Annotated in this window: 105 protein-coding genes and 4 pseudogenes (2 of these 109 running past the window's edge); 52 read left to right on the forward strand and 57 right to left on the reverse strand. The window is 62.9% G+C overall.

The features are described 5' to 3' along the window. The 3 genes in view from ACHMW7_RS00770 to ACHMW7_RS00780 are tightly spaced (at most 5 nt apart) and all read right to left on the reverse strand, a layout consistent with a single transcriptional unit that may run on beyond the window. A protein-coding gene (locus ACHMW7_RS00770) for a RidA family protein (RefSeq protein WP_395446540.1) crosses the window boundary here: on the reverse strand, window positions 1-17 show its 5' end (the start). It extends 385 nt beyond the left edge of the window; the window shows 17 of its 402 coding nt (coding positions 1-17); its start codon is at window positions 15-17; its stop codon lies off the left edge, out of view. Continuing rightward, window positions 14-928 carry a dihydrodipicolinate synthase family protein gene (locus tag ACHMW7_RS00775; RefSeq protein WP_395446541.1) on the reverse strand — a complete coding sequence of 305 codons (915 nt, stop codon included), beginning with the start codon at window positions 926-928 and terminating at the stop codon, window positions 14-16. Before ACHMW7_RS00775 ends, ACHMW7_RS00770 begins: the two co-directional genes overlap by 4 nt. Window positions 929-933: 5 nt before the next feature. Then, window positions 934-1,890, reverse strand: a complete 957-nt coding sequence (locus tag ACHMW7_RS00780) for an alpha/beta hydrolase (RefSeq protein ID WP_395446542.1) — start codon at window positions 1,888-1,890, stop codon at window positions 934-936. Between the two features lie 200 nt (window positions 1,891-2,090). On the opposite strand from ACHMW7_RS00780, the gene ACHMW7_RS00785 reads away from it, so the two are divergent. The 5 genes from ACHMW7_RS00785 (at window position 2,091) to ACHMW7_RS00805 (ending at window position 6,475) form a co-directional block, all read left to right on the forward strand. Further along, the gene (locus ACHMW7_RS00785; RefSeq protein ID WP_395446543.1) at window positions 2,091-2,495 is read left to right on the forward strand and encodes a VOC family protein; all 405 of its coding nucleotides are present in this window, start codon (window positions 2,091-2,093) and stop codon (window positions 2,493-2,495) included. 97 nt (window positions 2,496-2,592) lie between these two features. Further along, a complete protein-coding gene (locus ACHMW7_RS00790; protein ID WP_395446544.1) occupies window positions 2,593-3,528 on the forward strand; it encodes a 2-hydroxyacid dehydrogenase in 936 nt (311 codons plus the stop codon). Window positions 3,529-3,609: 81 nt separating this feature from the next. Beyond that, window positions 3,610-4,260, forward strand: coding sequence for a GntR family transcriptional regulator (locus ACHMW7_RS00795; RefSeq protein ID WP_395446545.1), 651 nt, complete (start codon window positions 3,610-3,612; stop codon window positions 4,258-4,260). Window positions 4,261-4,611: 351 nt separating this feature from the next. Then, entirely contained in the window at window positions 4,612-5,565 is a 954-nt protein-coding gene (locus ACHMW7_RS00800; protein ID WP_395446546.1) for a sugar ABC transporter substrate-binding protein, read from the forward strand. Between the two features lie 106 nt (window positions 5,566-5,671). Next, entirely contained in the window at window positions 5,672-6,475 is an 804-nt protein-coding gene (locus ACHMW7_RS00805; protein WP_395446547.1) for a sulfite exporter TauE/SafE family protein, read from the forward strand. Window positions 6,476-6,478: 3 nt separating this feature from the next. Here ACHMW7_RS00805 and ACHMW7_RS00810 read toward each other — a convergent pair whose 3' ends face one another. After that, window positions 6,479-7,357: an MBL fold metallo-hydrolase gene (locus ACHMW7_RS00810; protein ID WP_395446548.1), complete on the reverse strand. Its 879-nt coding sequence runs from the start codon at window positions 7,355-7,357 to the stop codon at window positions 6,479-6,481. A 3-nt stretch (window positions 7,358-7,360) separates the two neighbouring features. After that, a complete protein-coding gene (locus tag ACHMW7_RS00815) occupies window positions 7,361-8,842 on the reverse strand; it encodes an aminotransferase class V-fold PLP-dependent enzyme (protein WP_395446549.1) in 1,482 nt (493 codons plus the stop codon). Between the two features lie 108 nt (window positions 8,843-8,950). Between ACHMW7_RS00815 and ACHMW7_RS00820 the strand changes: the two genes are divergently transcribed. Continuing rightward, window positions 8,951-9,421 (forward strand): Lrp/AsnC family transcriptional regulator, encoded by a 471-nt coding sequence (locus ACHMW7_RS00820; RefSeq protein WP_395446550.1) that lies wholly within the window; start codon window positions 8,951-8,953, stop codon window positions 9,419-9,421. A 71-nt stretch (window positions 9,422-9,492) separates the two neighbouring features. On the opposite strand, the gene ACHMW7_RS00825 is transcribed toward ACHMW7_RS00820, so the two are convergent. Further along, on the reverse strand, window positions 9,493-10,167 hold the full coding sequence (locus ACHMW7_RS00825) for a GntR family transcriptional regulator (protein WP_395446551.1): 675 nt from the start codon (window positions 10,165-10,167) through the stop codon (window positions 9,493-9,495). A 251-nt stretch (window positions 10,168-10,418) separates the two neighbouring features. On the opposite strand from ACHMW7_RS00825, the gene ACHMW7_RS00830 reads away from it, so the two are divergent. After that, window positions 10,419-11,450 (forward strand): proline racemase family protein, encoded by a 1,032-nt coding sequence (locus ACHMW7_RS00830; protein ID WP_395446552.1) that lies wholly within the window; start codon window positions 10,419-10,421, stop codon window positions 11,448-11,450. Between the two features lie 3 nt (window positions 11,451-11,453). Here the strand turns inward: ACHMW7_RS00830 and ACHMW7_RS00835 are convergent, their stop codons facing one another. Continuing rightward, a complete protein-coding gene (locus tag ACHMW7_RS00835; protein ID WP_395446553.1) occupies window positions 11,454-12,074 on the reverse strand; it encodes a helix-turn-helix domain-containing protein in 621 nt (206 codons plus the stop codon). A gap of 226 nt (window positions 12,075-12,300) precedes the next feature. On the opposite strand from ACHMW7_RS00835, the gene ACHMW7_RS00840 reads away from it, so the two are divergent. From ACHMW7_RS00840 to ACHMW7_RS00865, 6 genes are all read left to right on the forward strand, one after another. Beyond that, complete coding sequence (locus tag ACHMW7_RS00840) at window positions 12,301-13,875, forward strand: ABC transporter substrate-binding protein (RefSeq protein ID WP_395446554.1); 1,575 nt, start codon at window positions 12,301-12,303, stop codon at window positions 13,873-13,875. Window positions 13,876-13,940: 65 nt separating this feature from the next. Next, complete coding sequence (locus ACHMW7_RS00845) at window positions 13,941-14,882, forward strand: ABC transporter permease (RefSeq protein ID WP_395446555.1); 942 nt, start codon at window positions 13,941-13,943, stop codon at window positions 14,880-14,882. Next, window positions 14,879-15,748, forward strand: a complete 870-nt coding sequence (locus ACHMW7_RS00850; RefSeq protein ID WP_395446556.1) for an ABC transporter permease — start codon at window positions 14,879-14,881, stop codon at window positions 15,746-15,748. The genes ACHMW7_RS00845 and ACHMW7_RS00850 overlap by 4 nt, the downstream gene beginning before the upstream one ends. A 1-nt stretch (window position 15,749) precedes the next feature. Continuing rightward, on the forward strand, window positions 15,750-16,763 hold the full coding sequence (locus ACHMW7_RS00855; protein ID WP_395446557.1) for an ABC transporter ATP-binding protein: 1,014 nt from the start codon (window positions 15,750-15,752) through the stop codon (window positions 16,761-16,763). Further along, the gene (locus ACHMW7_RS00860) at window positions 16,760-17,773 is read left to right on the forward strand and encodes an ABC transporter ATP-binding protein (RefSeq protein WP_395446558.1); all 1,014 of its coding nucleotides are present in this window, start codon (window positions 16,760-16,762) and stop codon (window positions 17,771-17,773) included. The genes ACHMW7_RS00855 and ACHMW7_RS00860 overlap by 4 nt, the downstream gene beginning before the upstream one ends. Window positions 17,774-17,807: 34 nt before the next feature. Next, the gene (locus ACHMW7_RS00865; protein ID WP_395446559.1) at window positions 17,808-19,613 is read left to right on the forward strand and encodes an aminopeptidase P family protein; all 1,806 of its coding nucleotides are present in this window, start codon (window positions 17,808-17,810) and stop codon (window positions 19,611-19,613) included. Between the two features lie 101 nt (window positions 19,614-19,714). On the opposite strand, the gene ACHMW7_RS00870 is transcribed toward ACHMW7_RS00865, so the two are convergent. Continuing rightward, a complete protein-coding gene (locus tag ACHMW7_RS00870; RefSeq protein WP_395446560.1) occupies window positions 19,715-20,596 on the reverse strand; it encodes a LysR family transcriptional regulator in 882 nt (293 codons plus the stop codon). Between the two features lie 91 nt (window positions 20,597-20,687). Here ACHMW7_RS00870 and ACHMW7_RS00875 point away from each other — a divergent pair, with 91 nt between their 5' ends. Next, the gene (locus ACHMW7_RS00875) at window positions 20,688-21,101 is read left to right on the forward strand and encodes a VOC family protein (RefSeq protein ID WP_395446561.1); all 414 of its coding nucleotides are present in this window, start codon (window positions 20,688-20,690) and stop codon (window positions 21,099-21,101) included. A gap of 27 nt (window positions 21,102-21,128) precedes the next feature. On the opposite strand, the gene ACHMW7_RS00880 is transcribed toward ACHMW7_RS00875, so the two are convergent. The 6 genes from ACHMW7_RS00880 to ACHMW7_RS00905 all read right to left on the reverse strand — a co-directional run bounded on the left by ACHMW7_RS00880 (window position 21,129) and on the right by ACHMW7_RS00905 (window position 26,933). Then, window positions 21,129-22,232, reverse strand: coding sequence for an ornithine cyclodeaminase (locus ACHMW7_RS00880; protein ID WP_395446562.1), 1,104 nt, complete (start codon window positions 22,230-22,232; stop codon window positions 21,129-21,131). After that, window positions 22,229-23,260: a branched-chain amino acid ABC transporter permease gene (locus ACHMW7_RS00885; RefSeq protein ID WP_395446563.1), complete on the reverse strand. Its 1,032-nt coding sequence runs from the start codon at window positions 23,258-23,260 to the stop codon at window positions 22,229-22,231. Before ACHMW7_RS00885 ends, ACHMW7_RS00880 begins: the two co-directional genes overlap by 4 nt. Beyond that, on the reverse strand, window positions 23,257-24,141 hold the full coding sequence (locus ACHMW7_RS00890) for a branched-chain amino acid ABC transporter permease (protein ID WP_395446564.1): 885 nt from the start codon (window positions 24,139-24,141) through the stop codon (window positions 23,257-23,259). The genes ACHMW7_RS00885 and ACHMW7_RS00890 overlap by 4 nt, the downstream gene beginning before the upstream one ends. After that, on the reverse strand, window positions 24,138-24,866 hold the full coding sequence (locus ACHMW7_RS00895; protein WP_395446565.1) for an ABC transporter ATP-binding protein: 729 nt from the start codon (window positions 24,864-24,866) through the stop codon (window positions 24,138-24,140). The genes ACHMW7_RS00890 and ACHMW7_RS00895 overlap by 4 nt, the downstream gene beginning before the upstream one ends. Next, window positions 24,863-25,621 carry an ABC transporter ATP-binding protein gene (locus ACHMW7_RS00900; protein ID WP_395446566.1) on the reverse strand — a complete coding sequence of 253 codons (759 nt, stop codon included), beginning with the start codon at window positions 25,619-25,621 and terminating at the stop codon, window positions 24,863-24,865. The genes ACHMW7_RS00895 and ACHMW7_RS00900 overlap by 4 nt, the downstream gene beginning before the upstream one ends. A gap of 70 nt (window positions 25,622-25,691) precedes the next feature. Continuing rightward, the gene (locus tag ACHMW7_RS00905; protein ID WP_395446567.1) at window positions 25,692-26,933 is read right to left on the reverse strand and encodes an ABC transporter substrate-binding protein; all 1,242 of its coding nucleotides are present in this window, start codon (window positions 26,931-26,933) and stop codon (window positions 25,692-25,694) included. Window positions 26,934-27,184: 251 nt separating this feature from the next. Here ACHMW7_RS00905 and ACHMW7_RS00910 point away from each other — a divergent pair, with 251 nt between their 5' ends. From ACHMW7_RS00910 to ACHMW7_RS00945, 8 genes are read left to right on the forward strand one after another with little or no spacing between them, the layout of a single operon-like run. Next, window positions 27,185-28,507 (forward strand): M20 family metallopeptidase, encoded by a 1,323-nt coding sequence (locus tag ACHMW7_RS00910; RefSeq protein WP_395446568.1) that lies wholly within the window; start codon window positions 27,185-27,187, stop codon window positions 28,505-28,507. A 27-nt stretch (window positions 28,508-28,534) separates the two neighbouring features. Next, window positions 28,535-29,467, forward strand: coding sequence for a MurR/RpiR family transcriptional regulator (locus ACHMW7_RS00915; RefSeq protein WP_395446569.1), 933 nt, complete (start codon window positions 28,535-28,537; stop codon window positions 29,465-29,467). After that, window positions 29,464-30,111: a cysteine hydrolase family protein gene (locus tag ACHMW7_RS00920; RefSeq protein ID WP_395446570.1), complete on the forward strand. Its 648-nt coding sequence runs from the start codon at window positions 29,464-29,466 to the stop codon at window positions 30,109-30,111. Before ACHMW7_RS00915 ends, ACHMW7_RS00920 begins: the two co-directional genes overlap by 4 nt. Further along, a complete protein-coding gene (locus ACHMW7_RS00925) occupies window positions 30,108-31,430 on the forward strand; it encodes a glutamine synthetase family protein (protein ID WP_395446571.1) in 1,323 nt (440 codons plus the stop codon). The genes ACHMW7_RS00920 and ACHMW7_RS00925 overlap by 4 nt, the downstream gene beginning before the upstream one ends. Further along, window positions 31,430-32,212 (forward strand): N-formylglutamate amidohydrolase, encoded by a 783-nt coding sequence (locus ACHMW7_RS00930; RefSeq protein ID WP_395446572.1) that lies wholly within the window; start codon window positions 31,430-31,432, stop codon window positions 32,210-32,212. The genes ACHMW7_RS00925 and ACHMW7_RS00930 overlap by 1 nt, the downstream gene beginning before the upstream one ends. Beyond that, window positions 32,209-33,531, forward strand: a complete 1,323-nt coding sequence (locus ACHMW7_RS00935) for an aspartate aminotransferase family protein (RefSeq protein ID WP_395446573.1) — start codon at window positions 32,209-32,211, stop codon at window positions 33,529-33,531. The genes ACHMW7_RS00930 and ACHMW7_RS00935 overlap by 4 nt, the downstream gene beginning before the upstream one ends. A gap of 12 nt (window positions 33,532-33,543) precedes the next feature. Continuing rightward, on the forward strand, window positions 33,544-34,095 hold the full coding sequence (locus tag ACHMW7_RS00940; protein WP_395446574.1) for a pyridoxamine 5'-phosphate oxidase family protein: 552 nt from the start codon (window positions 33,544-33,546) through the stop codon (window positions 34,093-34,095). Window positions 34,096-34,101: 6 nt separating this feature from the next. After that, entirely contained in the window at window positions 34,102-35,055 is a 954-nt protein-coding gene (locus ACHMW7_RS00945; protein ID WP_395446575.1) for an FAD-binding oxidoreductase, read from the forward strand. Here the strand turns inward: ACHMW7_RS00945 and ACHMW7_RS00950 are convergent, their stop codons facing one another. The 8 genes from ACHMW7_RS00950 to ACHMW7_RS00985 all read right to left on the reverse strand — a co-directional run bounded on the left by ACHMW7_RS00950 (window position 35,056) and on the right by ACHMW7_RS00985 (window position 42,392). Continuing rightward, on the reverse strand, window positions 35,056-35,688 hold the full coding sequence (locus ACHMW7_RS00950) for a DUF6910 family protein (protein WP_395446576.1): 633 nt from the start codon (window positions 35,686-35,688) through the stop codon (window positions 35,056-35,058). Beyond that, entirely contained in the window at window positions 35,618-35,974 is a 357-nt protein-coding gene (locus tag ACHMW7_RS00955; RefSeq protein ID WP_395446577.1) for a DUF6929 family protein, read from the reverse strand. Before ACHMW7_RS00955 ends, ACHMW7_RS00950 begins: the two co-directional genes overlap by 71 nt. Window positions 35,975-36,050: 76 nt before the next feature. Continuing rightward, window positions 36,051-36,911, reverse strand: coding sequence for a sugar phosphate isomerase/epimerase family protein (locus tag ACHMW7_RS00960; RefSeq protein WP_395446578.1), 861 nt, complete (start codon window positions 36,909-36,911; stop codon window positions 36,051-36,053). 129 nt (window positions 36,912-37,040) lie between these two features. Continuing rightward, window positions 37,041-38,075, reverse strand: a complete 1,035-nt coding sequence (locus ACHMW7_RS00965; protein ID WP_395446579.1) for an extracellular solute-binding protein — start codon at window positions 38,073-38,075, stop codon at window positions 37,041-37,043. Between the two features lie 28 nt (window positions 38,076-38,103). After that, a complete protein-coding gene (locus tag ACHMW7_RS00970; protein ID WP_395446580.1) occupies window positions 38,104-38,901 on the reverse strand; it encodes an ABC transporter permease in 798 nt (265 codons plus the stop codon). Then, window positions 38,898-39,776 carry an ABC transporter permease gene (locus ACHMW7_RS00975; protein WP_395446581.1) on the reverse strand — a complete coding sequence of 293 codons (879 nt, stop codon included), beginning with the start codon at window positions 39,774-39,776 and terminating at the stop codon, window positions 38,898-38,900. The genes ACHMW7_RS00970 and ACHMW7_RS00975 overlap by 4 nt, the downstream gene beginning before the upstream one ends. Continuing rightward, the gene (locus ACHMW7_RS00980) at window positions 39,773-41,020 is read right to left on the reverse strand and encodes an ABC transporter ATP-binding protein (protein ID WP_395446582.1); all 1,248 of its coding nucleotides are present in this window, start codon (window positions 41,018-41,020) and stop codon (window positions 39,773-39,775) included. The genes ACHMW7_RS00975 and ACHMW7_RS00980 overlap by 4 nt, the downstream gene beginning before the upstream one ends. 16 nt (window positions 41,021-41,036) lie before the next feature. Then, the gene (locus ACHMW7_RS00985) at window positions 41,037-42,392 is read right to left on the reverse strand and encodes an aspartate aminotransferase family protein (RefSeq protein ID WP_395446583.1); all 1,356 of its coding nucleotides are present in this window, start codon (window positions 42,390-42,392) and stop codon (window positions 41,037-41,039) included. A 115-nt stretch (window positions 42,393-42,507) separates the two neighbouring features. Here ACHMW7_RS00985 and ACHMW7_RS00990 point away from each other — a divergent pair, with 115 nt between their 5' ends. Further along, complete coding sequence (locus ACHMW7_RS00990) at window positions 42,508-43,974, forward strand: PLP-dependent aminotransferase family protein (protein WP_395446584.1); 1,467 nt, start codon at window positions 42,508-42,510, stop codon at window positions 43,972-43,974. A 3-nt stretch (window positions 43,975-43,977) separates the two neighbouring features. Here the strand turns inward: ACHMW7_RS00990 and ACHMW7_RS00995 are convergent, their stop codons facing one another. The 4 genes from ACHMW7_RS00995 to hpaR form a co-directional block, all read right to left on the reverse strand. Then, window positions 43,978-46,110 carry a N,N-dimethylformamidase beta subunit family domain-containing protein gene (locus ACHMW7_RS00995; protein WP_395446585.1) on the reverse strand — a complete coding sequence of 711 codons (2,133 nt, stop codon included), beginning with the start codon at window positions 46,108-46,110 and terminating at the stop codon, window positions 43,978-43,980. A gap of 76 nt (window positions 46,111-46,186) precedes the next feature. Further along, window positions 46,187-47,482, reverse strand: coding sequence for a histidinol dehydrogenase (gene hisD / locus ACHMW7_RS01000; protein WP_395446586.1), 1,296 nt, complete (start codon window positions 47,480-47,482; stop codon window positions 46,187-46,189). Between the two features lie 125 nt (window positions 47,483-47,607). After that, window positions 47,608-49,410: a thiamine pyrophosphate-binding protein gene (locus tag ACHMW7_RS01005; RefSeq protein ID WP_395446587.1), complete on the reverse strand. Its 1,803-nt coding sequence runs from the start codon at window positions 49,408-49,410 to the stop codon at window positions 47,608-47,610. Window positions 49,411-49,757: 347 nt separating this feature from the next. Continuing rightward, window positions 49,758-50,156, reverse strand: a complete 399-nt coding sequence (gene hpaR / locus ACHMW7_RS01010; protein WP_395446709.1) for a homoprotocatechuate degradation operon regulator HpaR — start codon at window positions 50,154-50,156, stop codon at window positions 49,758-49,760. 224 nt (window positions 50,157-50,380) lie between these two features. Here hpaR and ACHMW7_RS01015 point away from each other — a divergent pair, with 224 nt between their 5' ends. Genes ACHMW7_RS01015 through hpaI form a run of 6 tightly spaced genes read left to right on the forward strand, consistent with a single transcriptional unit; the run spans window position 50,381 to window position 55,795 of the window. Beyond that, entirely contained in the window at window positions 50,381-50,767 is a 387-nt protein-coding gene (locus tag ACHMW7_RS01015; protein WP_395446588.1) for a 5-carboxymethyl-2-hydroxymuconate Delta-isomerase, read from the forward strand. Between the two features lie 11 nt (window positions 50,768-50,778). Next, on the forward strand, window positions 50,779-52,296 hold the full coding sequence (gene hpaE / locus ACHMW7_RS01020; RefSeq protein ID WP_395446589.1) for a 5-carboxymethyl-2-hydroxymuconate semialdehyde dehydrogenase: 1,518 nt from the start codon (window positions 50,779-50,781) through the stop codon (window positions 52,294-52,296). Between the two features lie 15 nt (window positions 52,297-52,311). Next, window positions 52,312-53,292, forward strand: a complete 981-nt coding sequence (hpaD, locus tag ACHMW7_RS01025; protein ID WP_395446590.1) for a 3,4-dihydroxyphenylacetate 2,3-dioxygenase — start codon at window positions 52,312-52,314, stop codon at window positions 53,290-53,292. Window positions 53,293-53,302: 10 nt separating this feature from the next. Beyond that, window positions 53,303-54,175: a fumarylacetoacetate hydrolase family protein gene (locus ACHMW7_RS01030; protein ID WP_395446591.1), complete on the forward strand. Its 873-nt coding sequence runs from the start codon at window positions 53,303-53,305 to the stop codon at window positions 54,173-54,175. After that, on the forward strand, window positions 54,172-54,978 hold the full coding sequence (gene hpaH, locus ACHMW7_RS01035) for a 2-oxo-hept-4-ene-1,7-dioate hydratase (RefSeq protein WP_395446592.1): 807 nt from the start codon (window positions 54,172-54,174) through the stop codon (window positions 54,976-54,978). Before ACHMW7_RS01030 ends, hpaH begins: the two co-directional genes overlap by 4 nt. A gap of 10 nt (window positions 54,979-54,988) precedes the next feature. After that, window positions 54,989-55,795: a 4-hydroxy-2-oxoheptanedioate aldolase gene (gene hpaI / locus ACHMW7_RS01040; RefSeq protein WP_395446593.1), complete on the forward strand. Its 807-nt coding sequence runs from the start codon at window positions 54,989-54,991 to the stop codon at window positions 55,793-55,795. Window positions 55,796-55,915: 120 nt separating this feature from the next. Here the strand turns inward: hpaI and ACHMW7_RS01045 are convergent, their stop codons facing one another. The 6 genes from ACHMW7_RS01045 to ACHMW7_RS01070 form a co-directional block, all read right to left on the reverse strand. Then, entirely contained in the window at window positions 55,916-57,319 is a 1,404-nt protein-coding gene (locus ACHMW7_RS01045) for an aldehyde dehydrogenase family protein (protein ID WP_395446594.1), read from the reverse strand. 60 nt (window positions 57,320-57,379) lie between these two features. After that, window positions 57,380-58,972 (reverse strand): ABC transporter ATP-binding protein, encoded by a 1,593-nt coding sequence (locus ACHMW7_RS01050; protein ID WP_395446595.1) that lies wholly within the window; start codon window positions 58,970-58,972, stop codon window positions 57,380-57,382. Beyond that, on the reverse strand, window positions 58,969-59,778 hold the full coding sequence (locus tag ACHMW7_RS01055) for an ABC transporter permease (protein WP_395446596.1): 810 nt from the start codon (window positions 59,776-59,778) through the stop codon (window positions 58,969-58,971). Before ACHMW7_RS01055 ends, ACHMW7_RS01050 begins: the two co-directional genes overlap by 4 nt. A gap of 3 nt (window positions 59,779-59,781) precedes the next feature. Further along, entirely contained in the window at window positions 59,782-60,714 is a 933-nt protein-coding gene (locus ACHMW7_RS01060) for an ABC transporter permease (RefSeq protein ID WP_395446597.1), read from the reverse strand. A 67-nt stretch (window positions 60,715-60,781) separates the two neighbouring features. Beyond that, the gene (locus tag ACHMW7_RS01065; protein WP_395446598.1) at window positions 60,782-62,308 is read right to left on the reverse strand and encodes an ABC transporter substrate-binding protein; all 1,527 of its coding nucleotides are present in this window, start codon (window positions 62,306-62,308) and stop codon (window positions 60,782-60,784) included. Between the two features lie 129 nt (window positions 62,309-62,437). Continuing rightward, window positions 62,438-63,214, reverse strand: coding sequence for a FadR/GntR family transcriptional regulator (locus ACHMW7_RS01070; protein WP_395446599.1), 777 nt, complete (start codon window positions 63,212-63,214; stop codon window positions 62,438-62,440). 163 nt (window positions 63,215-63,377) lie between these two features. On the opposite strand from ACHMW7_RS01070, the gene ACHMW7_RS01075 reads away from it, so the two are divergent. The 11 genes and pseudogenes from ACHMW7_RS01075 (at window position 63,378) to ACHMW7_RS01125 (ending at window position 73,790) form a co-directional block, all read left to right on the forward strand. Next, entirely contained in the window at window positions 63,378-64,817 is a 1,440-nt protein-coding gene (locus ACHMW7_RS01075; protein ID WP_395446600.1) for an NAD-dependent succinate-semialdehyde dehydrogenase, read from the forward strand. A gap of 81 nt (window positions 64,818-64,898) precedes the next feature. Continuing rightward, window positions 64,899-66,083: an amidohydrolase family protein gene (locus ACHMW7_RS01080; RefSeq protein WP_395446601.1), complete on the forward strand. Its 1,185-nt coding sequence runs from the start codon at window positions 64,899-64,901 to the stop codon at window positions 66,081-66,083. 11 nt (window positions 66,084-66,094) lie between these two features. Next, complete coding sequence (locus ACHMW7_RS01085) at window positions 66,095-66,394, forward strand: hypothetical protein (protein ID WP_395446602.1); 300 nt, start codon at window positions 66,095-66,097, stop codon at window positions 66,392-66,394. Then, window positions 66,391-66,801: a Rieske (2Fe-2S) protein gene (locus ACHMW7_RS01090; RefSeq protein WP_395446603.1), complete on the forward strand. Its 411-nt coding sequence runs from the start codon at window positions 66,391-66,393 to the stop codon at window positions 66,799-66,801. The genes ACHMW7_RS01085 and ACHMW7_RS01090 overlap by 4 nt, the downstream gene beginning before the upstream one ends. Next, window positions 66,798-68,460, forward strand: a pseudogene (locus ACHMW7_RS01095) (FAD-dependent oxidoreductase). Before ACHMW7_RS01090 ends, ACHMW7_RS01095 begins: the two are co-directional and overlap by 4 nt. A gap of 41 nt (window positions 68,461-68,501) precedes the next feature. Beyond that, on the forward strand, window positions 68,502-69,527 hold the full coding sequence (locus tag ACHMW7_RS01100) for an amidohydrolase family protein (protein WP_395446604.1): 1,026 nt from the start codon (window positions 68,502-68,504) through the stop codon (window positions 69,525-69,527). 50 nt (window positions 69,528-69,577) lie between these two features. Further along, window positions 69,578-70,594, forward strand: coding sequence for a hypothetical protein (locus ACHMW7_RS01105; RefSeq protein ID WP_395446605.1), 1,017 nt, complete (start codon window positions 69,578-69,580; stop codon window positions 70,592-70,594). Next, window positions 70,591-71,253, forward strand: a complete 663-nt coding sequence (locus tag ACHMW7_RS01110) for an RraA family protein (RefSeq protein ID WP_395446606.1) — start codon at window positions 70,591-70,593, stop codon at window positions 71,251-71,253. The genes ACHMW7_RS01105 and ACHMW7_RS01110 overlap by 4 nt, the downstream gene beginning before the upstream one ends. Next, the gene (locus ACHMW7_RS01115) at window positions 71,250-71,906 is read left to right on the forward strand and encodes an RraA family protein (RefSeq protein ID WP_395446607.1); all 657 of its coding nucleotides are present in this window, start codon (window positions 71,250-71,252) and stop codon (window positions 71,904-71,906) included. The genes ACHMW7_RS01110 and ACHMW7_RS01115 overlap by 4 nt, the downstream gene beginning before the upstream one ends. Beyond that, window positions 71,903-72,571 carry a 4-carboxy-4-hydroxy-2-oxoadipate aldolase/oxaloacetate decarboxylase gene (locus tag ACHMW7_RS01120; RefSeq protein WP_395446608.1) on the forward strand — a complete coding sequence of 223 codons (669 nt, stop codon included), beginning with the start codon at window positions 71,903-71,905 and terminating at the stop codon, window positions 72,569-72,571. Before ACHMW7_RS01115 ends, ACHMW7_RS01120 begins: the two co-directional genes overlap by 4 nt. 46 nt (window positions 72,572-72,617) lie before the next feature. Beyond that, complete coding sequence (locus ACHMW7_RS01125; protein ID WP_395446609.1) at window positions 72,618-73,790, forward strand: 4-hydroxybenzoate 3-monooxygenase; 1,173 nt, start codon at window positions 72,618-72,620, stop codon at window positions 73,788-73,790. A gap of 128 nt (window positions 73,791-73,918) precedes the next feature. Here ACHMW7_RS01125 and ACHMW7_RS01130 read toward each other — a convergent pair whose 3' ends face one another. Further along, window positions 73,919-75,103 (reverse strand): aromatic amino acid transaminase, encoded by a 1,185-nt coding sequence (locus ACHMW7_RS01130; protein ID WP_395446610.1) that lies wholly within the window; start codon window positions 75,101-75,103, stop codon window positions 73,919-73,921. Window positions 75,104-75,419: 316 nt separating this feature from the next. Between ACHMW7_RS01130 and ACHMW7_RS01135 the strand changes: the two genes are divergently transcribed. The 4 genes from ACHMW7_RS01135 (at window position 75,420) to ACHMW7_RS01150 (ending at window position 79,313) form a co-directional block, all read left to right on the forward strand. Next, on the forward strand, window positions 75,420-75,761 hold the full coding sequence (locus ACHMW7_RS01135) for a thiamine pyrophosphate-binding protein (protein ID WP_395446611.1): 342 nt from the start codon (window positions 75,420-75,422) through the stop codon (window positions 75,759-75,761). A gap of 17 nt (window positions 75,762-75,778) precedes the next feature. Then, window positions 75,779-77,098: a thiamine pyrophosphate-dependent enzyme gene (locus tag ACHMW7_RS01140; RefSeq protein ID WP_395446612.1), complete on the forward strand. Its 1,320-nt coding sequence runs from the start codon at window positions 75,779-75,781 to the stop codon at window positions 77,096-77,098. A 61-nt stretch (window positions 77,099-77,159) separates the two neighbouring features. Beyond that, window positions 77,160-78,125, forward strand: a complete 966-nt coding sequence (locus ACHMW7_RS01145) for a PDR/VanB family oxidoreductase (protein WP_395446613.1) — start codon at window positions 77,160-77,162, stop codon at window positions 78,123-78,125. A 12-nt stretch (window positions 78,126-78,137) separates the two neighbouring features. Then, a complete protein-coding gene (locus ACHMW7_RS01150) occupies window positions 78,138-79,313 on the forward strand; it encodes a Rieske 2Fe-2S domain-containing protein (RefSeq protein WP_395446614.1) in 1,176 nt (391 codons plus the stop codon). A 48-nt stretch (window positions 79,314-79,361) separates the two neighbouring features. On the opposite strand, the gene ACHMW7_RS01155 is transcribed toward ACHMW7_RS01150, so the two are convergent. The 5 genes and pseudogenes from ACHMW7_RS01155 to mdeB all read right to left on the reverse strand — a co-directional run bounded on the left by ACHMW7_RS01155 (window position 79,362) and on the right by mdeB (window position 85,979). Then, a complete protein-coding gene (locus tag ACHMW7_RS01155; protein ID WP_395446615.1) occupies window positions 79,362-80,126 on the reverse strand; it encodes an IclR family transcriptional regulator in 765 nt (254 codons plus the stop codon). A 107-nt stretch (window positions 80,127-80,233) separates the two neighbouring features. Next, on the reverse strand, window positions 80,234-81,691 hold the full coding sequence (gene lpdA, locus ACHMW7_RS01160; protein ID WP_395446710.1) for a dihydrolipoyl dehydrogenase: 1,458 nt from the start codon (window positions 81,689-81,691) through the stop codon (window positions 80,234-80,236). A 45-nt stretch (window positions 81,692-81,736) separates the two neighbouring features. Continuing rightward, window positions 81,737-81,949, reverse strand: a pseudogene (locus ACHMW7_RS01165) (biotin/lipoyl-containing protein); the annotation flags it as partial. Between the two features lie 7 nt (window positions 81,950-81,956). Further along, window positions 81,957-83,252: a 2-oxo acid dehydrogenase subunit E2 gene (locus ACHMW7_RS01170; protein ID WP_395446616.1), complete on the reverse strand. Its 1,296-nt coding sequence runs from the start codon at window positions 83,250-83,252 to the stop codon at window positions 81,957-81,959. A 33-nt stretch (window positions 83,253-83,285) separates the two neighbouring features. After that, on the reverse strand, window positions 83,286-85,979 hold the full coding sequence (mdeB, locus tag ACHMW7_RS01175; protein ID WP_395446617.1) for an alpha-ketoglutarate dehydrogenase: 2,694 nt from the start codon (window positions 85,977-85,979) through the stop codon (window positions 83,286-83,288). Window positions 85,980-86,115: 136 nt separating this feature from the next. Between mdeB and ACHMW7_RS01180 the strand changes: the two genes are divergently transcribed. Continuing rightward, window positions 86,116-86,613, forward strand: coding sequence for an Lrp/AsnC family transcriptional regulator (locus tag ACHMW7_RS01180; protein ID WP_395446711.1), 498 nt, complete (start codon window positions 86,116-86,118; stop codon window positions 86,611-86,613). A gap of 38 nt (window positions 86,614-86,651) precedes the next feature. Here the strand turns inward: ACHMW7_RS01180 and ACHMW7_RS01185 are convergent. From ACHMW7_RS01185 to ACHMW7_RS01205, 5 genes and pseudogenes are all read right to left on the reverse strand, one after another. Then, window positions 86,652-87,952, reverse strand: a pseudogene (locus ACHMW7_RS01185) (TRAP transporter large permease subunit). 2 nt (window positions 87,953-87,954) lie between these two features. Next, entirely contained in the window at window positions 87,955-88,221 is a 267-nt protein-coding gene (locus ACHMW7_RS01190) for a hypothetical protein (protein ID WP_395446618.1), read from the reverse strand. Window positions 88,222-88,485: 264 nt separating this feature from the next. Continuing rightward, window positions 88,486-89,514 (reverse strand): TRAP transporter substrate-binding protein DctP, encoded by a 1,029-nt coding sequence (gene dctP / locus ACHMW7_RS01195; RefSeq protein ID WP_395446619.1) that lies wholly within the window; start codon window positions 89,512-89,514, stop codon window positions 88,486-88,488. Between the two features lie 512 nt (window positions 89,515-90,026). Continuing rightward, window positions 90,027-91,094 carry a porin gene (locus ACHMW7_RS01200; protein WP_395446620.1) on the reverse strand — a complete coding sequence of 356 codons (1,068 nt, stop codon included), beginning with the start codon at window positions 91,092-91,094 and terminating at the stop codon, window positions 90,027-90,029. Window positions 91,095-91,409: 315 nt separating this feature from the next. Next, complete coding sequence (locus ACHMW7_RS01205) at window positions 91,410-92,108, reverse strand: hypothetical protein (RefSeq protein ID WP_395446621.1); 699 nt, start codon at window positions 92,106-92,108, stop codon at window positions 91,410-91,412. A gap of 99 nt (window positions 92,109-92,207) precedes the next feature. On the opposite strand from ACHMW7_RS01205, the gene ACHMW7_RS01210 reads away from it, so the two are divergent. Continuing rightward, the gene (locus ACHMW7_RS01210) at window positions 92,208-92,432 is read left to right on the forward strand and encodes a hypothetical protein (protein ID WP_395446622.1); all 225 of its coding nucleotides are present in this window, start codon (window positions 92,208-92,210) and stop codon (window positions 92,430-92,432) included. A gap of 152 nt (window positions 92,433-92,584) precedes the next feature. Here the strand turns inward: ACHMW7_RS01210 and ACHMW7_RS01215 are convergent, their stop codons facing one another. The 14 genes from ACHMW7_RS01215 to wrbA form a co-directional block, all read right to left on the reverse strand. After that, complete coding sequence (locus tag ACHMW7_RS01215; RefSeq protein WP_395446623.1) at window positions 92,585-94,198, reverse strand: bifunctional 3-(3-hydroxy-phenyl)propionate/3-hydroxycinnamic acid hydroxylase; 1,614 nt, start codon at window positions 94,196-94,198, stop codon at window positions 92,585-92,587. Window positions 94,199-94,313: 115 nt separating this feature from the next. Continuing rightward, a complete protein-coding gene (locus ACHMW7_RS01220) occupies window positions 94,314-95,099 on the reverse strand; it encodes an IclR family transcriptional regulator (protein ID WP_395446624.1) in 786 nt (261 codons plus the stop codon). A 2-nt stretch (window positions 95,100-95,101) separates the two neighbouring features. Beyond that, complete coding sequence (locus ACHMW7_RS01225; RefSeq protein ID WP_395446625.1) at window positions 95,102-95,962, reverse strand: fumarylacetoacetate hydrolase family protein; 861 nt, start codon at window positions 95,960-95,962, stop codon at window positions 95,102-95,104. A gap of 10 nt (window positions 95,963-95,972) precedes the next feature. Further along, window positions 95,973-96,815, reverse strand: a complete 843-nt coding sequence (locus ACHMW7_RS01230) for a VOC family protein (protein ID WP_395446626.1) — start codon at window positions 96,813-96,815, stop codon at window positions 95,973-95,975. A gap of 138 nt (window positions 96,816-96,953) precedes the next feature. Beyond that, window positions 96,954-98,177: an MFS transporter gene (locus tag ACHMW7_RS01235; protein WP_395446627.1), complete on the reverse strand. Its 1,224-nt coding sequence runs from the start codon at window positions 98,175-98,177 to the stop codon at window positions 96,954-96,956. A gap of 126 nt (window positions 98,178-98,303) precedes the next feature. Then, window positions 98,304-99,023, reverse strand: a complete 720-nt coding sequence (locus tag ACHMW7_RS01240) for a dienelactone hydrolase family protein (RefSeq protein ID WP_395446628.1) — start codon at window positions 99,021-99,023, stop codon at window positions 98,304-98,306. A gap of 73 nt (window positions 99,024-99,096) precedes the next feature. Beyond that, the gene (locus ACHMW7_RS01245; protein WP_395446629.1) at window positions 99,097-100,050 is read right to left on the reverse strand and encodes a hypothetical protein; all 954 of its coding nucleotides are present in this window, start codon (window positions 100,048-100,050) and stop codon (window positions 99,097-99,099) included. Between the two features lie 179 nt (window positions 100,051-100,229). Further along, window positions 100,230-100,595: a VOC family protein gene (locus ACHMW7_RS01250; protein ID WP_395446630.1), complete on the reverse strand. Its 366-nt coding sequence runs from the start codon at window positions 100,593-100,595 to the stop codon at window positions 100,230-100,232. A gap of 52 nt (window positions 100,596-100,647) precedes the next feature. After that, window positions 100,648-101,193: a ribonuclease E activity regulator RraA gene (gene rraA, locus ACHMW7_RS01255; protein WP_395446631.1), complete on the reverse strand. Its 546-nt coding sequence runs from the start codon at window positions 101,191-101,193 to the stop codon at window positions 100,648-100,650. Window positions 101,194-101,203: 10 nt separating this feature from the next. Beyond that, on the reverse strand, window positions 101,204-102,169 hold the full coding sequence (locus ACHMW7_RS01260) for a hydroxymethylglutaryl-CoA lyase (RefSeq protein WP_395446632.1): 966 nt from the start codon (window positions 102,167-102,169) through the stop codon (window positions 101,204-101,206). Then, window positions 102,166-103,425, reverse strand: coding sequence for a CaiB/BaiF CoA transferase family protein (locus ACHMW7_RS01265; RefSeq protein ID WP_395446633.1), 1,260 nt, complete (start codon window positions 103,423-103,425; stop codon window positions 102,166-102,168). Before ACHMW7_RS01265 ends, ACHMW7_RS01260 begins: the two co-directional genes overlap by 4 nt. A gap of 58 nt (window positions 103,426-103,483) precedes the next feature. After that, complete coding sequence (locus ACHMW7_RS01270) at window positions 103,484-104,491, reverse strand: TAXI family TRAP transporter solute-binding subunit (protein ID WP_395446634.1); 1,008 nt, start codon at window positions 104,489-104,491, stop codon at window positions 103,484-103,486. 47 nt (window positions 104,492-104,538) lie between these two features. Further along, window positions 104,539-105,123 (reverse strand): VOC family protein, encoded by a 585-nt coding sequence (locus ACHMW7_RS01275; RefSeq protein WP_395446635.1) that lies wholly within the window; start codon window positions 105,121-105,123, stop codon window positions 104,539-104,541. A gap of 14 nt (window positions 105,124-105,137) precedes the next feature. Beyond that, on the reverse strand, window positions 105,138-105,827 hold the full coding sequence (gene wrbA / locus ACHMW7_RS01280) for an NAD(P)H:quinone oxidoreductase (RefSeq protein ID WP_395446636.1): 690 nt from the start codon (window positions 105,825-105,827) through the stop codon (window positions 105,138-105,140). A 350-nt stretch (window positions 105,828-106,177) separates the two neighbouring features. On the opposite strand from wrbA, the gene ACHMW7_RS01285 reads away from it, so the two are divergent. From ACHMW7_RS01285 to ACHMW7_RS01310, 6 genes and pseudogenes are all read left to right on the forward strand, one after another. After that, window positions 106,178-106,852, forward strand: a complete 675-nt coding sequence (locus ACHMW7_RS01285; RefSeq protein ID WP_395446637.1) for a Crp/Fnr family transcriptional regulator — start codon at window positions 106,178-106,180, stop codon at window positions 106,850-106,852. A gap of 304 nt (window positions 106,853-107,156) precedes the next feature. Further along, a pseudogene (locus ACHMW7_RS01290) lies at window positions 107,157-109,044 on the forward strand (AMP-binding protein). After that, complete coding sequence (locus tag ACHMW7_RS01295) at window positions 109,041-109,820, forward strand: ABC transporter ATP-binding protein (protein ID WP_395446638.1); 780 nt, start codon at window positions 109,041-109,043, stop codon at window positions 109,818-109,820. The pseudogene ACHMW7_RS01290 and the gene ACHMW7_RS01295 overlap by 4 nt, the downstream one beginning before the upstream one ends. A 114-nt stretch (window positions 109,821-109,934) precedes the next feature. Then, a complete protein-coding gene (locus ACHMW7_RS01300; protein WP_395446639.1) occupies window positions 109,935-110,909 on the forward strand; it encodes a branched-chain amino acid ABC transporter permease in 975 nt (324 codons plus the stop codon). 4 nt (window positions 110,910-110,913) lie between these two features. Beyond that, window positions 110,914-111,990 carry a branched-chain amino acid ABC transporter permease gene (locus tag ACHMW7_RS01305; RefSeq protein ID WP_395446640.1) on the forward strand — a complete coding sequence of 359 codons (1,077 nt, stop codon included), beginning with the start codon at window positions 110,914-110,916 and terminating at the stop codon, window positions 111,988-111,990. Between the two features lie 47 nt (window positions 111,991-112,037). Beyond that, a protein-coding gene (locus ACHMW7_RS01310) for an ABC transporter substrate-binding protein (protein ID WP_395446641.1) crosses the window boundary here: on the forward strand, window positions 112,038-113,355 show its 5' portion. The gene runs 11 nt beyond the window's last position; 1,318 of the gene's 1,329 nt are visible here — the first part of the coding sequence; it begins with the start codon at window positions 112,038-112,040; the stop codon falls past the right edge of the window.

Genomic DNA, 113,355 nt, shown 5'->3' on the forward strand with positions numbered 1-113,355 from the left:
TCAGTGGCCGCGCTCACGCCGCCTTCTCCAGCGCCCAGGGCTCGAAACCGAGTTCGTCGACCGCCGCGAGGAATTTCTGCTCGGCCTGGCCGTCGAGTTCGACCAGCGGGGCGCGCACCGTACGCCATTCGGCGGCACCAAGTTCGCGGGCGATCAGCGATTTCATCGCCTGGATCATCGGGAACTGCTGGAACAAGCTTCGCACCTTGGTGGCGTCGGCAAAAGCCTCCTCCGTTCCCAGTTTCGACGTGTTCTTGACTGCCCCGACCATGCCCTTTGCATTGACGTTGGCCGTCGCCGAAATGCAGCCCACCGAGCCCTTGACGATCGTTTCGCCGAGCAGGATCTCCGAGGCCGGGAAAACCTTGAAGCCGTCGCCGACCTCGAGATAACGGGCAAGGTTCTCGCGGTCGCCTGAGCTGTCCTTGATGCCCACGACATTTGGATAGCGGCGGCGCAGGCCGTCGATCAGCTCGACGGTGATCGGCACGCCGGTGAACTGCGGGATATGATAGAGCACGACCGACAGTCTGTCGGAACCGACGGTCTCGATGAGGCGGCCATAATGGCGAATGAGCCCTTCGGTCGTTGCCGGCTTGAAGAAGAAGGGCGGCAGCACCAGCACCGCCGGCGCCCCGGCATCGACGGCGGCCCGCGTCAACTCGGCTGTTTCTTCCAGCGAGTTCGCGCCCGTACCAGGCATCAGCGCCGCGCCGGGGATGCCTGACGCAACGACCTCGTCGAGCAGGCGGCGCTTTTCCACCAGCGACAGCGAGGCTGCTTCACTGTTGGTGCCAAAGATCGCAAGGCCTGCGCCCTGCTCGACGACCCAGCGGCAATGGCCAAGAAAGCGCGCAGTGTCGACCTTAAGGTCGGCGCTAAACGGCGTCAGCACGGGTGCGTAGACGGAGAGAAGCTCCTGATGCATGGATCTCACTTTCGCTTTTGACTGGACAATCCGCAGGGAAAGAGACCGCATTCGTCGATGGCGAAGCGCATGATCTCGTGCCCCAGTTCCTCTTCGTGCGTATCGAAATGCGCGACGATGGATGTGTGGTTGTGGCGGCTCAACTGGACGAAGCGCGGCGCCTTGCCGGTGCGCAGCGTGTGGCGCTGGACGAATTCGGCGCCGTAGGCGTCGATGTAGCGGTTCTCGAATTCGGCAATGGCGACGAGCACCGGAAGCCTGGTCGAACCCGCATGGGCGACCGGCGACAGCACCTCATAAGCAGCCTCGTCGTCGCCGAAATACTGCCTGACATTGTTGGCGTTCGGATTGTCCGGAAGGCTGTCGGCGCGAAGCCGGGCGCTGATCAGCACGGCGCCCTTGACGTCCCTGGATGGCAGCCGCGCGACATTGGGATCATAGAGATAGCTGGCGACATGGCAGCCGCCGGCCGAATGGCCGACAAGCAGGATCGAACGCGGATCGCCACCAAAACGCTCGATCGAAGCCGTGATCCAGTCAAGCGCCGCAGCGACATCGCGCGCGCCCTCCGGATAACGCGCACCTGGCGCCAGCCGATACTCGACATTGACGCCGACAAGACCCTGCCGGCTGAACCAGCGCAGCACGTTGTCGTAGATCAGCCCATCCGCGCTCTTGGAACCGCGGGTGAAGGCACCGCCATGCACAAAGACAACCACCGGCCTGCCCCGGCCCGAAGCGCAGCGGCTGCTGCTTTCGAAGACATCGAGGCGATGGGCCGGGTCGGCGCCATAGGCGATATCGCGATGGATGACGATGCCGTCATTCGCGGCCTTTTGCTTGTGGTGCGGGCGGTAGACGTCGAGCACGACAGCGCGGCTCGCACCGAGATCGTCGTTCCAGACCTTGCCGACGGCATCCAGCCGCGCCCGATCAGTGGCGGAAAGTCCCGCAAAACGCATTCGCTGCTGCCTCAATCTGTTCTGGGAGCACGAGTTGGAGCTATCGCCCGAGCCGTCCTCAATGGGTGCTGGATAACATCCGGAATCACACTTGACAACAGATTTGCATACACAGATTACTATTTGCATACACAGACTGCTTCATGTTTGTGTTGCGGAGCGTTTTGCGTTCCGCCATCACCGAAACAAAGGAAACCCCAATGGCAAAGTTGCGCCATCTCGCGATTGCCGTCTCCGATCCGGAAGCGGCGGCACAGTTCTTTGAAAAGGCTTTCGGAATGACCCGCGCCGGCCAGGCAATGCGCGGCGTCTACATGACCGACGGCATCATGAACGTTGCCCTGTTGAACTTCGGCGACGAGCCGGTTCCGGGCTTCGAGACCGAGAAGGACTACAACGGCCTCATCCATTTCGGCATGTGGGTCGATTCGGTCGAGGAGACCGACGCACTGGTTCAGGCTGCCGGCGGCTCGTACATGACCGGGCGCAAGGAGGCCAACCCGAACGTATTCTACGAGGTCAAATACAAGACGCCTGAAGGCATCGTCTTCGACGTCACCGAAAATGGCTGGAAGGGCGCGGTCAAGAACGTCAACCCTGCCTGATCGACCATGCGGCGGGTACACGAGCACCCGGCGCCGGACCTGAACTGCGCCGCCAATCTTGGGAGGCGGCGAACATGAAACGACTGGAGCATGTGAGATGGCGCAACCAAAGATCGCGGTCACGATACCAGTTTCCGACAATTGCCTGTCGCGCTTATCCAGCTCATACGACGTGATCACGCTGCCCGGCGGACTGGGCAGCGGATCACCCGCAATTTCCTTCGAAGACGTCTGGGCCGTCGTCACCAATGGCAGCACCGGAATGTCCGATGCCGAGATGGCGCTGATGCCTGGACTGAAGCTCGCCTGCGCTTATGGCGCAGGCCACGAGAACATCGACATCGAAGCCGCAAAACGACGCGGCGTGCGCGTCACCCACGCCCCCAACACCAATATGGAGACGGTCGCCGACCATGCCATGGCGCTGATGCTGGCGGTGGCCCGCGACATCTGCGTGCGCGACCGTGCCCTGCGCCACGGTGCCTGGGATGGGATACGTGGCGCGCGGCCGACGCTTTCTGGCGCGAGGCTCGGCATCATCGGCCTCGGCAACATCGGCAAGGCTATTGCCAAGCGTGCCGAGGCGTTCGGCATGAGCATCGCCTACACCACCCGCAACAAGGTGGCCGAGGTGTCGTGGCAGCACCATGCCGACGCGGTCGCGCTTGCCGAGGCTAGCGATTTCCTCATCGTCGCTTGTCCGGGTGGTCCGGCCACCCGCCACCTCGTTGGCAAGGCCGTGCTCGACGCGCTTGGTCCGGAGGGCTTTGTCATCAACGTTTCGCGTGGCATGGTCGTCGATACCGAAGCACTGGTGATTGCACTCACGCAAAACATCATCGCCGGTGCTGGCCTCGACGTCTTTGAGGGCGAGCCGAACTTGCCCGAGGCCCTGCGCGATCTCGACAATGTCGTGCTGACCCCACATATGGCAGGACGTTCGCCGGCATCCGAAGAAGCGCAGATCGATGTGCTGCTGCACAACCTTCAGGCCTGCCGCGAAGGCCGACCGTTGACGGCTCAACTTGCATAAATCCAAGGCTGTCACTAAATCGGTTTGGGTTTGCCGTGGGGGCAGCTCGCTATTTGTCGTGAAGACTGGAAAGCTGCGCGCATGACGACGATCGCCTCTCAGATCTATCACGCCCTGGCGGAAGAGATCGCCAAGGGCGTCATGGCTCCCGGGCAGAAGCTCGAGGAAAAGGTCATCGCTGAAAAGTTCGGCGTGTCGCGCACTCCGGTCCGCGAAGCCCTGCGCGAGCTTGGCGCCCGTGGCCTGATCGAGATGAACCCACGCCGCGGCGGCGTCGTCGCCCGCATCGACGTCGAGCAGATGGCCGACATGCTGGAGGCGGAGTGCGAGATCGAGGCGTCCTGCGCCCGGCTGGCGGCCCAGCGCATGACGGCCATGGAGCGCGAGCAGCTCTACGAACTGCATCGGCAATACACCGAATGCGTCGGCAACCAGGATCTCGACGGCTGTCGCGAAATCAACCGCAAGTTCCATGACGGCATCTGCCGTGGCGCCCACAACGTCACCATAGCCGCCATGGCGGTCGAGCTGCGTGTGCGCCTCGCACCTTTCCGCCAGCATCAGGCCGGCCCCGCCGATGTCCGGTTGCAGCAGTCGCTCGATGAACACCAGAAGATCGTCGACGCCATCCGCGCCAATGACGCAGCCGGCGCCTATGCCGCTCTGTCCGAACACAATGCCCGCCTCAGCGCTGGCGTGATGCGGCGCTTCGTGGCTGCCGCCGGCCAATAGGCCGCATTCGATATTCCAGCCTGTTCGAGCTCTCTCACCTGGCCGGTTTTTCACCGGCCGGGCCGCCTGTGCTTGGCCAAAGCCAGCCCCGGCCTACCCGCTGTCTCTCCTCCGATGTGACAGACGGGCGAGCTACCTCGGCACGCACATCCCAAGGCTTCTTATCTTGGATATCAGTGCGAGGCGCCCTGCCTTTGATTTGCTAAAATGTGCACATTCCATCATTTGCATTCTTGCTATAATCTGTGCATACAATATTGTTGTATTGCATACTAATACCGATACTGAAATCGCCGGCGCGTAGAGGCGTGCCCCAGCGAAATTCACGACCCGAATTCTGGAGGAGAAATCATGGGCAAGAATGCACGGTATATGACATGGGCTCTGGCAATGGCGGCGACGAGCGCGCTGTCCGCCCCCGCATGGGCGAACGCAGAAAAGACGATCGGCGTCACAGTTCCCTATTTTGCCTCACCGTTCTGGAAGGCCGGGCTCTATGGCGTCGAGACCGCCAGCAAGGAACGCGGCTACACCATCATCAAGGGCGACGCCAAGGACAAGGCCGAGCTGCAGATCGAGCAGATCCGCGGCTTCATCGACAAGAAGGTCGCCGCCATCATCATCGGCGCGGCGGACGCCGCTGCAGTCGGCCCGGCGGTCGAAGAAGCCATCGACAAGGGCATTCCGGTGATAGCGCTTTCGGTGCCGCCGAAATCCGACCGCCTGACCTCCTTCGTCGGCGCTGACAATATCGGCATGGGCCGCCTTCAGGGCATCTGCCTCGGCCGCGCCATCGGCGGCAAGGGTGAGGTCGGCCTGTTTGCCGGTCCTGACGAGATCTGGGCCAAGCTTCGCGTCACCGGCTTCAAGAACACCATGGAAGCCGATTTCCCTGATATCAAGATCGTCGCCGAAAAGGCTGGCGGAACCAAGGATGCCGGCGTGGCAGCAACCGAATGGGCCAAGGCCTATCCTGGCATGCACGGCATCTTCACCGCTGCCGACACTATGGCCGTCGAGTCGATCAAGACGCTGGACGCCGCCGGTGCTGCCGGAAAATTCAAGGTCTCGACGTCCAATCTCAACGACGATGCCCGCGCTGCCTTGCAGAACGGCACGCTGACCTGTGCTTCGCTGCAGCCGGCCGTATCGATGGGACGCGACTCGGTGCGCGAAGCCGTCGCTGCCATCGAAGGCGGCAAGGTGCTCGGCCGCATCGAGGCTCCGGCACTGCTGGTGACCAAGGACAAGGTCGCCACCTACGACTTCTCCAAGATCATCGCGCCGGCCGACTACCAGCCGTAATCGCCAGCGAGCACCGGCTTCTGCAAGCGCTCTGTCCACCTGCCAAGGGGAACCCGGCTCCATCAGGGTTCCCCTCATCTTTCACGTCAAGAAAAGTGCGCTTCCGATGCTGATGCTTGCCATTGCCCTTCTCGTCTCCGGCGCTGTCGCCGGCATTCTCGCTGGCCTGTTCGGCATCGGCGGCGGCGCCATCCTGGTGCCGGTGCTGGTGCAGGCACTTGCGGTCATGGACGTCGACGAGAGCATTCGCATGCATCTTGCGGTCGCGACCTCGCTCGGCATCGTCGTGCCGACCTCGATCCGATCCTTCATGGCACACCGCAAGCATGGCGCGGTCGACATGTCGCTGCTGAAAAGCTGGGCCTTCGTCCTGCCGGTCGGCGCGGTGCTCGCCTCGGCGGTCGCGGCTGTCATTTCGGGCGCCAGCCTCAAATGGATATTCACCGTCATTGCCACCATCGTCGGCATCAAGATGCTGCTCAACCGCCCGGGCTGGATCGTCGCCTCCGACCTGCCGGGCCAGCCGACACGTTCGCTCTACGGCCTGCTGATCGGCTTCTTCTCGACCCTGATGGGCATCGGCGGCGGCATCATGAACAACACCTTCATGATGCTGCACAACCAGCCGATCAAGCGCGCGGTGGCGACCTCATCGGGCGTCGGCGTATTGATCTCGATCCCTGCTGTGATCGGCCTGGTGATTGCCGGCTGGCAGCGGCCCGAGCTGCCGCCACTGTCTTTCGGCTACGTCAATCTGATGGCCGTGGCGCTGATCATGCCGGTCTCGATCCTGACCGCGCCTGTTGGCGCCCGGATCGCCCACGCCGCACCCAAGCGCGCGCTCGAGATCTCGTTCGGCGTCTTTTTGCTGCTGGTCGCCGCGCAGTTTGCCTGGTCGCTGCTCGACTGAGCCTCAGCCCCAGGCGGCACCGTTGAGCGCATTGAGCGGGAACTTGAGGTAACGCTGGCCGTTGGCTTCCGGCTCGGGAAGCCGGCCGCCATTGATGTTGATCTGCAGCGCATGCAGGATCAGCTTGGGCATCGGCAGAGTGGCATCGCGCTCATTGCGGAAGGCGACGAATTCCTCTTCGCGCGTATAACGCGTCAGGTGGACGTTCTGGCTTTTCTGGGACGCCACGGTGCTCTCCCACAGTGGGGTGCGACCGCCCGGCTGGTAGTCATGGCCAACGAAGATGCGCGTGTCCTCAGGCAGCGCCATGATGTCCTGGATCGTCGACCACAGCGCATTGGCACTGCCGCCGGGAAAATCGGTGCGCGCGGTGCCGCTGTCCGGCATGAAGACAGTGTCGTGCACGAAAGCGGCATCACCGACGACATAGGTGACGGAAGCCAGCGTATGGCCGGGCGAGAACATCACCCCTACCCTGAGGTCGCCAATCTCGAACGTCTCGCCCTTGTCGAACAGGCGGTCCCATTGCGAGCCATCGGTGCGCAGGTCCGGCCAGTTGTAGATGCCGGCCCACAGTTTCTGCACGTCGACGATGCGCGCCCCAATCGCCGTCGCCGCGCCGGTCTTTGCCTTCAGATAGGATGCCGCCGAGAAGTGGTCGGCATGCGGATGCGTGTCGAGGATCCACCGCACCTCGAGGTCCTGTTTGCGAACGAAGTCGAGCAGCTTGTCGGCGTTGACGGTCGCCGTCGCACCCGACTTCTCGTCAAAGTCGAGAACCGGATCGATGATCGCGCATTGCCTGCTTCGCGGGTCGGAAACGACATATTGCACCGACCAGGTGCGCGGATCGAAAAAGGCGGCGACATCGGGTCTTGTCATCTCTCAAGCCTCCGCCATTTCGACATTGCGCGGGTAGAAGATCGCGCGACTGGCATCGAAATCATAGCGCGAGCGGTACTGTGCGGCATCCTGAGCCAGTTGCAGGACCGCATCGAGGATGAACCTCACCTTTTCTTCCGGCAACAGCACGCTGAAATTGAGCCTGATGAAGCCGGGCTTGCTGATCTCGTCGCCGGCAAGGATCACCGCGCGCATGCGCTGCGACTCCGCCTCACCGATCGACAACAGGCGATGGACATAAGGGCCGGCGCAGGCGCAGCCGCCGCGCGCCTGGATGCCGAAGCGGTCGCTGAGCATGCGCGTCACCAGCTGCTGGTGAATGTAGTCGCCGTTGCCGTCCTTCACGCGGAACGAAAAGATCGGCAGTCTTTGCGGCGACAGCGCGCCCAGCAGCTCGATGTTCTCGGCACCGTTCCACGCAGCCATGGCTCGACGGGTCAATTCGTCATTGCGGGCCTGCATGAACTCCGCGCCGAGCGCATCCTTGACCAGGAAGGCAAGGGCCGCACGGATGTCGCCAACCACATTGGGGGTTCCCGCCTCCTCGCGGGCCTCAAGGCTTGTGCTGTAGTCATGGCCGGTCGGCGACACGAACTTGACCGTGCCGCCGCCAGGCCATGACGGCTTGTCGGTGACCACGGCGTCGCGGCGGACGATCAGCACACCCGACGCGCCCGGCCCGCCGAGGAACTTGTGCGGCGAGATGACCACGGCATCGATCTCGGCCCCTGATACCGGCGACATGGCGATCGGCATGTAGGGTCCCGCGCCGGCATAGTCCCAGACAATCTTGGCGCCCGCCGCCTTCACCTGCCTGGTGATGGAAGCGACATCGGTGATGATGCCGGTGACGTTGGAGGCAGCCGAAAACGCGCAGACAGTGAGGTCGGCCTCCCATTGCAGCACTTCGTCCAGTGCGGCGAGATCAGGTCCACCGGCAGCGCATTCGGCGATCTCGATGACCTCTGCCCCGCTTTCGCGCCAGGGCAGGATGTTGGAATGGTGCTCGTAGGGCCCGATGATGACACGGACCTGCTTGCCAACGGCAACGGCATCAGTGACGCCCAGAAGCTTGACCAGCCGGTTGATGCCGGCCGTCGCGCCCGATCCGGCAAAGATCACCGCATGCCTGTCGCTGGCGCCGCAGCACCCGGCGATCGCCGCGCGCGCCTCGCGGCGCAGTCGGGTCATCATGCCACCGCAATAGGAAGCCTCGGTGTGGCTGTTGGCGTAGTAGGGCAAGACCTCTTCCAGGACGAAGCGTTCGATCTGCATCAACGCGCGGCCTGATGCGACATAGTCGGCATAGACCATCGGCTTGAGGCCGAACGGCCCGTCGATGTTTGCGTCCTTGCCGACAAGGCCGCTGCGCAGTTCCGCGACGACGTCGCGGACGGCAAGGCACTCCTTGAACTTGTCCAGCAAGCCGGTGCCGCCAGGCTTTTCGCAGCGCTCGGTCTTCATTGAATCTCTCCCGCAACCAACTGGAGGCGATTCTAATCGGATGCGGCAGGTGAAACCTCATCGTTTTCGCACGACTTTGCCGCCAACTTGGGTCATATGATCTGAATCATGGAAAAAATAGACGAAATCGACCACAAGATTCTAGCGTGCCTGCAAAAGGATGGTGCAATCTCGCAGCGCGATCTGGCCGAGCGTGTCGGGCTGTCGCAAAATGCCTGCTGGCGCCGCCTGCAGCGGCTCAACGCGTCAGGCCTGATCCGCGGCACCCATGCCGACATCGATCTCGCAGCGCTCGGCTACGACCTGACGGTGTTCGTCATGATCCGTACCCGGCACCATTCCAAGGAGTGGGCCGACAATTTCCGCAAGCATGTCGAGCGCATGCCCGAAGTGACCGACTTCTACCGCATCGGCGGCGATTGGGACTATCTGATCAAGGTGGTGACCAGGGGCATGTCCGGCTACGACGCCTTCTACCAGAAGCTGATCACCAATTTCGACCTGGCGACTGTGACCGGTTTCTTTTCCATGGAAGCGATCATCGAGAACCGTGCCGCGGACCTCAGCCGGCTGCGGTAAGCCGCCTCATGCCGGCACATCGAACATGGTCCGGCGGCCGCCGGAGAGCCAAAAGGCGCTTGCGCGATGTCTCAGTCGTTCTTGCCGCGCGTTTCCTCAAGGAAAGCCACCAGCGCGCGGCCGGCGCCGAGAATATGGTCCCGCGTGAGTTCGGCAGCCTTGTTCGCGTCGCCGCCGATGCAGGCGTCGAGGATGCCCTGGTGTTCGCGCCGGGCGCGATTCATGCCGTCGGTCAATGTCAGCTGAGCGCGCAGATAGCGGTCGATGCGGTCGAGCGAGGCGCGTACGATCTGCAGGTAATAGGGTCGCCGCGCCGCTTCATAGAGGCTGTAGTGGAAATTGCGGTTGATCTCGCCCCACTTAGCCGAGTTGGGCTCGTCGCCGAACGCCTCACAATGTCTGCGCGCGATGTCGAGTGTCCTTGCGTTCATGTTGGGCACGGCCAGGCGGATGACTTCGGCCTCGACCAAAGCGCGGAACTCGAAGATTTCCTCGATCTCTGCGATCGACAGGCCGGCGACGACAGCGCCCTTGTAGCGCTCGGTGGTGATGAGGCCGTTCTGCTCGAGCCGCGACAGCGCCTCACGTACCGGGATACGGCTGGTGTTGAACAGCGAAGCGATCTGGTCCTGCCTGAGGTTCTCGCCCTCGGCGAGTTCGCCCTCGATGATCGCCTTACGCAGCGCCTCATAGACGATATCGGCCGCCGATGCGGCCTGCCTGATATCGACGGTTTCCAGTTTCATTGCGGTTCAACCTCGGCGGCTTCAGGCATATGGCTAGCGTCAGGTGATAGGTCCATTGAAGGCGACGGGCAACATGCCTGCATTTTCTTTCCGTACAATCGTATATTCCAGATTGTATATTGGATCCTATTTTTCTATGGATGCCAGGCTTGCATTGCGGCCTGAGGAGCGTCGGAATGCGGGCGCGGGATGAGCCCGGCGAAGGGCTTGTTCCTGGCGTGAGGCATGGCAATTTCGCGAGGAGGCGAAGGATGCGCACAAGCAAGGTGATCCACATCGTTTCGTGCCACGCCGAGGGCGAGGTCGGCGACGTCATCGTCGGCGGTGTTGCGCCACCGCCCGGCAAGACGCTGTGGGAGCAGCGCCGCTTCATCGCCGAAGACAAGGCGCTGCGCAACTTCGTGCTCAACGAGCCGCGCGGCGGGGTGTTCCGCCACATCAACCTTTTGGTGCCGCCGAAGGATCCGCGCGCGGCGATGGGCTTCATCATCATGGAGCCGGAAGACACCCCGCCGATGTCAGGCTCCAACTCGATCTGCGTTTCCACCGTGCTGCTCGACTCCGGCATCGTGCCGATGCAGGAGCCCGAGACGCGTTTTGTGCTTGAAGCGCCAGGCGGGCTGGTCGATGTCGTGGCAACCTGCCGCAATGGCAAGGCCGAGCGGATCGCGGTCATCAATGTGCCGTCCTTTGCCGACAAGCTGGACGCCAAGCTGGAGGTCGAAGGACTGGGTACGCTGACCGTCGACACCGCCTATGGCGGCGACAGCTTCGTTATTGCCGATGCACGGGCGTTGGGCTTTTCGGTCACGCCCGACGAAGCACGCGAGCTTGCCGAAACCGGCATCAAGATCACCCGCGCCGCCAATGAGCAGCTCGGCTTTTCGCATCCCGAAAACCCTGATTGGGACCACATCTCGTTCTGCCAGCTGGCGTTGCCGATCGAGGAGCGAAACGGCGTCCTGCATGGCCGCAACACGGTCGTCATCCAGCCGGCCAAGCTCGACCGTTCGCCGACCGGTACCGGCTGCTCGGCGCGGATGGCGGTGCTGCATGCGCGCGGGCTGATGCAGGTCGGCCAGCGTTTCAGCGGTCATTCGATCATCGATTCGACCTTCGATTGCCGCATCATCGGCGAGACGTCAGTCGCCGGCCGGCCGGCGATCGTTCCGGAAATCTCGGGCCGCGCCTGGATCACCGGCACGCATCAGGTGATGCTCGACCCCGACGACCCCTGGCCGGCGGGTTACCGGCTCGCCGACACCTGGCCGCGCAAGCAGTAGCGATCAGGTCTCGGAGATGATGCGCGTGGTACCGACCCAGAGCTCGCGGGCCGGTCCCGGACCGACATTGCGGGCACGGTGCGGCAGCGAGGCAGGGAAGTGCAGCGTGTCGCCGGCCTTGAGCAGATACTCCTTGCCGTCGATCTCGTAGAGCATCTCGCCCTCGATCAGATAGAGAAAGTCCTCGCCCTGATGGGTCGTGATCTCGGAGGCATAGCCTTGCGGCATGTGGGTGATGCAGCCATTGAGCTGGGCGCCGGGAAAGCCGCGCTCGAGCAACTCGTAGACGCGTTCCTTGGTTTCGACATTGTAGCCGCGGCGCGCGCCGGCATGCGAGACCATCGAATGGGTATGTTCCGGCGGCTGCGACAGGAAGGTGTCGACGCTGGTTTCGAGCGCGCCGGCGACGTTGTAGAGCGAAATCAGCGAAGGCGTCGAAATCCCGCGCTCGATCTGGCTGATGAAGCCTTCGGTCAGGCCCGCCTCGGCCGCGACTTGCTTCATCGTTTTGCCGATCAGCTTGCGGCGCGCCCGCAGCATCTGTCCGATCGAAGCGGCGGCAGGCATGTCCGGATGCGGCGCGTCCCCGTTACCTGCGGCCGCATCATCGATATCGAGGGGCATCACTGTCTTTCCGCTTGACTTCACAATTTCGATGAACTTTAGTCCAGCTAAAGTTGGTTGCGCAAGCGATATAGCCACCGCGCCGCCGCTTTGATGGGGAAATGCACAATGCCTTCGCGGCAATCCGGACGCAAAGAAAAATGTCCGGAAAAATTGGATAAAATATCCAAACTGACCGCCGAGGCGTAGCGCCGGCATTGCCGGCAGGCCAAGAGGAGGAGAAGACATGAAACGCTTTTTGCCGTTCTTGCTCGGCGCAGCACTGGGCCTGAGCGCCGCGACGTCGGCTTTGGCGATCGAGCGCGGCGGCTCGATGACCTTTGCCCGCTATGACGATTCCGCCGTCATCGACCCGGTCTGGGCCGATCGCAATCCCGACCTGTGGATGATCACCAGCCTGTATGAAACGCTGCTGCGCAACGGCGCGGATGGCGCGATCGAGCCCGGCCTGGCCGAGAGCTACGATGTCTCCACCGATGGCAAGGCGATATCGCTCAAGCTGCGTGACGGCCTGAAGTTCTCCGACGGCTCGCCGATCACGGGCGCCGACGTGGTGTTTTCGCTCGATCGCGCGCGCAATCCCGACGGACCGTGGGCCGGTCTGCTCGGCTCGGTCGAAAAGGTGACGGCCGAAAGTGGCAAGGTCACGCTGTCGCTGAAGCAGCCCGATCCGACGATCCCCTCGATCCTCGCCACCTTCAATACCGGCATCGTCTCCAAAGCGGCGTTCGAGAAGGCCGCGGGCGCCAACGACCAGGAGAAGGCCAAGGCCTATTTCGACAACAATCCGGTGACATCGGGGCCCTTCACCATGAAGGTACGCGTCGCGGGTTCGAGCATGAGTTTTGCCCGCAACCCGAACTACTGGCGCGCAGGCGAAGACGGCAAGCCACTGCCCTATCTCGACGAGGTCGATTTCGTCGTCATTCCCGATGACGCCACCCGCATTCTCAAGCTCCAAGCTGGCGAAGTGGATGTCGCGGAGTTCATTCCGTTTGCCCGCGTCGGCGAACTCAGCGGCGACGCCAATCTGAAGATGGAGCTGTTTCCCTCGACGCGCATCATCTACGCCCCGATCAACACCCGCGACACCCGCAAGGACGGCTCGAAGAACCCGCTCGCCGACGTCAAGGTGCGCCAGGCGCTGAACTACGCCACCGACAAGAACATGCTGATCAAGCTGGTGACCTTCGACACCGGAAAGCCGATGACCTCGCTGATGTCGGCGGCGACCCAGCTGCATTACGGACCCGAGCCGCTTTATCCCTACAATCCGGAAAAGGCCAAGCAACTGCTTGCCGAAGCCGGTGCCGATGGCGGGCTCGACATCACCTTCACCACGCTCGCCGGCAGCGCCGACGACGCGACTTTGTTCACAGCCCTTCAGCAGATGTGGGCGCCGCTCGGCGTCAACCTGAAAGTCGAGCAGGTCGACAACCCGACACGCGGCGCCAAGAACCGTTCCGGCGAATTCGACATCCATACCTATGGCTGGGCCAATGACGTCAACGACCCGGCCCAGGTGACCGGCTGGCTCGGCTACTACAAGCAGCGCCAGGCCGTCGGCACCGGCTGGAACAACGAGGCGTTCAACACGCTGTTCGAGGCCTCGAACTCCGAGGTCGACCCAGTCAAGCGCAAGGACGAATACAAGCGCATGCAGGAGATCTACGCGGAAAACGCACCACTGCTCTTCCTCTATGAAACGCCCTTCGCCGTCGCCGTGTCGAAGTCGGTCGAAGACTATGTTCAGACCCCGCTCGGCGCCAATGACTTCTCGGCCGCATGGCGCGCCAAGTGATCCCAAGATGACCGGTGGATGCCGGGCGGCCCGCGCTGCCCGGCATCCGGCACAAGGTTTGGCTCATGCCCTCACTTTCCTATCTTCTGGCGCGGCTGTTGCAGATCATCCCGACCTTTCTGCTGGTCATGGTCTTCATCTTCCTGCTTGTCCGCATGCTGCCCGGCGATCCCGCTATCGCCATGGCCGAAGCCAAGGCGACCGACGCCCAGGTCGAGCAGATCCGCCACAATCTCGGCCTCGACCGGCCCTTACCGGTGCAGTTCGTCATCTTCGTCAAGAACACGCTGAGCGGCGACCTCGGCCGCTCGATCATGCTGAAAGCGCCGGTGACTGAGGTCATCCTCGACCGTCTGCCGACGACGATTTTCCTGGCGCTGTATTCGGTGGTGCTCGCCGTATGCCTCGCCGGACCGCTCGCCTTCCTGGCAGCGGTGCGTGTCAACACCACGACAGACGTCGTCATCCGCGGCGTCTTTCAGATCGGGCTGTCGATGCCGGTGTTCTACATCGGCCTGGTGCTGCTAACGGTGCTGGCGGCGCAGTTGCGCTGGTTTCCCGTCGGCGGCTACGGCACGACCTTTCTCGGCAATCTGCACCACCTGATCCTGCCGGCGCTGAGCGTCGCGCTCTACACCTCGGCCATCATCCTCAGGAACCTGCGGGCCTCGCTGATCGAGGTGCTCGACGCCGACTACGTCCAGTTCGCCCGCGCCAAGGGGCTTTCGACGCGGATCATCATGACCCGCCACGTACTGCGCAATGCGCTGGTGTCCACCGTCACCCTGCTCGGGCTGTCGATCGGCAATCTGATGAGTGGCACGCTGGTGACCGAGACCGTCTTTGCCATACCAGGCGTCGGCCGGTTGATGCTGGAAGCGATCTTCGCCCGCGACTACCCGCTGATCCAGGGCCTGACGCTGACCTTCGCCGTGCTGGTTTCGGTCGTGTTCCTGCTCACCGATATCGTCCAGTCATTGCTCGACCCGAGGCTTCGCAAGGCATGAGCGCCGTCACCCAGATCCAGCCGAGCAGGCCGAGCCGCTTCCGCGCCTTCGCCGGTCGCGCCTTTGCGCGGCCGTCCTTTGCCATCGGCTTCACCATCATCGCCTTTTCGGTCGCGCTGGCGCTCGTCCCGCAGGTCTTTGCCCCCTACGATCCGCTCGCCTTCGACATGACGGCGATCCAGCAGGCGCCGAGCCTTGCGCATCCCTTCGGCACCGACAATTTCGGCCGCGATGTACTGTCGCGGGTGATCTGGGCCTACCGCGTCGACATGCAGATGGCACTTTTCGCGACCATTTTCGCGCTGATCATCGGCGTCACGGTGGGCGCGTTTGTCGGCTACTACGGTGGCATCGCCGATACGATCTTCGGGCGCTGCGTCGACGCCATCATCACCTTCCCGTTCCTGGTGCTGGTGATTGCCATCGTGGCTGTGCTCGGGCCGGGCCTGGTCAATATGTACATCGCCATCACCATCGTGAACTGGGTCTATTATGCCCGGCTGACCCGCGCCGAGGTCATGACGCAGAAGGCAAACGACTACGCCGCCGCCGGCCGCGTGCTCGGTTATTCCGACCGCCGCATCATCTTCCGCCATCTTCTGCCCAATGCGATGTCGCCGATCATCGTTTACTGGATGACCGACATGGCGCTGGCCATCCTGCTTGGCTCCTCGCTCGGCTATCTCGGCCTCGGCGCGCAACCGCCGGCAGCCGAATGGGGCGTGCTGATCTCGGAGGGTCGCAACTTCCTGCTGACCGCCTGGTGGATGAGCCTGATGCCGGGCCTCGCCATCGTGCTTACCGGCCTCGGCTTCAGCCTGCTCGGCGATGCGCTTGCCGACCTGCTTCGACCAAGGGGGCGTTGAGATGGTCAACGACAAGCCGGAAACGATGCTCGAACTGCGCCATCTCAGGACCGAGTTCGGTTCACGCCAGCATCCGCTGGTCGCCGTCGACGACGTCTCCTTCACTGTGAAGGCGGGCGAAATCCTCGGTCTCGTCGGCGAGTCCGGCTCGGGCAAGAGCATCACGCTGCGCTCGATCCTCGGCATCGTCCGCCCCCGCGGCCGCGTCGGCGGCGAAATCCTCTGGAAGGGCCGCGATCTCGCAGCGCTCGACGAGTCGGCGTTGCGCAAGGTACGCGGACGCGAAATCGCGATGATCTTCCAGGAGCCGATGTCGTCGCTCAACCCGCTGCTGACTGTCGGCTTGCAGATATCGGAAAATCTTGTCGCCCATACCGGCCTCGATGCCAAAGCCCGCAAGGTGCGGGCAATCGAACTGCTCGACATGGTCGGCATTCCCGGCGCCCGCGACCGGCTCGCAGACTACCCGCATGAGTTCTCAGGCGGCATGCGCCAGCGCGTGATGATCGCCATCGCCCTTGCCTCGAACCCGCAGCTGCTCCTGGCCGACGAGCCGACGACCGCGCTCGACGTCACCATCCAGGATCAGATCCTTCGCCTGATCCAGTCGCTCAGCCGCGACCTCGGCATGGCGGTGATCCTCGTCACCCACGACATGGGCGTTGTCGCCCAGACCTGCGACCGCGTCGCAGTGATGTATGGCGGACGGCTATGCGAAATGGGCACGACCAGCCAGGTGATCGCTGACGCACGCCACCCCTATGCGCTCGGGCTTTTGCGTTCGATCCCGCGCGACGTGGCGCCACGCACGCCGCTCTATTCGATCCCCGGCGCGCCGCCGGCGCTGAACGCGCTGCCTGCCGGTTGCGCCTTCACCGCGCGCTGTCCTGTCGCCGGACCGGAATGCCGCGATGTGCGTCCGCCATTTGAAACCGTCGGCCAGTTTCATGAAGTAGCCTGCCACCATCGTTTCGAAGCGCTTGCGCATTTCAATCAGCAGGAGGCGGCACAATGAACATGCTGACCATCGAGCCCGCCGCGCCGTTGCTGTCCATCCGTGACCTGTCAATGCGGTTCACCAAGAACCGGTCGCTATCCGACACGCTTGCCGGCAGGCCACGCCAGATCGTCTCGGCGCTGAACGGTGTCGATCTCGATGTCATGCCCGCCGAAACACTTGGCATCGTCGGTGAGTCCGGTTGCGGAAAGTCGACGCTCGCCCGCTGCATTGCGGGACTGCACCGGCCGAGCGGTGGCGACATCCGCTTCGAGGGCGAAAGCGCCATCGGCCTCAAGGGCGCAAGCCGGCGTGCCTACAACAGGCGCGTACAGATGATGTTCCAGGATCCCTACACCTCGCTCAACCCGCGCATGACGGTGCACGACACGCTGCGCGAGGCGATCTCGGTGCACCGCATGCGCGAAGGTGCTGCGATCGACCGGCGCGTCGACGAACTGCTCGATCTGGTGCGGCTGCCGGAGGGCGCGGCGGACAAGTATCCGCATGAATTCTCCGGCGGACAACGCCAGCGCATCGGCATCGCCCGGGCCTTGTCGCTCGAGCCTATCTGCCTCGTCGCCGACGAACTGGTCTCGGCGCTCGACGTTTCGGTCCAGGCGCAGGTGGTCAATCTGCTGCTCGAGCTGCAGGACAATCTCGGGCTGACGGTACTGTTCGTCGCCCATGATCTCAGGCTCGTGCGTCACGTCTCGCATCGGGTCGCGGTCATCTACCTCGGCGCCATCGTCGAGATCGGTCCATCCGAGGCGCTGTTTTCACGGCCTCGGCATCCCTATTCGCAGGCGTTGCTGGCCGCCGCCCCCTCGCTCGATCCGGCCGACCGCCGGCGCGCGCCGGCGCTCACTGGCGAATTGCCGAGCCCACTCGACATACCCCCAGGCTGTCCGTTCCATGTGCGCTGCCCGCACGCCGCTGAACGCTGCCGCGTCGAGAAGCCGGCGCTGCGGCCTGTCGGCGCCGGCATGGCGGCCTGCCACTTCGCCGAAACCATTTCCGCGGCGTGAACGCCGCCACCATCTGCACTTTGGGAAAGACGACATGACATTGACGGGCAGGCCGGGCATATCCGGCCGAGTTGAAGCGCTTCGCCACCAGTTCGCAAAGGAAGGGCTCGACGGCTACATCATCCCGCGCTTCGACGAACACCAGAGCGAGTATTGCGCGCCGCACGATTGCCGCCTTGCCCATGTCACGGGCTTTACCGGCTCGGCAGGTGTCGCCATCGTCATGGCCGACAAAGCGGCTGTTTTCGTCGATGGTCGCTACCAGGTGCAGGTGCGCGACGAGGTCGACCTCGACATCTTTGCCGTCGAACATTTTTACGACGCCCCACTGAAAGATTGGCTTGCGAAGAACGTGCGTCCCGGCCAGCGCATCGGCTTCAATGCGATGCTGCTGCCCTCGACTTGGGATCAGGACTGCGGCCAGGCGGTAACGACTGCCGGCGGCAGCTGGATCGCCACGTCAGGTGATCTTGTCGATGCGATCTGGGTCAACCAGCCGGAAAAGCCGCTTGGGCAAATCATGGCGTTTTCGCGCGCCTATGCGGGCGAGAGCGTCGCTGACAAGAAGCGCCGCATCGCCGGGGTGCTTGCCCAACAGGGAGCAGATTTCCTCGTCGAAGCGCAGCCCGACAACATTGCCTGGTTTCTCAACGTGCGTGGCCGAGACGTCGTCTTCAACCCGATGCCGCATTCCTTCCTGATCTTTGACAAGGACGGCCGCGCCGAATGGCTGGTCGACCACCGCAAGCTGCCGAACGATCTGTCGGATTTCGATCTGGACGGTGTTGCAATGGCCGAGCCGGCAGCGCTGATCGAACGTATCAGCTCGATGGCCAAGGGGCGGACGGCGATCGTCGACCCCGGCTTCGCGCCTTCGGCTGTGGCCCATGCCGTTCGGGCGGCAGGCGGCGAGGTCAAGCTGGCAAGAAGCCCGATCACGCTCGCCAAGATGCTGAAGAACGAAATCGAGCTGCAAGGATTCCGTGCTTGCCATCGCCTCGATGGCGCGGCTTGGGTGCGTTTTCTGGCCTGGCTCGACCGCTATGGTCGGACCCGCGAAGCACAAGGCATGCCGGTGAGCGAACTGGAGGCGGAAGAGCGCATCTTGACCTATCGCCGCGACAGCAGGCTGTTCGTCGAGCCGAGCTTCCACACCATTTCGGCATCCGCCGGCAATGCCGCGATGTGCCACTACAACGCCACAGCCGAGACCAATGCGCCGATCACCTCGGCAGGCGTCTATCTGCTCGACTCAGGCGGCCAGTATCTCACCGGCACGACGGATGCGACACGCACGACCGCACTCGGCGACATCAGCCCGGAAATCCGCCGCGCCTATACGGCGGTGCTCAAGGGGCTGATTTCGATGCTGACGCTGAGATTTCCCAAAGGCACTTGCGGCCACCAGGTCGACGCCTTTGCTCGCCGCCCGCTGTGGGAGCTCGGCCTCGACTATGACCACGGCACCGGCCATGGCGTCGGCCACTTCCTGTCGGTGCACGAGCAGCCGCAGCGCTTCGACAAACGCGTCAACGAGATCGCGCTCATGCCTGGCATGGTGACCACCATCGAGCCCGGCTACTACAAGGCCGGCCAATACGGCATCCGCCTTGAGAACCAGGTCGAGGTCGTCGAAGCCGATGATGGCTTCATGACGTTCAGGAGCCTGACGCTGGTGCCGCTCGACCTGCGCCTTGCCGATATCGGGCTGCTGAACCCGATGGAGACGCACTGGCTCGACGGATATCATGACGAGGTCAGATCCGCGCTGAGCCCTGTGTTGGCCGCCGACGATCGCGAATGGCTGCAGCGAATGTGCGCGCCTTGTCAGGCTATCTGAGCCAGGTCGCAATCTTGTTTGGCGGATAATTCGACACAGGCCTCCATCTGGAGGCCTGTGTGCGTTTCAAACCCGTCGTTCAGGCAGGATCGTGCGCCTTCTTAACACCCGGTTCGGCAGTTTGCAGCCTCGACAAGCAGATCGCGTAGAAGCCGGATGGCGTTCGGCTTTTGCGGAACACTCGGCGCGAGAAAGGACAGCGACCGTTGGTGTGCCTGCGCGTCGGGCACGGGCACGATGTTGAAGCCATTGGCGATGAGCCCCGGCCACTGCGGCACCAGTGAACTGCCTATGCCCTTGGAAACCAGGATCGCGATGGTCTCCAGCGCGTCCATGTCGCAACGCACGTCCGGGTGCAGGCCAGCCTTGTCCATGTAGCCAGCCACGATCCTCCCGCCCCACGACAAAGGGTCGTAGCGGATGAATGGCGTGTTCCGCGCATGGTCGACGATGTCGGCAGGCGCGACGCGGTCCTGCGTCAGATACACCAGCGGCTCGCGCGATATGCGCACCGAGTTCAGCGACTTGGGAAGCGCAAAGGGCGGCTCGACGAGAATGGCCGTATCCAGTTGGCCGGCAAGCATCTGATCATAGAGATGCTCGGACGTTCCAGGCGTCAGCCGCAGTTTCAGCGATGGCGCGCGTTCAGCGAGCCTGCCCAGCACCACCGGCACCAGTCCGGTCAGGACAGTAGAGATCGCACCAACGCGTAAATCACCGGACAGGCCGCTGGCGTCGAGGTCATCGACAAGCAGCGACGCGTCGCGAACAAGCGCGCGGGCGCGCGGCAGCAGCGAAAGACAGGCCTCCGTCGGGCGTGCGGTGTGGGCGCCACGAACGAGAAGCGGGCAACCGAGGGTTCGCTCCAGCGCCTGAATGCGCTGGCTGACAGCCGCTGGTGTCAGCCTTTCCCGCCGCGCGGCAGCAACGATCGAGCCGGTCTCGACCACCGCCACAAGGCTCTGTAGAAACCGGATATCCAACAGATTTCCTTAGGCTCAGAAACACAATTCCGTAGTTTTCCTTTCCTAGCGGACGTTCTAGATGTCGGTCAAACAGCAGGAATGACCAGCAATGAAATCACTGTTCCATCTCGCCATCCACGTCACCGACCTCGACGCGGCGCGCAGCTTTTACGGCGATGTGCTCGGCTGTGTCGAAGGACGCTCGACCGACACCTGGGTGGATTTCGACTTCTTCGGCCATCAGCTGTCGTTGCATCTCGGCAAGCCGTTCGAGGTCACACGCACCGGCAAGGTCGGCAATCACCTGGTCATGATGCCGCATTTCGGCATCGTGCTCCCGCTCGCCGACTGGTTCGCGCTCGCCGATCGCTTGAAGCAGGGCGGCATCGCCTTCGACATTCCCCCTGTCATCCGCTTCGAGGGCAAAGCCGGCGAGCAGCGCACGATGTTTTTCTTCGACCCCTCCGGCAATCCGATCGAGGTCAAGGGCTTCAAGGATTTCGACGGCGTCTTCGCCGCGTAGGCGCACGCAGCCGGGCCATCGCAGCGATCAGTGCGCGGCGATGTTTCCTTGCATGCGCAGCAGCATGCCGAACAGGTCGCGCGGCTCGTCGGGATCGGCGATGAGATCGAGCTCGGAATAAAGCCCGGTGGCCGCGAGCTGGTCTCTGACATAGCGCAGCGCCGAAAAGTCCTCGGTTGCGAACCCTACCGAGTCGAACAGGGTGATCTGCTGCGCGCTGGTGCGACCGGGGGCCTGATCCGCGATCACCTGCCACAGCTCGGTCACCGGATGGTCTGCATCGAGCTGCTGGATCTCGCCCTCGATCCGGGTCTGCGGCGTGTATTCGACGAAGATGCCGGACCGCAGCAGGATGTCGCGATGCAGCTCGGTCTTGCCCGGACAATCGCCGCCCACCGCGTTGATGTGGACGCCGCTGCCAACCATGTTGTCGGTGAGGATCGTCGCATACTGCTTGTCGGCGGTCACGGTCGTGATGATCTGTGCACCTGCGACAGCTTCCTGTACCGAGCTGCAGACTGCGATATCGAAACCCAGTCCGACGAGATTGCCTGCACAGCGCTGAGACGCCGTCACGTCGATGTCGTAGAGGCGCAGCTTGTCGACGCCGAGCAGTGCACGGAACGCCAGCGCCTGAAACTCGGACTGCGCGCCGTTGCCGATCAACGCCATGCAGGAGGCATCCTGCGGCGCGAGATACTTTGCCGCGACAGCCGAAGTTGCTGCTGTGCGCAGTGCCGTCAGGATGGTCATCTCGCTCAGCAGCACCGGATAGCCGCTGCCGACGTCGGACAGCACACCAAAGGCGGTCACCGTCTGGCGGCCGTCACGCGTGTTCTTGGGGTGGCCGTTGACATATTTGAAGCCGTAGAGGCTGCCATCACTGGTCGGCATCAGTTCGATGACGCCCTCCAGGCTGTGTGAGGCGACACGCGGCGTCTTGTCGAAAAGTGTCCAGCGCTTGAAGTCCTCCTCGATGTAGCCAGCGAGCTCGACCAAAAAGCGCTCGACGCCGATGGCGAGAACCAGCCTCATCATGTTGTCGACGCTGACGAACGGAACAATGGCCAGCGTGCCCGGCGCGGAGGTCTTGGGAGGTTGCGCCGGGCGGGTGACGGAGGATGAAATCATCGCGATGCTCCTGCGGAATTTTCGATCAGGCGGGTTTTGGCAACGGCCGTTTCCGCATTGTCTGCGAGCGCCGCGCGTTGCGAACGCCGGCGCCAGATCGAGGCCAGCCCATTGGGGAAGAACAGCAGCACGACGATCATCGCCACGGCGATCAGCATCACGCGGCCTTCGTCGAGCCCTTCGATGCTGCCCAGCATCTCCGAGGCAAAGGTGAGGATAACCGCTGCCGCGATCGGTCCGTAGATCGTACCGGTGCCACCGACGAGCACCATTGAGAGAACCAGCGACTGGACCGGGAAGCCGAAGATTTCCGGCGAAGCGACACGTAGATAGACAGCGAAGAACCCGCCGGCGACGCCGGTGAAGAAAGCGCTGGCGACCAGCACCTTGAGGCGTTGCAGGCCGGTCGGGATGCCACGGGCAACAGCATATTCCTCATTGTCGCGCAGGGCGCGCAGCGACATGCCGAAGTCCGACCTGACGACAAAGCGCAGGAAGATCGTCGAGACGACCAAAAGGCCGAGCGCCACATAATAGTAGCCGAACTTAAAATCGCGCAGGAAGCTGTAGCCGAACGCCTCGAGCGCCGGGATGCGTACGATGCCTTGCGTGCCACCGGTGATTTCGGACTGGCTCAGCACCAGCTGCAAGACGAGCTGACCGAAGGCGAAGGTCACCAGCACGACATAGATGCCCTTGAGCCTGATCACCGGCAGCGCGACAAGCGCGCCGGCAAGCGAGGCGGCAAGCCCGCCGAGGAAGATGGCGATCCACGGATCGGCGCCGAGGAACTTGGTCGAAAGGGCCGCCGCATAGACGCCGACGCCGAAGAAGGCGACATGGCCGAAGTTGAAGATACCGGCGTAACCGAGGCTGAGGTCCCAGTTCGACGCCACCATCGCGTAGATGAAAGCGATGATGAACAGGTGCCGCCAATAGGTGTCCTGGACGAAGAACGGCATCAGAACGGCAACGGCGAGCGTCGCGGCGATGACCAATGCGCGATTGCCTGAGAGCGAGCGGATCATGCGACCCTCCTTCCGAACAGACCCTCGGGCCGCACCAGAAGTACCGCGATGAGGATGAGGAACAGGGCCGACGGTGCCCAGTAAAAACCAACCGTGGTGATCAGGAAAGCTTCGACGAGGCCGATGATGTAGGCGGCTCCGATGGTGCCGGCCAATGAGCCCATGCCGCCGAAGATGACGATGATGAAGGCCTTGATCAGTGGCTCTGCGCCGAGCCCCGGTGTCAGCAAGCGCAACGATCCCAGCAGGATACCGGTGAAGCCGGCAAGCACGGCGGAAAGCGCGAAGGTGATGGCGAACATCGCCGAGGCGTTGATGCCGATAAGCTTGGCCGCGTCGGGATTCTGGCCAACGGCGCGGATACCCCTGCCCGTCGATGTCTTGCGCAGGAATGCCCACAATGCCGCCAGAACCACTGGCGCGATGACAATGATGAACGCCTCCTGGGCGGAGATGGTGATGCCGAGCAGCGAGACCTTGCCCTCGACGATCGGGCGCAGCTGCTTGAGACGCGGGCCCCACAGCATCTGGATTCCCTTTTCCAGGAACATCATGACGGCGAGTGTCGTCATGACGGTGATCAGCAGCATGTCGCGTTGGCCGTAGAACGGGCGCACCACGGTGCGCTCGATGAGAATGCCCAGCCCCGCCATGAAGGCCACCGACATGGCGATGGCAAAGCCGAGCCAGAGGTTGAGGCCGGCGACGTCGGAAACCGTCCAGGCGACATAGGCGCCAAGGGCCATGAAGACGCCATGGGCGAAGTTGAAGATGCCGAGCGTTGTCCAGACAAGCGACAGGCCGCTGGCCATCATCGCGTAGATCGAACCCAGCACGAGCCCGCTGACAAGCAGGGCGCTGAAAGCATCAAGGCTCATCATGCGTGCTCCTCGCCGAAATACATTTGCATAATCTGTTCGTGGTCGACGTCCTGGCCCTTGCTGACTTCGCGGGTGATCTCGCCGTGGTCGACGAGATACATCCGGTCGGCGAGCGACAGGACGAATGAAATGTCCTGCTCGACGAGCAGAAGCGGGATGCCGGTCTGCGAGATCTCGCCGATGGCAACGGCAAGCTCGTCCTTCAGCTTGGGCGACAGGCCAAGCGTCGGCTCGTCGAGCATCAGCATCTTCGGCGCGCACATCAGGCCGACGCCGATCGACAGCATCTGCCGTTCGCCGCCGGACAGCGTCTTGCATTGCTGGCGCCGGCGCTCCTTCAGGCGCGGAAACAGCTGCAGCACCTTGTCGAGATTGGCCGACTTCTCCGGCTTGGCCCGCTTGCAGAAGGCCGCGAGCTCAAGCGTCTCCATGACTTCCATCTGCGGGAACAGCAGGTTGGCCTGGGGAACATGAATCAGGCCGCGATCGACGACCGCCTGCGGCGACTTGCCCGCAATCTCGTCGTCCAAAAAACGGATGTTGCCAACGCGCGGCTTGATGACGCCGGAGATCGCGTTGAGCAGCGTGGTCTTGCCATGGCCGTTGGGGCCAAACAGCCCAACCCGCTCATTGGCGCCGACCTTGAGCGATACACCCATCAGCACGTCGTAGCTGTCATAGCCGGCACGGACATCAGAGACTTCGAGCGCCAGATCTTGCGTCATAGGACGAGCTCCCGTTTGCCGAGATAGGCTTCGACGACGCGCGGATCGCGTACCACTTCGTGCGGATCGCCATGCGCCAGCACGGCACCCTGGTTGAGAACCATCAGCCGTTCCGACACTTTCAGCAGCAATGTCAGGACGTGTTCGATCAGAATGATCGTCACTCCCCGGTTGCGGATGCCAAGAACGAGATCGCCGAGTTCCTTGATCTCGGGCTTGGTCAGGCCGGCAGCCGGCTGATCGAGCAACAGCATCGCCGGATTGCCTGAGATAGCGGACGCGATCATCAGCTGCTTTCGCTCGTAGACCGACAGGTCCATCGCCGGCAGCGACTGGCGCCTTTTGTCGAAACCGACGGCGTCGAGCGCATCATCGGCGGCCGCCTGAGCGGCCTCGCGTCGCAACCCGCCACAATAGACCGCGCCGCAGACGACGTTTTCGCGCGCCGTCATGGTCGGAAACTCGGCGTCCTTCTGGAACGTTCGGACCAGACCAGCCTGGCTGATCCGGTAGGCCGGCAGGCGCTGGATTTCCTCACCCTTGAAGATGATCCGCCCGCCCGACGGGCCGAACGGAATGCCGGTCAGGATGTTGAACAGCGTGCTCTTGCCGCTGCCATTGGGGCCGGCGATGCCGAAAATCTCGCCCTTGAGTACGTCGAACGACACATCGTTGACGGCGACCAGTTCGCCGAACCGACGGGTGACATTGCGCGCTTGCAGGAGAGCGCCATTTTGATCTGGCGATGCGTTCATGTCTCATTTCCTCGATGAGGGGCGACGGCCGGGCATGATGGTGACACCGGCCGTCGGAAGTCGTGAAGGATCACTTCATCCAGGGCGGCGTCTGGAACTCGGCCCCGGCCAGGTTGGCCGGATAGACAAGCTTGCGCTCGCCGTTCCACAGCTGGAAGAACAGGATCGGCACGGCGTCGGCACCCTGGAGCGCAAGATGCGTCTTGGGATCGAAGGCGATGCGGCCGATGGCGACCTGCTTGTCGGTCTCGCCGATAGCCTTGCCGATCGCCAGGCGATCGGCCGGGTCGCCGACCTTGGCCAGTGCGTCGGCGTAGATGTAGACCTGCTCGTAGAGATGGGCGCCATAGCCGCCCGGCTCGGCACCGTATTTGGCCTTGTATTTGGACACCACCTCGGTGGCGCGCTTGTTGTCGCCGGTGGTGCCATAGAGCCCGCCGATCATGTTGTACATGATGCCGGTGGACTTATCCTTGGTCAGCTCCATGAACTCGGGAACGGACGGCGCGTACTGGATGAAGACCAGGCTCTTGGTCGGCTGCTCGAGGAACTGGGTCAGGAACGTTGCCGCATTGGCCGAGATGTAGTCGGCGTTGACGATTACCGCGGGCTTGGCCTCGCGGACCTTGGCAAGGAACGGCCGCCAGTCGTTGATTTCGCCGAACGGCAGGAGATCGGTCGAAGTCACGGTCCAGCCGGCCGCCTCGAAGTTCTTCTTCAGCCCGTCCATGATCGTCTTGGAGTAGGGATTGTCCGATGAGATCAGCGCCGCCTTCTTGTTGCCGGCCGGCAGCTTGCCGGACTTTTCAAGGCCATCGACCACGGAGACCAACTCAGATTCATAGGCGTCGTAGGTCGGCATGTAGGACCAGACCGTCGGATATTTGTCGGGCGCAGCCGAAATGATGGCGCGCGTCTCCGCGGTGTTGCCGGCGATGATGTAGGGCATCTCCTGCTCGGCCATCAGTTCGATCTCGAAATTGGTCGTGCTGGTGTAGCCCGAGACCATGGCGTTGACGTCGCGGTCGCCGGCGAGGCGTTCGAAGACGCTGGTGACGACGTCGGGCGTCGAATCCTGGATGTCGCCGACGACGAGCTCGAGCTTGTAGCCGGCAACGCCGCCGGCAGCATTGATTTCGTCGACCGCCATGCGCGCGCCATTGACCATCTCGGCGCCATCGGCAGCGGCCTTGCCGGAAACCGGCGCAAGCAATGCGATCTTGGTCGTCTTGTCCTGGGCGCTGCCTGGCACCACACCGGCGACGAGCATCGATGTGGCCAGCAAGGCCACGATCAGACGTTTGGTACTCATTTCAATCTCCCATTGTTGAAACTGGCGACGTCGGCGATCGAGACCGCCGCCGATCTGAATTGCTGGATGCGCTGGCGCCGCCTTTGCCGGCGGCTTTCTTGCTTGCGGTCCCCGCTTTGACGTGAGGTAAGACCATCGTCACAGCTATGTCAATATCTCTTCAAGATTGACGTTGAACTATTTTCTTGTAGAATTCTCTTCGTCATTGGGCTAGAGCTTGGTCAAGCCTGAAAGCAGCAACGGGGAGAGCCATGAGCATCGAGAAGGCCATCGAAAGCATCCAGCAAGTCGTTGAGCAGGAACGCGATTTCGTCGTCGGCCTGACCCGTGACCTAGTCAGGATCCCCTCAGTCAATCCGAAGTTCGAAGCGAACGAAAAGCTCAACCGCGAGCCTGAGGTGCAGGCGCATCTGGCACGCGTGCTGGAGGAGATCGGGCTGACCACCCAGCAGCAGGAAGTGTTTCCGAACCGGCCCAATCTGATCGGCACGCTCCCCGGCAGCGACGAGCGCAGCTTGCTGCTCAACGGCCATGTCGACGTCGTGCCGGTGGTCGATGAAGCCAGATGGACGGTCGATCCGTTCGGCGGTGAAATCCGCGACGGTCGGGTCTGGGGCCGCGGTGCGATCGACATGAAATGCGGCATCGCTACCATGGCGGCGGCGGTAAGGGCCATCGGCAAGGCCGGCTACCGCCCCATCGGTCGCATCGATTTCCATGCCGTGGTCGACGAGGAAGCCGGCGGTTTCGGTGCGGCACATGCCGCAAGGACGATGCCCAAGGCCCGCGCCGGCATCGTCACCGAGCCGACATGGGGCGAAATCCTGCCCGCTGCCGGCGGGCTCGAATGGGTGCGCGTTGCCATTCCGGGCAAGAGCGCGCATGCCGGTTGGCGCTACAACACGATCTATCCACAGCGCCACGATAATCCGAAGCGGCTCGAGCCGGGTGTCAACGCCATCGAGCTCGGCACCTTGTTCATCATGGCGCTGCGCGAATTCGAGCGCGAATGGGGCATGAACAAGTTCCACCCGCTGCTGCCGCCGGGTATCACCACCATCAACCCCGGCGTGGTCATCGGCGGCGTTTCGCCCGATGCCGACGGCAGGCCCACGCTCTTGTCCAACCCCGCGATCATCCCCGATGCTTTCGTCGTCGATCTCGACCTGAAATTCTTGCCGCAGGAAAAGAAGGAAAACGTTCGCGCCGAGTTCGAAGCCTTCGTCCGCGCCTTTGCCTCGCAGCACGGCTTCCTCAGGCAGAACCCGCCGCGCGTCATCTGGGAACTGCAGGGGCTGCATTTCCCGCCGCTCGACACCCCCGTCGACCACGCCATCGTCCAGTCGCTGGTCAGCCAGCGCAAGGCGCTCGGCCTGCCGGTCGAGATCTCGGCAATGGCCGGCGTCTGCGACGCGGCACACTACTCCGGCGCTGGAATTCCCTGTGTCATCTACGGGTGTTCGGGCGATGGCCTGCACGGCATCGACGAGTATGTCGAGATAGACAGCCTCGTCGAAACCACCAAGGTGCTGGCGGCAACCATCGCGGAATTCTGCGGCCTGCGTGAAATCTGATCGCGCTGTCGAGCACTGGAGGCATTGATGGCCATTAGAGACGTTCTGATGCGGGAGGACCTCTCCCTGACACCTTCCGAGGAAAAGATCGTGCGGCTGTTGCTGACCGACTATCCAACGTCGGGTCTCGGGACAGCGACAAGCCTGGCGCGCCGCGCCGGGGTGAGCGACCCGACAGTGGTGCGGCTGGTGATGAAGCTCGGCTTCGATGGCATCGCCGATTTCCAGTCGAAGCTGCTCGCCGAGGTCGAGGCGCGGCTGCACTCGCCACTGGAGATGATGGGGGCAAAGAGCCCCGACGGCAGCCGGGACGGCGTCATCATCTCCTACCTGAAATCGGTGACGGCCTGCGTCGACAAGTCGACCACCGCGACCCCGCCACAGACCTATGACCGCGCCGCCAAGCTGATCATGGAGGCCAAGGGCCAGGTCGTCCTGATCGGCGGCCGCTTCAGCCGCCATGTCGCCGGCATGCTCGCCGGCTATCTCATGCAGTTCCGGCCCGGCATCCGCGAGGTGGCGTCGCTTTCCGCCCAGGATTTCGACACGCTCGTCGACCTCGACAAGCGTGATGTGCTGGTCGTTCTCGACTATCGCCGCTACCAGCTCGACGTCGTCGCCTATGCCAGACAGGCCGCGGCGCGGGGCGTACGCATCGTGCTTTTCACCGACCCCTGGCTGTCGCCCATCGCCGATCTCGCCGAAGTGGTCATCGTCAGCCAGCTCGAGGTCGAGTCGCCCTACGACTCGATGGCGCCTGCGGTGGCCCAGATCGAAGCGCTTGTCGCCCACATCGTTTCGACGATGAGCGAGGCCACCCGTACCCGCATCGTCGATCTCGAAAATGTGCGGCACGCCAATGCCGTCACCCTCGACAGCACAAGACGCAGCGCAACCGAGCCCGACTCCGGCTCCGGCTCGTTCGGTCCGAAACGTTCGAAGAAAGAACCCAAGCAATGAGCGAAAAACTGCCAGGGCGCGATGCGCCCTATCAGCCGGGCGCAACGGCGCTCCTGATCGTCGACATGCAGCGGATCTGGCTGGAGCCCGGCCTCGACCCCGATCACGCCGACCTGACAGCGGACCATTATTTCTATCGCGAGACGGCGACACGGACCATTCCCAACGTGGAACGCCTGCTGGCAGCGGCACGTGCCAACGGCGTCGAGGTCCTGCACACCATCATCCAGAGCCTCACCGAGGACGGCCGCGACCGCTCGCTCGATCACAAGCTGACGCCGATGCACGTGCCGCCGAGCATGCCCGAGGGGTTGCCCGTTCCGAGCCTTGCTCCCGTCGGCGACGAGATCATGTTGCCCAAGACCTCTTCGGGCATCTTCAACTCGACGAATGTCGACTATGTCCTGCGCAATCTCGGCATTCGCCAGCTCGTCATCGCCGGCATCATGACCGACCAGTGCGTCGACATGGCCGTCCGTGACGCCGCCGACCGGGGCTACCTCGTCACCTGTGTTTCCGACGCCTGCGCATCCTTCACCAAGCTGCGCCACGACACCGCGCTCTCCGCTTTCAAGGGCTACTGCTGGACCGCCGATACGGCGACGGTCGTTGCCCGCTTCAACGCTTTGGGAAATCAGGCATGACCAACCGCTTCGAACCCCTGGTCGCCGTGGTGACGACCGATCTTGCCGCGGTGACGCGTGGCCGCTCGGTTGTCGAAAGCAAGCTGGGCAAGGTCGCCGAAACCGGCATCGGCTGGCTCCAGGCCAACCTGTCGCTGACACCGTTCAACTCCATCGCCGATCCAAATCCATGGGGTTCGGAAGGCGACCTCCGGATCTTGCCGGACCTCAAGGCGCGCTACAGGACCGACCTCACCGGCTCGGCCACGCCATTCGACATCGTTGCCGGCAACATCGTCGCGCTCGACGGCACGCCGTGGCTCGGCTGCACCCGCACCATGCTGCAGCAGGCCCTGGCCGACCTGAAGACGGCAACCGGCCTGTCGGTGGTGGCGACCTTCGAGCAGGAATTCCAGATCTTCGGCGCCAATTTCCCGACCGCGCATTCGTTCTCGGTCGACGCACTGCGGCGTACCGACCCGTTTGCGCCAAACCTGATGGCAGCACTCGAGGAAGCCGGCGTCGAGCCTGAGGTGATCATCGCCGAATTCGGCGCCGACCAGTTCGAAATCACCCATGCGCCGACCGACGCGCTGACTGCGGCGGACCGCGCGGTGGCGATCCGCGAGATCACCAAGGAAGTGGCGCGCAATTTTGGCTGGCGTGCCAGCTTTGCCCCCAAGACGGCGCCGACCGCCGTCGGCAACGGCGTCCACATCCATTTCAGCTTCGTCGACGAGGCCGGCCAGCCGGTCACCTACGACCCGAGCGGCCCCGGCGGGCTGTCGGTTGCGGCCGGTTCGTTCTGCGCCGGCATCGTCAAGCACCTGCCGGCGATCACCTGCCTGACCGCTGCCAGCGTGCCGTCCTATTATCGCCTGACACCGCACAACTGGAGCTCATCCTATACCTGGCTCGCCGACAAGAACCGCGAGGCAACGCTGCGCATCTGCCCGACCGTGACCATCGGCGGCCGCGACCCGGCCAGGCAGTTCAACATCGAGTACCGCGCAGCTGACGCCACCGCCAATCCCTATCTGGCGCTGGCGGCCATCGTCCGCGCCGGTCTGGACGGCATCACGCACAAGCTGCCGGTGCCGCCGCTCGTCTCCGACGACCCGACGCTGATGAGTGACGGCGAGCGAGATGCACTGGGCCTTGTCAGGCTGCCTGAGACGCTGGACGCCGCGCTCGACGTGCTGCTCGACAGCACTACGGTGACCAGCTGGTTTGCGCCGGCGTTCATCGAGACCTTTGTCGGCGTCAAGCGCGCCGAGATCGCCAAGCTTGCCAGCCAGGACAAGACAGCGATCTGCGAGCTCTACCGGACGCTCTATTGATGTCATCAGGTGCATTGCATAATCGGGCCAATGACTGGCCCGAAGCCGTCGTCGTGCTCAACGAGACCGGCCGTTCGGACATCGTGCTGCTGTGCGAGCACGCCTCCAACCACATGCCCGCCGAGTACAATCGCCTGGGTCTTTCCGAAACCGCCCTGCAACGGCACATCGCCTGGGACATCGGCGCGGCCTTGCTGACGCAGCGGCTATCGGCACTGCTCGATGCTCCGGCCTTTCTCAGCAACTACTCGCGGCTGCTGATCGACCTCAACAGGCCACTCGGATCGGAAGGAAGCATCCCCACTCTTTCCGAGGACACGGTTATTCCCGGCAATAGCGGTATCGGAGAGGCCGAACGGGCGCGCCGCGAAGCCATCATGTTCAGACCCTTCCACGACAAGGTCAGCAGCCATCTCGCCGGTCGTGAGAAGGATGCGAGGCCGACGCGCATCGTCACCGTACACAGCTTCACGCCGACCTATCTCGGCGTGCCCAGGCCGTGGCACGCAGGCGTGCTGTTTGCTGGCGCAACGGAGTTGGGCGAGAAGCTCGTCAACGGCCTGCGCGACAGCGGGCCGGCGCTCAATGTCGATGCCAACGTGCCTTACGTCATCAACCGCGATTCCGACTACGCCATACCGGTCCATGGCGACGATCGCGGCCACGAGGCTGTCCTGATCGAGATCCGCCAGGACCTTTTGACATCGTCTGACGATATCGACGCGTGGGCGAACCGCCTGGTCTTAGCCCTGCCGGCTTTCAGCGGAGAAATGGCGACATGAACACGTCGGGGCTTTCGCTGCGCGAACGCGACGCCAGGGTCGTCGCCGAGATCGGCAGGCTCAGGTTCTCGCCGCTGAGCCTTGTCGGTGGGCGCGGCAATCGCCTGATCGAAGAAGGCGGACGCGAGGTGCTCGATCTCTCGGGATCGGCCGGTCCGGCCATCCTGGGCTACGGCCATCCGGCAATCGTCGGGGCCGTCGAACGCGCCGTACGCGACATGGCGGGCGCCAGCCTCCTGCTCTACCCCAACGAGCCTGCGGTCTCGCTGGCGGAACAGCTTTTGGCGATCACGCCCGGCGAAGGCGAACGGCGCGTCTGGTTCGGACACTCCGGCTCCGATGCCAATGATTGCGCCGTCCGCGTGCTGCAGGCTGCCACCGGGCGCTCGCGTTTCATCTCGTTCATCGGCTCCTATCACGGCAACCTGTCGGGCTCGATGGGCATCAGCGGGCATACGGCGATGACCCATACCTTGCCGCGGCCGGGTGTCGTGCTCCTGCCCTATCCCGACCCGTTCCGGCCGCGCTTCAGCGCCGACGACGTGCTTGCCTTGCTCGACTATCAGTTCGAGACCACCTGCCCGCCTGACCAGGTCGCGGCTGTCTTCATCGAGCCGCTGATGTCGGACGGCGGCCTGATCGTGCCGCCGCCCGGTTTCCTTGCCGGGCTTCAGGAACGCTGCCGAAAACATGGCATCAGGATCGTCGTCGACGAGGTCAAGGTCGGCCTCGCGCGCAGCGGTCTGATGCATTGCTTCCAGCACGAGGGGCTGACACCCGATCTGGTAGTGTTCGGCAAGGGCCTCGGCGGCGGGCTGCCGCTCTCGGCGGTCGTCGGGCCGCGCGAGATCATGGATCACGCGCCGGCCTTCGCGCTGCTGACAACCGCCGGCAACCCGGTCGCCACCGCCGCCGGCGGCGCCGTGCTGAAGACCATCGCCAGCGAAAACCTGACGGCAAGGTCGGCGCGGATCGGCGCTCTGTTCGCCGACGGCTTGCGGGCGCTCGCAGCGAAATACGAAATGATCGGTGATGTCAGAGGTCGTGGTCTCGCTGTCGGTATCGACCTCGTTGCGGACCGACAGACACGCGAACCGGTGCCGGCAACGACCACCGCCAAGATCATCTATCGCGGCTACCAGCTTGGCGCCGCGTTCAGCTATGTCGGGCTCAAGGCGAATGTTCTCGAATTCATGCCGCCTTTGACCCTGAGCGAGGACGAGGGCGCCGAAGGTGTCGCCATCGTCGGACAATCGATCGAGGACGTGCTTGCCGGCAAAGTGTCCGACAAGGACGTTGCCTCGTTCATGATGTGGTGAGGAGCGCACAGAATGGGCCTGAGCTGGGAGGAAATTCCAACTGACTTCCGCAGCTTCATCGAGGAGCAGAAGCTGTTCTTCGTCGCCACCGCGCCCATGGACGGTCGGGTCAACCTGTCGCCCAAGGGCCTGGATACGCTCCGGGTGCTCGACGCGCGCACGGTGACCTATCTCGACCTGACCGGGAGCGGCAACGAGACTGCCGCCCATGTCACCGAGAATGGCCGCATGACGATGCTGTTCTGCGCCTTTACCGGCGAGGCAATGACGCTTCGGCTCTACGGCAAGGCGGATTTGATCCGGCCCGACCATCCGGACTGGGAAGCCATGCTGGCACTGTTCCCGCGCCTGCCCGGCACACGCCAGATCTTCCGCCTCCACGTCGAGAGCGTAGCGACATCCTGCGGCTGGAGCATCCCCGTCATCGGCGAGATGCACGAGCGCAACGAGCTGATCGAATGGGCCGAGACCAAGGGCGAAGACAATCTCGAGGCTTACCGTCTGAGCAACAACGTCGTCAGCATCGACGGCCTGTCGACCGGCTATGTCTCCGACGATTTCTGAGCGGGCATGATGGACAGGATTTCGATCACCTTCGCCGATGGCGAGGTCATGAGCTTTGCACCGGCGCCTGGCGGCTCGGTGCTCACTTCGGCCGAACAGGCAGGCAACGCACTGGCCCACAGCTGCCGCGAGGGAACCTGCCGGACCTGTGTCGCGCGCCGCCCCAACGGTGACGAGGTGCTGCTCTGCGTCGAGCCGGCGCAGGGCGGATTTGAGGCGGTCGTTCCCTATCGCCGGGCCGATGTTTCGCCGCCGACGCTGCGCCGCGCCAAGATCAACAGCTTCCGGAAGGTCTCGCGCTCGGTCTGGGAAATCAGGTACCGGCTGCAGTTTCCGCTGCCGTTCCTGCCGGGCCAGTTCGTCGAAGCGACCTTTCCCGGCATCGACGGCCCCAGGCGCTTCTCCATGGCCAATGGCCCAGCTGAAGCCGAACAGGTGCTGCATGTGCGCGACATTCCCGGCGGGGCGATGGCGGATTATCTGGCGACGCGGGCCAAGCCGCAGGATGCGTTCACCGTGCGCGGTCCGTTCGGCATCTTCTACCTGCGCGCCAGCCCGAGGCCGAAACTGTTCGTCGCCGGCGGCACCGGACTGGCGCCGATCGTCGCCATGCTGCGCGGCATCGATCGGTCCTCGCCACCGCCTCTCAGCCTGGTTCTGGGCTTCGCTGCTGCCCAGGATGCCTACGCCCTTAACGAACTTGACGTCCTGGCGCGCGAACTGCCGCTCGAGATCATACTCACCGCCGACACCGCAGACCCAAGCTGGTCAGGCAAATCAGGAAACCCGGTCGCCGGCATCGGTCATGTCACTGGTGTGCCGTTGCAGGAAGGCACCGAAGCCTATCTTTGCGGACCGCCCGGGATGGTTGGCGCGGCGCGCAAGGCATTGCGCGAGCTTGGTCTGCGCCAGGACGACATCTTCAACGAAGAGTTCGTGCACCAGTCGCCACCGGCGTGATCAGATCGCGATCGTCGCCGAATAGAGCGCTGCTGCAACGTCCGGATCGTCGGCGTCGGTAACCGCGAGAAGGTCGAGGCGGTTGCCGGCAAGCTGGGCGTGAATGCCCTCGATCTTGTACGGCCGATCGAGCCGATGGACGAAACGCAGCCGGCCATCATTCCCGACGATACCGATGGCAGCCCCGACACATGTGCCGTCGTTGAAAGCGTCGTCGGTGTCTTCGGCAACCGCACTGAAGACCATGGCGCCGCCCGGCAGCGACGCAGCATCGGTGAAGCACAACGGCACATCGTCGACATGGCCGAGATCGAGCCTGCCGATCCTCACCGACCGAAGCGCATCGGCACGACGGCCGGTCACGACATCGACGACCTCAGAAAGCCGGTATCGGATGATTGCATTGTCCGCGTGCTGCTTGTTACCGCGCTGGAACAGGCACAGTTCGTCACCGGCGACGACGGCGCCTTCGACATTGACCTCGGCGAAGGCGTCGGCAAGCGGAACCAGCATGGCCGACAGGTCAAGGCTTCGTGGCAAACCTGAAATGCGACCCAACGGATCAAGCCCGAGCAGGGCACCCCGGGCGCCGGTTAGGCCGCGAGCCCGAGCCGACAGCCAACAGCGCGCCATGGTGAAAACCCTCGAAAGCAGGCAGCAACGTCAGTGCTTCGAGGTCGGGCTTTTGCCGTTTGCGCGCGGCCTTCTCCTCCGGCAGCACACCGTCGAACAGCCTGACCAGCCGGCCAGGGCCGGCGTCGGTGGTCGAAAAAACACCAAGATGGAGCTCATCGTCGGCGATGACATACATCGTCGAATCGAGGCAGACGAGCCCGCTCGCAGCACTCAAATGTGACGGCCGCTCGCCGTTTGCGGCATCTGGCAGATTGAGTTCGCGTAGCTTCGTCAGTCCGATCATCGCTCAGTCATAGCAGCTTGCGATTGTTTGGTTCCATCTTTCCGACCGGCACATCTGACGGCCAGGATTGGACCTCTCACGATCCGGCTGCCTGGCGCAGCACCTCCTCCACAGATCGGCGCGAAATCTCGCCCACCTGCTTGGCGCTCATGTTCTTCAGCATCGGCGAGAACACCTCGGCACCGACCTGGTTGAGGCCTCCGGTTTTCGAAAGGATCCGCACGATCTCGACATTCGGGAACTGGCCGTCGCCTGGAAATTTGCGGTCGTAGCAATCGTCCTTGATTGTCACGCCGGCGGGCAGCGCCAATGGTCCATCATTCAGCTGGACACAATGGATCTTGTCACCGGGAATGGCGCGCAGATCGGCGAGGTCGGATTTTCCACGCACGAAATGCCAGGTGTCGAAAACCAGCCCCCCATTGCCGGCGCCGGCGGCCTGAACGATCTGCCAGGCCATAGCCAAGGTCGGCACGCCCCACAGCGGAATGAACTCCAGCGAACAGTCGAGATCAAAACGCGCCGAGGCGGCACAGATTTTGGCGTAGTCCTCGATGATCGCGTCCAGCGGCATCGAGCCGCGCGGAAACGTGGCATTCAGGCTGACCGAACGGCAGCCGAGTTCGGCGCACAGCGCGAATACCCGATCCTGCTTGGTGTCGACGGTGGCTATGTAGGCGTCGTCCATATTGTCGGGCAGCCAGACCCGCGACCACGTGTTGAGCGGGTCAAGCCGCAGGATCGACATGCCAGCGTCGTCGGCGCACTGGCGCACGTGCTTCGGCGAAACACCTGTTGCTGCCATCTGCTCCACCTCGTAAGGCATCAGCGACAGGGCATTGTAGCCAGCGACGCGCGTCGCCTCGAATTTCTCGGCCAGCGGCAAATGAGCCACGTTCGAAAATGGCATCAGGTGGCTGTTGACCAAGCTCTGCATTGCACTGTCCCTAGGTTGTCAATTGTGGCTGGGGTTAAAAGCGGTCAGCGGCTGTCAGCACCGGCATGGCCGCGTGCAGCCAGTGGGCTGCAGCGCGCGGGAAACACATTGCTCCCGCGCGTTGCCGACTTATTGCCGCAAGCGCGTCCAGATCAGGTCGTACTTCTTGGTCGCTTCTTCCGAGCAAACTGGGTTGACCACTTTCTTGTAGTCCGTCGGCACCTGCACCTCTGGTGCGCTCGCGATCTCCTCGGGCAGCATCGGTTCGGTGCCATTGATGCCCGTCGGGTAGCCGACATCCTTTTGCTGCATGGCGGCATTGGTGGGGTCCATCAAGAAGGAAATGAACTTCTTGGCGAGGTCCGGGCGGGCGGCCGAAGCCGGAACGACGACGTTATCGATCCAGGCCACGCCGCCCTCTTTGGCGAATACAAATTTCAGCGTTGGCTTCTGTTGTCTGGCAGTCAGCGCCTCGCCATTGGCGACCTGCGAGATCACCGCCTCGCCCGAAACCAGCCGCCCCATGATCCCCGATGAATCGTAGATCTTGACGAAGGGCTTTTGTGCCTGGAGCAGCGCATCGACCGCTTTTAGTTTTGCTGAGTCCGTCGTGCACGGTTCGATGTCGAGATAGCGCATGGCAAGCGCGATCACCTCGGTCGGCGACGAGAACATGCCGACCTTGCCTTGCAGTTCTGTGGGTGGATTGAACAGCAGCGACAAGCTGTCGGTCGGCCCCTTATAGGCAGCCGTATCGACGGCATAAGAGGTTACGCCCCAGAAATACGGTATCGAATAGACATTGCCCGGATCCCACGCGGACGTCTTCCACTGCGCATCGAGATTGCCGTAGTTCGGCAGCTCGGCGATGTTCACCGGCTGGATCATCTTTTCCGACTTCATGATCGGAATGAAATCGGTCGAGGCAATGGCGATATCATAGCCGCTGGAACCGCCGCGAAGCTTAGACAGCAGCGTCTCGTTGTTGTCATAGGTATCGAGCGCTACCGCCACGCCAGTGTCGGCGGTGAACTTGTCCAGCATTGCCTGCGAGATGTAGCCGTTCCAGTTGTAGATGTGCAGCGTGTCGGCGGCCAGCGCAGCGGTACCGGCAAAGGCAAAGGCGGTTCCTGCAGCCAGCAAGATTTTCAGTTTTCGGTTCATTGTTTTCCCCTGTTGGTTTTAGCCACTGTTATTTTTTGCTCATGCCTTGCAGCCGCAAGGCGACAAGGACAATCGCCACGGACGACACCAGAAGCAGGGTCGAAACCGCGTTGACCTCTGGCGACACACCGAGGCGGAGCATTCCGTAGATGTAGACGGGCAGAGTGGTTTGGCCGGCATCCGCCAGCAGCATGCTGATGAGAAAGTCGTCGAGCGACGAAGCAAAGGCCAGCATGGCACCTGAGAGAATGGCCGGCAAAAGCAGCGGCAAGGTAACCCGGCGGAAAACCTGCCATTCGTCCGAGTAGAGGTCGCGCGCCGCATCCTCGACCGCCGAGCCCATGTTGGCGAGGCGCGCCTGGATCGGCAGGTAGGCGAAGGGTACGCAGAACACCGTATGGGCGATGATCAGGTTGCCGAGGCCGAGCTTCAGGCCGATGCTGGAGAAGAATACCAGCGTTGCGACCGCAACCACGATCTCCGGCACGACCAGCGGCATGAGGATCAGGCCAAGCGTGATTTGGCCGCCGCCGCCGCCCCTGGCGTGGCGCAAGCCAAGGGCCGCACTCACCGCAAGCAGCGTGGCAAGGATCATCGAGGCGACGGCGACAATCAGGCTGTTGGACAGGGCAACCCCGATATCCCGGTTCTGGAAGACCTTGAAATACCAGTCGAAGCTGAAGCCTTCCCAGATCGTTGCCTGGCGGCCGACATTGAAGCTGTAGATCACGATCACCAGCAGCGGCGCATACAGGAACAGATACACGGTCCAGGAAAGTGTCCTCAGCCCTGGCGTCGCCTTCCAGTCAAACGGCCTGCCGCTCATCGTACCGACACCTTGTTGAAGGTCTTGCGGACGACCAAAAACAGCGCCGCGAGGATGGCCACCGAGACGACGGTGGCAAGGGCTGCGCCAAACGGCCAGTTGCGCGAACTGCTGAACTGCAGCTGGATCAGGCTTCCAATCATCAGGCGGCGACCGCCGCCGAGCAGGTCAGGCGCCAGGAAACTGCCGAGCGCGGGCGCAAAGACAAGCAGACTGCCTGCCACCGCGCCCGGCCTGGCCAGTGGCCACACGATGCGACGGAAGGTGCTCCAGCGATCGGCATAAAGATCGTGCGATGCCTCGATCACATCGCCATTGACCCGCTCGAGCACGGCATAGATCGGCAGCACCATGAAGGGTAGATAGGTGTAGACCATGCCCAACAGGATCGCGAAGTCGTTGTAGAGGAACTGGATGTGGTCTTCGACGAGGCCGATCCGGTGCAATCCGCCGTTCAAAAGGCCCTCGTCGCGCAGGATCAGAACCCAGCAATAGGTGCGGATCAAGGTGTTGATCCAGAATGGCAAGGTGATCAGCAACAACATCCGGGCCCGCTTCGCCGGGGCGCTGCACGCCATGTGCCAGGCCAGCGGCAGCCCGATGAGCAGGCTGGCGACCACCGTCAACGCGGCCAGCAACACCGAGCGCCAGAGAATGGTGAGATAGCCGGTCGAAAACACCAGATTGCCGTCGAAATCCTCCTGGAATAGCAACTGGCGATAGGCCAGCGCCGTGAACGGCATCTTGACGCCGCCATACGCGCCGTTGGTCATGAAGGAATAAACGACCGCCAGCGCCATCGGCACCAGCATGAACAGCACCATGGTCACCAGGACCGGCGAGCGCAGCAGCATTGTGGTGATCTTGGTGTTCATTCGCTGAGCAACCACTCGCTCGATTGGTCCCAGGCAAAGTTGGCGCGGTCGCCAACTGACAGGCCTGACACCGCTCCGCGCACCCGCGCCCGGATCGGTATGTCGCCTGCGCTGCGCGCCTCGATCAGCGTATCGGCACCAAGGAAGGTCAGGGCGACGACCGTGGCCTCAAGACTGCGCCTGCCCCCGGCGGGCGGGGCCTGCAGCGATATCTGCTCGGGACGGATCGAAATCGTGTTGCCCTCGGCAAGCCCGAGCAAATCGGTCGGAATGAGGTTCGCTTCGCCGATGAAATCGGCGACGAAGCAGGTTCGCGGACGCGCATAGATGTCTTCGGGCGACGCGACCTGCAGCACCTCGCCCTTGCTCATCACCGCGATCCGGTCCGACAGGGCCAGGGCCTCCTCCTGGTCATGCGTGACCATCACGAAGGTCAGCGAGGTTTCTTTCTGCAACCGCTTCAATTCGGTCTGCATCGCCTTGCGCAGCTTCAGGTCGAGCGCCGAAAGCGGTTCGTCGAGCAGCAGGACGCGTGGGCGCGGCGCCAGCGCCCGGGCGAGCGCGATCCGCTGCTGTTGCCCGCCCGACATCTCGGTGGTGCGGCGGTCAGCAAAGGCCGGCATCTGGACAAGGTCGAGTACCTCGTCGACACGGCGTTTGATGTCCACCGGTTTCCAGCGCAGCATTTCGAGCCCGTAGGCGATGTTCTGACGCACGTTGAGATGCGGAAACAGCGCATAGCTCTGAAACATCGTGTTGACCGGGCGCTTGTACGGCGGCTCGTGGCCGATATCGCGGCCGTCGAGCAAGACTCGGCCAGAGGTCGGGTGTTCAAAGCCGGCGATGATCCGCAGCAGCGTCGTCTTCCCGCAGCCCGACGGGCCAAGCAAGGTGAAGAACTCATTGTCGAAGATTTCGAACTTGGCGTCCTCGAGCGCCGTTATCTGCCCCCCGCCGACGCCGAAGCGCTTGCTGACGCGATCGATGCCGAGCAAGACAGTGCGCGCTGCGTCAAGGCCAGCATGTGCTCGCGGCCCTGTTGTGTTTTGATCCGGCCCCCGGTCGTTCACGATGGCGTATCCCCCACTGTTTGTTCTGGCACTTGACGCGCCCCCTGCAGGGCGGTCGTGCCCGATGCCCGGTGCTGCCGGCCAAAAGCGCGGCTGACCAGAATTCAGATTTGAAATCATGGGGTTACTTATACCTTCCGTCAATTTCCTGCATCCGGTTTCGGCCCGAGCCAAGCGACGTGCTCCAGTCCTAGTGTCTGCCAAGACCTCGCTGCTTTGAGACCTCCACGATCGCCTGCTTCATCACCTGAGTGCACTGTGCGAGGTCGTCGCGCGTCGCAACGAGGGCCGGAGCGATTTCGATTGCGGTACCGATCGGGCCGACGATGACACCCAGTTCGCGTGCACGCTTGGCAATCGCAACAACCGTATCGTCGGCGAAGGCAGCCCGGCTTGCCTTGTCAGTGGTGAAGTCGATCGCCTGCCAGAAGCCGCGGCCGCGGATGTCGCCGACAATCGGATGGTCGCCAAAGGCGGTCTTCATCTCCTGCTGCCATTCGCTGCCAAGCAGGTTCGAATTCTCGACCAGGTTCTCGCGCTCCATGATTTCGATAACCTTGAGCGAGGCAGCACAGCAGATGGCATGGCCGCTATAGGTGTGGACATGGCGGAAATGGCTGATGCCGTCGGCAATCTCGTCGCTGGTGATGACGGCGCCGATCGGGGCATAGCCAGCGCCCATCGACTTGGCCATGTTGAGGATGTCGGCCTCGATGCCCAGTTGTTCCGTAGCAAACCAGGTGCCCGTGCGACCGAAGCCGGTGATCACCTCGTCGATGATCAGGATGATACCGTATTTGTCGCAGAGTGCGCGGACCTTCTTCCAGTAGCTCGGCATCGGGATCTGCACACCATTGGCCTGCTGGAACGGTTCGCCGATAAAGGCTGCGACAAGCTCGGGATCTTCAAGCTGGATCTGGCGCTCGAGATGGGCAACGCAGATATCGGAATAGGTCTCTTCGTCCAGACCGTAGGGGTTGCGGTAGCACATCGGGTTGGCGACGAAGCTGTGGCCGGGCACACGCGGATCCGGCACATCGCGCACCGCCAGCCAGTCGGTGCAGGACAGTGCCCCCATGGTCGCGCCATGATAGGCGCTCCAGCGCGAAATGACCTTGAAGGCGCGCGGCTTGCGACCGCTCTGCTGCAGATACTGCTTGGCGATCTTCAGCGCTGTCTCGGTGGCTTCCGAACCACCTGAGGTGAAGGTCACCCGATTCAGCCGGCCAGGTGTAATCTCGGCCAGCTTCTCGGCCAGCTGGGCGGCGGGTGCGTTGGTGTTCCGCCCCGCACCCGAATAATGCATGGTGACCGCCTGGTCATACATCGCGTGTGCAATCTCGCGATTGCCATAGCCGAGCGATCCGGCACGGGTTGTTGCGCTCATCATGTCGAGCATTGTCGTGCCGTGCTGGTCGGTCACATGGACACCGCTGCCCGACATCAGGATGCTCGGGCCGTAGGTCGCCATGTCCTCGCGCGGCACAAGCGGGAAGATCAGGTGTTTGGCGCTTGCTTCGGCTTCATGAGCAGAATTTCTCAGCATTTGCGTGTTCATGGATCGCCTGGTTCCCGACTTGACTTTGGTCTTGAGCCCGGAACGATAGGAGACTACTGACAGCACGAAAATCGCCAGAAACAGACAAAATGAGGATACCAGTTTGAGCGAGCCGATCCGCGACATCGCCATCGACTCAACCATGATCGACCCGCACGACCCGGCGCCGATGTTTCAGCAACTGTATCGGCAAATCCGCGACCAGATCAGGGCGGGCATCTTGAAGGACGGCGGGCGCCTGCCGTCCACGCGCGCGCTTGCGGCAGACCTCGGCCTGTCGCGCACCACGACGATCGCAGCTTTCGAACAGCTGGAGACGGAAGGCTATATCGAGACCAGAAAAGGAGCGCGCGCAAGGGTCCTGCCGCTTCCGTCCGCGGGCAACAGTCGCGAGGCCGATCACCTGCCACAGCTCCAGGACAATCTTTCGCGGCGCGGCCAGACACTGGTGACGCTGCGCCACGAAACTGGATTCCCGGGGAACTATTCGTTGCAGCCGGGCCTGCCCGACGCCCTCGCCTTTCCCTTCACCATCTGGCGCCGCCTGGTGTCGAAGCATATGCGCCACATGCCTGGCGAAACGTTCGGCTACCACAGCTATGGTGGCCATCAGGGCCTGCGCGAGGTGATCGCCCAATACATGCAGTCGTCGCGCGGCGTGAAGTGCCAACCAGACCAGATCATGGTGACCGGCGGCGCGCAGAGCGCCTTCACATTGCTGGCGCATCTGCTGATCGATGTCGGCGACCCGGTGATGATCGAAGAACCCGGCTACACTGGGGCACACGGGGCATTCGGGGCGGCCGGGGCGCGCATCGAGCCGCTGGCGGTGAACGGGCGCAGCTGGGACCTCAAGTCGATCTCGGCGGTGCGGCCGAAGCTGATCTATCTGACGCCGTCATGCCAGTTTCCACTCGGTTCGACGATGCGCATCGAACAGCGCCTTCGCCTGCTCCAACTTGCGGCCGAAACCGAAGCCTGGGTGATCGAGGACGATTTCGACAGCGAGTTCCGTTTCAGCGGCAATCGCGTTCCGACCCTGCAGTCACAGGATATCGATCACCGTACGATCTATGTCGGGTCGTTTGCCAAGACCATGCTGCCGGACCTTCGCCTCGGCTTCATCATCTTTCCCGGCGAGGTCGTGCCGCCGGTACGCAAGGCGAACTTCCTGATGGGAACCGCAGCACCCCTGGTCACGCAGGCAGTGCTGGCCGATTTCATCCGCAACGGCGATTTCGCGCGTCACACGCGACGGATGAAGCGGCTGTATGCGGCAAAGCGGGCACTGCTGGCGGACCACGCAACCGCACTTTTCGGCGATGTCATGGAACAAGTCGATGAAGGCAATGGCTTGCAGACGACATGGCGCTTCCGCTGCAAGGCCGACGATGTCGCCATCGCCAGGAGCGCGCTCAAGGCCGGCGTCAACACGACGCCCCTGTCGGCCCACTACGTCCACGGCGCGGCCGACTATGGCCTGATGATCGGCTATGCCGCGACCGACGAGAAGCAGATCCCCCGCGCCTTGCACAAGCTCAACCAGGCCATCCGCCAGCATCTGCCATGAAGGCTAGCCGAGCATCCGTTTCAACACGTTGCGAGTCATGTGCGCGACATTGTTGTCGTAGTGATTATGCGACAACGCACTGAACCACTGCATGGAGCCAACCGAAAAGACCAGGCCACCTTGCGCGGTTTCGAAACAGACAATGTCCGACCGCACCAAAGGATTGTCCGGAAGCGTCGAGGCCTCATTAACGTCGCGGCGCTCGTCGATAACAAGCTGGTAGTCCGTCGAAAAGCCTGTGGCCGTCGCCAGCAACAATGCGTGCGCCGGCGTACCGAGCACAAGGTCGGCGCGGTCGACCTCGTCGCCGGCGGCCCCGACGCCAAGTCCCAATGTCTGGAAGTCGCCGATCATCTCATCCTCGGCAATGCCGGCAAGCAGCTCCGCAACCAGCGGATGGTTACGATCGCCAACCTGCCGATATGGACGCGGCAGACCGCACGCGTCGTGCGAGGTCCAGCCTTGGGCCGTGAAGCCGACGCCCACCAGGCGCTGCGGCGCGCGTCCGCGAGATCGCCAGAGACCCCCGATCTCTCCGGTTAGGGCATGGTGGCTTTCGCCGGGATTGGAGGACCAGGGCCGCGTACCGTTGGGGCGACGCACTTCGATCGTAGTGCCATCCCCCGACAGCGAAGTGACGCTGTAAAACCCGTTGCCGCCGAGATAGGCCAAGCTGCCTCCGGCGCCAAGATAGCTCTCCAACGCATCCAGCATCTGCCCCGAGACATATTCAGGATGCGAGCCGGTCACCACCGCCTTGTACCGTTTCAGCAGCGCCGCACCCTCGCGGTGCAATTGGTGGTCGGTGATGATGTCCACCGACTGGCCGATGGCATTGAGCCAGTCGATGAAATACAGCTCTGCGCACAGGTGGCGGCCGAAGCGCTCGCCAGTTACCGATTTCAACAATCCCCGCCCCGGCCGGAAGGTCTTGATCGGGTGTCGCAGCGATGCGAGCGGTACCCCTGCCCCATCGATGTAACGGTCGTAAAGGCAGTTGAGCCCGTAATCCCTCCACATCTCGCTGCCATAGGCGAGATAGGTAAAGGTCGGCACCAGCAGCGCCAGCGGTGCCGTGGCGCGCCCTTCAGGCGGGCAGACGAAGAAGGGAAGGTGATCGGTCTCGTCGCCGGCTGTCAGCCGGGCCGCGTAGGCGCCGCTTGGCAAATCGTCAGGCACTGTGAAGGTAAAGCTCTGCCGCCAGTTGGCGTCCGACAGGCTGTCCTCATGGAAGTGAATAGCGCAATAGCCGCGGGGGTCGATCCTTGGGTCGTTCGTTGCGCCGTTCCAATGTGGGCCGGTCATGGCGCGGACCGGCATTTGATTTGTCGTGCCGTCAAATCCCCGTCCTCCGGCATCCAGCACCGTCGGGCCGTCGCTGCCGATGCTAAAATCCCAGGCCGCGATGACGGGCTGTGGCAGCACGGCAAAGTCCACGCCCTGCGCCAGCGCTGCAATCTCTGCATCAGTCAGGCATTTTCCAAAGATGCAGGGATCAGCGATCAGCCCGTTGTAGAACTGACCAGGACGGCCATCTTGCATCGACGCGGCGATCAGCAGATCGGCGTCCGAACCCGCAGCATTTGGCAAATGCCCGGCAGCTCCGAACTCACCAACGACGGACAGGTCAGCTGCGTGCAAGCCGGCCGACAGCCGCGCCGCCCCCGTGCCAGCCTCATGGCGCGCAGCGATCCAATGCCAGCGACGGTCCAGCACGGGCACGGGCCCTTCGATCCGTGCCGTACCGATACGCAGAAAGAGCTGGCCGGTATCGGTCAGGCCGAGAGCATATCCGGCCTTGTCTGCTCCCTCCTTGGCAAGGATGACCTGTTCGCCGTGGCCAGGCCGCGTCGGACAGATCCAGGCGAAGAGTGTGAAGTCCCCAGTCAGCCGCAGCTCGGTGCGATCGGCGACCACGACGCAGGAGCCTGGGAACAGCGGCTGCTCAATGCCAGGGTATTCGCCATTGGCCACAGTCTCGACGGGCAGTTCCCGGCGGCCCGGCCCACGCGGGTCGGCATCGCCATGCAACAGACGCACGATCTCGGCCCGGAACACCGGCGCGTCCGTGCTGACCATGAACGAAAGTACTTCGCCCGGGCGGGCACTCAGGCGGTCGGTGTAACCAGTCAGCATCGGTCAATCAGCTATCCTGAAATCGTAGGATGGTCAGGCACGCCACGGTTCGGACCCCGCTTGGACGCCCCTTCACCTACTTCGCTGCGCTGCCATAGGCGACATTTCTGCCGCCGTAGCGCCTGAGGCGGATGTTGGCCTGTTCGGCGTGGCCGACAAATCCTTCCATGATGCAAAGGCGCGAGCAATAGTCACCGATCTGCACCGCTGCTTCATCCGTCAAAATCCGCTGGTATGTACAGGTTTTCATGAATTTGCCGACCCATAGGCCACCGGTATAGCGCGCTGCCTGCTTGGTCGGCAGCGTGTGGTTGGTGCCGATCACCTTGTCGCCATAAGCGACAGTCGTGCGCGCGCCGAGGAACAACGCCCCATAATTCTTCATGTTGTGCAGGAAATAGTCCGGATCGGCGGTCATGACCTGCACATGTTCGGAAGCGATGCGGTCGGCCTCGGCGACCAATTCGTCGACAGTGTCGCAGATGATGACCTCGCCATAATCGTCCCACGCCTGGCGCGCGATGGCCGCGGTCGGCAATACCTTCAGCAGGCGCTCGATTTCGACAAGCGTGTCCTTGGCCAATTTTTCCGAGACCGTCAGCAAAATGGCAGGCGAGTTGACGCCGTGTTCGGCCTGGCCGAGCAGATCGGTCGCGCACAATTCGCCATCGACCGTGTCATCGGCGATGACCAGCGTTTCGGTCGGGCCGGCGAACAGGTCGATGCCAACGCGTCCAAACAGCAGACGTTTGGCTTCGGCGACATAGGCGTTACCGGGGCCGGCCAGCATGTCGACCGGGGCCATGGTTTCAGTTCCAAAGGCCATCGCCGCGATCGCCTGAACGCCGCCAAGACAATAGATTTCGTCGGCACCGGCCAGATGCTGGGCTGCAACGATAAGCGGCGCGATTTCGCCCGAAAACGGCGGCGCGCAGGTGATGACGCGATCGCAACCGGCAACCTTCGCGGTCAGTACCGACATGTGGGCGGAGGCAAGCAGCGGATATTTGCCGCCAGGCACATAACAGCCGACATTGGCGATCGGGATGTTCTTGTGGCCCAGTACGACACCCGGCAAGGTCTCGACCTCGATATCCCTCAGCGCATTCTTCTGGGCCTCGGCGAAGCCACGGACCTGCTCCTGCGCGAATTCGATATCGGCGCGCTGGCGGCTGGTAAGACTGTCGATGCAGCCTTGAATCTCGGCATCGGTCAGACGATAGGAGGCGCGGTCAAGCCCGTCGAACTTGACCGAAAGCGCACGCACCGCCGCATCGCCGCCTTTTTCAACTTGCGCCAGCAGGGCCTCGACTGTCGCTGTCAGGGCGACCGCTGCCTGCGCCGTCTCGCTTGCGTGCAGCGACGACTTCATTCTTCTTATCATGACAGTGACCTTTCTGGCCTTGCTGACAAAATCCGGCCGTCGCCGCCGCAGCCGCAGCGCTGAAACCGGGTGATGTCCTGGATAGATGTTGTGCAGGCGCGCGATAGCCGCGCTTACAGGTGTTGCTCCAGGGCGCGGCCCTCGGCATAGGCTTCCTGTTCCTTGTCGTAATATTCAGGTGACGGAAAATCCCACCATCCCGTGACAAAGGGCCCGGCCGCGTCGCGAGAGGTCGTCACCTCGACCAGTGCGGGCGCGCCGCAATCGAGCGCCATCTTCAGGGTCTTCTCCAGTTGGCCGGACTCCTCGACCTTCCACGCCTCCATGCCAAAGTTCCTCGCCACTTCGGCGATGTTGGCCGAATAGGGTTCGCCATTGCCCTTGTGATAGTTGAACTCGCTGGCGACATGCCGGCCCATGAATTTGCGCTGGCCGCCGCGGATCGACATGTAGCCGCGGTTGTTCTGGACCAGGAAAACCGCCGGGATGCCGTTCATGACGGCTGTGGCCATTTCGGGCAAAGACATCATGAAATCGCCATCGCCGACAACCGCCACCACCTGCCGGTCCGGCATGGCGAGCTTGGCGCCAAGCGCCGCCGGCACCGCCCAGCCCATTGGTGAGAACGATCCCGAGGTCAAATGGGTGCGTGGTTCATAGACGGGGAAGGTCTGCTTGACGGCGCCTTGCGTATTGCCCGAACCGGCGAGGATGATGCCGTCGCGCGCCATCACGTTGCGCAGCGCGCCAAGCGGGCGCTGCGAGGTGAACGGGCTTTCGTGCGAATCCCGGCGCGGCGCAAGCATTGCTTCCCACTCGGCCTTGGCTGCATGGATGTCGGCCAGGTAGCGCTCACGGCGGTTCATCACCCTGGCCGCCTGCTGGTCGGAAATCGCCGCCAGTATGGCTTCAAGCGTGACGCGAGCATCGGCGACAATACCGACCTCGGTGGCATAGTTCTTGCCGATCTCGTGATGGTCGAGGTCGATATGGATCAGCTTGCCCGGAGGGATCGAGATCGAAGCCCCCTTGCGGTAGCTCGACGCGGACCAGTCGGTGAAGCGGCAGCCGACCGACATGACGACATCAGCGCCGGCAGTGATCTTGTTGCCGCACGAGGTACCGGTCTGGCCGATCGCGCCGATCGACAGCGGATGGTCTTCCGAGATCGCGCCCTTGCCGTTCCATGTCGTCGAGACCGCAGCTCCGATCTTTTCGGCAAGCGCGGTCAAGGCCAGCGAAGCGTTGGCGCTGATCGCGCCGCCACCGGCAAGGATGACCGGACGTTCGGCCGACAGCAGCAGGGCTGTCGCCCGTTCGACAGCGATTGGATCGGGATAGGCGACGCCAACAGCCATGCGTTGCGCCAATGGGTGGATGGTGACGTCGGCGGCGGCAGTCTGGATGTCCATCGGAACTTCGACATGCACGGGGCCAGGACGCCCCGACAGCATGGTGTTGAAGGCGCGGTGCATGATGAAGGGCAGTTCGTCGACACGCCCCGCCTTGTAGGCCCGTTTGGTCACCTGCTCGGTGATACGCGGAAAGGCGTTTTCCTGCTGGCGCTCAAGCTCCTGCATGACGCCGTGACCCTTCATATGCGTCGCCGGACCTCCAGACACATAAAACGCCGGTATCGAATCCGTGTAGCAGGTGGCGAGCCCGATGATCGTGTTGGTGGCTCCAGGTCCGATCGAGGTGGAGCAGGCCATCGGCTTGCCGCTGGCGCGGAAATAGCCGTCAGCCATATGCACCGCGCTCTGCTCGTGCATGACCTGGATGAAGGGGATGTCCGAACCTTCAGCGAGAAAGGCATCGAACAGCGACCAGATGCCGTGCCCCGGAACGCCGGCGACATATTCGACACCGTATTCCTTCAACGCCCTGGCCACGATCTGGCCGCCCGTCAGTCTCATGTCGCTGATCCCTTTTGTCTTTCTGTGACGGGCAGAAGAAAGACACTGATAGCAGTCGAAAAAAAGTACCAGAAATTCAGGATCTGGAGATACCAGTTCGATGATGTCGAATGGTTGCGGCTAGCGCGTTGTCCGCGACATGTTCCACCTCTTAGGCTTCCGCGCTGCGCCAAGAAATTCCTGTCCGGCATATCGAGCGGCATCGCGGCGACGATGTTCCGCCAGCCAGATTCGACCAAGGTGACGCTGCATGATCGCGGCCCCGGCCTGTTCGGGCGTGAGCAGCTGGAAGGCCTGCGGTTCTCAAGCGAAAGATCATGTAGGCCCACGGACCCCGCGCGCTGACGTCAAATTTTCTCAAGGTCGATCAGCCCCTCGAGCAGGTCGAGCAGCTGTTCGTAGCGCTCGTGTCCGATGCGCCGCTGGACCTCGTCATAGATGGCGCTGCTCTCGGGCGCGACCTCTGATATCAGGACCTGCCCCTTGGGCGCGATCGCCAGCATGACGCGGCGCCCGTCGCCGTCGACCTTGCCACGGGTGATGAGCTTGCGCTCCTCCAGCGCCTTGATGATCCGCGTCAGGCTCGGCGCTAGGATAGAAGCTCGTTCGGCGAGCTCCGTCGCGTCGAGGGGGCTCTGCTCGCCCAACACGCGGAGGACACGCCATTGCTGCTCCGACACGCCATGTTGGGCGAGTATGGGTCGGAACTGAGCCATCACCACTTCGCGGGCGCGCAGCAGTGACATCGGCAATGAACGTCGGGTGCTTTGCAGCAAAGGCGAACTCCTGATGGCGGCGGCGGACGCGCCGGCATTCCACTTCAATCCCCGATAATACCGGCGCCTCGACGGAGCAACGCCCGACAGCGGCAACCAGCCAAATTGTGGCGGCACAAGCGTCCTTGACAGCGGCCTGGAAAACTATTTAACATGTTAAATATCGAAACACCAGCTGTGCGGAAAGACGCGCCTTGCCTCACCTCACCTTCGAATATTCGGCCAATCTCGACGGTCGCGTCGACATGCCGGCGCTGTGCGGGGAGCTGTCGCAGGCGATCCTCGACACCGGCCTGTTCGAGCACGGCGCCATCAGGGTGCGGGCACTGCGCGCCGACGCCTATGCCGTCGCCGACCGCGTGGCCGAAAACGCCTTCATCGACATGAGCTTCAGGATCGGCGCAGGCCGTACCGCCGAAGACAAGAAACGTGCCGGCACGGCAATCTTCGCTGCCGCCAACGCATTTCTCGCGCCACTTTTCGCCACGCCTCATTTCGCGCTTTCGCTCGAGATCCGCGAGATCGACGCCGAGCTGAGCTGGAAAAACAACGCCATCCACCCGCGTCTGCGGAACAAGTGACGGAAACCTCAATGTCAGATTTCGAAAACAACCTGCGCAAGGCTGAAGCCTATCTCGAACGCTTCAATTCCGGCGGGGTCAGCAACCACGTCAACGGCGAGGCGATCCCAGCGCTCGACGGCACGACCTTCGAGACCATCTCGCCAGTCGACCTCAAGCCGCTCGCCCGGGTGGCACATGGCAAGGCGGCTGACATCGACATGGCGGCCAAGGCGGCCAAGGCAGCCTTTCCGGCATGGGCCGCCCAATCAGGCGATGCCCGCAAAAAGATGCTTCACGCAATCGCCGATGCCATCGTCAAGCGGGCCGAGGAGATCGCCTTCGTCGAATGCATGGACACCGGCCAGTCACTGAAGTTCATGGCCAAGGCGGCCCTGCGCGGTGCCGAAAACTTCCGCTACTACGCCGACAAGGCGCCCGAAGCGCGCGATGGCCGCACGCTGCATGCACCCGGCCAGCTGAACATGACAACCCGCGTGCCGATCGGACCGGTCGGCGTCATCACGCCGTGGAATACCCCCTTCATGCTGTCGACGTGGAAGATCGCGCCGGCGCTTGCCGCTGGCTGCACCATCGTCCACAAGCCGGCGGAGTTTTCGCCCCTGACGGCGCGCCTGCTGGTCGAGATCGCAGAAGAGGCAGGCCTGCCGAAGGGCGTATGGAACCTCGTCAACGGCCTCGGCGAAGATGCCGGCAAGGCACTGACCGAACATCCTGATATCAAGGCGATCGGCTTCGTCGGCGAAAGCCGCACCGGGTCGATGATCATGCGCCAGGGCGCCGACACGTTGAAGCGCGTGCATTTCGAACTCGGCGGCAAGAACCCGGTGATCGTGTTCGCCGATGCCGATCTCGAGCGTGCGGCCGATGCGGCGGTGTTCATGATCTACTCGCTCAATGGCGAGCGCTGCACCTCGTCCTCGCGCCTGCTGGTCGAGGCCTCGATCTACGATAAATTCACTGCCATCGTCGCGGAGAAGGCAAAGCGCATTCGCGTCGGCCATCCGCTTGATCCGCAGACGGTCGTCGGCCCGCTGATCCACCCGATCCATGAGGAAAAGGTGCTGTCTTACATCGAACTCGCGCGTTCGGAAGGCGCAACGATTGCAGCGGGCGGCGGCAAGCTCGAGGGGCCAGGGGGCGGCTGCTACGTCGCACCGACGCTGTTCACCGGCGCGCGCAACGACATGCGCATCGCCCAGGAAGAAATTTTCGGACCGGTGCTGACTGCAATCCCGTTCGAAAACGAAGCCGAAGCGCTGGCCATCGCCAACGACACGCAATACGGCCTGGCCGGATATCTGTGGACATCCGACGTGACACGCGCCCTGCGCTTCACCGAAGGGCTGGCGGCGGGAATGATCTGGGTCAACTCGGAGAACGTCCGTCATCTGCCTGCACCATTCGGGGGCGTGAAGAACTCGGGCATTGGCCGCGACGGTGGCGACTGGTCGTTCGATTTCTACATGGAAACCAAAAACATCGCCTTTGCCACGACGGCCCATAACATCCAGAAGCTCGGCGGCTGAGCGGGAACAGACATCATGCCATTGCCCACACCCAATCTTTATCCCGCCTTCAACATCGTCCGGCTCAGCCATGTCGAACTGGCCGTGACGGATCTGGCCAAGTCCCGCGCCTTCTATGTCGACACGCTCGGCCTGCAGGTCACCGACGAGACCGCCGACACGATCTACCTGCGCGCCATGGAAGAGCGCGGCCACCACTGCATCGTTCTGAAGCAGAGCGACCGGGCCGAAGCCCGCGACCTCGGCTTCAAGGTGTTTTCGGACGAGGACCTCGACAAGGCCGAGCACTTCTTCAAGGCGAAGGAGCTGCCGGTCGAATGGGTCGAGCGGCCCTACCAGTCGCGCACGCTGCGCACCCGCGATCCGCACGGCATTCCGCTGGAGTTCTATTCCCGGATGGATCGGCTGGCGCCGATCCACCAGAAATACGCGCTCTACAAGGGCGTAAAGCCGCTGCGCATCGATCACTTCAACTGCTTCTCGCCCGACGTCGACCAGTCGGTCGCCTTCTACAACGAGCTCGGCTTCCGCGTGACCGAATTCACCGAGGATGCCGAAACCGGCCGCCTGTGGGCGGCGTGGACCCACCGCAAAGGCGGCGTGCACGACATCGCCTTCACCAACGGGCTCGGACCGCGCCTGCACCATGTCGCCTTCTGGGTGCCGACGCCGCTCAACATCATCGACCTGCTCGACCTGATGGCGACCACGGGTTACGTCGGCAACATCGAGCGCGGCCCCGGCCGGCACGGCATCTCCAACGCCTTCTTTCTCTACATCCGCGATCCTGACGGTCACCGCATCGAGATTTACTGCTCTGACTACCAGACGGTCGATCCCGATCTCGAGCCGATCAAGTGGGACCTCAAGGATCCGCAGCGCCAGACACTGTGGGGTGCCCCTGCCCCACGCTCGTGGTTCGAGGAAGGCAGCACATTCGCCGGCGCCGAGCCCCGGCCGTCCGCGCTTGCGGCATCACCGATCATCGCACCGTGAGGGTTACGACATGAGCGACAGGCCTCGTTTCGCCACCTACACGCATGGCGGCAAAAGCAGCTATGGTGCGGTGACCGCAAGCGGCATCATCGAACTCACGCCGCTATTCCCGCAATGGCCAACCCTGCGTGAAGTCATCGCGGATAATGGTTTCAACCAGCTGGCGGAAACAGCGGCGAAGCGCCCAGCCGACATCGCCGAAGAAGCGGTGACCTACCAGATCCCCGTTCCTTCGCCGGAAAAGCTGATCTGTGTCGGGGTGAATTTTCCCGACCGCAACGAAGAATACAAGGACGGCCAGACAGCGCCCGCCAAACCGTCGCTGTTCATCCGTTTTCCGCGTTCGTTCGTCGGGCATCGCGCAGCGATCGTGCGGCCGCCGGAATCGCCGCAGCTCGACTATGAAGGCGAGATCGTCATTGTCATCGGCAAGGGCGGGCGCCGCATCGCCGAAGCGGATGCGCTCGGCCACGTCGCGGCACTTTCGCTGTGTAATGAAGGCACCATCCGCGACTGGGTCCGGCACGCCAAGTTCAACGTGACCCAGGGCAAGAACTTCGACGCCACCGGCGCCATCGGCCCCTGGCTCGTTCCTTACACGGACGAGGCGCAGATTGCCGACATCCGCCTAACGACCAAGGTCAATGGCGAGTTGCGCCAGGACGATCGCACCAGCCGCATGATCTTCGGCTTCCGCAAGTTGATCAGCTACATCTCGACCTTCACCACGCTGGCATCAGGCGATGTGATCGTCACCGGAACACCGACCGGGGCCGGCGCGCGCTTCGATCCGCCTCGCTGGCTGGTACCGGGTGACATCGTGGAAGTCGAAGCCGAAGGCATCGGCACGTTGCGCAACACCATCATGGACGAACAACCATGAAGCTTTCGCCTCAGCAGCATCGCACCGCCGCCCAGCGTCTCGACCAGGCCGAAAAGCAACGCAAGCAGATCGGGCTGTTGTCGCTCGATCACCCAGAGATGGACATGGAGGACGCCTATGCCGTCCAGGCCGAGTGGGTCCAGCTCAAGCTTGTCCAAGGCCGCCGTCGGATCGGCTGGAAGATCGGGCTGACCTCCAAGGCGATGCAATATGCGCTCAACATCGACATCCCCGATTCAGGCGTCCTGCTCGACGACATGATGTTTTCGGATGCCGCGACCATCCCGGCCGGCCGCTTCATCCAGCCGCGCATCGAGGCCGAGATCGCGTTCGTCATGAAGGCGCCGTTGGAAGGCCCGAATACGACGGTCTTCGACGTGCTCAACGCCACCGATTTCATTGCGCCTGCCATCGAGATCCTCGACACGCGCATCCTGCGCAGCGATCCCGCCACCGGCCGCACCCGCACCATCGTCGACACCATCTCCGACAATGCCGCCAATGCCGGCATCATCACCGGCGGCCGGCCGATGCGCCCGACCGAGGCCGACATGCGCTGGATTGGCGCCATCGTCGCGCGCAACGGCGAGGTTGAGGAAACCGGCCTGGGTGCTGGCGTGCTCAACCATCCTGCTGCCGGCATCGCCTGGCTGGCCAACCGGTTGGCCATGTTCGGCGGCTCGATCGCTGTCGGCGACATCGTGCTCTCGGGTTCGTTCATCCGCCCGGTCGAAGCGCGCCACGGCGACACTATCATGGCCGACTTCGGCCCCTTCGGCACCGTCAGCGCCTACTTCGCCTGAGGACATCGTCATGCCCGCACCACGCAACAACTTCAAAGCTGCGCTGCTGAACGGCGAAGCGCAGATCGGCCTGTGGCTCGGCCTTGCCAATGCCTATACGGCGGAGATCTGCGCCGGCGCCGGATTCGACTGGCTGGTCATCGACGGCGAGCACGCACCGAACGACGTTCCCGTCATGGCAACCCAGTTGCAGGCCATCGCCGCTTCCGGCTCTCATCCGGTCGTGCGCCCGCCGATAGGGGAAACCTGGATCATCAAGCAGCTGCTCGACATCGGCGCCCAGACAATCCTGGTGCCGATGGTCGAGACCGCCGATCAGGCGCATGAGCTTGTCCAGGCCATGCGTTACCCGCCGCACGGCGTACGCGGCGTGGGTGCAGCGCTTGCCCGCGCTTCCGCCTTCAACCGCATTCCCGACTATCTGGCCACCGCCAACGACCAGACCTGCCTGCTGGTGCAGTTGGAGAGCCGGGCAGGCCTTGCCCAACTGGAGGCCATTGCAACTGTCGATGGCGTCGACGGCATCTTCATCGGCCCGGCCGACCTCGCCGCCGACATGGGCTACCTCGGCAAGCCCGGCGCACCGGAGGTGCAGGCGGCGGTTGAGGATGCGATCCGGCGCATTGGCATTTCAGGCAAGGCTGCCGGTATCCTCACTTCCGATGCCATGCTGGCACAGCGTTACCTTGAACTCGGCGCCACCTTCGTTGCCGTCGGCAACGATGTCGGCCTGCTGGCCCAGGCGACGAGCGCGCTTGCGGCGACGTTCAAGGCCGGCGGCAGCGGCGATATGCGGACACCGGGTCCCGGCTACTGAGCTGAACCCTGAATGTGAAATACAGAAAGGGCGGCCCCTGCAGCCACCCTTTCTTTTTGCTGTCCTGCGATCACCCGGCGCCAGCCGCAACCGCATCGCACAGCTGAAGCCGGCGCTCGATCAGCGCGTGATATGGACGGTCTGCATCTGCATGTATTCTTCGAGCCCCCAATGGCCGAACTCGACGCCGATGCCCGACTGTTTGGCGCCACCAAAGGGTGCTGCGGGCGAGATCGAGCTGTGGTCGTTGACCCAGGCGGTTCCGCATTCGAGCCGCCGCGCCAGCTCTTCGGCGCGTTTGAGGTCCGACGACCAGATCGAGCCGCCGAGACCATTTTCGCTGGCGTTGGCGCGCGCGATAGCATCGTCGACGTCGCTGTAGCGGACGATTGGCAGGATCGGGCCGAACTGCTCTTCATCGACGATGCGCATGCCGTCGGTCACTTCGGTGACCACGGTCAGCGGGAAGAAATAGCCGCCTTCCCCTGAAGCAGCACCGCCGGAAAGGAACTTGCCACCATTGGCCTTGGCATCGTCGGCGAGCGAGCGCACCAGATCGAACTGCGCCTTGTTCTGCAACGGACCGAACTGGCTTGCCGGGTCGGTCGCCGGGCCAACCTTTGCCGCACGCGCCAGTCCGGCAATCTTTTCGGCAAGCGCGTCATGCAGGCTTTCATGGACATAGAGCCGCTTGAGCGCCGCGCAGGTCTGGCCGCTGTTGCCGAACGACTTGGCGAAGATCACCGGCGCAATGGCGTCGATATCCGCGTCCGGAAGGACGATCGCCGCATCATTGCCGCCCAGTTCGAGCGTCAGGCGCTTCAGCGTATTTGCAGCGTTCGACATGATGTTGCGCCCGGTCGGCGTCGAGCCGGTAAAGACGATCTTGTCGATGCCGGGATGGCCGGTTATCGCACGGCCGATGCCGCCCTCGCCGGTGACCGAATTGAGCACACCACGTGGCAGATGCGCATTGGCGAGTTCAACGAGCCGAAGCGTGCTCAACGGCGTGTAGGACGACGGCTTGATGATGACGCAGTTGCCGGCCATCAGCGCTGGCATAATGTGCCAGGTGGCGATCAGGACGGGGTGGTTCCAGGGCGTGATCGAGCCGACCACGCCAAGCGGCTTGCGGTGAACCTCGATCCTGTTTTTCTCGTCGTCGCGGATGACCTCGACGGCCGGCCGAAGCTTCGCAGTTTCGCGCATCCAGTGGATGGCCGCGCCGATTTCGCCATGGGCACTGGTGCGAGGCTTGCCTTGCTCGGTCGAAAGCAGGACTGCCAGGGCTTCCTTGTCGCCCTCGACCGCGTTGGCGATCTCGTTCAGCAGCCTCGCCCGCTCCTCGAGCGGCGTGTCTCGCCATATGGGAAACGCACGCCGAGCAGCTGCGACCGCCGCATCAAGATGTTCCGGCCTGGCGGCGGGGCACTGGGCGAAAACCTCCGCCCGCGCCGGGTCGATCACGCCAAATGTCTCGGCGGCAGCGACCTTTTCGCCATCGATGATCATCGCATGGGTCATTAGCTATTCCCTCGAATTTCAGCCAAGCTCGCCCGCAGGCGCCTCAACCGTTTGTTTCATTCACGCAGCATTACTGGAAAAGCCGTCCAGCCAGCCTTCGCGCAATTGCGGCACCGCGCGGATCAGGCTGCGCGTGTAGTCCGACTGCGGCGTCTCGAACACCGATCGTGTTTCGCCATGTTCAACGATCCTGCCCGCCTGCATCACCGCCGTCATGTGCGAGAAGCGCAGCGCCAGCCCGAGATTGTGGGTGATGAACAGGATGCTGAGGCCCTCGTCCTCGATCAGCCGCGTCAGCAATTTGACGATGCTTTCTTCGACCAGCGGGTCGAGCGCGGAGGTGATCTCGTCGCAGATCAGAATGTCCGGTTTTGCCGCCAGAGACCGGGCGATGCAGACGCGCTGCTTCTGCCCGCCAGAAAGCGAGGCTGGGTAGCGGTCGAGATAAGCGGCGGGCAGCTCGATGGAATCCATCAGCTCGCGGAGTCGCTGGTCGGCGGCCGCACCACGCAGGCCATGGAAGTAGGTCAGCGGACGACCGATGATGTCGCGGATGGTCTGGCGCGGGTTGAGCGCTAGGTCCGGCAGCTGGTGGATATACTGGATCAGCCGCCGCTGGTCGAAGCTGCGGCCCTCGACAACAGGCGCCAGCAGACTGTCGCGCATCCGGATCTGGCCGGTTCGAGCCGGCTGCAGCCCGGCAATGCTGCGCGCCAAGGTGGTCTTGCCGCTGCCCGATTCACCGACGAGCGCCAGCACCGATCCGGCGCCAAGCTGAATCGATGCATCCTTGACCGCCGCGACGCCGCCATAGCCGACATCGACGTTGCGCACATCGAGCAGCGTCTCGTCGCTGCCATTGGCGCTGGCGTAGGTGCCATCACCCTGGTGCGCGACCAGGCGCTGGGCATACTCGGTCTGCGGGTTGTCGACGAGCCGGCGGGTGGTGCCCTGTTCGACCATCTTGCCGTTGCGCATCACCACGATGCGGTCGGCCATCTGCGACACCACGGCCAGATCGTGCGAGATGTAAAGGGCGCCGCAATTATGGGTGCTCGCCACCTTCTTGATCAGCCGCAGCACCTCGATCTGGGTTGTCACGTCAAGTGCGGTGGTCGGCTCGTCGAAAATGATCAAATCGGGCTGGTTGATCAGCGCCATGGCGATCATTGCCCGCTGCAGCTGGCCACCCGAGACCTGGTGCGGATAGCGCCGCCCGAAATTCTCGGGATCGGGCAGCTGTAGCTCCTCGAACAGCTCGACCGCCATGCGCCGCCGCTGCGCCGATGTCAGCTTCTGCGACATCGCCGGGATTTCGGTAACCTGGTCTTCCAGCCGGTAGAACGGATTGAACGCGGCGGCGGCGCTTTGGGCGACATAAGAGGCCTTGGTGCGCCGGATGGTTTCGAGCTCGGTGGTGCCCATTTCCATCAGCGATTGGCCGCACAGCTCAATGGAGCCGGCGGTCGGCACACAACCTGCCTTGAACAGCATGATCGAACTCAGAGCCAGCGTGCTCTTGCCGGCCCCTGACTCCCCGATGATGCCCAGTACCTCACCGCGATCGACATGGATCGAGACATCATCGAGCAAGACGCTCGAGCGTGCCTCGACGCGCAGATTGTCGATGCTCAGTATGCGATTTCCGCTCATTTCACTTCCGGTTTGTCTGAATAACGACCAACGAGCCAATCAACGATGCCGTTCACGCTCAGGCAGAAGAGCGCGATACAGAATGCTGGTATCAACGGTGTCAGACGGCCGGTTGAAAGGGCCAGCGCATTCTCGCGGACAAGCCCGCCAAGATCGGCTGCGGGTGGCTGGATGCCGATGCCCAGGAAGCTGAGCGAACTGATGAAAAGTGCCGCGGAGGAAAGCCCCAGTCCGAACTGCGCCAAAAGCGACGGCACCATATTAGGCAGTATTTCCTTGAACAAATACCAGTGCAGCCGTTCGCCGCGCAGGCGGCCGACCTCGACATACTCCATCGCCGCGAGATCACCGGCGATCGGTCGCGTGACGCGGTAATAGGTGCTCGACTGCAGCACCGCCATGGTCAGGATCAGCGTCGTCAGCGACACACCGGCGATGGCGAGGATGATTAGCGCGAAAATGATCTGCGGGATCGACATCAGGATATCGATGGCGCGCCCGATGACGATATCGACCCAGCCCTTGCTCAGCCCGGCAAGGATGGCAAGCGTCACGCCCAGCATGCAGGCCAGCGTGGTCGCGATCAGCGTCGCAACGAATGTATAGCGCGTGGCGTAGAGGATGCGCGACAGCATGTCCCGGCCGAGGCCGTCGGCGCCCAGCATGCCGCCCACGCCAGGCGCATCAAACGGGGTGTGAACCATCTCGTTCGGCGGAAAGGGCGCAAGTACCGGTGCGAAGATGGCGGCAGCCGCCATCGTTGCGAGAACTGCCACGGAAACGCCCAGCGTCACTTTGCTCGACACGGTTTAGTTCCCCTTCCTGGGCAGTCGCTGGCGCGGATTGACGAGCATGGCCAAGAGGTCGGCGGCAAAATTGAGCGAAATGAAGATCGTCGAAAACAGCACGCCACAGGCCAGCACCATCGGAATATCGCGATAGGCGACTGCATCCACCATCAGCTTGCCCATGCCCGGGTAGTTGAACACCGCTTCGATCACGACGACGTCGACGATCAGATAGGCCATGGTGATCATGCAGATCGACACGATCGGCGAAAGCGCATTGGGCAAAGCGTGCTTGAGGATGATCCTGTTGCGCGGGATGCCCTTGGTCTCGGCCATCAGGATGTAATCGGAGCTCATCACCCCAAGCACCGCTGCACGGGTGAGCTTCATCACATGGGCCTGTGCGACCAGCACCAAGGTCAGGACCGGCAGCGTCAGGGCTGAAATCCAGGTCGGCAGGCTGGCGCTGGAGCGGACCATCGACAAGGGCGGGAACAGCCCGAGCTTCACGGCGAAAATGAAGACCAGCAGGTAGCCGATCAGAAACGACGGCATCGACAGGAAGATCGCCGAGATCGAGCCGGTCGCGGTATCGATCGCCTTGCCCCGGTTGATCGCGGCGAGCAGTCCCGCCGCAATGGCCAGGGGCAGCACGATGACGGCAGCCGAACAGGCCAGGATCAGCGAATTGATCAGGCGCGGTACCAGCAGGTTGATGACCGGCTGGGCGTTGGAAAGCGAGGTGCCGAAATCGCCCTGCAGCGCATTGCTCAGCCAGTGCAGGTATCTGACCGGCAAGGGTTCGTCGAGGCCCAGCACCTTGCGCAGGGCCAAGACGGTTTCAGGGGTCGCATTTTGGCCGAGCAACGCATTGGCTGCGTCGCCCGGCAACATCGACGTTCCCAGAAAGACCAGGAACGAGATGAAGAAGATCGACACGAAGTCCAGACGCAACCCTGGCTACTACGAACGATTTCACCGGGGAATTGGCGAATAGAGTCATGCCGTCCAGTCCTTGGTACTATGCGAACCAGACCTGCTCGATGGCGCGGTAACCGGCCATCTGCAGTGCCGAGGGCACAAAACCGTCGAGATCGCTGGTCGTGCCTTCAACCGTGCTGGAGAAGAACGGAATGATGGTTCCGCCATCCTCGCGGCAGATCTTCTGCGCGGTCGCGTAGAAGGCCTTGCGCTTTTCGAGATCGGGCTCGGCGCGGGCGGCGATGACGGCGGCATCGAAGTCCTTGTTCACCCACTTGCACTCGTTGTTTCCAGAGGTGCTGAGGAAGGCGACCGAGAAGATCGCATCCGCGGTCGGCCGGTCGGAACGGGCCGAGACATGGAACGGCGTCTGGCCAACGATGGTCTCCCAGTAACCGTCCGACGGCTCGCGCTTGACCTCGATCGGGATGCCCGCCTTGGCGGCGTGCTCCTGGAAGATCACGGCCATGTCGACGGCACGCGACGAGATGGCCTCCGAGGTCTGCAAAACGATCGGGCCCTTGAAGCCGGTCTTGTCAAACAGTTCCTTGGCACGCTTCGGATCGTATTCCGTCTGCGGCAGGTCGGACGCGTAGACCGGATCGCTCGGGGCAACCGGCGTGTCATTGGCAATACGGCCGACGCCGACCGAGACACGCTCCAGCATATCGGGACGGTTGACGGCCAGCTTGAGCGCCATGCGCATGTCAGGATTGTCGAACGGCGCTATGTCGGTGCGCATGTTGAAGCAGATGAAGCCGCGACCTTCGGTGTTGTAGATCTTGAGGTTCTGCATCTGGCGCATCAGCGGCGCGGTGCGTGCATCGAGCAGCGTGGTGAGATGGATCTGCCCGCTCTGGAACGCGCTGCCCAATGCCGAGGCGTCGTTGATCGCGAGGAACTCGACGCTGTCGACGAAAGCGGCGTCCGACTTGAAATAGTTCTCGTTGCGCTCGGCTTCGAGAACTTCGCCCGGCGAAAACCGCTTCAGCTTGTAAGGGCCGGTGCCAACGCCGTCGAACGTCGTCGTTCCCGCTGGGACGATACCCAGCGAGAACGCCGTCAGCATGGCCGGAAACATGTAGTTGGCTTCGGGCAGATCAATGATGACGCGGTTCGGACCATCGGCGCGGATATCGGATACGCCCTTGATGATGCTGCGCATGTTGGAACGCGACGCCTCTTCGGCGTGGCGCTTCAGCGAGAACACCACGTCTTCGCTGGTAAAGGCCTTGCCGTTGTGGAACGTGGCACCTTCGACCAGGTCGAAGATCCAGGTCTTGCCACCATTCGACGGCTCCCAGCTCTTGGCGAGGCCCGGGCGCAGTTCCATATCCAGCCCATGGACCTCGATCAGCGAGTTGTAGGTGATGCCGGACATGACAGCCGTGTAAGGCGAACCGAATGTGCGCGGATCCAGCGAATCCGCCGTCGAGGCGCCGCCGCTGGCCACGACAAGGTGCCCGCCGCGCTTGGGCTCAGCTGCCCATGCGGCACCAGGCAATGCCGCCATCAGGCCGGAAGCCGCTGATATCTTGAGCAGGCTTCGGCGCGAAATCGTAAACATCTTCCTCACTCCCTTTTTCGCAAAATTGACCCGCAACGTCCGCTCCTTCGCGACGTTCAGCAGGCATTCCCCTCTGCATCTGGCGTGAAACCAAAGCGGCAAGGACCGAGCCTCACCGTTCCTCCGTGGTCACTCGCCAGCCTCTCCTTTCGCCAGGTCGCCCAACTGGCGCGACTTGACGAACTGCAGACGTCCGTAAACGAGATTTCTGGCCGCATCGGGCTCACGCGCTTCGATGCAGGCAATCAGCGCCCGCTGAAACGCCACGGCGCGGCGGGCAACATCAGGCGACGACCCGCGTACATAAAGCGGCATCAGCACATGACTAAGCGCCCTGAACTGCGCGGAGAGCACCCGATTATGGGAGGCTGCGACGACGCAGCCGTGAAAATTGATCGCTGCCCAGGTGAATTCCTCGGCGTCGTCGATCAGACGCTCGGCCTCGGCCAGCGCATCATGCAGCGCCTTGATATCGGTGTTGCTCGCATTGCTGGCGGCAAGCCCAGCCGCCATCACCTCAATGGCAATCTGGGTGTCGAGCAGCTCTTCGGTGCTGATGCCGATCAGCTTCAGCTGGATGGCGATGGTCTCGGCCAGGCGCTCGGAATTGCCCTCGGCAACGAAGATACCACCCTTGATGCCAACCTTGACCTCGATCACGCCCGAGGCCTGCAGCGAGCGCAGGGCATCGCGCATCGTCATGCGGCTGACGCCGAACTGCAGCGCCAGCGAGGCCTCCGAGCCCAATCGATCGCCAGGAGCGAGCCGGCCGGCAAACAGCACCGTCCGGATCTGGTCGATCACATTCGCCGACAAGGTCGTCTGCTTGCCTGACGACCAAAGCCGCTCGGCCGGACCAACCATCTGGGTAAGACCGCTACCTTCAGCATCAGGTGCTTTTTGCATGTCGATCCCTTTGATAAGATATTTAGGACAAAAAAGAATATTTTGAGGCGAATATCAAGCGAAAAATGGCAATTGCGCGACCATTTTTTTTAAACTATCATATGTTTTGAAACTGGCGGTGACGAACTCCCGCCTTCAACAATTTCAATCAGTTGAGTGGGACATGGTCACAGAAGGTCAGGTAGATCGCTCGTTGCGGATCGGTTCTGAGAGGGTCAAGGCGAGCAATCGCGAGATCCTGCCCGTTATCAATCCCGCAAGCGGTGAAACCGTCGGGGAAATCCCGGTTGCGACCATCGCCGACCTGGACAACGCACTGGATGCCGCAGGCTCGGCCTACCGCTCCTGGCGCAAGGTTTCGGCGTTTGATCGCTACGCCATTTTGCGCCGCGCGGCAGCTTTGATGCGCGAGCGCGCCCTTGGCATCGCCCATCTCATGACATTGGAACAGGGCAAACCGGTCGCCGATTCCATGGCTGAAGTGCATGGTGCGGCCGACATCTTCGACTGGTACGCGGAAGAGGGCCGCCGCGCCTACGGACGTATCATCCCCTCGCGCACCTCAGGTGTGCGCAGCCTGGTGTTCCGCGAGCCGATCGGCCCGGTGGCCGTGTTCACGCCGTGGAACTTCCCCATCACCATCCCGGCGCGCAAGATCGCCGCGGCCCTGGCCGCCGGATGCTCCTGCATTGCCAAGCCGGCTGAGGAAACGCCGTCGCCGACGCTGGCGATTGCGCAGGCGCTCGCCGATGCCGGCCTTCCCGATGGCGTGCTCAACATTGTCCTTGGTGTGCCGGATCAGATTTCGACCCATCTGATCGCATCGCCGGTCATCAAGAAGATTTCGTTCACCGGATCGACACGCGTCGGCAAGCACCTCGCCAAACTGGCGGCTGAAGGCGTCAAGCCGGCAACACTCGAACTCGGCGGCCATGCGCCAACGATTGTCTTTGCCGACGCCGATATCGAGAAGGCCGCCGAGATGACGGCGCGGTCGAAGTACCGCAATGCCGGCCAGATCTGCATCACGCCGACACGTTTTTATCTCCACGAAGCCATTCACGATCGCTTTGTCGCTCGGTTCCGCGAGGTGGCCGCGTCGCTCAGACTGGGCGACGGCCTCGATCCCCAGACGCAGATGGGACCACTGGCGAACGTCCGCCGGATCGACGCCATGGAAAGCCTGGTTTCGGATGCCAAACGTTGCGGCGCGCGTATCGAACTGGGCGGCGAACGCCATGGTGAACGCGGCTATTTCTGGCGCCCGACAATCCTGACCGACGTACCGAACGAAGCGCGGATCATGAATGAGGAGCCGTTCGGCCCGGTCGCGGCAACACGCCGGTTCAAGGATTTCGACGAGGTCGTTGCCGAGGCAAACCGATTGCCGTTCGGCCTGTCCGCCTACGCTTTCACCCGCGACACAACGACCGCCACCAGGATTGGCGACGAATTGGAGTCCGGCATGGTCGGCGTCAATCACATGGTCCTGACGACACCCGAAACCCCGTTCGGCGGGGTCAAGGAGAGCGGCTACGGATCCGAAGGCGGGTCGGAAGGCCTCGATAGCTATCTCGTGACCAAATTCGTGACACAAGGCTGAAGCGTAGCAGTATGAACGAGAACTCCATCCCCAATTTCCGCGAACTCGGCGAAATCACCGGCTCGACCGACTTCGCGCGACGTGCTCTCGCACGCCACGCGTCAGGCCGCGAAGAACTTCGACGACTATCTTATCGTCGACGTCGATGCGCATGTGTCGGAAGACCACTTCTGGTCAGAGATCATCGACCTGATCGACAATGACGTGCTGCGCCAGATCGGCCAGCAGCAGGTCAAGGGCTTTGCCGGGCAGAACGCCCTGCTCAACATCTCGCCCGGCCTGTCGCTGCAAAGTGTTGGCGGCCGCATCGGCCACCAGGGCCGCCGCGAGCCGGTGCAGGACGACAGCGTCCACCGCTTCATTTCGACCGCGCGTCGCAGCATGGATGCGATGGGGCTCGACTATCAGGTGGTTTTCCCCAGCGCCATGCTGCTGCTCGGCATGCACCCGCAAGATGAGATCGAGGTGGCGCTGGCCAAGGCGTTCAACCGCTGGATGATCGAGCGCATCCTGCCGATCGACAGCCGGATGAAGGGCCTGCTCTATTTGCCCTTCAATACGCCCGAGGCTTGCGAAGAGCTCGTCGAGCGTTACGGCGACACCGAAGGCATCATCGGCTTCACCGTCTGCTCGACCCGCAACAAGCCGGTCCACCATGATTGCTACATGCGGCTCTATTCGATGATCCAGGAGCTGGACAAGCCGCTGGCATTCCACTCGGGTTATCATTGGGGCGATCCGTCCTTCGCGCAGCTCAACCGCTTCTTGTCGATGCATGCGCTTTCGTTCACGCACTACAATCAGATCCACCTCACCAACTGGATCGTCAACGCCATGCCGGAGCGCTTCCCCAAGCTCAATATGCTGTGGGTGGAAAGTGGCCTCGCCTGGATCCCGTTCCTGATGCAGCGGCTCGACCATGAAGTGCTGATGCGCCCCAGCGAGGCACCCGGCCTCAAGCGGCTGCCGAGCGAATACATGCGCGAGATGTATTACACCAGCCAGCCGCTCGAGCGCACCAACATGAAGCTTCTCGAAGCGACCATGGAGGCGATGAACGCCGAGACCCAGCTGCTCTACTCCTCGGACTGGCCGCACTGGGACTGGGATTCGCCTGCGACCATCGACTCACTGCCGTTCCTCTCCGAGCAGGCCAAGCGCAACATCCTGGGACTGAACGCTGCGAGGCTGTTCAAGCTGGATACGGCACGCCGCAAGCCGCTTGCCGAAGACGTGCTCGCCAATCGCCCGAAAACCGCATCGTAGTGGCACAGACAATGACAACATCAGAACATGGCGCTGGTTTCAGCGCAGCTGCCGCCGCAATTGCGACAGCAGCAGACGAGGCCCTCGCCTCTGGAACGCTCAACGGTGTGAGCGAGGCCGATATCGCCACAGCCCTGACCGCGCTCGGAAAGCTCTACGCCGCCAAGGTCGAAAAGTCGGACAAGATCTTCCCGCCGGTCGCTTCGGATGCGCTGACCGCCACCGAGACAGCAGTCTTGGTCAGCGAACTGCTGCGCGCTGCCGACCTCAACGTGTTCGACCTCGCCATGTGGTTCCGGAGGGCATCGTGAGCGCCCCCGAAATGGCGGCGGCAACGTCGCGGCAGATCGTTTTGGGCCGTCATGACGAGCTCAAGAAGCGCCAGCGCATGGTCATCGACGTCGACGGCACCGGCATCGGCGTCTACTTCGTCGGCGAGGAAGTGCGGGCCTATCTCAACATCTGCCCGCATATGGGCGGACCGGTATGCCAAGGCAAGATCATGCCGCGCACGCTGGAGCAGGTCGCCGACAGCGGCAAAAGCCTGGGCCTCGGCTTTTCCAAGGACCAGCTGCACATTGTTTGCCCCTGGCATGGCTTCGAGTTCGACATGCTCACCGGTCGCCATCCGATCGACAACAATGTCGGGCTGACCCCTATTCCAGTGCAGGTGAGCGACGGCGACGTTGTTTTGACCGTCGGGGAGCCTCGGCCATGACCTCGGCACTGGAGACCGACGTCCTCATTGTCGGCGCGGGGCCTGTCGGGCTGACGCTGGGCATGATCCTGGCGCAGCGCGGCGTGGCCGTGACGCTGCTCGATACGCGCCATCGTGGCGAGCCGCCAAACGTGAAATGCAATCACGTCTCGGCACGATCGATGGAGATTCTCAGAAGGCTCGGTGTCGCGAATGCCGCCCGCAACGCCGGCCTGCCGGCGGATTATGCCAACGACATCGCCTACCGCACGTCCATGGTCGGCAAGGCCATCACCCGCATCCCGATCCCCTGCCGCCGTGACCGCTTCACGGCGACAGGCGGCCCCGACACAGATTGGCCGACGGCCGAACCGCCGCACCGGATCAACCAGCTCTTCCTGGAGCCGATCCTGTTCGAACATGCGGTGGCGATGCCGGGACTGACCGTGCTCAACCGCACGGAATATCTGTCCCACGCCGAAACTGCAGACGGCATCCAGATCAGCGCCCGCAACATCGACAGCGGCGAGCAGACGGCGATCACCGCCCGCTATCTCGCCGGCTGTGACGGCGGCCGCTCGCAGGTCCGCCGCGACATCGGCGCCAAGCTCGTCGGCGACGCCGTGGTCCAGCGCGTCCAGTCGACCTATATCCGCGCACCGCAGCTGCTCGGCCTGATGAACGACGCGCCGGCATGGGCGAGCTTCTCGCTCAATCCGCGACGCAGCGGCAACGTCTATGCCATCGACGGCCGCGAGACCTGGCTGGTGCACAACTACCTGCGCGACGACGAACCGGATTTCGACAGCGTCGACCGCGACTGGTCGATCCGCGAGATCCTCGGCGTCGGTCCGGACTTTTCCTACGAAGTCCTGTCCAACGAAGACTGGTTCGGCCGTCGCCTCGTCGCCGACAGCTTCCAGAAGGGCCGGGTCTTCATCTGCGGTGACGCCGCACATCTCTGGGTGCCCTACGCCGGCTACGGCATGAACGCCGGCATCGCCGATGCCGAGTGCCTGGGCTGGCTGCTCGCCGCCAACGTCGCCGGTTCGGGGCAAATCCGGCATGCTCGATGCCTATGCCGCCGAGCGCCAGCCGATCACCGAGCAGGTCTCGGTCTTCGCCATGAACCATGCCCATGCCATGGCCAAGGAACGCAAGGTCGTGCCTGCCAACATCGAAGACGACTCGGCCGAAGGTGCCGCCGCACGCGAGGCGCTGGGACGCAAGATCTACGACCTGAACGTCCAGCAATATTGCTGCGGCGGCCTCAACTTCGGCTACTACTACGACCGCTCGCCGATCATCTCCTATGACGGTGCGGCGCAGCCGGCCTACTCGATGGCCGACTTCACGCCGTCGACCGTGCCCGGCTGTCGCACGCCGCATATCTGGTTGGCGGACAGGCGCTCGCTCTATGATGCGATGGGCCCTGACTACACCTTGCTGCGGCTTGATCCGAGCCAGGACGCAGAGCCCCTGATGGCGACGGCAGCGGCACGCGGAATCCCGATCCAGCTGCTCGACGTCGTGCCCGGCAAGGATGGCTCAGGCCCGTATGCCGAAGCCTTCGTGCTGTCGCGGCCCGACAGGCACGTCGCGTGGCGCGGCGATGCCTGCCCGACCGACCCGAACGCGCTGCTCGATACCATCACCGGCACTGCCGCCTTGGCGAATTGAGGCGGATCAATGCGAAATTTTCTGGAATTCTGGAGTGTCCGATGAAGATCATCGACTGTCACGCACACATGGCGGTGCCGCATCAGCTTCCCGCCTACAAGGCCAGCATCCTGTCGCATCGCGGCGCGCATGGCCGCAAGGCGCCGCCGGTTTCCAACGAAGCGCTGGAACAGGCGTTCAACCGCGTCGAGATGGCGCCGATGGGCCATCTCGCCTGTCTTGACCAGGCCGGCGTGGATATCCAGTTGCTGTCGCCGCGCCCGTTCCAGCTGATGCATTCGGAAGAACCCAAGAAGCTGGTGCACTGGTACGTCGAATACGCCAACGACATCATCGCCCAGGAATGCGCGCTCTATCCCGAGCGCTTCTACGGCGTCGCTGGCCTGCCACAGACGGGCGACAGCCCGATCACCGAAGCGCTGCCCGAGCTCGAACGCTGCGTCAAGGAGTTCGGCTTTCGCGGTTGCCTGATCAATCCCGATCCGTTCGAAAACAACGGCCGCATGGCGCCGCCGATGGGCGACCGTTACTGGTACCCGCTCTATGAGAAGCTCTGCGAGCTTGACGTCGTCGGCCACATCCATTCGGCGAGCTCACGGGCGCCGGAACGCGAGCCCTACTCGCTGCACTTCATCAATGAAGAGACCACCGCCGTCTACGGGCTGTGCAAGTCGACGGTGCTGGAAGACTTCCCCGAGCTCAAGATCCTGGTCAGCCACGGTGGCGGCGCGATCCCCTATCAGCTCGGTCGCTTCGATGCGACCACGGTGCCGCGCAACGGCATGTCGACGTCGGGCGTGCGTTTCCGCGACCGGCTCCAGAAGCTCTATTTCGACACCGTGCTCTACTCGCGGGAAGCGATCGAACTTCTGGTCAAGGTGGTCGGCGCCTCGCAGTGCCTCTACGGCGCGGAAATGCCCGGCGTCGGCTCGTCCATCGATCCGGAAACCGGCGAGACCTTCGACACCATCATCCCACACATCAACGGTCTGTCGTTCATCTCAGATGACGAACGCAAGGCAATCCTGGGCGGCAATGCCGCACGGCTTTTCAACATCGAAGCCTGATCAACCCAGGTCACCTGAAGCGCAGCCTTGGCAAACATGGAGGCTACCCTATGGCGAAAATAGTCGGATTCATCTGCACGGCTCACGGGCCGCAACTGCACACCACGCCCGACAAGTGGCTGCTGCGTGTCCAGTCGGACCGGACGCGGCAGCACCCGTTTCGCGGCGGCGTCTACTCTTTCGACCAGCTCTGCGAGCTGCGTAAGCACGAGAATCTTGCAGCGCGAAGCACCATGGAGGCGATGACCGCCAACTATGAAAAGTGCCACGCTGCCAGCGAGCGCCTGGCCGACGCCTTCGACGCCATGAAGGCCGATGTCGCCGTCATCTTCGGCAACGACCAGCACGAGATCTACGGCGAGGATCTGAGCCCGCCTTACATGATCTATTATGGCGACAAGATCCGCCATCATCCGGCAACCGAAGAGGGCCGCCGACTGATGCCGCCAGGCGTGGCTGAAGGTGAAGCCGGGCATGCGCCGGAAGAGTACCGCGAATACGACACGGTGCCGGAGCTCGCCAAGCACATCATCGGCAATCTGGTCGAGAACGAGTTCGACATCACCGTGTCGCCCAAGCTGCCGACGCACAATCCGCGCACCACCGGCATCAGCCATGCCTTCGGCCACATCTACCGTCAGGTGATGCGCGACAAGGTCATCCCCAACGTCCCGATCTACCAGAACACCTTTTTCCCGCCGAACCAGCCGACAGCGCGGCGCTCCTACAAGTTCGGCCAGGTCGTCGGCGACGCGATCCGCTCATGGAAAAGCGATGCGCGTGTCGTCGTCTTCGGCTCGGGCGGCATGAGCCATTTCACCATCGACGAAGACTGGGATGCCCGCTTCATGAAGGCGATGCGCGAAAAGGACGCCGAGTTCCTCAAGAACATCCCGCTTTCCGAATTGCAGTCAGGCACCTCGGAAATGAAGAGCTGGATCACGACGGCCGGCGTCATGGAAAAGATGAACACCGAATTCCACGAGGTCGCCTATGTGCCTTGCTACCGCTCGGAGGCTGGAACCGGCACCGCGCAGGGCATGTACTGGTGGGACGTCAAGCCATGAGCGCCGACCTCATCCAGCGACTGCGCCGGCTTGATGCCTGCTCGGTTTCCGATGCGCTCGACGCGCTTGGCATGACTGGAGCGGTCGCCGGCATCGCCCGACGTTCCGGCGGCGGCGTTGTGGCAGGACGCGCCGTCACCGTCACGCTGGCTGCAGGTCCGGCACCGGCCGGCGCACCAAAAGTCCATCTCGGCGCCCACGCCATCGAGGCCGGCGACGCGAACTCGGTGATTGTGGTTTCCCATCCCGGCATCGATGCCGGCGGCTGGGGCGGCGTGCTCACCCAGGCGGCGCGTCTTGCGGGCATACAAGGCGTCGTCGTCGATGGCCCCTTGCGTGACGTCGATGAAGCCAACGGGCTCGACTTTCCGATCTTTGCGCGTGCGACCACGGTACGCACCGCGCGCGGCCGCGTCCACGAAATCGCAACCAACGCGCCCGTCACCATCGATACGGTGACGATTGCGCCCGGCGACTATGTCATCTCGGACGGTTCGGGCGCGGTGTTCATTGCCGCCGACAAGGCGGAAAAGGTGATCCGGACCGCCGAGCGCATCGCGGCCAAGGAGCAGCTGATGGTCGAAGCCCTGAAGTCCGGCAAGCCGGTCTCGCAGGTGCTCGGCGCCGATTACGAAGACATGCTCGAGGCAATGCAATGACCGACCAGGCTGTAGAACGCGCCGGCAAACACGACTGCGCCACCCTGTCCGACGCGATGGACCGGCTCGGCATCGAAGGCGTCTGCCGGGGCATCAAGCCGCGCGACCACAAGTTCAGGCTTGTCGGCCGCGCCTTCACCGTCCGCTACGTTCCCATCGATGTGCTGGCGCCGGGCAATGTCGGCGACTTCATCGACGACCTGCCGGCGGGCACGGTGGTCGTGCTCGACAATCGCGGCCGCGAGGACTGCACCGTCTGGGGCGATATCATGACCCAGCTGGCAAGCCACAAGGGCCTCGCCGGCACTGTCATCGACGGCGCCTGCCGCGATGTCGATCTTTGCCTCAGGCTTGGTTATCCGATCTATTCGCGCAGCTATTCGATGAAGACCGGCAAGGACCGTGTCCAGGTCGACGCGACCGGCATCACGGTCGAGATCGGCGGCGCGCTGGTTCGCCAGGGCGACATTCTGGTTGGCGATGCCGACGGCGTCGTCGTCATTCCGAGCGAGCGCGCCGAGCAGGTCCTCAACCTCGCCGACGAGATCGCCGCCGCCGAGAATGCCATCCGGCAAGCCATCACCGAGGGCATGTCGCTACGCGCTGCCCGCGTGAAATACCGTTATCACTCGCTGCAGACGCGCCGGTCATGAACAAGGTCGTCCGCAACATCGAGCGCGCCGATAGCGCGACAATCGCCCGGCTGGCCAAGGCAGGCGTCGCCACCACGCATGAGGCTCTTGGCCGGACCGGCCTGATGAGTTCGAAAATGCGGCCGATCTATCCGGGTGCCGCCATATCAGGAAGTGCGGTCACGGTTCTGGTGCCGCCCGGCGACAACTGGATGATCCATGTGGCGATCGAGCTGATCAAGCCCGGCGACATCCTCGTGGTCGCGCCGTTTTCGCCTTCCGACGCCGGCTATTTCGGCGACCTGCTCGCCACCTCGGTCATGGCGCGCGGCGGCATTGGCCTTGTCATCGACGCGGGCGTGCGCGACATCCGCGACCTGACCCAGATGAAGTTCCCGGTGTGGTCGACGGCGATCTGTGCCCAAGGCACGGTCAAGGAAACGATCGGTTCGGTCAACGTGCCGGTCTCGTGCGCCGGCGCAGTGGTCAATCCCGGCGACGTTGTCGTCGCCGACGACGACGGCGTCGTGATCATCCCGCGCGAACTGGCCGATACCGTTGCGCATCTTTCCGAGCGTCGCATCGCTGACGAGGAAGCCAAGCGCAGCGAACTCGCCAAGGGCGTTCTCAGCCTCGATCTCTTCAATTTGCGCGGGCGCCTGAAGGACAAGGGCCTCGAGTACTGACGCCATAAACGGCGCCGCAACTTCGTCAGCAGCAATAGGTGAACTCATGAAAACTCAGGTCGGGATCATCGGCGCGGGGCCAGCCGGCCTGCTTGTGGCGCGTATCCTCCAGCTCAACGGCATCGACTCGGTGATCCTGGAACGACGCACGCGGGCCTATGTGCTCGAGCGCGTGCGGGCGGGCGTTCTTGAATCGGGCACCGTCGACACGCTGCGGGCTTACGGCATGGGTGAACGCCTCAATCGCGAGGGCATTCCGATGCGCTCGATGCAGTTGTGCTGGGACAGGCAGAAGGCCGACATCTCGCTCGACGATGGCACCGGGCGGCACCTGACCACCTACGGCCAGCAGAAGATCGTCGAGGACCTGATCCTTCAGCGCGAGGCTGATGGCCTGCCGATCGTCTTCGAAGCCGACGTATCGAGCCTCGACGATATCGAGACCGCACCGCGCATCCACTACCGCCATAATGGCGAAGACAACGTGCTGGAATGCCAGTTCATCGCCGGTTGCGACGGTTATCATGGCGTCAGCCGCAGGCACATTCCAGGCTCGGACGAACATGTCTTCCTGACCGAATACCCGTTTGCCTGGCTCGGCATCCTGGCCGAGGCAGCACCTCTCGCTGCCCGCCGCGGCTTTGCCCATTCGACACGCGGCCTGGCCGTTGCCTCCGCTCGCTCCGCGTCGGTCGGCCGGCTCTATCTGCAGGTCGAGCCCGACGCCGACCCCAACGCAATGAGCGATCAGCAGATATGGGATGAACTCGACATCCGCATGGATGACGGTACCGCAGCGCAGCTCAATCGCGGGCCGATCATCGAACGCTCGGTGGCGCGCCTGCGCGGCTATGTCTGCGAGAAGATGCGCCACGGTCGGCTGGCGATTGCCGGTGACGCAGCACATATCGTTCCGCCGAGTGGCGGCAAGGGGCTGAACCTCGCGGTTGGTGATGCGCGCATCATGGCCGAAGCGATCCGCCGGCTGCTGACGACCAACGACACCACCCTGCTCGACAGCTATTCGGAGATGTGCCTGCGCCGGATCTGGCCGACCGTCCACTGGGCCTGCTCGATGTGCGAGGCCCTGCACATCTTCCCCGGCCAGACGAACTTCCAGACCCGGATGCAGTACCAGACGCTGAACCACTGGGGAAACACCGAGATCGGTCAGCAGCGGCTGCGCAAGGCCCAGCTCGGCCTGCCCTACGAAATCTGAAGCGGCCAGATCAGGGACACGGCTGCAAGCCGGTCCCTGATCTGGCTCGGCATGAAAAAAGGGCGGCGCTCCGATGGAACGCCCGCCCTTCTTTCATTCACGCGGACCAGAGCCCGCCGTCGACGACTTCAGCCGCAGACGGCGACGATGGCGTTGGCGACGTGGCCGACATTGTTGTCGGTCAGGCCGGCCACGTTGACGCGGCCCGAGCTGGTGATGTGGACATGGTGCTCGACCTTCATCCGCTCGGCATCGGCAGGGGTGATCCCGAGCATGGCGAACATGCCGCGCTGCACGCCGAGGAAACCGAAGTCGCGCGTTGTGCGGCCGGCAAGAGCCGCCACCAGCTTTTCGCGCATGCCATTGATGCGTCCGCGCATTTCGGCGACTTCGCCTTCCCAGGTCGTGCGAAGCGCTGCATTGCCGAGAATGTGGGCGACGACCGAAGCGCCGTGATCCGGTGGCATCGAATAGTTGGTACGGACGACCGGCAACAGGTGGCCATGCGCACGGCTGGCTGTGGCTTCATCCTTGGCCACCAGCGTGAGCGCGCCGACGCGTTCTCGATAGAGCGCGAAGTTCTTTGAATAGGAGCTGGCGATCAGCATTTCCGGGACGCGCTCGGCCAGAAGCCGGACGCCGGCGGCATCCTCGACAAGTCCATCGCCGAAGCCGAGATAGGCAAGGTCGATCAGCGGGGTGGCGCCGGTCGAGGCGAGCAGCTCAGCGATTTCGGCCCACTGCGCCAGGCTCGGATCGGCACCGCCGGGATTGTGGCAGCAGCCATGGAACAACACCAGGTCACCGGGACCCGCAGCGCGCAACGCCTCGATCATCCGGTCGAACTGCAGCTTGCCTGAAGCGACATCGTAATAGGGGTAGCGGACCACCTGGAGGCCGGCAGCGGCCAGCAGCGAAGGATGGTTCGGCCAAGTCGGATCCGGCAGGAAGACCTTGGCGCCCGGCTTCACGCTCTGGGCGAAATCGCCGGCGACACGCAGCGCGCCGGTGCCGCCCGGCGTCTGGATCGCCTGCGACCGCGCGAGCAGGCCGCTGTTGGCGCCAAAGATGAGTTCCCGCGTCAGGCGATTGTAGTCTTCATTGCCGGCCGAAGAGACATAAGCCTTCGACTTCTGGTTCTCCACCAGGAAGGTTTCCGCCTGCTTGACCGTTGCCAGCACCGGCGCATTGCCCTGCCCGTCCTTGTAGATGCCGATGCCGAGATCGACCTTGTCGGAGCTCGGATCGTCGCGGAACTGCTGCATCATCCCAAGCAGCGGATCGGCTGTCGGCGTGGAGAGATTGGAAAACATAACATCCTCGTTTGTCTCGTATTATGAGACTTTATCGCGTATTTTGAACAGGGTCAACTCGGACGTGCCAAGCCGACCTCTTGTGGCGCGCGTCCTCTAGCATTTTTCCTGACGTTACACGACAGCTGGTCCGAGCGGGTCCCAACTTGGATCGAGCATCCTGTTTTGTCATTGACTAGCGAGACGACGTAACGCATTATGAGACGACTTTGCATTTCATGTGACTATTCGCAGGGTTCTGGGACGCTCCTGGGCCGGCAAAACGGTCTCGGGTCAGAGCCCGCCCTGCGATCGAAACCAACCGGAGAAAAGCGGCGTGAACGGGAACTACGAACCTATGGAGATGACCGGAGGACAGGCGTTGGTCGCCCAGCTCCTGGAAGAAGGCGTGACCGACATCTTCGGCATTCCCGGTATTCAGCTCGACTGGGCGGTGGACGCCATCCGCAGCCACCCGGACCGCATTCGCTACATCATGCCCCGCCACGAGCAGGCGACCTCCTACATGGCCGACGGCTATGCCCGCACCACCGGCCGCGAAGGCGTGTTCATGGTCGTGCCCGGCCCCGGCGTGCTCAACGCGCTTTCCGGCCTCGCCACCGCCTATGCCTGCTCCTCGCGCGTGCTCTGCATCTCGGCCAGATCCCCTCGACCCTGATCGGTCAGAAGCACGGCATGCTGCACGAGATCCCCGACCAGAGCGGCATCCTCAAGTCGCTGACCAAATGGCACGGCATCGCGCATCGCCCCGAAGACGTGCCCGCGCTCGTCCACGAAGCCTTCGTGCAGCTGCGCTCGGGCCACCCGCGCCCGGTCGCCATCGAATTGCCGCCTGACGTGCTGCAGGCCAAGGGCGTGACGAAAGTCTTGCCGTGCGCCGAATTCAATCGCCTCGAACCGCAGCCCGACACCATCGACGAAGCGGCCGCAATCTTGGCGCAGGCGAAGTTCCCCGTCATCCAGCTTGGCGGCGGCGCTGCCGCATCCGGTGCCGGCAAGGCGATCCAGGCGCTCGCCGAACGGCTGCAGGCGCCTGTCGTGATGACTGACGGCGCACGCGGTCTGCTTGATGACAACCACCCGCTTGCCCTGACATCGCTTGGCGGACGCGCGGTGTTCCCGCATGCCGACGTCATCGTTGCGGTCGGAACCCGGTTCATCGACGGCATCGCCAAGCCGACCCATGCCAGCGGCGACACCAGATACGTCTATGTCAATGTCGATGCGGGTGCCGCCGGAGCACCCCGCACGCCTGGCTGCCTGGTGCTGTCGGACGCCACTGCCGCCGCAGAGGCACTGCTCGCGGCTCTGCCGTCCGAAGTACGAGCCTCGTCGTCCGACAAGATCGGCAAGGTCAAGGCCTGGTCGGCATCGCAGACCGATGCCATCCAGCCGCAGACCGACTATGTCAGGGCCATTCGCTCCAGCATGGCCAAGGACGACATCCTGGTCAGCGAGCTGACCCAGGTCGGCTATTTCTCCAACATCGCCTTCCCCGTCCATGCCGCCAACTCCTACGTCACCCCAGGCTACCAGGGCACGCTGGGCTACGGCTTCAACACCGCACTCGGTGCTGCGCATGGCAATCCCGACCGACGCGTGGTTTCGCTCAATGGCGACGGCGGCTTCGGCTGGGGCATGCAGGAACTGGCGACGCTGGCGCGCGACGGCTGCAACATGTCGGTCGTCGTCTTCGTCGACGGACACTACGGCAATGTCCGCCGCATCCAGCAGCGCACCTTCGGCGACACCTTCGCGGTCGAACTTGCCAACCCCGACTTCGCCCATCTGGCAAGCGCCTTCGGCCTGCCCTTCGAAAAAGTGGACTCGCCATCGGGGCTTCACGACGCCCTGGTGCGGGCAAAAGACAGCAAGGGCCCGGCCCTGATTGCTGTCTCGGTCAGCGAGATGCCGAGCCCCTGGGCACTGATCCACCCCTTCGTGCCGTCGCCGGTCGTACCACCGGCAAACCCACTCGGCGAACCGCTCGCCTAGGCCTGCTCCGCGGACGCGCGGCCACGCCATCAACTGAAACGGCTTTGGGATGGCCGCGACAATGAACGACGGTCACCAAGAGAATTCCGGCGCGACAATCCAGGTGATTGTCCGTCGGATGTCCTACGAAACGCCCTCTGTCCTTTCCTACGATCTGCGGCCCGCCGATGGCGGGCCTCTGCCGTCATTCGAGCCCGGCGCACACATCGATGTCCACCTGCCCGATGGGCTGGTGCGACAGTACTCGCTGATCAGCCGTGGCAACGACGCCGATTACCGCATCGCCGTTGCGCTTGACCGCGCGACGCGCGGCGGTTCGCTATGGCTTCACGCAAGCGCCCGGCCAGGCGACCGCATCAAGATTTCCCTGCCACGGACGAGCTTCCAACTGGCCGAGACGGCTAGCCCGTCGGTCCTGATCGCCGGCGGCATTGGCATCACGCCGTTGCTGGCCATGGCCCGGCAATTGCAGGGGACCGGCGCCGACTGGAAATTGCATTATGCGGTGCGCACGCGAACCGAATGCGCCCTGCTCGCCGAGCTGACAGCGCTCGGCGGAAATGTCCAGCTGCACGTCGACAGCGAGAATGATCGCCTGCTCGACATTGCGGGGATTGTCAGCCAGGCCGGCCCGGACACGCATTTTTATTGTTGCGGACCGCAGCCGATGCTGGAGGCGTTTCTGGCCGCAAGCCAATCCCGCGATCCCTCGACGGTGCATTACGAATCCTTCACCCCAACCGTTCCGGCATCGGACGATGGCGGCTTCACCGTCGTCCTGAACAAGTCGGGCGTCTCGGTCGTTGTCGGCGCCGACCAGACCATCCTCGACGCGCTCGAACAGGCCGGGGTTCACGCGCCCTCGTCCTGCCGCAATGGGGTCTGCGGCACCTGCGAAACCCGCGTTCTGGAGGGAACGCCTGATCATCGCGACAAAGTCCTCAGCGACGGCGAACGCGCCGCCGGCAACACAATGATGATCTGCTGCTCACGCGCAAAAACCGCGCTGCTGCGGCTCGACCGCTAGGGAGGGACTACAATGACGAAAGACGGATCGGCCTACACATTGCCCAAGCCGACATATTTTGCCGAGTTGACCGAAGTGGAACGCGGAACGCCGATGGGCGAATTGCTGCGTCGCTATTGGCACCCGGTCGGCCTGTCGGAAGACGCAACCGCCACGCCGAGAAAGATCAAGGCGTTGGGCGAAGAGCTCATCCTGTTTCGCGACGGCAAGGGCCGCCCCGGCCTGGTGCACCCGCGCTGCGCCCATCGCGGCGCCTCGCTCTATTACGGCCGCGTCGAGGAGTCAGGCATTCGCTGCTGCTACCATGGCTGGCTGTTCGACACCGAGGGCAATTGCCTCGAACAGCCGTGCGAGCCGGAAATGGGCGCAAAGACCCGCGGCCATGTCCGCCAGCCGCACTATCCTGTCGAGGAGAAGTATGGCCTGATCTTCGCCTATATGGGGCCACTCGACCGCAAGCCTGTGCTGCCGAGCTACGATGTGCTTGAGGGTCTTGAGGATGGCGAGTTCCTGGAAACCGATGACAGCAGCATCGGCAGCGGCGGGCCGGTCATCGTCGATTGCAACTGGCTCCAGCACTACGAAAACGTGCTCGACCCATTCCACGTGCCGATCCTGCACGGCTCGTTCAGCGGCGATCAGTTCAACTCCAAGATGAGCCTGATGCCGCGCGTGACTTTCCATTACACGCCGCGTGGGGTCAGCAGCTTGCAGCTGCGTGATTTAGACGCCGGCGAACATCAGCGCATCACCGAGGCGGTGGTGCCGACAGTGCGCGCCGTCGCTAGCCCGGTGGCGACCGTCGACGGGCCTTGCAGCCTGCTCGGCTGGGTACTGCCGATCGACGACACCTCGTTCCGCATCTATTCGGTCGGCCGCGTCAGCGAAGTCGGCACACTGGCGAAAATCCGCTCGAAATATGCCGGCAAGCTCTGGCACGAACTGACCGAGCAAGAGCACCAGAAGCTGCCGGGAGATTACGAGGCCCAGGTGGGTCAGGGGGCGATCACCTTCCACTCGGAAGAAAACCTGACCTCGACCGATCAAGGCATCGGCATGCTGCGCCGCGTCCTGCGCCAGCAGGTCGATGCGGTGGCAGCCGGCAAGGATCCAATCGGCGTGGTCTTCGATCAGGCCATGGCGCTGGTCCAGCTCGAGGCCGGTTCGCGCACCATACCCAAATCATGATTGAACCACCGGCTCACGGTCCCCTGTGAGCCGGCAAAGACCTTGGAGTCAGCTTGATTGCTGTGGCATTAGCGGCGGGTTGACGCCTTCGGCGTAACGCTTCTGTATCTCGCTTGCCACAGATCTGACGGTGGCCAGCAGCTGGACATCCGGCTCGGGCACGAGCAGCGAAGACGACAGGATGACCCCCAGCGACGCGCAGACCTGTCCGTCGGCCTCGAAGATGGGCGCAGCGATGCCACCTAGCCCATTGCCGCGTGTGTCGGTCTCGAAATCGACCCCGTATTTCGACAGGTTCTCGACAACCCGTGGCGGTATCGGCTTCTTGTTTTCGAAATAGTAGAACAGCCTGGCTGCCGGCGAACCTGGCAGGCTCAGCACCATGCCGGGCTGCACCATGATCCCGGGTTCGAACGGATTTGGCACCGCATGCACGACCATCGCCCCGCCCTTGATCGGCGTGGTCAGCAAGGCTGTATGCCCGGTCTGCGCGCACAGTTCACTGAGATAGGGACGGGCGATTTCGACGACGTTGCTGCGATAGACGGCCGCCCGACCGAACTTGAACAGCTTGCGGCCAAAGACATAACCCTCGCCTTCCCGGGCATGATCGACAAGACCGAGGCGGGTCAGCGTTTGCAGGTGCCTGGAAACCCTGGCCTTGGTCATGTCGAGGGAACGCGCCAACTCGGTCACGCGCACCGGACCCGGCGCATCGGCGAGCGCGTCGAGAATCTGCACCGCGACCTCGACGCTTTTTACCGTTGACGATGATCCTTGATCGTCGTCATTGTCTGGGCTGGACCGTCTCATGGCTGTTCTTCCGCTGCACGTGCCCTGTTATATGTCACGCATAGCAAGAAGTATTCACGAAATTCGAGACAGTCGCCCGGAAAATCCCCTGCGTTGCAACGATTTGTCTAGCCCCGTTTTCGTGCCGGCGGCAGGTCGGTACAGACACCTTCGGCGACCTCTGCCGCCATGCCGATGGTCTCGCCGAGCGTCGGGTGCGGGTGGATGGTCTTGCCGATATCGACCGCATCGGCCCCCATCTCGATAGCCAGGCAGATCTCGCCGATCATGTCGCCTGCAGCCGGGCCGACGATGGCGCCGCCGATGATGCGATGCGTCTCCTTGTCGAACACCAGCTTGGTCAGCCCATAATCGGCACCGTTGGCGATGGCCCGGCCCGACGCTGCCCATGGGAATTTTGCGACCTCGACGTTGCGTCCGCTGGCCTTGGCGGCATCCTCGGTCACACCCACCCAGGCAATCTCGGGATCGGTATAGGCGACCGACGGCACCACCTTTGCGTCCATGAAGCTGTTGAGCCCGGTTGCCGCCTCAGCGGCGACGTGCCCCTGATGCACCGCCTTGTGCGCCAGCATCGGATTGCCGGTAACGTCTCCGACGGCAAAAATGTTTGCAGCACCCGTGCGCATCTGTGCATCGACTTCGATGAAGCCCCTGCTATCGGCCGGCACACCGGCCGCAGCCAGTTGCAGCGCCTCGGCGGAAGGCCGCCGGCCGGCCGATTGCAGGATCAGATCGTAACGCCTGACGCCAGCGCCCTCACCGCTCGTCGTCACGACAAGGGCATCTTCCTCAGCAACGACACTATCGACGCGCGCACCCAGAAGGATGGCGTCGAAACGATGGGCATTGCGCTTTCGCCAGGTCTCGACCACATCGCGATCGACATCGGGCAGCAGTCTGTCGAGCTGTTCGACCACGTCGACCCGCGCGCCGAGCGCGCTGTAGACGGTGGCCATCTCGAGCCCGATGATGCCGCCGCCGATGACCAGCATGCGTTCGGGAATAAAAGGCAGCTCCAATGCGCCGGTGGAATCGACGATGCGCGGATCGTCAGGCAGGAAAGGCAGCCTGACCGGCACCGAGCCGGCGGCGACGATCGCCTTGGCGAAGACGATCCTGCGGCTTGTGCCGTCGAACAGTTCGACATCGACCGCATTGGCATCGGCGAACGTCGCCGTGCCCCTGACAACCTCGACCTTGCGTTGGCGTGCCATTCCCTTCAGCCCGTCGGTGAGCTTGCCGACGACACCAGCCTTGAAGCTGCGCAGCTTGTCGAGATTGACTGTCGCCGTGTCGAAGGCGACGCCGTGGTCGGCGAGACGTTCGGCCTCTTCCTTGATCGCCGCGACATGCAGCAGCGCCTTGGACGGAATGCAGCCGACATTGAGGCAGACACCGCCAAGCGTGGCGTCGCGTTCGACAAGGACCACGCGCTGGCCGAGATCGGCGGCACGGAAGGCAGCGGAATAACCGCCCGGGCCGCCGCCGATCACCAGCACGTCGCAATCTGGCGCAGCACCCGACACCGGCAATGACGTTGGTGTCGCTGCCGCAGCCGGCATCTCGGGTTTGACCTCATCCGCTGCTACTTCCACCGTGGCGATCAGCGCCCCCTTGGAAACGCGCTGGCCGATGGCCAGCTCGACCGAAGCGAGGCGCCCGGCAAATGGCGACGGTACGTCGATCGAGGCCTTGTCGGATTCGAGCACGATCAGCGTCTGGTCGAGGGCGACGATGTCGCCTGGCTTGATATGCACCTCGATGACGGCGACGTCCTTGAAGTCGCCCATTTCGGGCACCTTGATTTCAGTAATGCTCATCTCGGCCTCAAACGATCGCGCGGCGGAAATCGCCCAGAAGGGCTGATATGTGGCCGAGGAACCTGGCCGCAGCGACACCGTCGATGACCCGGTGATCCCACGACAACGAGACCGGCATGATCAGCTTCGGCTGGAAGGCCTTGCCGTCCCAGATGGCTTCCATCGCCGAGCGGCCGGCACCGAGGATCGCCACCTCAGGCGCGTTGATGATCGGCGTGAAGCCGGCCCCGCCAATGCCGCCAAGCGACGACACCGAGAAACAGCCGCCCTGCATGTCGGTGGCCGATAGCCCAGTTCCACGCGCCTTGTCGGCGAGCGCGCGCATCTCGGTGGCAATCTCCAGCACGCCCTTGCGGTCGCAATCGCGGATCACCGGCACCATCAGCCCCTTGGGCGTGTCGGCGGCAAAGCAGATATGGACATAGTTCTTGAGCACCAGCTCCTCGCCGTCGAGCGAGGCGTTGAAGCGCGGATATGCCTTGAGCGCCAGCGCCGACGCCTTGATCAGGAAGGCGACCATCGTCACCTTGGCGTCCTTGTTGGCCGCATTAAGCTCCTTGCGGAACTCTTCGAGGCCAGTCACATCGGCCTTGTCGAAGTTGGTGACATGCGGAATGGTCAGCCAGTTGCGGGTGAGATTGCCACCCGAGATCTTCTGGATGCGCGACAGCGGCTGGCGTTCGACCGGGCCGAACTTCTCGAAGTCGACCGCCGGCCAGGCCGGCAGGCAGGCGCCGATGCCGGAACCGGACGTCTGGACCGGGGAGCCTTCCGCGAGACGATCCTTGATATGCGCCGCAATGTCTTCGCGCAGCACCCTGCCCTTGGCCCCGGAAGGTTTCACCGTGCCAAGGTCGACGCCGAGCTCGCGGGCAAAGGCGCGCACCGACGGCGTGGCATGGGCACTTGGCGAGGCCTGCGATGTGACATCAGGCGCGCTGATGATGGCCGGTGCCGCCTTTGCTGGAGCCGAAGGCGCGGGCTTGACGGGCGGAGTTGCAGCGGCGACTGCGGCCTTCGCCTTTTCTGGCGCGGCTGCCGGCGTGGGCGCTGCGGCCGCCAGGGCTGCATCGATCGTCAGCAGCAGCGCTCCCTGGGACACGCGGGTGCCGATCGACACCGCAAACTCCCTGACGGTTCCGGCGAAGGGTGCCGGGATCTCCATCGTCGCCTTGTCGGACTCCACCGTCATCAGCGGGTCTTCGATCGCCACGATATCGCCCGGCTTCACCAGGAACTCGACGACCGGCACATCCTTGTAGTCGCCTATGTCAGGCAACCTGACTTCCATTTGCTGGCTCATATCAACTCTTTCAGAACTGGAACTCGACCCGGATCAACGCAGCCAGGGCGCATCGACAGCACCGTCGAGACCGTAGCGGGCGATGGCATCGGCAACTGTCTGGCGCGTCACCGTCCCCTCGGCGGCGAGCGCTGCAAGGGCAGCCACCGTGACGTGACGATGATCGACCTCGAAGAAGTCGCGCAGTGCTGCGCGCGTATCGCTGCGGCCGAAGCCGTCAGTGCCGAGCGCGGTGAAAGGCGCTTCGACATAGGAGGCGATCAGCTGCGGATAGGCGCGCACATAGTCGGTGGCGGCAATGATCGGCGCCTTGCCCGGCAGGCAGCTGGCGAGATGGCTGACCGCAGCATCGGCCAGCGGGTTGTAGCGGTTGTGACGCTCCACCTCCCGCGCATCGCGCGACAGCTCGGAAAAGCTGGTCGCACTCCACACTTCGGAGGCGACGCCCCAATCGTTGGCAAGCATCTGTGCCGCCTCGATCACCTGCGGCAGGATGGTGCCGGAGCCAAGCAAGCGAACAAGGCCGGTAGCCTTCTTGGGCTTGTGGCTGGCAAGCTGGTAGAGCCCCTTGATAATGTCGGTCTCAACGCCTGCCGGCATCGACGGCTGGGCGTAGTTCTCGTTCATGGCGGTGACGTAGTAGAACTCGTCCTTGCCCTGTTCCATCATAGCGCGGGCGCCGTGGTCGAGAATGACGGCTAGCTCATAGGCGAATGTCGGATCGTAGGCACGGCAGTTCGGAACTGTCGATGCAACCAGCAGGCTCGATCCGTCCTGGTGCTGCAGGCCTTCGCCGGCGAGCGTCGTGCGGCCCGCTGTAGCCCCGATCAGGAAGCCGCGCGAACGCTGGTCGGCCGCCGCCCAGATCAGGTCTCCGACACGCTGGAAGCCGAACATCGAGTAATAGATGTAGACCGGCAGCATGGCGAGGTTGTGCACGCTGTAGGACGTCGCCGCCGCCACCCAGGACGAGATCGCGCCGGCCTCGGTGATGCCCTCTTCGAGCAGCTGCCCGTTCTTGGTTTCCTTGTAGTAGAGCATCGAGCCCGCATCTTCCGGCTCGTAGAGCTGGCCGACAGGCGAATAGATGCCGACCTGGCGGAACAGGTTGGCCATGCCGAAGGTACGCGCCTCGTCGGCGACGATCGGCACGATACGGGGGCCGAGTTCCTTGTCCTTGATCATGTTGCCGAGCAGCCTGACCGCAGCCATTGTCGTCGACATCTCCTTGCCATCGGCATTGAGGGCAAAGTCGGCGTAGCTTGCCAAAGGCGGGATCGTGACCGGGGCAGCCGTACGGCGGCGCGCCGGCAAATAGCCACCAAGCGCCTCGCGGCGCGACCGGAGATAGTTGAGCTCGGCGCTGTCTTCAGCCGGCTTGTAGAACGCGATCTGCTCGACCTGCGCGTTGCTCAAAGGCAGCGAGAAACGATCGCGAAAGGTCAGCAGGCCCTCGACGTCGAGCTTCTTGGATTGGTGCGCCGTCATGCGGGATTCACCGGCGCCACCCATGCCAAAACCTTTCTTGGTCTTGGCCAGGATGACGGTCGGCCGACCCTTGGTCGCCTTGGCCGCTTCGAAGGCGGCGAAGAGCTTGCGGAAATCGTGGCCGCCACGCTTCAGCGCGTCGATATCGCGGTCCGACATATGGGCGACCAGCGCCTTGACCTCGGGATCCTCCTCGAAAAAATGCGCCAGGTTGTAGGCGCCATCCTTGGCGCCAAGCGTCTGGTATTTGCCATCGACGGTGGCAGCGAAGCGGCGGAGCAGCGCGTGCTGGGTATCGCGGGCAAACAGCGCATCCCATTCCGATCCCCACAGCACCTTGATGACGTTCCAGCCCGCCCCGCGGAAGGTGCTTTCCAGTTCCTGGATGATCTGGCCGTTGCCGCGCACCGGGCCATCGAGGCGCTGCAGGTTGCAGTTGATGATGAAGGTCAGGTTGTCGAGCTTTTCACGCGCCGCGATCGACAGACCGGCGATCGACTCCGGCTCGTCCATTTCGCCGTCGCCGAACACGCCCCAGACATGGCGGCCCTCGGTATTGGCGAGGTCGCGGTCGTTCAGGTAGCGCATGAAGCGTGCCTGGTAGACCGCGGTGATCGGGCCGATGCCCATCGAACCCGTGGGCACCTGCCAGAAGTCGGGCATCAGCCAGGGATGCGGATAAGAGCACAGTCCGGTGCCGCCGATCTCCTGGCGGTAGTGCTTGAGATGTTCTTCCGAAAGCCGCCCCTCGAGATAGGCGCGGGCATAGACGCCAGGCGCCGAGTGCGGCTGGAAGAAGACCACGTCGCCGTCACCCTCGCCGGTGTCGGCGCGGAAGAAGTGGTTGAAGCCGACCTCGAAGATCTCCGCCGCCGAGGCGTAGCTCGCAATGTGGCCACCGAGTTCGCCATAGGCCATGTTGGCCCGCACCACCATCGCCAGCGCGTTCCAGCGGATGATAGCGGTGATGCGCTCTTCCATGGCGAGGTCGCCGGGAAACGGCGTCTGCTTTTCGAGCGAAATGCTGTTGCGATAGGGCGAAAACGGCAGCGCGTCATGGACGATGCCGAGCTCCTTGGCCTTGCGGTCGAGTTCGCCGAGGATGAATTCGGCGCGGGTGCCACCGGAGTTGAAGAACAGGGACTCCAGCGAGGCCAGCCAGTCGGCCGTCTCGTTCGGATCGCCATCGCGTGCTGCGCTGTCGTCGCCAATATGTGCGGTGGGGGTCTTAGTGAGCATGATGGCGCTCCGGCTCCTTGAGGTTCCACTTGCGCGCGAGGATAGCGGCAAGGCTCCGGCATTTCCTGCCGAAGGTGTTGCAAATTTCACCGATTGCAGCAGATATTGCCGCTCTATATTTCATATGACACAGGAAATACCGCAGATGAATCTTGACGCGATAGACATGCGTATCCTTACGGAAATCCAGGAAGACGCCAGCCTGACCAATGTCGAGCTTGCAGCACGCGTCGGCCTGTCGGCCTCCCCTTGCCTTGCCCGCGTGCGCGCTCTCGAAGAGGCAGGCATCATTGCCCGCCGCGTCGCGCTGCTTGATCCGCTGATGCTGGGCGCCAGTCTGAGCGTATTTATCCAGGTCACGCTGGAGAAGCAGACCGAGACGCTGCTCGAGGTTTTCGAGACGGCGATGTCGCGCTTTCCCGAGGTGATGGAGTGCTATCTGATGACCGGCGATTCCGATTATCTGCTGCGCGTTGTTGTGCGCGACACGGTGGCACTGCAGCACTTCATCATCGACCGCCTGTCCAAGACGCGCGGCGTCGCCAACATCCGCTCGAGCTTTGCCCTCAAGCAGGTCAAATACAAGACCGCCCTGCCGCTCGAGGACCTCACCACCCCGCGAACGCGGCGATAGCGCAAGGGTGCCGGCGTCTTTGCCGAGCATCAACGCCATCATCTGAAAGTCGCAGTCAGCTGGGGAAACGCCACCAGCAGCAGGACGAGGAAGATGGTGCACAGCAGGTAAGGCAGCACGGCCAGGCTGACCTGTCCCAGCGTCGTGCCCTTGGGCGCGACGCCGAGCAGCACGAACAGGCCCATGCCGAATGGTGGCGTGGCCAGCCCGATCTCCAGCGAGATCAGCATGATGATGCCGAACCAGATCGGGTCGTAGCCGAGGCCGAGCGCCAGCGGAAGAAGATCGGCACGGTCAGCATCATGATCGATGCCGCCTCCATGAAAAGGCCGAGGAAAAGCAGAACCCCGAACATCGCCGCGAGCAGGACCACGGGTGCGACATCGAGCGAAGTCGCCCACGAGATGAGCCCCGGCGAGGCCCCGGAAAACGCCAGCAGCTGGCTGAATGTCGACGAGCCCATGATGATCAGGAACACCATGCCGCTGACCTTGACCGAGCCGACGATCGCCTTTCTGAGCGCCGTCACACTGAGGCTGCGGAAGCAGGCCGCGACGATGACAACGCCGAGCACGCCGAAGGCGGCCGACTCGGTCGGCGTCGCAAGGCCCAGCACGATCAGCCCGACGACAAGGAAGATGACGAAGGCCATCGGCACAAGGTTGACGATGGCGAGCCGAACGATCTCCGACCAGCTTGCCGGCTCGACGTCATAGCGCGGAGCGGCATTCGGATTGAGGCGCACCGAAACGAAAATCACGGCGGCGTAGAGCAGAGCAAGCAGGACGCCGGGCACCAGACCGGCAAGCAGCAGCGCACCGATGTCGAGATGGGCGAGGCTGCCGAGCAGGACCGCAAGGCCAGACGGTGGAATGATGATCGCCAGGCCGCCGCAAGCGACGATCGGGCCCATCGAGAGGTGGTCCTTGTAACCACGTCGTGTCATTTCCGGCAGCAGCGACGCGCCGAGAAGCGCCGTGTTGGCCATGCTCGACCCAGAGAGCGCGGCAAACAGCGTGCCGCCCGACACCGTCATGTAGGAAAGCCGGCCCGGCAGGCGGCCGAACAGCTTGTCGAGCACGTCGAAGATGCGGTTCGAAACGCCGGTGTGGAAGAACAGCTCACCCATCAGGATGAACAGCGGGATCGTCACCAGCGTGAACGAGGTGATCGAGGTCGTCGCATTGGCGACGAGTTGCTCCAAACCGGCCTGCCCACCAATGAAGACCAGAACGCCGACCATGTTGGCGAGCAGGAAGGCAAAGGCGACAGGCAGCGTCGAGATCATTGAAGCGACGATCAGCCCGATGAGCAGCGTACCCGAGAGATACCAGACCATGGTCACAGCCCTCCCGTTGCGTCATGGGCGTCAGCATCATTCGCCAGCGAAAGCCCGTGGCGCAGGAACTCGACCGCACACAGGCCGAATCCGGTTGCGATGGCCGCAAACAGCACCCAGCGCGGCATCTCGATCGAGCGGATGTCGAGTTCGCCACGGCCATGGACATCGACGCCCATGCGCACGGCAATGACGACGACGGCCACACAAACACCGAAACCGACGAGGCCGACGCCCCTGTGCAGCAACGAGCGCGCAGCCGCAGGCAATGCGCGGCTCGAGAATCTGCAATGCTGACATGCCCCTGATGGCGCACCAGATAAGGCGCGATCGCCATGGTCAGAACCAGCATGGCGTATTCGGTCGCAGCACTCGTCCAAATCGGCGGCTGCAAGCCGGCTGCGCGAGCGCCGACATCGTAGAGGACGGACACGCAGGTAAATATCAGCGCCGCACCCGCCAGGCCGATGCAGCATGCGCTGCTGACCGCATCATAAGTTTTTGCAATGGAAGCCACGATCTGTCTCCAGATTTCACGGTCGTGCCGCCGACGCGTCCTTCACGTCGACGGCACCCTGGGAGGAATATCTGGAGAACGCGCGACGCAGCGCGTCGGCGTTGCCAGGCGCATTGCGCGCCAGACGCTCCCAAACGAGTTCATGGGCCAGTGCTTTGTATTTTGCTCCTGCATCAGGGCCCAGATCGATGAACTGCACGCCGGATTCGGCAATCTCGGCTGCCTCCTCGTCGGCCTGCGCGCGGTAGGCCTCCATCGTCTGCGTCTCTTGCGCGATGGCGGCCGCGACCAGCACCTTGCGAGCCTTCTCCGGCAGGGCATCGAACTTGCCGGCATTCATCACGATCAGCGTATCGATCTGCCAGACGGCCGGGCTCACCCGTGCCTTGATGAACTCGGTGACACCGACATCGCGGAAGTTGATGCCGGTCGCGGCAAGGCCGTCGACCATGCCGCGTTCGAAGGCGGAGAAGGTTTCGGGCGGCGCCATCATCACGTTGGTGGCGCCCAGAGCCTCGAACCAATCCTTGTAGGCCGAGGACGAACGCAGCTTCAGGCCGCGCAGATCCGGAACACCCTGGTCCGTCAGCTTCGGCGCTTCGGTCAGGTAAAGGTAAAAGCCGATGCCGCCGCTCATCCAGGCCAGGACCTCGGCATTCAGTTTCTTGCGCCAGATCCCGGACAACAGAGCGATGGCACCAGACTTGCGCGCCTCGATCGGCGAGATCTCGGATGCCTTCAGCGCATCGGCTTCGGGCACCACGCCCGAATAATAGGACGCGGCACCGAACTGGATATCGAACACGCCGTTGCGGATCGCCATGTCCTGCTGGTCGGCGGGAACGACCTCCGGACCACCGATATGGTCGATCCGGACAACGCCCTTGCCTGTCTCGTTCACGCGTTCGACGAAGCGAAGGTACTCCTTCACCACGGCATAGGAACTCGGCCAGGTCGAAACGGACTTGAGAACGACCTCGTCGGCCGCAGCGCCAAGAGGCGCAAGAGCCAAAACAGCGGCCACGCAAATTCTGAAAAGCTTCATCGATTTCCTCCCTTCGATGCGATCTGTGCTCGGAACCATGCCCTCCCAGGTCACAGGCCTTAGTAGGACATCAGCATTCGCAGGGCGTGCTCATGTCATCAGCAGATTTGCGTGTTTTGATAATTTTGTAAATACTATATTTCTAAATTATCATTTTTAGGAATTTTAACACCAGTTTTCCATGACCACATCAGGCCTGCCTCGGCCTTTTTTCGAGGGGCGCAAGACGCCCTTGGATGTGTGCTTCAGATGAGAGGCAAGGCGTCGGGCCCCGGCTCAGCCAGGGGGGGGCCCCTCACGGCAGGCGGCAACGCCCCGCTCGTGCGGCCAGCGGGCAATCGCCCATCGCCACCACTCGACGAACCAGCGATCGAATGCGGCTCGACTACTGCCGCCGGGCTATCCAGATGCCGTGGTGCGCCCCTTCGCCAATCGCTGCAATTTTGCGACGCCCAAAAAGACAAACCCGGCGGTTGCCCGCCGGGTTTGCCTCCAATCAGCCGTTGAGATGATTAGAACGAAGCGTCGAGACGCAGGAAGCCGCTGAACGAGCCATCGACCGGATAGCTGTCGCCATCGTTGTAGTTGACGGCCAGCTTGGCATTCAGGTTTTCGACGATCTTGTAGTCGACGACAGCGCCGACTGCCCAGTCGTTGGCGTTCAGGTCGACGGTCTGGCCAGTGACGAAATCGCCGTAGTGACGGTCGCCGAAGTATTGACCACCAGCGCCAACCGACAGGCTGGAGTTGACCTGGTACTTCACGTAGCCGCCGATCGACCAGTCGTAACCCGAGTATGGGGCGAGCAGGCCGAGCCAGGTTGCACCGGACTCATATGTCGCAATTGCCTGCAGCGTCAAAGCATCGGTCGCCTTGACGTTGACGATGCCCTTGAGTGCGAACTCTGAGAAGCGGTCGTCATAGGCAGCATAGAGGTTGACCGAACCCCAGCCCTGGGCGATCGAAACCTTGCCGGTCACGAGCGGTACGTAGTCGAAGTTGTTGTCTTCTTCTTCCAGGCCGACCGACACCGCGATGCCATTGCCGGCGTCGAAGGTGTAGCGGATCTGGTTGATGAAGGTGCCACCACCCTTGTCGAATTCACCGTCGACGCCGCCATCAAACAGCGTGTCGTTACGACCGATCATCAGACCACCGACCTCGAAATAGGCATAGCGGATCCACATGTCGGTGGTGTCAGAGTAAGAGCGATAGCCAACAGGGGGAACTGTCGAGGCAGCGCCAAATTCGCCACCGTTGTTCTGCCAGTGCAACTCAATGTAGCGACGGAAGGTGCCGTATTCGGTCTCCGAACGGGCATCGAGCTTCAGACGGGCAGCCGAATATTTTCTCCAGCCATTGTCGTTGTCGGACCAGTCGATCTGATAGCGAACCAGGCCGCCGACCTTGAGGCAGGTCTCGGTGCCGGGGATGTAGTAGAAGCCCGCGCCGTAGACGTCGCAGATGCGGACATATTCCATGGGTTCCGGCTCGGCGACGACGACAGCGTCGGCGGCACGAGCGCCGGAGGCTGCGAGCAGAGCCGCAGCAGAGCCGAGAAGAATGCTCTTAATATTCATAATCCACCTCCAGTAAAATTACTTCGAATGGCACAGAGTACTTTCACTATTTTGAAAATACTTTTGGCGCCGATGATCAGAAACGTTTCTAAATACATCGCTTCTGACCAGCCTGGATAACCCGAATTATCCATAGCAATAAATAGAAAAAATAAACATCATGTCCAATTTTCTGACTAAATCAGCCATAAGTGATATAAAAATCACAACAATATTGCACATTTGGAACAATCAATACATTTGGCACAAATAGAACATTACTTTTTGCGCAAACAATAATTTCACTTACGCGCCTTCAGAGCGAACCGATGGCACTTATACCGTTGCGGCGTATTCCCTGGCCGCGGACACAACATCGCTCACGAGATCTTGCTTGAGCAATTCGATTGGAGCGCGGCCATTGAGCTTGGGCGAGGGATGTATCATCCAAAACCATGCCAGACGCGGATGGGTGATGTGCGCAAGTACGTCGCGTATGCCCGACGCCGGTCTTCCGTCGACGAACTGAGCCAGCGGAAACACATGACGCTGACGCCCCTTTCGCAGCGCGATGACCTCGTTGCAGCGAAACCACCGATGCAAGGTGGACCGCGGTATGCGCAGGTTCTCCTCCAGATAGGTGGCGCCTGCGACGCGACCTGCCCACTCTTCGATAATCATCGAGTCCAGATCACCGCCACGAGCTTGACCCCCGGGTGGACTGCCTGCCGACGCCAGCGCTTCAGCGTTACCTGCCTCGCTTGCCAGACACTGACGGGAAGCCTCGACGGCAAGTGCACGGATAAACTGCGAAGCCAGGTCAGGCAGGTCGGACGGCGCGCCACCAATGGGTTGCGCACCATCAAGCTGGAGACAAGTCAAAGCCGCAGAATCAGAGGGTTTCCCTGGCAAACCATCCATTGCGCGATCAATATAAACACCGTCTCCAGAGAATATATTCTTTAGTTCACTGAAAAAGAATTCCGTATACTTATTGACCAGGTTTATTCCATGTGAATGAATGTCTTCAACCATTTCCACTCAATCCTTGCCAATGCAAAAGAGAGCATCAAGCCGAGACCTCCAACCGCGGAACACAAATGACTTCCGCAAGACTGGATTTCTCGTCGATCGATGATCGACAACTACAACCAGCTCAACGCTGGACCAGGCAAGAAGCGGCAAAAAGGCGCCGGGCCTAGCATTGCGGTCATGCAAATTCGGAACAGTTTCATCGACTTCCTCCCCTTCGATGCGACCTGCGATCCGATGCCCTCCGGCGTCCTCCGCAGCGATTGCCAAGTAGACACCTTCATCGAACCTATGCGCAGCAGAGTGCGCAGATCATGCCTACAATGACTTCCGGGCTGTTGGCATAGTCGATCCGGACGATGCCCGTGCCCCTCTCGTTTTTGCACCCGACGAACCGAAGCCCTTCCTTAGTCGAAACCTGATCGATCTCCCCATTCGATTTTGTGCCGCCACCATGCCATTTGTGCGCACGCAGCTCGTCAGGCCGCCGGCTGAACACGCCCCTCCCCGCAGCCCTCGACCAGCGCCTTCACCTGGGCGGCGAAGACAGCAGGCGAGACCGTTGTCGCCGCAGCAACGTATCGGTCGGGACGAATGAGCATCAGCACGGTGCGACTGGCGGGCATCACGGCTCCCATCAGTCCGTCAAGCTCGCGCACAACTTCGATTTCGGCTGCAGCCTCGCGATCCGGCAGCGTGATCGAGGGCAAGATCGCGAGCGGTTGGCCAATGTCGATACCCATCCATTGCCCGCGCGCTTCCTCGAGCACGCGCTGGGCGTCGCTACCGAAGGCAACAAGACGGAGGCCGACGCCAAACAGATCGTCGAGCGGCAAGCGTTGGCCATTGGCGGTTTCGACCATCGGCTGCGGCACCATGCGACCGGCTATGTCCAGTTCTTCGTCGTCGGTTCCGACAAAGCCCTTGGCGTAATGCGGCTTCGGCTTGTACTTCATCTGCGCGAAATAGGCCTGCACACTGGGGATGAGGCTGCAGATCCGGAAGGCGGACTGAACCAGCCAGGCATGCAACTGCGACGATGGCACCATTACCCCGCCCGAGCGGACAGCGAGCTGGATCAGCGCCGCCGCATGCGGCCGCCTTTCGGCCTGGTAGGACTGCAGCAATCCCGGCCCGATCTCGCCCTTGACCACGGAGGCAAGCTTCCAGGCGATGTTGTGCGCGTCACGGACGCCGCTGTTCATGCCCTGCCCGGCGAATGGCGGCGACAGATGCGCCGCATCGCCGGCAAGATAGACGCGTTCGCTGTTCCAGCGGTCGGCGATCCTGGCATGGAAGGTATAGATCTGGCGGCGCACCACCGGCTGGTCGGCATCCGGCCCGTGGGCCGAGAGCAGACGGTGGATCGCCTCGTCACTGGTCATGGAGCCGTCATGCTCGTGGTCGTGCAGCAGGAACTCGTAGCGGCGAATGCCCCGCGGCCCGGGCAAGGTGATGAACGGGCGTGCCGGATCGCACATGATGCGGGTTTGGCGCAGGCGCTCGCGGGTCGAGGCCAGGTCGACGATCAGCCAGCGCTGCTTGTAGGTCGAGCCATCGAATGCAGCACCGACATGCCTGCGTGCCATCGAGCGCGCGCCGTCGCTACCGACGAGATAGGCCGCATGCACTGCAACATCGCGGCCGGCGGCATCCTTGACGTCGAGCACGACGCCGTCAGCTCGTTCCTCGATCGCCTCGCAGCTATGCCCAAACAACGTCTCGACATTCGGATAGCGCTCCAGTCCCCACCGCAATGTCGCCTCGAGCAACGGCTGTGAAAACGCGTTGCGCTTCGGGAAGCCGTAATCACGGCTGCTGGGTGCAACGGCAAGAAAGCGCTTCCCCCGCGCCGAGTAGTAGTAAGAGCCGTAATCCTGGGCGACATCCTTGAGCACCTCGCCAATCAGGCCTGTTGCCTGCATTGTGCGCAGAGATTCATCATCGATGGAGACGGCGCGCGGCTCGCCGACGGTCGAGGCATTTCGTTCGACGAGGACGACCCGGACACCGGCCTGCCCGAGCAGATTGGCGATGGTGAGACCTGTGGGTCCAGCGCCAAGCACTGCGACATCGCACTGATAATCGGCCAACTCCAGCTTCCTTCCCATTGCTTCCCTGATGGCCGCAAGACATGCGACCACGCTTCCCGTAGGCCTCGCCCACGAGATCCCGCTTTTTGCGGTCTTGTATTGTTACGCGCGCAGCTTATCCCGCCGCGCTCTGACCGATGATGTCGGTCACTTCCGAGCGTCGCAGTTGTTCAGTCAGCAGACTTGCCGACGACACCAGCAAAAGCACCAGCCGACGTTCCAGATCCTCATGGTTGATCTTGTCTTCGAGGATCAGGCTGATACTCGCCGCCAGCCCCATCTCCGGCACCGAGATGGGGGCTGCGATAGCGACGAGCGTCGGATCGATCTCGCCATATGAGATGTGGTAGCCCTGCTTGCGGATGAAGGTGAACAGCTCGCTCTTCTGGCTCAGTTCGGCCGCAGCAGCAGAACCGTTTCCGTCCTTGGTGGCGAGCAGCTTCTTGCGCTGCTGCGCTGGCAACTGTGCCAGGATCACCTTCGACGTCGACCCCTTTGTCAGCGGGATCGGACGCCCGCGCTCAAACAGGCTCCACTTGAATTCGACATTCTTTGCCGCCTGATGATCGATGCACATCACCATGTCGTTGCACAACCGCGACAGCAGCGCGACGCACGGTATGCGCGCCTGGAGAACGATCTCGTGCAACAGTGAGCTTCCGGTGCGCACCACCGGGTCGGTCTTGCGCGCCAGCCTGTCATAGCGCGGAAAGGCCGAACCCAGACGGTAGCGGGCACCGGTCGCCGGCTCGAGGAACGAGGCTTTCACCAGGTCCCGAACGATGCGGTAAACAGTGCTCGCGGGCATGTCCATGGCGTTCGCCATCTCCTGGACGGACCAGACATCAGCGGTCTCGCTGTACAGCGACAGCACCGCAACAAACCGATCCAATCCCGACATGACTATCCTTTCGGCAGTTCCTCTGCGATTTCATTGCGTAATTGGCCGACTTTATCAATCTCGACTTCAACAACATCGCCAGGTTTCATGAACAGCGGCGGCGTGCGCTTGAAACCGACGCCACCGGGCGTGCCGGTTACCAGCACGTCACCAGGCGAAAGTGCTGTGAAGATCGAGACATAGGCGATCAGTTCCTCGATCGAAAACAGCAGCTCGTCGAGCTTCGCCTGCTGGACGACGACGCCATTGAGACGGGTCTCGATCTTGAGGGCGTCGAGCGCACCGACTTCATCGGGCGTCACCATGTCGGGGCCAAATGCACCGGTGGCGGGGAAGTTCTTGCCCGGCATGAACTGGTGCGTGTGGTTCTGGAAGTCGCGCAGCGACGCATCGTTAAAGCAGGCGTAGCCGGCGACGAACGACGCAGCCTCCCCCCTCGGGATGCGGAAACCACTGCGGCCGATGACCACCGCCAGTTCGCCCTCATAATCGAGCGCTTCGGAAACCGGCGGCCGGCGGATCGCCACGCCATGCCCGATCAGCGTGTCGGCAAAACGCGCGAACAGCGTCGGATAGGTCTGCATCGGCCGACCCGTCTCCAGGCGATGGCCTTCATAATTGAGACCGACGCAAATGACCTTGCCCGGCTCGGTGATCGGCGGCAGGTAGGCGATGTCGCCAACCGCGTAATCGGTGGCAAGATCGGCCGCAGTCGCAGGCACGAGCCCCAGTTCCGACGCCCTGAGATAAGACTTCAGGTCCGGAATGACCGACCCGATGCGGGCGCCGAGATCGTGGATGCCCAAGTCGGTGGCGATGCCGTAGCTCGCCCTGCCCTCGCCTTCAAAAGACATATAACGCATGGTGCTCTCCTCAGGCCCGCATCAAACCGTCGCCCCACATGTTGAGCGTCCGCTCGACATGTGGCCACTCGCGAACGGGCCGGTCGTAGACGACCTCAAGCTCCGCCGAAACTTCGATCCAGTTGCCGTCCGGATCGACGATGAAGATGAAGATGTTGTTGCCCGGAGCATGACGTCCCGGCCCCCACATCAGCTTGATCTCGCGGTCGGCGAAGCGATCGCACCAGTCGCGGATCGTCGTGAAATCGCCGGCCTCATAGGAGTGATGGTCGATACCCGAACGGTCACGATGCAGGAAGCAAGCCAGCGTGTGGTGCTCATGATTGGAGCGCATGAAGCAGGTCATCACTTCGCCGTCGTCGCCGAGTACGCGATCCGAGACCGCAAAACCCAGCATGCCGGCATAGAACCTTTCGATAGCGACCACATCCTGCGAGGCGAGCGTCAGGTGCTGGATCGGGCCAGTGATGCCACCCTTGATCTCGTCACCGCCCTTGGCCAGGCCGAAGACCACCTGATTGCCGTCGGGATCGCGTACGACGAAAGCGCCAGGACCAAGCAGCGGCGTTGAGAAAGTACGCGGGTCGAGCCCTTCCTGGAGCGCACGTTCGTGGATCCGGCGCAGCCCGATCGCATCACGGCAGGCAAAAGCGCAATGCGCCAGCGTCTTGGCCGGTCCCTTGCTGATCAGGACCCGACGGCGCGGACCACGGCAGATGATGATGTCGCCATCACGCTCGAGCACCGGCATGTCCATGGTGTCGCTGTAAAACTGCGCCAGGCCGTCCGGATCGGGACTGCGAAGATGGATGTGGTGCAGATATGCACCTGCCTCAACAGTGGTAAGCTTCATGTCGATCTCCTGTGATCCTATTTTGATAATTTAGCATCATATGTCAATCTAAAATTCTCATTTTTTGACTATTGTGCTATTCTGAATTTCGGCAAGACAGGGCACATTTCGCCTGTCGCGGCGCGCTTGCGCAGCGCGCTAACGGTCGCTGTTGGTGCCGAGCTTTGCTGCGAACCAGGTAGCGAGCAGCGGCAGGATGATGGACGAGGCGATGAAGATTGGCGCGGCGCCCCATCTGTCGAAGACCATCGCCGCAACGGCGACGCCCGCCGTCTGTCCGAAAAACAGCGACGAGGCATAGATCGCCACTGCAGTCCCGCGCGCCTCCGGCGCCATCTGCGTGGCGCTGACCTGCAACGTGTTGTGCAGCATGTAGAAGCCAAGGCCCATTGCCGCGCTCAGCACCGGGGCGAGCCAGATGCTGGGCAGGACGCTGAACACGCCAAACGCTACGGAAAGCACAAGCCCGCCCCGCCGTGCCAATCCCGCTGGCCCCATCCAGTCGAGCAGCCGCTGCGAACTGGCGGAGAAGACGAGCCCGCCCAGACCGAAGACGGCGACGACAAGCCCCGCGCCACCGACGCTGAGCCCGAACTCCAGCTGCAAGTAGCTCGCCAGGAAGGCCATCGCACCGAATACCGCAAAGCCCTCGACAAACACCGCTGCAAGAACCGTCCGCACCCAGCGGTCGCGAAGCAGCCCACCCATGCGCCGGAAGAGGGCGACCGGGCCGAGTTTCTCCGTGTTGGCTTTGGCCTCGGATTTTCGCCGCAGCCACAACTCGAACAGCATCACCGCGCCGACCGTGAATTGCAGGCAGGCGATAACGAGGAAAACGCTGCGCCAACCCATGAACTCTCCAAGCACGCCGCCGATGGCCTGGCCGAAGACGACGCCGAGGATCTGTCCCGGCAGAAAGCGGGCGAGCACGTTCTGGCGCTGCTCGAAATCGACGGCATCGCCAATCCAGGCCAGCGCCATCGGCATGATGGCGGCGGCCGTCGCACCCGATGCCAGGCGGGCAAGGGTCAGTGCGTCGATCGACACGGCGTAAACGCACAGCAGTGCCCCAAAGCCCGATAGCAGCGTGGCAACGGTGGCGGTCCGGAATTTGCCGAAGCGATCGCCGATCAGGCCGCCGACGAGCTGAAACATGCCGTAGGTGATCGAGAACGCGATCACCACATTGGCGGCTACACCAGTGGTCACGCCGAACTCCCCACCGATTGCCGGCAAAAGCGGGTCGGCGACACGAATGGACGCGGCGCTCGCAAAAGCGGCAAGCGACAGAAGCGCAACCGCGCGCCATGGTATCGGCGCGCGTGCAACGGCGCGCACAGGCCTGGTCTGTTCGACAAGCATGGCTGATATCCGGGCTGGAGCAATTGCCCGGCAGGCCGCCACTGCGAGGCATTTTGAAAGTTTCAGAAGCGGCGGCTGTGTAATGTGGGATGGTCGCCGCCCGTAAGCGGCGATCGCTATGGTCGATTACTTGGCGAAAGCCTCGGCAAAGAAGCTGCGCATCGCCTCCCACGAACGGCGGTCGGCCTTTTCGTGATAGCTGACACCGGGAATGCCCGCCCGGTCGGCATAGATGTTGGTGAAGCTGTGCTCGGCCCCGCCATAGACATTGACCTGCCAGTCGGCGCCAGCATTGCGCATCTCGTCCTGGAAGGCCGAGATCTGGGTATCGGGCACGATGCCATCGCCGCCGCCGGTGCAGACGAGCACCTTGGCCTTGACCGCACCCTCTTGCGCCGGCTCGACGGCATCAAGATTGCCGTGGAAGCAGACCACGCCATTGAGGTCGGCGCTGTCGCGGGCAAGCTCCAGCACGGCAATGCCGCCGAGGCAGAAGCCGATCGCTCCCAACCGCGAGGGATCGACCTTAGGATGGCTGGCAAGCTGCTCGAGGCCGGCGCGCAGACGGTCGCGGAAACTGCGAGAGTTTGCACGCATCTCGCCGACGATGGGCAACGCCTCTGTCAATGCCTTGGGCTGGAACCTGTCGCCGAAAAGATCGATGGCAAGCCCGACATAACCGAGTTCGGCCAGCCGACGTACCCGCTCCTTGGGCTGTTCACCCAGGCCCCACAAATCGTGGATCACCAGAACGCCCGGCCGCTTGCCGGTCTGTGCCTCGTCAAAGGCAGCATATGCGCCGAAACTCCGCCCCGCGTGGTTGTAGTCGAAATCCTCGGTTCGCATGGCACATGCTCCTCAGTTGGAATTGAACTGACCGTCGAGGCCGGACGACACGTCCGGCCTCGTGATTGCAAATTTATGCGGCAAGCAATTGAAGCGCCTCGGACGCCTTCATGCCTTCGCGTACGCCCTTCTTGCCGGCGAGATCATTGAACGCCGAGATGATGCCGTCTTCATAAGTGCTGAGGCCGTCGCCGATCCGCGCCGACATCGTCGACACGGCGGCAGCAGCGACGCCGATGGCGTTGCACGCTGGCAGGCCACCAATCCCGGTGTGGTTCTTGGCCATGCCGGCGTCGTTGCCGACCCAGCCCTTGACCTTCCACTTCTTCACCAGATCGGCAGCTATGGCGCCGGAATGCGCGCCCCAGGCGATAACGTCATTGGTATGGTCATCCTCCGGCCGAAGGTTGGTCAGCGCGGAAGAAGCAAAGATGCGGCTGCCGCCAACACTGCCCTTCTCGAACACCTTCTTGTCGAACGGCACGGCAACATCGCTTGGCTTGCCGGGCGCGGCGGCAAGCAACAGCTTGGCGGCCTCGGTCACGTTTTGGCCGGGCTTTACGCCGAGCGCCAGCGCCTGGGCGTTTGCGTGGCTGATGATGCCGGCGGCCATCGAGCGGCCATTCGAGATCGAAGCCGACATGCACTCCACCGCGGCGACCGGGAAATCATGCTTCTCGCCAAGATACAGAGCACCGATGCCGGCGTCCTCCTTACCTATGCCGGCGTTGTGCGCGATCATCGCCTTCACGCCGGTCTTGATTGCATGCGGCAGATTGGCGGCACCACAATATGAGCCAGCGATGACCACATCGTTGGAGGTGATGCTCTTGTCGTAGATGTAGAGCAGCGAATCCATCGCGACCACGTTGCCGTTCGCGCTCTTGTAAATGGCCTCGACAGTTTTCAGACCGATCGGCGCAGGGTCGGGATCAGTTCCCATGGCCTGGGCCAACACACTGCCTTTGTGAGCGAGCAGCGAGACGGCGAGTACGGCGGAGCTGCCCAGAAATATGCGACGGTTCATAGCGTTTCCCCTTGATGTATCACTTCTGGACGATGGCGTTTGCCGGCCCGGTGAACTTTCCACATTTCTCATAATTAGGTAATTTTGCTGCAAGTCAATACAAAATTATCAAATTATGGTATTTTCTTTACAATTGTTGCGCCGCATCATTACGACTTCTGCATTGCAGCACGCGCATATCAGGCGCTTTCGACAAGCTCCACCCGCCCGCCGTCCGGCACCTCGACGAATGCAATCCGCACGCCGGGTCGAGCCTGCTTGGGCTCAACGAGAAAGCGGACTTGCTTGCGGCGCAGATCGGCAATCACGGCATCGAAGGCGTCCGTCGCAAGCGCAAAATGTTCAAGCCCGATGCGACTGGACGCGACCTCGCCGGGCCGCGCCTGCTCTATGTAGATAAGCTGTCCTGCCAGCCTGACGACAACGCGCAGACCGTTTGCGGTGTTGATTTCAGCGACCCGCTCGGCGGCGAACATATCGACATAGGCCTGGGCGGCTGCCTCCGGGTTCGGGCTCCAGCAATGCAGGTGGTCCAGCGTGAACACGGGTTTCACTCCGAAAGCCGGGCTGCGAGGTTACCGCCGCCTCGAACTCTGCTCATTTGTAGCCTGCCGCCGCTTCAAGCGCCGCTATCGGCGCGGCTGTCTGGCTTGCGAGTTCGAAGTCGAGTTCATTTGGACTGACCAGGACGCAGTCCTCGTCGGCATAGACCCACTGACCCGGGCTGAACAACGCCCCGCCGAAATTGATAACGCCATTGCCGACACCCGAAACTGGGCTCCAACCGCGCCGCGCTGTCGCCCCCAGGGCCTTGACGCCGATGTCGAGCTGGTTGATGGCTGATGTATCGCGCACGGCGCCATAGATCACCACGCCGGCCCAGTTGTTTTCGACGGCGACACCGGCGATGCGGTCGCCCATCACGCCGACTTTCAGCGAGCCGCCACCATCGACGACCAGCACCTTGCCGCCGCCGTCGGTCTTCAGCGCATTCAGGACCGGCAAATGGTCCTCATGCGTCCACACCGTCGCGCATTGGCCGAAGAAGCGCTTGCGACGGCCGAAGCTGCGAAACTGCAGTTCGCATACGTGCAGGGTCTGGTGGTAATGATCATAGAGGTCGGCGGTGGTTACCATCATCATCGTGTCGCTTTCAGTTGGAGAGATGGTCTTTGCGTGGCGCGTTCGCTGGGCCGCGCGCAGCCAGCGCCAAAGCCGCGCGGCTGGCCGGCCTACGGCCCAGCACATCGGAGATCTGCCGGCCGGCCGCAGCCAGTGCATCCAGGTCGATACCGGTTGCGATGCCAAGCCCTTCCAGCATGTAGACAAGGTCTTCGGTCGCCAGATTGCCGGCAGCACCCGGCGAATACGGACATCCACCAAGGCCGGAGACCGAACTGTCCACCACCGAGACGCCAAGTTCGAGACATGTCAGCGTGTTGACCAGAGCCTGGCCGAACGTATCGTGGAAATGAACGGCCACCTGTTCCATCGGAATGGCCGTGATCGCGGCCTTCGCCATCGCCTCGGCCCGCCCAGGCGACGCGGCACCTGTCGTGTCGCACATGGAAACCTCGTAGCAGCCCATGTCGGCCAGGCTGGCGGCAAGCTCGGCTGCCACGCCGGGCTCGACCCAGCCCTCATACGGGCAGTGCACGGCGCAGGAGACATAACCTCGTACCCGCATCCCGTAGGCGCGCGCGCCTGCTGCCACGTCAGCGAAACGGGCAAGACTGTCCTGGCGCGAGGCATTGAGGTTGGCACGCGCAAAGCTTTCGGTCGCCGCCGCAAAGACGGCGACAGTGCGCGCACCGGCAGCCTTGGCCAATTCCAGGCCTCGAAGGTTCGGCACCAGCACCGGCATCTCGACACCCGCGCCGGCGCGAAAATGGGCAACGACGCGATCGGTGCCGGCCATTTGCGGCACCCAGCGGGGCGCCACGAAGCTGCCGGCCTCGATCGTCTGCAGGCCGGCGGCGACAAGCCCCTCGATCAGAGCCAGCTTGGCTGCCAGGGGCACGATGCCCTTCTCGTTCTGGAGACCGTCGCGCGGCCCGACCTCCACGATCCTGACCGACTGGGCCAGCGCCCCGCCAGAGGCGCGATGAATGCCGGTCATGCCACCCCGTCCTGCCGCAGCCGCGCGACCTGTTCGGCGCTGTAGCCGAGCCGGCGGGACAGGATGTCGTCGGTGTCGGCACCAAGCTCCGGGCCGGTCCAGCGGATACGACCCGGCGTTGCCGAAAGCTTGGGAAAGACCCCTTGCATAGTCACGCTGCCGAGCGTCGCATCCGCCACTTCAAGCACCGCCTCGCGGGCCCTGAAATGCGGATCGGCAGCCACGGCCCGCGCATCGTTGACCGGCCCGGCTGGAATGCCATGCTCGTCCATCAGCCGCAGCAATTCAGGCAGCGTCTTGGTCGCCGTCCAGGCAGCAATGATCTCATCGAGTTCATGCTGGTATCTGCCGCGCGCCGCATGACTGCAAAATCGTTCGTCGATGGCGAGCTCCGCCGCATCCATGGCCATGACCAGTTCCCGGAACAGGCCGTCGGCGTTTGCGGCAATCAGCACCGGCTGACCATCCGCGGTCGGATAGAGGTTCGATGGGGCGATGCCGGGAAGGATCGGACCGGTGCGCTGGCGGATCGAACCAGTTTCGGCGAATTCGGAGATGACGCTTTCGAGAACGCCGAGCACGCTCTCTGCAATCGAGACGTCGACGTCCTGCCCTTTGCCTTGTCTGCCAGGTCGGGCAACAAGCGCAGCCAGCACGCCGATCGTGGCGTAGAGACCGGCGAGCGAGTCACCGATCGAAATGCCGACGCGCGTCGGCATCCTGTCGGGGTGGCCGGTGAGGCTCCTGAGGCCGCTTGCCGCCTCGGCGATGGCGCCGAAGCCGGCCTTGTCACTATAGGGGCCGGTCTGGCCGAAACCCGACACACGGGCAATGATGAGCTTGTCGTTGTCCTGCCGCAGCGTTTCTGGCGCGAGGCCCCAGCGTTCCAGCGTACCTGGGCGGAAATTCTCGATCAGCACGTCTGCCTCGCGGGTGAGTTCGCGAACGATCTTCTGGGCTTCCGGCTTGCGCAGGTCGAGCGTGATGGAGCGCTTGTTGCGGCCGATGACCGGCCACCACAGCGAACGTCCGTTGGTGGCCTTGACCGCACCCCACTGGCGCATCGCGTCGCCGACAATCGGCGGTTCGACCTTGATCACCTCTGCCCCCATGTCGGCGAGCAGCTGCCCGCAGAATGGACCGGCGATGAACGAGCCAAGCTCGACCACCCGGACATGCGACAGCGGCCCGCCGGACAGCGTCACTGCCTGATCGCATGCCGGTATCGAGCGCCCGTCCTCTACGTGCGTGCTCATCGCATCATTCCTCCACGGTTGATTGCCGCGGTCTCCACCGCGGCATCGTGATCGGCGGCTAGCCGCCGATCCTGGCCCCCTGCTCCTCGTAGAAGCGAATGGCGCCGGCATGGAACGGCAGCGCCGTTTCGCTGCACAGCACCTGCGCACTGATCGGCGAGGTCAGCGGGCTGAATGGGCCGGGATACATGCCCTCGACTTCCGAGGCATGCTGCACGATCGCCTGGGTGACGAGATAGGCATAACGTTCGGGCAGGTCGCGGCGGCAATACAGGCACCAGCCGCTGAAGTCGACGCAGGCCACATCCTGGTCCTGGAGGCGGAACTTCCCGGCCGGCAAGGTGGCCGGCTTGGCGCCGTATTTGGTTTCGAGACGTTTCAGGACCGCTTCGTCGATCGAAAGGAACTGCATGTCGACGGCGTCGGTCATGTCCTTCCACGGCTTGGTCATGATCGCCTCGTCGAAGATCGCGTCGAGCTCGCCGTCGCGCAGCTTTTGGATGCGGCTCTTCTGCTTGACATGCACCGCCAGCGCCTCGATCGGCGCGCGGTCGGAATCGATCACCTGGCCGCCCCAGGACTCGATGTCGGCAAGGCAGAAGCCGTATTCCTCCAGCACCTTGTCGATGATCCAGCCACCGGGGTGATCCATGCCGCGCGGCGGGATGCCGACGCGCAGCGGGATCTTGCGGTCACGGATATCCTCGATCCGCGTGATGCCCAGATCCTTGCGCACCATCATCGTCGAAACGTCGTGGTGCGGCAGCACGGCCAACGCCACGAGATCAAGCTCATGATTGGAAGCGACCTTGCCTTCACTGATCGCTTTTACCAGCCACGGCGGCGAGGACATGCCGGTGTGATAGACGCCGCGATGGACCAGTTCGGGGCCCTCGAAGCACATCTGGCCGGCATGCTTGGTGTGGGTCGAGATCGTCGACCCCTTGGGCAGCGGGCTGTGATAGCCGTTCAGCGCATGCGCCAGCACCGCGCCCAGCCGCAGCCAGTTGAAGCCCGGCGTCAGCATCTTGAATTCGACCGGATGGTCGTCGTCGAGAATGATCAAGGTAACCTCTGCTAATTTTGACCTGGTGCGGTGGAGCGGGACGAGTGTCAGGCAGACGTGCCCGGCACGTTCGGCCAGTCGTGGACGAGGTCGCTCCACTTCATGATGCCGACGCCAGGCGCGCCCATCATCAGCGACTTGTCCTCGGGATAGGGCTCCCAGGTGCAGATCTCGAGCTTATGGCCTTCCGGGGTCATGAAGTAGAAGGTCGTGCAGTCGATGCCGCGGTGGCGGTAGGGGCCAGACACCGGGATGATCTTTTTCAGGCGCTCGAAATTGGCCTCAAGAGCCTTTGCCGTGACCTTGAACGCAACGTGCGGCGCAATGTTCTCGTCGTCCTTGCTGACGGTCATCTCGCCTTCCGGCACTTCCGTGCACTGGAACAGCACGTCACCGACGCGGATGAAGATGTGGGGAACACGACCCATGTTGCGGTCGGTCTCGTCGAAGCCGGCATAATAATAGGGGACGCCACCGAGCACTTCGCGTACGAATCGCTCCATCACCACAATGTCCCGCGTCGGCAGCGCGAAGTGATCGACCCCGCTGAGGCCGAATGCATTTTCGGCGCTCTTGTCCCGTTCGCCGGGCGCCATGGTCCTGTTCTGTAGGCCGATCTCAGTTGTAGACACGTTTGTTTCCTCCTTTAGCTGAGAACTTTTTCGGCATCCCTGCCGCGCTGGAGCAATTGACCGACGCGCGCCGCGCGCCTGCCCAGTGCCCTGGCCGCAACCAGGTCCGCCTCCGTTGGCCGCACCCGCACGCCCTGGACCTTCGAGGTCGCAGTGGCGCCATAGGGCGAGCCAGCATCTTCAAATATCGCTGCCGTGTAACCCGGCGAGGCCATCACCATGCCCAGATGCGTCATCGCCACGGCAAGCGACATCAGGGTCATCTCGTGGCCGCCATGCGGCGTCGACGCCGTGGTGAAGGCAGCGCCAACCTTGTCTTCGAAGGCCCCTGCCCGCCACAGCGTGCTCAGCCCGTCGATGAAGCATTTCATTTCCGCCGACATGGTTCCCATCCGTGTCGGGCAACCGAGCACCAGTACGTCGGCACCGATTACATCGTCCGCGGTCGCCACAGGGCAACTCTGTATGACCGCGAACTTGGCGCCAATGCGCTGATCCTGCAAAAGCGCGTGCTCGTCCCGCAGCTCGGGCACCCGTCGCAGCTCGACCCTGACCTCCGGCGCGAGGGCCGCTCCGGCGGCAACAGCCTCTGCCAGGCAATGCGTGTTGCCGCTCCAGGAATGGAACAGCACGAGCACGCGCAGCTCGGTCCGGCTTGAATGGGCGGCCGCGTCTTTCATGATGGGGTTGCTCTGCATTTCCATTCCATTCTCATAATATGGAAATTATGAGATGTCTATATCAATCATATTATCAATTTTGATGAATGTCGCATCCGCGTAATCGAAAGTCATACGCGCGGGTGTGTGCACCACCCATAGTCCCCAAGCAGCCTGCCCCAAGGGCATCCGCCAGTTGCCGCTACCGCCCGCCGAAGGGCCTAGAATGGCTGTCTGACATTTGTTCACAGATCGGCGAAGGTACACCAGCCCGTCGGCGCAACATCTGCGCCAGCTTGGCATGCTACCTGCTGCAAGTGAGAACAATCCGCAGCGTGACTACCGCGACCAAGGCATGGTACGCACTTCGGTTGTGGGAGTAGGCAGGAGCGCGCGTGATAAGCCCGGAGCAATTTCTGTCGTCGGTATTCTGGGCGCGGGAACTGCCGGAGGATGAGCGTGAGCGTGCGCGTCGCGGCATCATGCTGCGCATCCTTGAGCCGGGAACCTATTTTATCCATCGCGGCGATCGCATCGACAACTGGATCGGCGTGGTCAGCGGCCTGCTGCGGCTGGGTTCGATCACCACCTCGGGCAAGGCCGTTACTTATGCCGGCCTGCCGCCGAGCTGCTGGTTCGGCGAGGGCTCGCTGCTCAAGGGCGAGCCGCGCCAGTATGACGTCCTTGCCCTGCGCCGCACGCAGGTGGCGCTTCTCAACCGATCAACATTTTTCTGGCTCTTCGAAAACAGCGTCGCGTTCGACCGGCTGCTGGTGCGGCTCATCAATGAGCGGCTCGGGCAGTTCATCGCGCAGGTCGAGCATGATCGCACGCTCGACTCGACCGGCAAGGTGGCGCGCAGCCTGGCATCGCTGTTCAACCCGGTGATCAGTCCCTTTGTCGGCTCGCACATCGACATCAGCCAGGAGGAGATCGGCCTGCTGGCTGGCGTGTCGCGGCCTGTCGCCAACCGAATCCTGCAAGAACTGGAAAAGGCCGGCTTGCTCCGCAACGAGGGCGGTGGCGTGACAATCCTGGATCTGGAAAAGCTGCGCAGCTACGGCGAATAGCACGTCCCGCACGCTAGGGTACAGCGTCCGAAATCAATGAATTCAATACGTTAGGAGAATTTTTTCGCCGCAGGCACACAAGGCCGGTAGCCAAGACTGAACATTGGCACCCTGTCTGTCAAGCCAGCCCTTGAAAAAGCCTGCCAAGGTTGCGAGCTTCGATCCAACGACCGGGAACACCCGGCGACCTACGAGGGAACGAACGGGAGGCGTGCCTTTGGCACAAGCAAGCGAGACCGCAGGGCTCGATACGTTTGCCAAGCTTTTGTGCGAGCATGCACGGGTGCGGCCGGACCGCCCAGCGATGCGCCACAAGGACCTCGGCATCTGGCGGACATGGAACTGGGGCGAACTGGCCTCGACCATCCGAGCCTACGCCGACGGCTTGCGGCAGATGGGGCTGGAGCGCGGCGCGACCATCGCCGTCATCGGCGCGAACCGCCCGGCGATGTACTGGACAATCCTCGCTGCGCAATGGCTCGGAGCAATCCCCGTTCCTGTCTATGCCGACGCTGTCGCAGATGAGATGGCCTATGTGCTCGACCATGCCGACGTTGCCTTTGCCGCAGTGCAGGACCAGGAGCAGGTCGACAAGCTGATCTCCATCCAGGACCGCGTGCCGAAAACTTCGCACCGTGCTCTATGACGAACCGCGCGGCTTGCGCGACTACGACCACAGCCGGCTCCATGCCATCAGCGACATCATCGAGCGGGGGCGTGCACGATTGGCGTCGGATGGCATCGTGGCCGCCGCCATCGATGCCGAGCGCGACCGGGGCCAGGCCAGCGACATCTCGATCATCCTTTACACCTCGGGTACGACAGGCCGATCCAAGGGCGTTCTGTTGTCCGCTGGCGGTTCGATTGCCGCAGCACGCGATACCGTCACCTTCGACAAGTTGACCGATCGCGACGAAGTGCTCGCCTATCTGCCGCTCGCCTGGGTCGGCGACCACTATCTCAACTATGCGCAGTCGCTGGTCGCAGGTTTCTGCATCGCCTGCCCCGAAAGCCGCGAGACGGCCGAGGCCGATACCCAGGAGATCGGCCCGAGCTTCTATTTCGCGCCGCCGCGCGTGTTCGAAACGCTGCTGACACGCATTACAATCCGCATGGAGGATGCCGGTGCGCTCAAGCGCTCAATGTTCAATTACTTCATCGGCATTGCCAGGCGCTGGGGCGAAAAGATCCTCGACGGCAAGAAGGTCCCGATTGGCGCCCGCATCGGCTACGCGATCGGAAACCTGCTGGTCTATGCGCCACTGAAGAACGTCCTTGGCTTCTCCCGCATTCGCGTCGCTTACACTGCCGGCGAAGCCATCGGACCGGATCTGTTTTCCTTCTACCGGTCGCTCGGGCTCAACCTGAAACAGCTCTACGGCCAGACCGAAGCCTTCCTCTATGTCACCGCGCAGCCGGACGGGCAGATCCGCGCCGGCACGGTGGGGCCAGCGACGCCCAATGTCGACATCCGCATTTCGGACGATGGCGAGGTGCTGTATCGCTCGCCTGGCCAGTTCGTCGGCTACTACAAGGACGCGGAACGGACGGCCGAGACGGTCACGGCGGACGGTTATGTGAAGACTGGCGACGCCGGTTTCTTCGATCCTGACGGCCACCTGACGATCATCGACCGGGCCAAGGATGTCGGCAAGCTGAGCTCGGGCGCCCTGTTCGCGCCAAAATACATCGAAAACAAGCTGAAGTTCTTTCCCAACATCAAGGAGGCGGTGGCCTTCGGGCAGGACCGCGACTTTGCCACCGTCATGCTCAACATCGACCTGACTGCGGTCGGTAACTGGGCGGAACGCAAGAACATCGCCTATGGCTCCTACCAGGAACTTGCGCAGCGGCCCGAAGTCTATGCGATGTTCACCGAGCATGTCGCCGAGGTGAACCGGGCGCTCGCCGCCGAGCCGCGCATGGCGGCGGCGCAGATCAAGCGCTTCCTGATCCTGCACAAGGAACTCGACGCCGACGATGGCGAGATGACGCGCACGCAGAAGGTCCGGCGCGGCTTCATCGCCGAACGCTACAAACCGCTCGTCGATGCGCTCTACAACGGCGCCGAGGCTGCCGACATCTCGACCGAGGTGACCTTCGAGGACGGCCGCAAGGGCGTGATATCGGCCAGGGTCCGCATCGCCGATGCGCAGGTGACCGAAGCGCGCAAACTCGGGGTCGCCGCATGAACGCCGCATCGGAAACACTGCTAGCGGTTGATGGCGTGTCGTTGTCCTTCGGCGGCGTGAAGGCCATCACCGACGTCTCCTTCGACATCCGCAAGGGCGAAATCCGCGCCATCATCGGTCCCAACGGCGCCGGCAAGACCTCGATGCTGAACGTGGTCAACGGCTTCTACCATCCCCAGCACGGCCGCATCACCTACAAGGGCAAGACCCGCCCGCGCATGCGGCCCTACCAGGCCGCGAGCCAAGGCATCGCCCGCACCTTCCAGAACGTGGCGCTGTTCAAGGGCATGACCACACTCGACAACATCATGGTCGGCCGCACGCTGAAGATGCACCGCGGGCTCTTCTGGCAGATGCTGCGCTATGGACCGGCAATGCGCGAGGAGATCGAGCACCGCCGCGTGGTCGAGGACATCATCGACTTCCTGCAGATCGAGGCGATCCGCAAGACGCCGGTCGGCAAGCTGCCCTACGGCCTGCAGAAGCGCGTCGAGCTTGGCCGCGCGCTGGCGATGGAGCCGGAGCTTTTGCTGCTCGACGAGCCGATGGCCGGGATGAACATCGAGGAGAAGGAGGACATGTGCCGCTACATCCTCGATCTCAACAAGCATTTCGGCACCACGATCGCCCTCATCGAGCATGACATGGGCGTGGTCATGGACTTGTCCGACCGCGTGGTGGTTCTCGAATACGGGCACAAGATCGCCGACGGCACGCCAGAGGTGGTCAAGGCGGATCCCAAGGTCATCGAAGCCTATCTCGGCGTGGGGCATTAGCCATGCCGGTGTCTGGTGGAGGAGGAACATTGCGCATGAACACGAGACGCGCAGCAGTCAGCGCAACATGCCAGCCGGCACGTGCCGTGCGCCGGCCCGGCTGAGGAGGGATCGATGCTGTACAACATCTTCATCGACCCCTTTGTGCAGATGGCGCAGATGCCCGACCTGCTGGTCCAGACCCTGTGGGAGGGGCTGGTCTCGGGCGTGCTCTACGCGCTGATCGCGCTTGGCTTCGTGCTGATCTTCAAGGCGTCGGGCGTGTTCAACTTCGCCCAGGGCATCATGGTGGTGTTTTCGGCGCTCACGCTCGTCGGCTTCTACGAAAAGTTTTCGGCCGCCGGCTTCTCCGGCCACACCGCTGCCTTCGTCGCGCTTGCTTTGACCGCGGGCGTCATGTTCGTGCTGGCAATGCTGGTCGAGCGCGTCGTGCTGCGCCCGCTGGTCAACCAGCCCGACATCATCCTGTTCATGGCAACGTTTGGCATCACCTATATGCTGATCGGCTTCGGCGAGATGGTGTTCGGCGGCGACCCCAAGCAGATGATCGCCAGCGAACTGTTCCTGCCGAGCGGCTCGATCGATGTCGAGATGCTGGGCGGGCTCGTCAGCTTCCAGAAGATCGACATCGCCGCCGCCGTCATCGCCTCGGCGATGATCGTCGGGCTCGGCCTGTTCTTCCAGAAAACCCGCATCGGTCGGGCCCTTCGTGCCGTGGCCGACAGCCACAAGGCGGCTCTTTCGGTCGGCATTTCGCTCAACCAGATCTGGGTCATCGTGTGGTTCGCCGCTGGGCTGGTGGCGTTGGTGACGGGCATCATGTGGGGCGCCCGCTCAGATGTCTCCTTCGCGCTCGAGATCGTGGCGCTGAAGGCGCTGCCGGTGCTGGTTCTCGGCGGCTTGACCTCCGTGCCCGGGGCGATCGTCGGCGGGCTGATCATCGGCATCGGCGAAAAGCTCGGCGAGTTCTACTGGGGCCCTCTGCTCGGTGGCGGCATCGAGAGCTGGTTTGCCTATGCGATCGCCCTGCTGTTCCTGCTGTACCGGCCTCAGGGCCTGTTCGGCGACAAGATAATCGAGCGGATCTGACACCATGTTCTATCGCGAGACGGGCCAGTTCAAGCAAAGCTACGCGGCCGACCAGGCGGTGTTCCCGATCCTGCAGGACCGGCTCGGCCTGGCCGCCATCTTGATCGTTGCCTTCGTCGTCGTGCCGCTGTTCGGCAACGAATTTCTGCTTGGCTCGGTGATGGTGCCGTTCCTGATCCTGTCGCTCGGCGCGATCGGGCTCAACATCCTAGTCGGTTACACCGGGCTGTTGTCGCTCGGTTCGGCTGCCTTCATGGGTGTCGGCGCTTATGCGGCCTACAAGCTTTCGACCATCTTTCCAGGCGTCAACATCCTGGTCTGGATCCTCTGCTCGGGCTTCTTTGCGGCAGGTGTCGGTGTGCTGTTCGGCCTGCCCTCGCTGCGCATCAAGGGCTTTTACCTGGCGGTCGCAACGCTTGCCGCGCAGTTCTTCCTGCAATGGTGTTTCGTACGCATCAGCTGGCTCTACAACGACAATCCGTCAGGGGCCATCGAAGTGCCGGCGCGGACGCTGTTCGGCATTGCCATCACCGGCCCATCCGCCACACCCGTAATGCGCTATCTTGTCGTGCTGGTCATCGTCGTGGTCATGACGCTGCTTGCCTCGAACATCGTCCATGGCAGGGTCGGCCGCACCTGGATGGCGGTGCGCGACATGGACATCGCAGCGCAGTTGATGGGCATCCGCCTGCTACCGGCCAAGCTGCTGGCCTTTGCGGTATCTTCGTTCTACTGCGGCGTTTCAGGCGCCTTGATGGTCTTCCTCTGGCTCGGCGCCGCGGAGCCGTCGGCCTTCGACATCAAGCTGTCGTTCCTGCTGCTGTTCATGGTCATTATCGGTGGCCTGGGTTCGATGGTCGGCAGCTTCTTCGGCGCCGCGCTGATCCACATCCTGCCGATCGTCATTCGTGGCCTGCCCGAGGCGCTTGGCCTGCCGATCGCTGCTGCGACGGTGGAGCACCTGACCTATCTGATCGTCGGCGCGCTCATCATCTTTTTCCTGATCGTCGAACCGCACGGCCTGGCGCGGCTCTGGCAGATCGCCAAGCAGAAGCTTCGTGTGTGGCCCTTCCCTTACTAGGGGCTGCCCACAAGACGGAAATGCAAACAAGTAGGGAGGAGAAGGAAATGTCGCTCAAGAACTGGTTGTACGCACTTTCTGCAGCAGCATCGCTGACCTTGCCGGCCGTCCATGACGCGCAGGCCGAGGACTCGATCTACGTGCCGCTGTTCACCTATCGCACCGGTCCGTTCGCCGGCTCCGGCACGCCAATCGCCAACGGCATGCACGACTACCTGACGCTTCTCAACGAGCGCGACGGCGGCATCGGCGGCGTCAAGCTGATTGTCGAGGAATGCGAGACCGGCTACGACACCAAGAAGGGCCTCGAATGCTACGAGTCCGTGAAGCCCAAGAAGCCGGTGATCGTCAATCCGTGGTCGACCGGCATCACCTTGCCGCTGATCCCCAAGGCTGCGGTGGACAAGATCCCGGTGCTATCGATGGCCTACGGCCTGTCGGCCTCGGCCAAGGGCGACACCTTCCCCTGGATCTTCAACCCGCCGGCGACCTACTGGGACGGCTTCACCCAGATCCTGCAATACATCGCCACCCAGGAAGGCGGTGGCATCGAGAAGCTCAAGGGCAAGAAGATCGGCTACATCTATCTCGACGCCAGCTTCGGCCGCGAACCGCTGCCGCTGATCGCGCAGCTGTCGCAGGAACTCGGCTTCGAAGCCAAGCTCTACCCGGTGGCCGCAGCCGACATGCAGAACCAGTCGTCGCAGTGGCTGAGCGTGCGGCGTGACAAGCCTGACTACATGATCCTCTATGGCTGGGGCGCGCTGAACGCCACCGCCGTCAAGGAAGCGGTGAAGACCAACTACCCGATGGAGAAGTTCATCTCGATCTGGTGGCCGAGCGAGGATGACGCCAAGGGCGCCGGCGACGGTGCCAAGGGCTTCAAGACGCTGAACTGGCATGCCGTGGGCGCCGATTTCCCGCTTCTCGCCGACATCCAGAAGCACGTCGTCGACGCCGGCAAGAGCCAGGTCTCGGGCAAGGACAAGGTCGGCCAGGTCCTCTACAACCGCGGCATCTACAACTCGATGCTGATTGCCGAGGCGATCCGCAAGGCCCAGGAAATCACCGGCAACAAGGTCGTCACCGGCGAGGACGTCCGCCGTGGGCTGGAAGGCCTCAACATCGACGAGGCACGGCTGAAGGAAATCGGCCTCGAAGGCTTCACCGGCGCGGTCAAGCTTTCCTGTGCCGACCACAACGGTCACTTCTCGACCTTCGTCCAGAGCTGGAACGGCACCACCTACGAGAAGGTGTCCGACTACATCGCGCCGCTGAGCGACAAGGTCGGTCCGCTGCTCGATGCCGACGCCAAGGCCTATGCCGAGAAGAACGCGCCGTGGCCGGCTCGTGCCGAGGCTTGCG

The organism is Aminobacter sp. UC22_36 (genome assembly GCF_044056035.1).
Lineage (GTDB): Bacteria > Pseudomonadota > Alphaproteobacteria > Rhizobiales > Rhizobiaceae > Aminobacter.

Excerpts from the sequence above, each read along its gene's own strand:
- ACHMW7_RS00775 (WP_395446541.1), bottom strand. The coding sequence starts at position 928 with ATGCATCAGGAGCTTCTCTCCGTCTACGCACCCGTGCTGACGCCGTTT.
- ACHMW7_RS00780 (WP_395446542.1), bottom strand. The coding sequence starts at position 1,890 with ATGCGTTTTGCGGGACTTTCCGCCACTGATCGGGCGCGGCTGGATGCC.
- ACHMW7_RS00785 (WP_395446543.1), top strand. The coding sequence starts at position 2,091 with ATGGCAAAGTTGCGCCATCTCGCGATTGCCGTCTCCGATCCGGAAGCG.
- ACHMW7_RS00790 (WP_395446544.1), top strand. The coding sequence starts at position 2,593 with ATGGCGCAACCAAAGATCGCGGTCACGATACCAGTTTCCGACAATTGC.
- ACHMW7_RS00795 (WP_395446545.1), top strand. The coding sequence starts at position 3,610 with ATGACGACGATCGCCTCTCAGATCTATCACGCCCTGGCGGAAGAGATC.
- ACHMW7_RS00800 (WP_395446546.1), top strand. The coding sequence starts at position 4,612 with ATGGGCAAGAATGCACGGTATATGACATGGGCTCTGGCAATGGCGGCG.
- ACHMW7_RS00805 (WP_395446547.1), top strand. The coding sequence starts at position 5,672 with ATGCTGATGCTTGCCATTGCCCTTCTCGTCTCCGGCGCTGTCGCCGGC.
- ACHMW7_RS00810 (WP_395446548.1), bottom strand. The coding sequence starts at position 7,357 with ATGACAAGACCCGATGTCGCCGCCTTTTTCGATCCGCGCACCTGGTCG.
- ACHMW7_RS00815 (WP_395446549.1), bottom strand. The coding sequence starts at position 8,842 with ATGAAGACCGAGCGCTGCGAAAAGCCTGGCGGCACCGGCTTGCTGGAC.
- ACHMW7_RS00820 (WP_395446550.1), top strand. The coding sequence starts at position 8,951 with ATGGAAAAAATAGACGAAATCGACCACAAGATTCTAGCGTGCCTGCAA.
- ACHMW7_RS00825 (WP_395446551.1), bottom strand. The coding sequence starts at position 10,167 with ATGAAACTGGAAACCGTCGATATCAGGCAGGCCGCATCGGCGGCCGAT.
- ACHMW7_RS00830 (WP_395446552.1), top strand. The coding sequence starts at position 10,419 with ATGCGCACAAGCAAGGTGATCCACATCGTTTCGTGCCACGCCGAGGGC.
- ACHMW7_RS00835 (WP_395446553.1), bottom strand. The coding sequence starts at position 12,074 with ATGCCCCTCGATATCGATGATGCGGCCGCAGGTAACGGGGACGCGCCG.
- ACHMW7_RS00840 (WP_395446554.1), top strand. The coding sequence starts at position 12,301 with ATGAAACGCTTTTTGCCGTTCTTGCTCGGCGCAGCACTGGGCCTGAGC.
- ACHMW7_RS00845 (WP_395446555.1), top strand. The coding sequence starts at position 13,941 with ATGCCCTCACTTTCCTATCTTCTGGCGCGGCTGTTGCAGATCATCCCG.
- ACHMW7_RS00850 (WP_395446556.1), top strand. The coding sequence starts at position 14,879 with ATGAGCGCCGTCACCCAGATCCAGCCGAGCAGGCCGAGCCGCTTCCGC.
- ACHMW7_RS00855 (WP_395446557.1), top strand. The coding sequence starts at position 15,750 with ATGGTCAACGACAAGCCGGAAACGATGCTCGAACTGCGCCATCTCAGG.
- ACHMW7_RS00860 (WP_395446558.1), top strand. The coding sequence starts at position 16,760 with ATGAACATGCTGACCATCGAGCCCGCCGCGCCGTTGCTGTCCATCCGT.
- ACHMW7_RS00865 (WP_395446559.1), top strand. The coding sequence starts at position 17,808 with ATGACATTGACGGGCAGGCCGGGCATATCCGGCCGAGTTGAAGCGCTT.
- ACHMW7_RS00875 (WP_395446561.1), top strand. The coding sequence starts at position 20,688 with ATGAAATCACTGTTCCATCTCGCCATCCACGTCACCGACCTCGACGCG.
- ACHMW7_RS00880 (WP_395446562.1), bottom strand. The coding sequence starts at position 22,232 with ATGATTTCATCCTCCGTCACCCGCCCGGCGCAACCTCCCAAGACCTCC.
- ACHMW7_RS00885 (WP_395446563.1), bottom strand. The coding sequence starts at position 23,260 with ATGATCCGCTCGCTCTCAGGCAATCGCGCATTGGTCATCGCCGCGACG.
- ACHMW7_RS00890 (WP_395446564.1), bottom strand. The coding sequence starts at position 24,141 with ATGATGAGCCTTGATGCTTTCAGCGCCCTGCTTGTCAGCGGGCTCGTG.
- ACHMW7_RS00895 (WP_395446565.1), bottom strand. The coding sequence starts at position 24,866 with ATGACGCAAGATCTGGCGCTCGAAGTCTCTGATGTCCGTGCCGGCTAT.
- ACHMW7_RS00900 (WP_395446566.1), bottom strand. The coding sequence starts at position 25,621 with ATGAACGCATCGCCAGATCAAAATGGCGCTCTCCTGCAAGCGCGCAAT.
- ACHMW7_RS00905 (WP_395446567.1), bottom strand. The coding sequence starts at position 26,933 with ATGAGTACCAAACGTCTGATCGTGGCCTTGCTGGCCACATCGATGCTC.
- ACHMW7_RS00910 (WP_395446568.1), top strand. The coding sequence starts at position 27,185 with ATGAGCATCGAGAAGGCCATCGAAAGCATCCAGCAAGTCGTTGAGCAG.
- ACHMW7_RS00915 (WP_395446569.1), top strand. The coding sequence starts at position 28,535 with ATGGCCATTAGAGACGTTCTGATGCGGGAGGACCTCTCCCTGACACCT.
- ACHMW7_RS00920 (WP_395446570.1), top strand. The coding sequence starts at position 29,464 with ATGAGCGAAAAACTGCCAGGGCGCGATGCGCCCTATCAGCCGGGCGCA.
- ACHMW7_RS00925 (WP_395446571.1), top strand. The coding sequence starts at position 30,108 with ATGACCAACCGCTTCGAACCCCTGGTCGCCGTGGTGACGACCGATCTT.
- ACHMW7_RS00930 (WP_395446572.1), top strand. The coding sequence starts at position 31,430 with ATGTCATCAGGTGCATTGCATAATCGGGCCAATGACTGGCCCGAAGCC.
- ACHMW7_RS00935 (WP_395446573.1), top strand. The coding sequence starts at position 32,209 with ATGAACACGTCGGGGCTTTCGCTGCGCGAACGCGACGCCAGGGTCGTC.
- ACHMW7_RS00940 (WP_395446574.1), top strand. The coding sequence starts at position 33,544 with ATGGGCCTGAGCTGGGAGGAAATTCCAACTGACTTCCGCAGCTTCATC.
- ACHMW7_RS00945 (WP_395446575.1), top strand. The coding sequence starts at position 34,102 with ATGATGGACAGGATTTCGATCACCTTCGCCGATGGCGAGGTCATGAGC.
- ACHMW7_RS00950 (WP_395446576.1), bottom strand. The coding sequence starts at position 35,688 with ATGGCGCGCTGTTGGCTGTCGGCTCGGGCTCGCGGCCTAACCGGCGCC.
- ACHMW7_RS00955 (WP_395446577.1), bottom strand. The coding sequence starts at position 35,974 with ATGATCGGACTGACGAAGCTACGCGAACTCAATCTGCCAGATGCCGCA.
- ACHMW7_RS00960 (WP_395446578.1), bottom strand. The coding sequence starts at position 36,911 with ATGCAGAGCTTGGTCAACAGCCACCTGATGCCATTTTCGAACGTGGCT.
- ACHMW7_RS00965 (WP_395446579.1), bottom strand. The coding sequence starts at position 38,075 with ATGAACCGAAAACTGAAAATCTTGCTGGCTGCAGGAACCGCCTTTGCC.
- ACHMW7_RS00970 (WP_395446580.1), bottom strand. The coding sequence starts at position 38,901 with ATGAGCGGCAGGCCGTTTGACTGGAAGGCGACGCCAGGGCTGAGGACA.
- ACHMW7_RS00975 (WP_395446581.1), bottom strand. The coding sequence starts at position 39,776 with ATGAACACCAAGATCACCACAATGCTGCTGCGCTCGCCGGTCCTGGTG.
- ACHMW7_RS00985 (WP_395446583.1), bottom strand. The coding sequence starts at position 42,392 with ATGCTGAGAAATTCTGCTCATGAAGCCGAAGCAAGCGCCAAACACCTG.
- ACHMW7_RS00995 (WP_395446585.1), bottom strand. The coding sequence starts at position 46,110 with ATGCTGACTGGTTACACCGACCGCCTGAGTGCCCGCCCGGGCGAAGTA.
- hisD (WP_395446586.1), bottom strand. The coding sequence starts at position 47,482 with ATGAAGTCGTCGCTGCACGCAAGCGAGACGGCGCAGGCAGCGGTCGCC.
- ACHMW7_RS01005 (WP_395446587.1), bottom strand. The coding sequence starts at position 49,410 with ATGAGACTGACGGGCGGCCAGATCGTGGCCAGGGCGTTGAAGGAATAC.
- hpaR (WP_395446709.1), bottom strand. The coding sequence starts at position 50,156 with ATGTCACTGCTGCGCGCCCGCGAAGTGGTGATGGCTCAGTTCCGACCC.
- hpaE (WP_395446589.1), top strand. The coding sequence starts at position 50,779 with ATGTCAGATTTCGAAAACAACCTGCGCAAGGCTGAAGCCTATCTCGAA.
- hpaD (WP_395446590.1), top strand. The coding sequence starts at position 52,312 with ATGCCATTGCCCACACCCAATCTTTATCCCGCCTTCAACATCGTCCGG.
- ACHMW7_RS01030 (WP_395446591.1), top strand. The coding sequence starts at position 53,303 with ATGAGCGACAGGCCTCGTTTCGCCACCTACACGCATGGCGGCAAAAGC.
- hpaH (WP_395446592.1), top strand. The coding sequence starts at position 54,172 with ATGAAGCTTTCGCCTCAGCAGCATCGCACCGCCGCCCAGCGTCTCGAC.
- hpaI (WP_395446593.1), top strand. The coding sequence starts at position 54,989 with ATGCCCGCACCACGCAACAACTTCAAAGCTGCGCTGCTGAACGGCGAA.
- ACHMW7_RS01045 (WP_395446594.1), bottom strand. The coding sequence starts at position 57,319 with ATGACCCATGCGATGATCATCGATGGCGAAAAGGTCGCTGCCGCCGAG.
- ACHMW7_RS01050 (WP_395446595.1), bottom strand. The coding sequence starts at position 58,972 with ATGAGCGGAAATCGCATACTGAGCATCGACAATCTGCGCGTCGAGGCA.
- ACHMW7_RS01065 (WP_395446598.1), bottom strand. The coding sequence starts at position 62,308 with ATGTTTACGATTTCGCGCCGAAGCCTGCTCAAGATATCAGCGGCTTCC.
- ACHMW7_RS01070 (WP_395446599.1), bottom strand. The coding sequence starts at position 63,214 with ATGCAAAAAGCACCTGATGCTGAAGGTAGCGGTCTTACCCAGATGGTT.
- ACHMW7_RS01075 (WP_395446600.1), top strand. The coding sequence starts at position 63,378 with ATGGTCACAGAAGGTCAGGTAGATCGCTCGTTGCGGATCGGTTCTGAG.
- ACHMW7_RS01085 (WP_395446602.1), top strand. The coding sequence starts at position 66,095 with ATGACAACATCAGAACATGGCGCTGGTTTCAGCGCAGCTGCCGCCGCA.
- ACHMW7_RS01100 (WP_395446604.1), top strand. The coding sequence starts at position 68,502 with ATGAAGATCATCGACTGTCACGCACACATGGCGGTGCCGCATCAGCTT.
- ACHMW7_RS01105 (WP_395446605.1), top strand. The coding sequence starts at position 69,578 with ATGGCGAAAATAGTCGGATTCATCTGCACGGCTCACGGGCCGCAACTG.
- ACHMW7_RS01110 (WP_395446606.1), top strand. The coding sequence starts at position 70,591 with ATGAGCGCCGACCTCATCCAGCGACTGCGCCGGCTTGATGCCTGCTCG.
- ACHMW7_RS01115 (WP_395446607.1), top strand. The coding sequence starts at position 71,250 with ATGACCGACCAGGCTGTAGAACGCGCCGGCAAACACGACTGCGCCACC.
- ACHMW7_RS01120 (WP_395446608.1), top strand. The coding sequence starts at position 71,903 with ATGAACAAGGTCGTCCGCAACATCGAGCGCGCCGATAGCGCGACAATC.
- ACHMW7_RS01125 (WP_395446609.1), top strand. The coding sequence starts at position 72,618 with ATGAAAACTCAGGTCGGGATCATCGGCGCGGGGCCAGCCGGCCTGCTT.
- ACHMW7_RS01130 (WP_395446610.1), bottom strand. The coding sequence starts at position 75,103 with ATGTTTTCCAATCTCTCCACGCCGACAGCCGATCCGCTGCTTGGGATG.
- ACHMW7_RS01140 (WP_395446612.1), top strand. The coding sequence starts at position 75,779 with ATGCTGCACGAGATCCCCGACCAGAGCGGCATCCTCAAGTCGCTGACC.
- ACHMW7_RS01145 (WP_395446613.1), top strand. The coding sequence starts at position 77,160 with ATGAACGACGGTCACCAAGAGAATTCCGGCGCGACAATCCAGGTGATT.
- ACHMW7_RS01150 (WP_395446614.1), top strand. The coding sequence starts at position 78,138 with ATGACGAAAGACGGATCGGCCTACACATTGCCCAAGCCGACATATTTT.
- ACHMW7_RS01155 (WP_395446615.1), bottom strand. The coding sequence starts at position 80,126 with ATGAGACGGTCCAGCCCAGACAATGACGACGATCAAGGATCATCGTCA.
- lpdA (WP_395446710.1), bottom strand. The coding sequence starts at position 81,691 with ATGCCGGCTGCGGCAGCGACACCAACGTCATTGCCGGTGTCGGGTGCT.
- ACHMW7_RS01170 (WP_395446616.1), bottom strand. The coding sequence starts at position 83,252 with ATGAGCCAGCAAATGGAAGTCAGGTTGCCTGACATAGGCGACTACAAG.
- mdeB (WP_395446617.1), bottom strand. The coding sequence starts at position 85,979 with ATGCTCACTAAGACCCCCACCGCACATATTGGCGACGACAGCGCAGCA.
- dctP (WP_395446619.1), bottom strand. The coding sequence starts at position 89,514 with ATGAAGCTTTTCAGAATTTGCGTGGCCGCTGTTTTGGCTCTTGCGCCT.
- ACHMW7_RS01200 (WP_395446620.1), bottom strand. The coding sequence starts at position 91,094 with ATGAATATTAAGAGCATTCTTCTCGGCTCTGCTGCGGCTCTGCTCGCA.
- ACHMW7_RS01205 (WP_395446621.1), bottom strand. The coding sequence starts at position 92,108 with ATGGTTGAAGACATTCATTCACATGGAATAAACCTGGTCAATAAGTAT.
- ACHMW7_RS01210 (WP_395446622.1), top strand. The coding sequence starts at position 92,208 with ATGATCGACAACTACAACCAGCTCAACGCTGGACCAGGCAAGAAGCGG.
- ACHMW7_RS01220 (WP_395446624.1), bottom strand. The coding sequence starts at position 95,099 with ATGTCGGGATTGGATCGGTTTGTTGCGGTGCTGTCGCTGTACAGCGAG.
- ACHMW7_RS01225 (WP_395446625.1), bottom strand. The coding sequence starts at position 95,962 with ATGCGTTATATGTCTTTTGAAGGCGAGGGCAGGGCGAGCTACGGCATC.
- ACHMW7_RS01230 (WP_395446626.1), bottom strand. The coding sequence starts at position 96,815 with ATGAAGCTTACCACTGTTGAGGCAGGTGCATATCTGCACCACATCCAT.
- ACHMW7_RS01235 (WP_395446627.1), bottom strand. The coding sequence starts at position 98,177 with ATGCTTGTCGAACAGACCAGGCCTGTGCGCGCCGTTGCACGCGCGCCG.
- ACHMW7_RS01240 (WP_395446628.1), bottom strand. The coding sequence starts at position 99,023 with ATGCGAACCGAGGATTTCGACTACAACCACGCGGGGCGGAGTTTCGGC.
- ACHMW7_RS01245 (WP_395446629.1), bottom strand. The coding sequence starts at position 100,050 with ATGAACCGTCGCATATTTCTGGGCAGCTCCGCCGTACTCGCCGTCTCG.
- rraA (WP_395446631.1), bottom strand. The coding sequence starts at position 101,193 with ATGATGATGGTAACCACCGCCGACCTCTATGATCATTACCACCAGACC.
- ACHMW7_RS01260 (WP_395446632.1), bottom strand. The coding sequence starts at position 102,169 with ATGACCGGCATTCATCGCGCCTCTGGCGGGGCGCTGGCCCAGTCGGTC.
- ACHMW7_RS01265 (WP_395446633.1), bottom strand. The coding sequence starts at position 103,425 with ATGAGCACGCACGTAGAGGACGGGCGCTCGATACCGGCATGCGATCAG.
- wrbA (WP_395446636.1), bottom strand. The coding sequence starts at position 105,827 with ATGGAAATGCAGAGCAACCCCATCATGAAAGACGCGGCCGCCCATTCA.
- ACHMW7_RS01295 (WP_395446638.1), top strand. The coding sequence starts at position 109,041 with ATGAACGCCGCATCGGAAACACTGCTAGCGGTTGATGGCGTGTCGTTG.
- ACHMW7_RS01300 (WP_395446639.1), top strand. The coding sequence starts at position 109,935 with ATGCTGTACAACATCTTCATCGACCCCTTTGTGCAGATGGCGCAGATG.
- ACHMW7_RS01305 (WP_395446640.1), top strand. The coding sequence starts at position 110,914 with ATGTTCTATCGCGAGACGGGCCAGTTCAAGCAAAGCTACGCGGCCGAC.